The 115343-nt window shown below is 57.8% G+C and carries 87 protein-coding genes, 1 tRNA gene and 1 pseudogene (2 of these 89 cut by a window edge); 29 read left to right on the top strand and 60 right to left on the bottom strand.

What is annotated here, in order from left to right; genetic code table 11:
• On the top strand, positions 1-730 hold the 3' portion of the coding sequence (locus I2E69_RS04160) for a hypothetical protein (protein ID WP_195458963.1). It extends 863 nt beyond the left edge of the window; only the last 730 of its 1593 coding nucleotides appear in the window; the start codon falls outside the window, past its left edge; the stop codon is at positions 728-730.
• Between the two features lie 50 nt (positions 731-780).
• Here I2E69_RS04160 and I2E69_RS04155 read toward each other — a convergent pair whose 3' ends face one another.
• Both I2E69_RS04155 and lnt read right to left on the bottom strand, forming a co-directional pair.
• The gene (locus I2E69_RS04155; protein ID WP_195458961.1) at positions 781-2070 is read right to left on the bottom strand and encodes a bifunctional folylpolyglutamate synthase/dihydrofolate synthase; all 1290 of its coding nucleotides are present in this window, start codon (positions 2068-2070) and stop codon (positions 781-783) included.
• Positions 2071-2083: 13 nt separating this feature from the next.
• The gene (gene lnt / locus I2E69_RS04150; protein WP_195458959.1) at positions 2084-3664 is read right to left on the bottom strand and encodes an apolipoprotein N-acyltransferase; all 1581 of its coding nucleotides are present in this window, start codon (positions 3662-3664) and stop codon (positions 2084-2086) included.
• A gap of 96 nt (positions 3665-3760) precedes the next feature.
• Between lnt and I2E69_RS04145 the strand changes: the two genes are divergently transcribed.
• Entirely contained in the window at positions 3761-5158 is a 1398-nt protein-coding gene (locus tag I2E69_RS04145) for a Gfo/Idh/MocA family protein (RefSeq protein ID WP_195458957.1), read from the top strand.
• 94 nt (positions 5159-5252) lie between these two features.
• Here I2E69_RS04145 and I2E69_RS04140 read toward each other — a convergent pair whose 3' ends face one another.
• A complete protein-coding gene (locus I2E69_RS04140) occupies positions 5253-6212 on the bottom strand; it encodes a UDP-glucuronic acid decarboxylase family protein (RefSeq protein WP_195458955.1) in 960 nt (319 codons plus the stop codon).
• A 106-nt stretch (positions 6213-6318) separates the two neighbouring features.
• On the opposite strand from I2E69_RS04140, the gene I2E69_RS04135 reads away from it, so the two are divergent.
• Complete coding sequence (locus tag I2E69_RS04135; protein WP_195458953.1) at positions 6319-7365, top strand: endonuclease/exonuclease/phosphatase family protein; 1047 nt, start codon at positions 6319-6321, stop codon at positions 7363-7365.
• Here I2E69_RS04135 and I2E69_RS04130 read toward each other — a convergent pair.
• From I2E69_RS04130 to I2E69_RS04060, 15 genes are read right to left on the bottom strand one after another with little or no spacing between them, the layout of a single operon-like run.
• The gene (locus I2E69_RS04130; RefSeq protein WP_195458951.1) at positions 7355-8518 is read right to left on the bottom strand and encodes a hybrid sensor histidine kinase/response regulator; all 1164 of its coding nucleotides are present in this window, start codon (positions 8516-8518) and stop codon (positions 7355-7357) included. The genes I2E69_RS04135 and I2E69_RS04130 overlap by 11 nt on opposite strands.
• 58 nt (positions 8519-8576) lie before the next feature.
• A complete protein-coding gene (locus tag I2E69_RS04125; protein ID WP_195458949.1) occupies positions 8577-9749 on the bottom strand; it encodes a glycosyltransferase family 2 protein in 1173 nt (390 codons plus the stop codon).
• Between the two features lie 13 nt (positions 9750-9762).
• Positions 9763-10509, bottom strand: a complete 747-nt coding sequence (locus tag I2E69_RS04120; RefSeq protein ID WP_195458947.1) for a glycosyltransferase family 32 protein — start codon at positions 10507-10509, stop codon at positions 9763-9765.
• Entirely contained in the window at positions 10506-11639 is a 1134-nt protein-coding gene (locus tag I2E69_RS04115) for a glycosyltransferase family 4 protein (RefSeq protein WP_195458945.1), read from the bottom strand. Before I2E69_RS04115 ends, I2E69_RS04120 begins: the two co-directional genes overlap by 4 nt.
• Before the next feature lie 7 nt (positions 11640-11646).
• Positions 11647-13125 (bottom strand): lipopolysaccharide biosynthesis protein, encoded by a 1479-nt coding sequence (locus tag I2E69_RS04110; protein ID WP_195458944.1) that lies wholly within the window; start codon positions 13123-13125, stop codon positions 11647-11649.
• Positions 13106-14194: a hypothetical protein gene (locus I2E69_RS04105; RefSeq protein ID WP_195458941.1), complete on the bottom strand. Its 1089-nt coding sequence runs from the start codon at positions 14192-14194 to the stop codon at positions 13106-13108. Before I2E69_RS04105 ends, I2E69_RS04110 begins: the two co-directional genes overlap by 20 nt.
• An 8-nt stretch (positions 14195-14202) precedes the next feature.
• Entirely contained in the window at positions 14203-14808 is a 606-nt protein-coding gene (locus I2E69_RS04100; protein ID WP_195458939.1) for an acyltransferase, read from the bottom strand.
• A 32-nt stretch (positions 14809-14840) separates the two neighbouring features.
• Entirely contained in the window at positions 14841-15959 is a 1119-nt protein-coding gene (locus I2E69_RS04095; RefSeq protein ID WP_195458938.1) for a glycosyltransferase family 4 protein, read from the bottom strand.
• On the bottom strand, positions 15956-17152 hold the full coding sequence (locus tag I2E69_RS04090; protein WP_195458936.1) for a glycosyltransferase: 1197 nt from the start codon (positions 17150-17152) through the stop codon (positions 15956-15958). The genes I2E69_RS04095 and I2E69_RS04090 overlap by 4 nt, the downstream gene beginning before the upstream one ends.
• On the bottom strand, positions 17149-18039 hold the full coding sequence (locus I2E69_RS04085) for a glycosyltransferase family 2 protein (protein ID WP_195458934.1): 891 nt from the start codon (positions 18037-18039) through the stop codon (positions 17149-17151). The genes I2E69_RS04090 and I2E69_RS04085 overlap by 4 nt, the downstream gene beginning before the upstream one ends.
• A gap of 4 nt (positions 18040-18043) precedes the next feature.
• Entirely contained in the window at positions 18044-19585 is a 1542-nt protein-coding gene (locus I2E69_RS04080) for an O-antigen ligase family protein (RefSeq protein ID WP_195458932.1), read from the bottom strand.
• Between the two features lie 34 nt (positions 19586-19619).
• Complete coding sequence (locus tag I2E69_RS04075) at positions 19620-21812, bottom strand: GumC family protein (protein ID WP_195458930.1); 2193 nt, start codon at positions 21810-21812, stop codon at positions 19620-19622.
• Between the two features lie 12 nt (positions 21813-21824).
• Complete coding sequence (locus tag I2E69_RS04070; protein ID WP_195458928.1) at positions 21825-22637, bottom strand: TolC family protein; 813 nt, start codon at positions 22635-22637, stop codon at positions 21825-21827.
• A 3-nt stretch (positions 22638-22640) separates the two neighbouring features.
• Positions 22641-23810, bottom strand: coding sequence for a sugar transferase (locus I2E69_RS04065; RefSeq protein WP_195458926.1), 1170 nt, complete (start codon positions 23808-23810; stop codon positions 22641-22643).
• Positions 23807-24175, bottom strand: coding sequence for a PleD family two-component system response regulator (locus tag I2E69_RS04060; protein ID WP_195458924.1), 369 nt, complete (start codon positions 24173-24175; stop codon positions 23807-23809). The genes I2E69_RS04065 and I2E69_RS04060 overlap by 4 nt, the downstream gene beginning before the upstream one ends.
• A gap of 288 nt (positions 24176-24463) precedes the next feature.
• On the opposite strand from I2E69_RS04060, the gene I2E69_RS04055 reads away from it, so the two are divergent.
• Both I2E69_RS04055 and I2E69_RS04050 read left to right on the top strand, forming a co-directional pair.
• Positions 24464-24862: a response regulator gene (locus tag I2E69_RS04055; RefSeq protein WP_195458922.1), complete on the top strand. Its 399-nt coding sequence runs from the start codon at positions 24464-24466 to the stop codon at positions 24860-24862.
• The gene (locus I2E69_RS04050; protein WP_195458920.1) at positions 24859-26826 is read left to right on the top strand and encodes an ATP-binding protein; all 1968 of its coding nucleotides are present in this window, start codon (positions 24859-24861) and stop codon (positions 26824-26826) included. The genes I2E69_RS04055 and I2E69_RS04050 overlap by 4 nt, the downstream gene beginning before the upstream one ends.
• Positions 26827-27134: 308 nt before the next feature.
• On the opposite strand, the gene I2E69_RS04045 is transcribed toward I2E69_RS04050, so the two are convergent.
• Positions 27135-27209, bottom strand: a tRNA-Thr gene (locus tag I2E69_RS04045).
• 130 nt (positions 27210-27339) lie between these two features.
• Between I2E69_RS04045 and I2E69_RS04040 the strand changes: the two genes are divergently transcribed.
• Entirely contained in the window at positions 27340-28812 is a 1473-nt protein-coding gene (locus I2E69_RS04040) for a carbon starvation protein A (protein ID WP_195458918.1), read from the top strand.
• Positions 28793-29485 carry a tetratricopeptide repeat protein gene (locus I2E69_RS04035; protein ID WP_195460051.1) on the top strand — a complete coding sequence of 231 codons (693 nt, stop codon included), beginning with the start codon at positions 28793-28795 and terminating at the stop codon, positions 29483-29485. Before I2E69_RS04040 ends, I2E69_RS04035 begins: the two co-directional genes overlap by 20 nt.
• Before the next feature lie 87 nt (positions 29486-29572).
• On the opposite strand, the gene I2E69_RS04030 is transcribed toward I2E69_RS04035, so the two are convergent.
• The 7 genes from I2E69_RS04030 to murA form a co-directional block, all read right to left on the bottom strand.
• Positions 29573-30148, bottom strand: a complete 576-nt coding sequence (locus I2E69_RS04030) for a thymidine kinase (protein ID WP_195458917.1) — start codon at positions 30146-30148, stop codon at positions 29573-29575.
• A 324-nt stretch (positions 30149-30472) separates the two neighbouring features.
• Entirely contained in the window at positions 30473-31948 is a 1476-nt protein-coding gene (locus I2E69_RS04025; RefSeq protein WP_195458915.1) for a hypothetical protein, read from the bottom strand.
• 12 nt (positions 31949-31960) lie between these two features.
• Positions 31961-32872 carry a DUF4843 domain-containing protein gene (locus I2E69_RS04020; protein WP_195458913.1) on the bottom strand — a complete coding sequence of 304 codons (912 nt, stop codon included), beginning with the start codon at positions 32870-32872 and terminating at the stop codon, positions 31961-31963.
• 10 nt (positions 32873-32882) lie between these two features.
• Positions 32883-34331, bottom strand: a complete 1449-nt coding sequence (locus I2E69_RS04015) for a RagB/SusD family nutrient uptake outer membrane protein (protein WP_195458910.1) — start codon at positions 34329-34331, stop codon at positions 32883-32885.
• A gap of 12 nt (positions 34332-34343) precedes the next feature.
• A complete protein-coding gene (locus I2E69_RS04010) occupies positions 34344-37667 on the bottom strand; it encodes a SusC/RagA family TonB-linked outer membrane protein (protein ID WP_195458909.1) in 3324 nt (1107 codons plus the stop codon).
• Between the two features lie 52 nt (positions 37668-37719).
• Complete coding sequence (locus I2E69_RS04005) at positions 37720-40272, bottom strand: zinc-dependent metalloprotease (protein ID WP_288332187.1); 2553 nt, start codon at positions 40270-40272, stop codon at positions 37720-37722.
• 423 nt (positions 40273-40695) lie between these two features.
• Positions 40696-42012, bottom strand: a complete 1317-nt coding sequence (murA, locus tag I2E69_RS04000) for a UDP-N-acetylglucosamine 1-carboxyvinyltransferase (protein WP_195458904.1) — start codon at positions 42010-42012, stop codon at positions 40696-40698.
• 402 nt (positions 42013-42414) lie between these two features.
• Here murA and rpmH point away from each other — a divergent pair, with 402 nt between their 5' ends.
• Positions 42415-42576, top strand: coding sequence for a 50S ribosomal protein L34 (gene rpmH, locus I2E69_RS03995; protein ID WP_010261331.1), 162 nt, complete (start codon positions 42415-42417; stop codon positions 42574-42576).
• Positions 42577-42641: 65 nt separating this feature from the next.
• The gene (locus tag I2E69_RS03990) at positions 42642-43139 is read left to right on the top strand and encodes a GNAT family N-acetyltransferase (RefSeq protein WP_195458903.1); all 498 of its coding nucleotides are present in this window, start codon (positions 42642-42644) and stop codon (positions 43137-43139) included.
• A gap of 25 nt (positions 43140-43164) precedes the next feature.
• Here I2E69_RS03990 and I2E69_RS03985 read toward each other — a convergent pair whose 3' ends face one another.
• The 13 genes and pseudogenes from I2E69_RS03985 to I2E69_RS03925 form a co-directional block, all read right to left on the bottom strand.
• On the bottom strand, positions 43165-43728 hold the full coding sequence (locus I2E69_RS03985) for a DUF4924 family protein (RefSeq protein WP_195458900.1): 564 nt from the start codon (positions 43726-43728) through the stop codon (positions 43165-43167).
• 40 nt (positions 43729-43768) lie between these two features.
• Positions 43769-45994 carry an inorganic phosphate transporter gene (locus tag I2E69_RS03980; RefSeq protein WP_195458898.1) on the bottom strand — a complete coding sequence of 742 codons (2226 nt, stop codon included), beginning with the start codon at positions 45992-45994 and terminating at the stop codon, positions 43769-43771.
• Between the two features lie 366 nt (positions 45995-46360).
• Complete coding sequence (locus I2E69_RS03975; protein WP_195458896.1) at positions 46361-48517, bottom strand: elongation factor G; 2157 nt, start codon at positions 48515-48517, stop codon at positions 46361-46363.
• 197 nt (positions 48518-48714) lie between these two features.
• Complete coding sequence (locus tag I2E69_RS03970) at positions 48715-49395, bottom strand: GDSL-type esterase/lipase family protein (RefSeq protein ID WP_195458894.1); 681 nt, start codon at positions 49393-49395, stop codon at positions 48715-48717.
• A 14-nt stretch (positions 49396-49409) separates the two neighbouring features.
• Positions 49410-49640: a hypothetical protein gene (locus tag I2E69_RS03965; protein ID WP_195458892.1), complete on the bottom strand. Its 231-nt coding sequence runs from the start codon at positions 49638-49640 to the stop codon at positions 49410-49412.
• A 160-nt stretch (positions 49641-49800) separates the two neighbouring features.
• On the bottom strand, positions 49801-51192 hold the full coding sequence (locus I2E69_RS03960; protein ID WP_195458890.1) for an aminopeptidase P family protein: 1392 nt from the start codon (positions 51190-51192) through the stop codon (positions 49801-49803).
• Between the two features lie 142 nt (positions 51193-51334).
• Positions 51335-51481 (bottom strand): annotated as a pseudogene (locus I2E69_RS03955) (LD-carboxypeptidase); the annotation flags it as partial.
• 36 nt (positions 51482-51517) lie between these two features.
• Entirely contained in the window at positions 51518-52876 is a 1359-nt protein-coding gene (locus I2E69_RS03950; protein ID WP_195460049.1) for an MFS transporter, read from the bottom strand.
• A 332-nt stretch (positions 52877-53208) separates the two neighbouring features.
• Positions 53209-55113: a S9 family peptidase gene (locus tag I2E69_RS03945; RefSeq protein ID WP_229095401.1), complete on the bottom strand. Its 1905-nt coding sequence runs from the start codon at positions 55111-55113 to the stop codon at positions 53209-53211.
• A gap of 31 nt (positions 55114-55144) precedes the next feature.
• Complete coding sequence (locus tag I2E69_RS03940; RefSeq protein ID WP_195458886.1) at positions 55145-55339, bottom strand: hypothetical protein; 195 nt, start codon at positions 55337-55339, stop codon at positions 55145-55147.
• 167 nt (positions 55340-55506) lie between these two features.
• Positions 55507-56640 carry an acyltransferase family protein gene (locus I2E69_RS03935; RefSeq protein ID WP_195458884.1) on the bottom strand — a complete coding sequence of 378 codons (1134 nt, stop codon included), beginning with the start codon at positions 56638-56640 and terminating at the stop codon, positions 55507-55509.
• Between the two features lie 12 nt (positions 56641-56652).
• On the bottom strand, positions 56653-57903 hold the full coding sequence (locus tag I2E69_RS03930) for a peptidase U32 family protein (protein WP_195458882.1): 1251 nt from the start codon (positions 57901-57903) through the stop codon (positions 56653-56655).
• 3 nt (positions 57904-57906) lie between these two features.
• On the bottom strand, positions 57907-58878 hold the full coding sequence (locus tag I2E69_RS03925) for a polyprenyl synthetase family protein (RefSeq protein ID WP_195458881.1): 972 nt from the start codon (positions 58876-58878) through the stop codon (positions 57907-57909).
• 130 nt (positions 58879-59008) lie between these two features.
• Here I2E69_RS03925 and I2E69_RS03920 point away from each other — a divergent pair, with 130 nt between their 5' ends.
• Together I2E69_RS03920 and I2E69_RS03915 are read left to right on the top strand one after the other, a co-directional pair.
• Entirely contained in the window at positions 59009-60013 is a 1005-nt protein-coding gene (locus I2E69_RS03920) for an ROK family protein (protein WP_195458880.1), read from the top strand.
• A gap of 79 nt (positions 60014-60092) precedes the next feature.
• Positions 60093-61166 (top strand): SGNH/GDSL hydrolase family protein, encoded by a 1074-nt coding sequence (locus I2E69_RS03915; RefSeq protein WP_195458879.1) that lies wholly within the window; start codon positions 60093-60095, stop codon positions 61164-61166.
• A gap of 77 nt (positions 61167-61243) precedes the next feature.
• Here the strand turns inward: I2E69_RS03915 and I2E69_RS03910 are convergent, their stop codons facing one another.
• The 14 genes from I2E69_RS03910 to I2E69_RS03845 all read right to left on the bottom strand — a co-directional run bounded on the left by I2E69_RS03910 (position 61244) and on the right by I2E69_RS03845 (position 85124).
• Positions 61244-63661 (bottom strand): BACON domain-containing protein, encoded by a 2418-nt coding sequence (locus tag I2E69_RS03910; RefSeq protein ID WP_195458878.1) that lies wholly within the window; start codon positions 63659-63661, stop codon positions 61244-61246.
• 27 nt (positions 63662-63688) lie between these two features.
• Positions 63689-64825, bottom strand: coding sequence for a sialidase family protein (locus tag I2E69_RS03905; protein ID WP_195458877.1), 1137 nt, complete (start codon positions 64823-64825; stop codon positions 63689-63691).
• A 9-nt stretch (positions 64826-64834) separates the two neighbouring features.
• The gene (locus tag I2E69_RS03900) at positions 64835-65749 is read right to left on the bottom strand and encodes a dihydrodipicolinate synthase family protein (protein WP_195458876.1); all 915 of its coding nucleotides are present in this window, start codon (positions 65747-65749) and stop codon (positions 64835-64837) included.
• Positions 65750-65758: 9 nt separating this feature from the next.
• On the bottom strand, positions 65759-68317 hold the full coding sequence (locus I2E69_RS03895) for a sodium:solute symporter family transporter (RefSeq protein ID WP_195458875.1): 2559 nt from the start codon (positions 68315-68317) through the stop codon (positions 65759-65761).
• A 10-nt stretch (positions 68318-68327) separates the two neighbouring features.
• On the bottom strand, positions 68328-69056 hold the full coding sequence (locus I2E69_RS03890; protein ID WP_195458874.1) for a FadR/GntR family transcriptional regulator: 729 nt from the start codon (positions 69054-69056) through the stop codon (positions 68328-68330).
• A 63-nt stretch (positions 69057-69119) separates the two neighbouring features.
• Complete coding sequence (locus I2E69_RS03885; protein ID WP_195458873.1) at positions 69120-71291, bottom strand: calcineurin-like phosphoesterase C-terminal domain-containing protein; 2172 nt, start codon at positions 71289-71291, stop codon at positions 69120-69122.
• A gap of 9 nt (positions 71292-71300) precedes the next feature.
• Positions 71301-73400, bottom strand: coding sequence for a DUF5689 domain-containing protein (locus I2E69_RS03880; protein ID WP_195458872.1), 2100 nt, complete (start codon positions 73398-73400; stop codon positions 71301-71303).
• 22 nt (positions 73401-73422) lie between these two features.
• Positions 73423-74976 carry a SusD/RagB family nutrient-binding outer membrane lipoprotein gene (locus tag I2E69_RS03875; protein ID WP_195458871.1) on the bottom strand — a complete coding sequence of 518 codons (1554 nt, stop codon included), beginning with the start codon at positions 74974-74976 and terminating at the stop codon, positions 73423-73425.
• A 4-nt stretch (positions 74977-74980) separates the two neighbouring features.
• On the bottom strand, positions 74981-78223 hold the full coding sequence (locus tag I2E69_RS03870) for a SusC/RagA family TonB-linked outer membrane protein (protein WP_195458868.1): 3243 nt from the start codon (positions 78221-78223) through the stop codon (positions 74981-74983).
• A gap of 438 nt (positions 78224-78661) precedes the next feature.
• Positions 78662-79597, bottom strand: a complete 936-nt coding sequence (locus I2E69_RS03865; RefSeq protein WP_195458866.1) for a hypothetical protein — start codon at positions 79595-79597, stop codon at positions 78662-78664.
• 147 nt (positions 79598-79744) lie between these two features.
• Complete coding sequence (locus I2E69_RS03860; protein ID WP_195458864.1) at positions 79745-81577, bottom strand: phosphoethanolamine transferase; 1833 nt, start codon at positions 81575-81577, stop codon at positions 79745-79747.
• 71 nt (positions 81578-81648) lie between these two features.
• Complete coding sequence (locus I2E69_RS03855; protein ID WP_195458862.1) at positions 81649-82446, bottom strand: DUF3108 domain-containing protein; 798 nt, start codon at positions 82444-82446, stop codon at positions 81649-81651.
• A 44-nt stretch (positions 82447-82490) separates the two neighbouring features.
• Complete coding sequence (gene recG / locus I2E69_RS03850; RefSeq protein ID WP_195458860.1) at positions 82491-84602, bottom strand: ATP-dependent DNA helicase RecG; 2112 nt, start codon at positions 84600-84602, stop codon at positions 82491-82493.
• Between the two features lie 99 nt (positions 84603-84701).
• A complete protein-coding gene (locus tag I2E69_RS03845) occupies positions 84702-85124 on the bottom strand; it encodes a radical SAM-associated putative lipoprotein (protein ID WP_195458858.1) in 423 nt (140 codons plus the stop codon).
• 94 nt (positions 85125-85218) lie between these two features.
• Between I2E69_RS03845 and ispG the strand changes: the two genes are divergently transcribed.
• The 3 genes from ispG (at position 85219) to I2E69_RS03830 (ending at position 89195) form a co-directional block, all read left to right on the top strand.
• Positions 85219-86703, top strand: a complete 1485-nt coding sequence (gene ispG, locus I2E69_RS03840; protein WP_195458856.1) for a (E)-4-hydroxy-3-methylbut-2-enyl-diphosphate synthase — start codon at positions 85219-85221, stop codon at positions 86701-86703.
• 96 nt (positions 86704-86799) lie between these two features.
• Positions 86800-88590: an erythromycin esterase family protein gene (locus I2E69_RS03835; protein ID WP_195458853.1), complete on the top strand. Its 1791-nt coding sequence runs from the start codon at positions 86800-86802 to the stop codon at positions 88588-88590.
• Positions 88591-88592: 2 nt separating this feature from the next.
• Positions 88593-89195, top strand: coding sequence for a WbqC family protein (locus I2E69_RS03830; RefSeq protein ID WP_195458850.1), 603 nt, complete (start codon positions 88593-88595; stop codon positions 89193-89195).
• Here the strand turns inward: I2E69_RS03830 and I2E69_RS03825 are convergent.
• Positions 89116-91149 carry a glycoside hydrolase family 2 protein gene (locus tag I2E69_RS03825; RefSeq protein ID WP_195458849.1) on the bottom strand — a complete coding sequence of 678 codons (2034 nt, stop codon included), beginning with the start codon at positions 91147-91149 and terminating at the stop codon, positions 89116-89118. The genes I2E69_RS03830 and I2E69_RS03825 overlap by 80 nt on opposite strands.
• 485 nt (positions 91150-91634) lie before the next feature.
• Here I2E69_RS03825 and I2E69_RS03820 point away from each other — a divergent pair, with 485 nt between their 5' ends.
• The 7 genes from I2E69_RS03820 (at position 91635) to I2E69_RS03790 (ending at position 101124) form a co-directional block, all read left to right on the top strand.
• Positions 91635-92867: a site-specific integrase gene (locus I2E69_RS03820; protein ID WP_195458847.1), complete on the top strand. Its 1233-nt coding sequence runs from the start codon at positions 91635-91637 to the stop codon at positions 92865-92867.
• A 13-nt stretch (positions 92868-92880) separates the two neighbouring features.
• Entirely contained in the window at positions 92881-93240 is a 360-nt protein-coding gene (locus I2E69_RS03815; RefSeq protein ID WP_195458846.1) for a hypothetical protein, read from the top strand.
• 630 nt (positions 93241-93870) lie between these two features.
• Positions 93871-94080, top strand: coding sequence for a helix-turn-helix transcriptional regulator (locus tag I2E69_RS03810; protein ID WP_171035763.1), 210 nt, complete (start codon positions 93871-93873; stop codon positions 94078-94080).
• A 39-nt stretch (positions 94081-94119) separates the two neighbouring features.
• A complete protein-coding gene (locus I2E69_RS03805; RefSeq protein WP_195458844.1) occupies positions 94120-95667 on the top strand; it encodes a type I restriction-modification system subunit M in 1548 nt (515 codons plus the stop codon).
• Positions 95664-96833, top strand: a complete 1170-nt coding sequence (locus I2E69_RS03800) for a restriction endonuclease subunit S (RefSeq protein ID WP_195458842.1) — start codon at positions 95664-95666, stop codon at positions 96831-96833. The genes I2E69_RS03805 and I2E69_RS03800 overlap by 4 nt, the downstream gene beginning before the upstream one ends.
• 1 nt (position 96834) lies before the next feature.
• Positions 96835-98007 carry an AAA family ATPase gene (locus tag I2E69_RS03795; protein ID WP_195458840.1) on the top strand — a complete coding sequence of 391 codons (1173 nt, stop codon included), beginning with the start codon at positions 96835-96837 and terminating at the stop codon, positions 98005-98007.
• A gap of 12 nt (positions 98008-98019) precedes the next feature.
• The gene (locus tag I2E69_RS03790) at positions 98020-101124 is read left to right on the top strand and encodes a type I restriction endonuclease subunit R (protein WP_195458838.1); all 3105 of its coding nucleotides are present in this window, start codon (positions 98020-98022) and stop codon (positions 101122-101124) included.
• A 501-nt stretch (positions 101125-101625) separates the two neighbouring features.
• Here I2E69_RS03790 and I2E69_RS03785 read toward each other — a convergent pair.
• On the bottom strand, positions 101626-104832 hold the full coding sequence (locus I2E69_RS03785) for a hypothetical protein (RefSeq protein WP_195458837.1): 3207 nt from the start codon (positions 104830-104832) through the stop codon (positions 101626-101628).
• A 159-nt stretch (positions 104833-104991) separates the two neighbouring features.
• On the opposite strand from I2E69_RS03785, the gene I2E69_RS03780 reads away from it, so the two are divergent.
• The 5 genes from I2E69_RS03780 (at position 104992) to I2E69_RS03760 (ending at position 108637) form a co-directional block, all read left to right on the top strand.
• Positions 104992-105204, top strand: coding sequence for a helix-turn-helix domain-containing protein (locus I2E69_RS03780; RefSeq protein ID WP_229095374.1), 213 nt, complete (start codon positions 104992-104994; stop codon positions 105202-105204).
• Positions 105205-105313: 109 nt separating this feature from the next.
• A complete protein-coding gene (locus I2E69_RS03775; protein WP_195458836.1) occupies positions 105314-105829 on the top strand; it encodes a CvpA family protein in 516 nt (171 codons plus the stop codon).
• Entirely contained in the window at positions 105822-106742 is a 921-nt protein-coding gene (gene rsgA, locus I2E69_RS03770) for a ribosome small subunit-dependent GTPase A (RefSeq protein WP_195458835.1), read from the top strand. Before I2E69_RS03775 ends, rsgA begins: the two co-directional genes overlap by 8 nt.
• Entirely contained in the window at positions 106723-107445 is a 723-nt protein-coding gene (locus I2E69_RS03765) for a TrmH family RNA methyltransferase (protein WP_195460047.1), read from the top strand. Before rsgA ends, I2E69_RS03765 begins: the two co-directional genes overlap by 20 nt.
• Positions 107438-108637, top strand: coding sequence for an aspartate aminotransferase family protein (locus tag I2E69_RS03760; protein WP_195458834.1), 1200 nt, complete (start codon positions 107438-107440; stop codon positions 108635-108637). The genes I2E69_RS03765 and I2E69_RS03760 overlap by 8 nt, the downstream gene beginning before the upstream one ends.
• A 33-nt stretch (positions 108638-108670) precedes the next feature.
• Here the strand turns inward: I2E69_RS03760 and nfo are convergent, their stop codons facing one another.
• Positions 108671-109519, bottom strand: coding sequence for a deoxyribonuclease IV (gene nfo / locus I2E69_RS03755; protein WP_195458833.1), 849 nt, complete (start codon positions 109517-109519; stop codon positions 108671-108673).
• Positions 109520-109615: 96 nt separating this feature from the next.
• On the opposite strand from nfo, the gene I2E69_RS03750 reads away from it, so the two are divergent.
• From I2E69_RS03750 to I2E69_RS03740, 3 genes are read left to right on the top strand one after another with little or no spacing between them, the layout of a single operon-like run.
• A complete protein-coding gene (locus tag I2E69_RS03750) occupies positions 109616-110842 on the top strand; it encodes a DUF3078 domain-containing protein (RefSeq protein WP_195458832.1) in 1227 nt (408 codons plus the stop codon).
• A 60-nt stretch (positions 110843-110902) separates the two neighbouring features.
• A complete protein-coding gene (locus I2E69_RS03745; protein WP_195460046.1) occupies positions 110903-112540 on the top strand; it encodes a S41 family peptidase in 1638 nt (545 codons plus the stop codon).
• Positions 112533-112733 carry a hypothetical protein gene (locus I2E69_RS03740; RefSeq protein ID WP_195458831.1) on the top strand — a complete coding sequence of 67 codons (201 nt, stop codon included), beginning with the start codon at positions 112533-112535 and terminating at the stop codon, positions 112731-112733. Before I2E69_RS03745 ends, I2E69_RS03740 begins: the two co-directional genes overlap by 8 nt.
• A gap of 65 nt (positions 112734-112798) precedes the next feature.
• Here I2E69_RS03740 and I2E69_RS03735 read toward each other — a convergent pair whose 3' ends face one another.
• The 4 genes from I2E69_RS03735 to I2E69_RS03720 form a co-directional block, all read right to left on the bottom strand.
• A complete protein-coding gene (locus I2E69_RS03735; RefSeq protein ID WP_195458830.1) occupies positions 112799-113353 on the bottom strand; it encodes an RNA polymerase sigma factor in 555 nt (184 codons plus the stop codon).
• A complete protein-coding gene (locus tag I2E69_RS03730) occupies positions 113334-113903 on the bottom strand; it encodes a ferredoxin family protein (RefSeq protein WP_195458829.1) in 570 nt (189 codons plus the stop codon). The genes I2E69_RS03735 and I2E69_RS03730 overlap by 20 nt, the downstream gene beginning before the upstream one ends.
• A 145-nt stretch (positions 113904-114048) precedes the next feature.
• Positions 114049-114930: a deoxyribose-phosphate aldolase gene (gene deoC, locus I2E69_RS03725; RefSeq protein ID WP_195458828.1), complete on the bottom strand. Its 882-nt coding sequence runs from the start codon at positions 114928-114930 to the stop codon at positions 114049-114051.
• A 232-nt stretch (positions 114931-115162) separates the two neighbouring features.
• Positions 115163-115343, bottom strand: partial view of a hypothetical protein gene (locus tag I2E69_RS03720; RefSeq protein WP_195458826.1) — the end only. It continues 1541 nt past the right edge of the window; the window shows 181 of its 1722 coding nt (coding positions 1542-1722); its start codon lies beyond the right edge, outside the window; its stop codon occupies positions 115163-115165.

The following is a 115343-nucleotide window of genomic DNA, read 5'->3' as shown; positions in this document are numbered from 1 at the left end:
CCGTAACTACGACGCTGCCATCCGTTTCGAGAAGAAGGGTTACACGCCCCGGGCCCCGAAGGAGGGCGTTGCGGGCGACCGTGTGCTGGCTGACGCGGGCGAGGGATTCCTTTCGACGACTTCCGGGGCCCGGATGCGGCTCGACACGGAGTACGACACGCGCTATGCGCAGGACAACGACGGCAAGGCCATGCGCGTCAACGCCGCCCTGCGGCTCGATTCCGATACCCACGACTGGTATCAATTCGACAACCGGGGCCGCATGAGCGGCGCGGAAGCCATTGTCGTGGAGACTTCGACCGAAGGGGTGAAGGGGCGCGGCCTCTCGTTCGACTTCTCGTTCCTCGCAGGCAACCACGACATCAACCGTTCGTGGGGTTTCCCCGTGGAGTGGAAGGTCGAGTATTCGGCCGACGGACTGCCGTTCATCGATGCGGGGCGCGTCTTCGTGCTGCGTCCGATCGTTTACAACGACGCCACGATCAAGGACCTCGGCCTGCGCCGCCTCTCGTACGATGCCGCGCCGGGATTCACCGAGTACAGCGTGCCGCTCCCGGCCTCGCTGCTCGGGCATAAGAAACTCACCGTACGCCTCGTGCCTGCCTCGGCGGTCATGGCTACGATTCCCGAGAATCCGGCCGACGATTCGGCCGGCGGGGTCGTCACGGCCGATTTTCGCCAGCCCTTCGTGCTGCGGCTGGGCCGGGTGGCCGTCCGGGTGCTCGAATGACGAAAAAGCCCGCTGTTCCGGCAGCGGGCTTTTTTATTTATCGGGGCCGTTTACAGCGCTTCGGCTACCACATAGGTGCTGCCGCCGATGAAGATCATGTCTTCGGGTGCGGCCAGTTCCCTGGCGCGGGCTACGGCGGCCGTCACTTCCTCCACCGCTTCGCCGTGAAGCCCGTAGATTGCGGCTTTCGCGGTCAGTTCGGCGGCCGGGAGGGCGCGTTCGGAGTGGGCCTGCGTGAAGATGTAGTGGGCGTCGCGCGGCAGCAGGGGCAGGATGTGCGCCAGGTCTTTGTCGCGTACGAAGCCGATCACGCAGTAGAGTTCCTTGTGGGGCGTGGCCTTCAACTGATCGGCGACATAGGCGATGCCGTGGGCGTTGTGGCCCGTGTCGCAGACCGTCAGCGGCGCTTCGCCGAGCGTCTGCCAGCGGCCTTGCAGGGCCGTGTTGGCGGCAGCGCAGCGCATGCCTTCGAGGAAGGCGCGGCGCGAGATGGTGAGCGGCGTCTCCTCGTGCAGGTAGTCGATCGCCGCCGAAGCGGTCACGATGTTGCGGCTCTGGTAGCTGCCCTGCAGGTCGAGCGACACGTCGAACGTCCGTTCGTCGCGCGTGCGGCGCAGGCGGAAGCGTTGGCAGCCGCACTCGGTGTGGTGCTCCTCGCACGAAAATTCCTGCTCGGCGTAGATCACCCGCGACTTGTTGTTGGCGGCGACCTGTTCGAAAACCCCGTTGTAGCGGGCGTCGGCCTCGCCGATGATTACCGGGATGCTCTTTTTGATGATCCCGGCCTTTTCGGTTGCGATCTTCGGCAGCGTGTCGCCCAGCAGGGAGGTGTGCTCCAATCCGATATTGGTGATGATGCTCAGGATCGGGACGATGATGTTCGTGGCGTCGAGCCGTCCCCCGAGGCCCGTTTCGATCACGGCGACCTCGACATCGCTCTGCGCGAAGTAGTCGAAGGCCATCGCGGCGGTCATTTCGAAGAACGACAGTTCCAGTTCGATCATCTTGTCGTGGTGCTTGTCCACGAAGTTTACCACCTTCTGCTTGGGGATCATCTCGCCGTCGACGCGGATGCGCTCGCGGAAATCCTGCAGGTGGGGCGAGGTGAACAGTCCCGTGCGGTATCCGGCCTGCTCCAGCACCGAAGCGATGATGTGCGCCACGGAACCTTTTCCGTTGGTCCCGGCGACGTGGATCGTGAAAAAGTTGCGCTGGGGGTTGCCGATGTGGCGGCAGAATGCGGTGATGCGCTCCAATCCCGGTTTGTAAGCCGTCGCGCCCTGGGTTTCGAAGACGGGTAGCGACTGAAAGAGGAATTCGAGTGTCTGGGTGTAATTCATATCAGCAAGGGATTTATTTGACGAGGTGGTTCCTGCGTTTGTAACGGTAGGCGACGAAGTAAAGTACGCACAGCAGCAGGACATATTCCGAAATACGGGCCAGGTAGTCGCCGTAACGGGTGTAGAACGTGAGCCGGGTGTTGAGCGGGACCTGCGCCGTGATCACGCCGCGCTGCTCCCAGCCGAGCGTTTCGCCCACGTCGCCGCGGGCGGAAATGAAGCCCGAACGCCCCGTGTTGGCCGAGCGGGCGACGGCGCGGCGGTGTTCGATGGCCCTGAGGCGCGAGATGGTGAACAGGTGTTTGTAGCCCGGCGTGTCGCCCCACCATCCGTCGTTCGATATGATGGCCATGAACTGGGCGCCCCGGCGGACGAAACCGCCGTAAAAATCGCCGTAAAGCCCTTCGTAGCAGATTGCCGGGCCGGTCTTTACGCCGTTGTGTTCGAACGCCTTTCCGTGCGGCCCTTTGCCGATCTGCCCCAGCGTCCCGCCGAGGTCGATCACAAGGAATTTCAGTACGTCGAAGACCCACGTCGGGGTGTTTTCGACGCCGATCACCAACCGTCCTTTGTGGTAGATTTGCGTGCCGCCTGCGGAATCGAGGCCCACGCTCGTGTTGAAAATGTCGTAGTAATTCCCGAAGCGGTCCTGGCGGGCCGTTTCGGTCTGTGCCCCGGCCGGGTAGCGGCGGATGGTATTGGCCCCGGCGATAAGCAGCGCGCCGGGATGGCTGCTGCGGAGCGTGTCGGTCAGTTCCTGCCAGAAAGCGCCCGGTTCGCCTGCCGAGTAGAAATCGCTCAGTTCGGGTTCCAGGTAGTGGCCCGGGACGGAGGTTTCGGGCAGCAGGATGAACTGTGCGCCGGCAGGAACCTCTGCCAGGAGGTCGATGATATTGCGCTCCTGCCGCTCGGTGTCGCCGTGGAATTTGTCGTAGCAGTCGACGTTGGGCTGGATGATGCTCACCGCGACCGATCCTTCGTCGGGCTGTTTCCAGCTTCCCCAGATGGCCAGCGATACGGCTGCGGGCAGCGCGACGGCGCAGGCCGCTGCAATCCACCGCCGTGCGGAGCGCGCCCGGAGAGCCTCGAAAATCAGGATATTGGCGAGCAGCACCCACAGCGTGCCGCCGAAGACGCCCGTATATTCGTACCATTGCACGGCCCAGATTTCGTGTGAAAATCCGTTGCCCAGCACGAGCCACGGCCACGAGAAATCCCCGACGGTGTACCAGTATTCCGTGGCGATCCAAGCCGTGACGAGCGTGACGTAGGCCAGTGCTTTCGGAGCTTTTTTCGAAACGGTGTGGAAGAGCATGAAGGCGATCATATTCATCGTCGTCGAGGCGAGTGTGGCGGCCGCAGGCCCTACGGGCGTCGCAAACCAGATCCACCAGATCGTCATCAGGTTCCACAGCACGAACGCGAGCGTCGCCCAGCCGAACATGCGCCACCACGAGCGGCGCGTATCGTCGTACGACGCGCTGATCCACAGCAGCGGAACGAACCCGACAAGGAGCGTCAAGCCCGTCATGCTGAGCCATCCCGGCGAAAGCAGGATGGCCGATAGGATTACCGCCGCGAGTCTACGAAACATGAAATGAGATTTTTACGACGGCAAAAGTAGTCAAATGAGCGCATATTTCAAAATATTTCATACTTTTGTAACGAAACCAACCAATCTGCTATACTAATGAAGAAATTCCTTGTTTTATTGACTGCCCTTATGGGCATTCTCCTGTTTTCCGGTTGCGAATCGAAAGGCTGGAAGACTGTCGACGGCGTGATCGTTTTCGATACTCCCGCGCGTGAACCGGGTCAGAAATCGGTGCTGGGGCTCAAAACCGCACCGATGGATGTCGTTCGCGTGGGCTTCATCGGGCTGGGCATGCGCGGCCCCGGGGCCGTGGAACGGTTTACACACCTCGACGGGGTCGAAATCAAAGCCCTCTGCGACCTCTATCCCGAACGGGTGGACAGCGCGCAGGCGATCCTCGTGCGCCGCGGATTCCCCGAAGCGGCTTCGTACAGCGGCGAGGAGGGCTGGAAACAGCTTTGCGAGCGCGATGACATCGACCTGGTTTACATCGTAACCCCGTGGTTGCAGCACGTTCCGATGGCTGTTTACGCCATGGAACAGGGCAAGCATGTCGCCGTAGAGGTTCCCGCCGCCACGTCGCTCGAAGAGTGCTGGCAGTTGGTGAACACTGCCGAGAAGACGCAGCGCCACTGCATGATGCTCGAGAACTGCGTTTACGATTTCTTCGAACTGACGACGCTCAACATGGCCCGGCAGGGGCTGTTCGGCGACATTCTCCATGTCGAAGGGTCGTACATCCACGACCTCGACGCCTTTTGGGATTATTACCAGGATAGCTGGCGCCTGAAATTCAACCAGAAACACCGCGGCGACGTTTACGCTACGCACGGCCTCGGCCCTGCCTGCCAGGTGCTGGACATTCACCGCGGCGACAAGATGAACTACCTGGTGTCGATGGATACCAAGTCGGTCAACGGCCTGAAGCTCGCCGAAGAGAAACTCGGCGCCACGGAGTTCGCCAACGCCGACCAGACGCTGACGATGATCAAGACCGAGAAGGGCCGCACGATCCTGCTGGAGCATAACGTCTATACGCCCCGTCCTTACAGCCGCATGTACCAGGTGACCGGTACGAAGGGCTTCGCCAACAAGTACCCCATGCAGGGCTATGCCTTCAATCCCGAGCAGCTTTCGGATTCGGGAGTGCCCGACCACGAGAACCTGAACGCCCACCGTTTTGTGTCGAAGGAGGTGCGCGGGGCGCTGATGGAGCGTTACAAGGACCCGATTGTCATGCAGATCGAGGAGAAGGCCAAGGAGGTCGGCGGCCACGGCGGCATGGACTTCATCATGGATTACCGCCTGGTCTACTGCCTGCAGCACGGTCTGCCGCTGGACCAGGATGTATACGACGCGGCCGAATGGTCGTGCATCGGAGCCCTTACGGCGATGTCGCTCGAAAACAACAGCGCTCCGGTGGCCGTTCCCGACTTCACGCGCGGCGACTGGGACAAGACCGACGGCTACCGTCACGCGATGCTGGTCGACTAGGCCGGAATCGTTGTACGAAAAAGGCGGAATCCGACAGATTCCGCCTTTTTCATTTACAGGTTGTGGCCGCGTTTTTGTACGTGCCGTTTCAGCCTCAGCGCCGGACCCCTCCCCGCGACAATACCTCCTCGAAGTAGGCAATTGTCTTAAGCAGACCGTCGCGCAACTGGATTTTCGGTTCCCAGCCGTCGAGCATGTTGCGGGCGAGCGAGATGTCGGGCTGCCGCTGCTGGGGGTCGTCGGCCGGCAGGGGCAGGTGGACGATCTTCGAGTTCGAACCGGTCAGGTCGATCACCTCGCGGGCCAGTTCGGCGATGGTGAATTCATGCGGGTTGCCGATGTTTACCGGGCCGGTGAAGTCGTCGGGCGTGATGTTCATCATGCGGGTCATGCCTTCGATCATGTCGTCGATGTATTGGAACGAGCGGGTCTGTTCGCCGTCGCCGTAGATCGTGATCTTATCGCCCCGCAGCGCCTGGACGATGAAATTCGACACCACGCGCCCGTCGTTGATGTCCATTTTCGGGCCGTAGGTGTTGAATATGCGGATGATCTTTACGGGGATGCCGTGTTCGCGGTAGTAACTCATGAAGAGCGATTCGGCGCAGCGTTTGCCCTCGTCGTAGCACGAGCGGATGCCCAGCGGATTGACGTGCCCCCAGTAATCCTCCCGCTGGGGATGGATCAGCGGGTCGCCGTAAACTTCCGAGGTCGAAGCCTGGAGGATTTTGGCCCGGTTGTATTTGGCCATGCCGAGCATGTTGATCGCACCGATGACCGATGTCTGGGTGGTTTTGATCGGGTCGTGCTGGTAGTAAATGGGCGAGGCGGGGCAGGCGAGGTTGTAGATCTCCTCGACTTCGGCCATGTAGGGATAGACGATGTCGTGGCGGATAACCTCGAAATTCGGGTGTGACAGCAAATGCCGGATGTTGCTTTTGTGTCCGGTGAAATAGTTGTCGAGACAGATGATATCGTCACCTTCCGCAAGTAATTTTTCACACAAATGGGACCCGATAAACCCGGCGCCGCCTGAAATTAATATTCGTTTCATTCTCAAATTGAGACGTTTGATTCTAATGAGCAAAGATAGAATTATTATTTAAAATTATATATCTTTGCAAACGAAATAAACAAATTAGGTCGAAATAATATACCTTATGGGCCGAAAAGCTGTATCCTATCTGTTGAAAAGTCTGGCTGTTGCCTTTACCGCACTGTTGCTGGCGGCAGCCGTCGTGAGCTGGCGTTCGTCGTTCATTTCGCCCGAAGCCGGGAATTTCTGGGCTTCGATCGCGCTGCTGATGCCTGTCATCCTGCTGCTGAACCTTGCAGCGCTCGTCTGGTGGCTTTTCCGTCGCAAATGGGGTGTTGCGCTGATGCCCGTTGCGGCGCTGGCGCTCAACCTGGGTTACATTTCGGCGATGGTCCAACTGCCCGATTTCGGCAGCAAAGGCCCGCACGACATCCGTGTGGCGACGCTCAACGCCTTCGGGTTCCGCCGCCTCGGTCCCACGTCGGTCACGGCTTACGGTATCGCAACCGTGATGAAACGCGAAGAGGTCGACGTGCTCTGCCTGCAGGAGTTTCTCCAGGATTCTAAATTCCCGGCCGACAGCATCGCCCGGTTTTTCGCTTCGCGGATGCCTTACCATGTCGCTCAGAACGGCCAGGCTATCCTGAGCCGTTTCCCGATCCTCGACCACCGCTACGTTCAGTTCCCCGATTCGGGCAACGACTACCTGGAGGCGGACCTGAAGGTGGGTGACGATACGGTGCGCGTACTGTCGGTGCATCTTCAGACTTCGGGTATTTCGGGCCTTCGTCACCGTTTCCGCAAGGATTACAACAGCGACGCCCCGGTCGAACGGGTGATCGGCGAACTGGAGCGCAACAGTCGTATCCGGGCGCAGCAGGTGCGTGAAATCCGCGCCGTGATCGACTCTACGCGTTATCCGGCTATCCTTGCCGGAGACTTCAACGATACTCCGTCGTCCTATACTTACCGTCAGATCAAAGGTAATATGACGGATGGCTTCCGGGCCGTCGGCAACGGATTCGGCGGCACGTTTCGCTACCTGGGCGGCGTGCTGCGCATCGACTACATCTTCTACGACGATAATTTCACGGGAGTCCGTTACTACATACCTGCCGACGATCTGAGCGACCACAAGGCTGTCATCGCCGATCTCAGGCTCAAGCGGTAGCGTCGTTTGCAGTCGCCGGTGCGGGCTGTTCCTTGGCGATGGTGAAGGTGAAGGTCGAACCCTCGCCCTCCTTCGATTCGACGGTCAGTTCGCCTCCATTGCGGCGCGTGAGGTCCTGCACCAGTTGCAGGCCCAGCCCCGATCCCTCCTCGTTCTTGGTTCCGTAGGTGGTATGGTGGATTTCGGGGTTCAGCAGTTTGGGAATATCCTCTTCCTTGATGCCGATGCCGAAATCGCGGACCGAGATGATGGCATGCGTGGGCGAGTCGCTCACGGAGATCACGATGCGGCCTCCTTCCTGGCTGTACTTGATGGCGTTCGACATCAGGTTGCGCATGATCGTCTTGACCATGTCCACGTCGCAGTGGACCGTGATCGGTCCCGGAATTTCGTATTCCACCTCGACGTTCTTGACCTGCGCCACCAGGTCGGACATCTTGCTGGCGAAAAGCACCACTTCGGAAATGTCGACCTCCTGGAAGACCGTATTCATGCGGCCGATCTGGCTTTTGGTCCATTTGAGCAGGTTGTCCAGCAGCATGAACGTGCTCTCGGTGATGTTGTTGCCCATCGAAATCATTTCGAAACTCTCTTCGCTGACCTGATCGGGCGTGATGCTGATCGAAAGCATGTTGAACACCATCTTGAGCGTGCCGATCGGCGAGCGGAGGTCGTGGGCGATCACCGAGTACATCTTGTCGCGCGCTTCGACGGTGGCCTGCAGTTCGTCGCGCTGCTGGAGGATGGTCCGCTGCGCCGCAGCCAGGTAGATGTGGTGCGCCACGCGGGTGATCAGCTCTTCATGGTTGAAAGGCTTGGAGACGTAGTCGCTGGCTCCGTACTTGAAACCCTTCACGATGTCTTCGGGGTTATGCAGCGCCGTGAGGAAAATGACGGGAATATCCTCGTGCGCGGGATTTGCCTTCAGTTGCTTCAAAACCTCGTAACCGTCCAGGTCGGGCATCATGATGTCCAGCAGGATCAGGTCGGGGTTCACCGCCGCTACCTTTTCCAGGGCCTCGTAACCGCCCGATGCCGTGACGATTTTGTATTTCGCCCGGCTCAGCACGGCTTTGAGCAGCATGATGTTCGTGGCGATATCGTCAACGGCGAGAATGGTGTAATCCTCGGGTTTGATAGCAATGTTTTTCATGGCAGTCAGCAGTTTATGACAAACAAATTTAGTAAAAAAATCGGGCTTGTGCAAAAAATCATGCACGGCGCGCTTTTTCCCATGCGCCCCGGCCCCTGTGGGTCGCCAGATACCCTGCCCCGCGGAAGACGTTGAGGTTCATGAAGAGGAAATAATAGGGAACCGAAAGCATGCCTCCGCGGTGTCCCCGGCGTTCGCGCAGCCATCCGGCGAAAGCCGTGAGGTAGAAGGCCGCCTGCAGAGCGAGCAGCACGGCGTAAAGCGTCGGATGCCCCGACCACAGCAACGCGATGTTGAGGGGGATGAGCGCCGCGAGCGCTACCGGAGTGATGGTCCAGCGCAGCACGCGGTGCGAAACGTACTGAAACCACAGCACGCCGTAGCGGAAGGGATTTAATAACTTGCGTAAACGCCATACCGACTGCAACCCGCCCGCCGCGATGCGGCGTTTGCGTTTGCCCTCCTCGCCCATGTCTGCGGACGGGGTTTCAAGGGCGTAAGCCTCTTTGCAATAGGCTATTTTGTAGCCGTCGGCGGCGATCAGCATCGAGCAGACGAAGTCGTCGAGCAGGGTGTCTTCGGGCATTGTCCGCCACAGGCTGCGCCGTACGGCGAACAGTTCGCCCGCAGCTCCTACGGCCGAGTAGAGGCGGTAATCCCAGTCTTTGAGTTTCGATTCGTATTTCCAGTAGGCTCCTTCGGTTGCCGCGGCGCCAGAGGCTGCCGCGGCCGCCACGCGTTTTTCGCCTGCGACGCACCCCACTTTCGGGTCGTTGAAGCAACGCACGATCTCCGTCACGGCTTCGGGATTGAGCATGGTGTTGGCGTCGGTGAAGATGACGATCGGGGTGTGGATATACTCCAGCGCACGGTTCAGGGCTGCGGTCTTGCCGCCGCGGCGGGCGTCGTGGAGCACCGTGACGCCGGGATATTCCGCCAGCAGGCTGGGCGTACGGTCGGTCGAACCGTCCGTCACCCAGGCGATGTGAAGCCGTCCTTCGGGGTAGGCCAGCGTCCGGCAGTTGGCCATCTTTTCCGCCACGATCTCCTGTTCGTTGTAGGCGGCGATCAGCAGTGTTACTTCGGGCGCTTCGGCCGGGGCGGGATGCTTCGCCGCGGGACACAGGGCTTCGCGGAGCTTCACCAGCCCGGCGAGCAGGACGCCGTATCCGACGTAGGTATAGACGACGAGTGCAGCGCAGGTCCAGAAAATAATTGCAATAGCGGTCATGGCATTGGTCGGTTTATTTGCGGCGGATCAGCCGTTCGACTCCCCGGACGAATTTGTATCCGAAGAGGTTGACGAAAAAGGTCCGGGTCCGGTAATACGCATAGGCCTTGGGCGAGAACCAGGAGTTCTGGTAGTGGTGAATGGCGTAGGTGTCGGGCGTAAGCATTACTTTGCGCGAGTCGAAAACTTTGGGCGAGAAGTAATCCGGCGGCAGGATGCAGACCGCTTCGGAGAGGTCTTTCCGTTTCAGGGCTTCGAGTCCCCCGTCCACCTTCACGATAGGTTTCAGTTGAGGAATCCGCTCCTGCATGATCTCCGGCAGCATTCGGATGTCGCAGGACCCGTCCTGGCGGATGAAGTTGCGGCCTTGGTAATAATCGAGGCACTGTTTGATCCAGTCGCAGCCCTTTTCGGCGCCCAATACGGCAGCTTCGATTGTCCCGGAGGTCTCGGCTCCTGCAAAGTAGGGAAGTTCCAGCAGCGGGTCGAAACTCCGGAGCACCTCGACATCCGAGTCGAGGTAGATGCCCCCGTAGTTATAGAGGGCGTAAAAACGGATGTAGTCGGCGGCGAAGGCGTATTTTTTCGCCTCGAAAGCCTGTTTTACCCAGGGTACGGATTCCAGGTCGAAACGTTTCGTGTCCCAGAGGATGACTTCGTAGTCGGGCAGGAATTTTTTCCAGCTTGCGAGGCACTTTTCGATCTTCGCAGGATAGGGGTCTCCGCTTAGCCAGCAGAGATGGATTTGCTTGGGTATCATAGTGTCGGGGATTTCATTTCGGTTATTACCTGCTGCATCTGCCGCTCCCACGAGAGCGTGCTCTCGATCGTCGTGCGGATGTGCGCCGGGGTGCGGTCCGTCGTGTCGAGCCAGCCGAGCAGGCCCGGGATGTCGAGCGGCGTGTCATCGGCCGGGGCTTTCACGACGTAGGGCATGCCGTCGAAGTCGCTGTCCCGCTCGGAGTAGACGAACGGGATGCCCCGTGCGGCGTATTCGCGGTTTTTGAGGCTTTTGAGGTTTTCGATGCCGTTGCGGTGACGGGCGAGGCTGGCCACGCCCATGTCGCACCAGGCAAATTCGGCGTCGAGCGCCGCGCCCGAGCGGGGCCCCGTGATTTCGACATACTCCTCCAGCCCGTATGCCGCGATGCTCCGGGCGTAGCCGTCGATCAGGTCCGGCATGCCGTCACCCACGATCCGGAGCTTTACCACCCGGTCGTGCGGTCCGGCATAATAGTTCTTCAGCCCTTCGATCACGCGGTCGAACCCGTGCCACGGATGGATGTTGGCCACAGCCAGCAGCCGGACCTCCTGCGCGATGTCGTGCAGTTCGGTTTTGAGCGGGATCGTTCTGAAATCGATACCGTTGGAGATGCGGATGGTCTTCTGCCCGAAAATCTCGTCGTCGTCGGAGAAGGTGACGATGCGGTCGACCTGCCGGGCCAGGCTGTGGCGGAACAAACGGTCGATCTGCAACTGGACCTTCTCTTTCCAGCCGCTTTCGCGGAATTCCGCATCGTAGGGATAGGTAGGGATTTCGAGGGCGATGTGCACTTTGAGCCTGCGCACGCGGCGCAGCCAGCCCACCAGCAGCGGATTGGCATTGAGGTCGTGGCGGATGTAGAGGAACTCCACCTTTTCGCGGCGGATGTAGTCGGTGATGTCGGAGTAGGAGATGCGTTTGAGGACCTTGGCGCGGAACCCGTTGCCGAAGGAGCGGATTACGGCGTCGCCGGCCAGGCGTCGCTGCGTGCCGTCGGGGCCGATCTCCATGTGGCAGAGTGCGATATCGATACCGCCCAGGCGCAGGGCTTCGCACTGGGCAAAGATTTTCTTGCTGATGCCGCTGTGGGCCGAGAATCCGTGGAATACGATGAACAGTCCTTTCATGGCGGTTTTATTTTCCGGGCCGCAGGCGTGCTGCGAGCTCTTTCAGGTTATACACTCCGCCCAACTGGATGTAGGCGAGCCAGACGGCCAGCGCCGCGGCACTTTTCGCGGCCAGTGCCGCCAGAAGGGGCGTTTGGGCCGGCAGCGACCACGTCAGGGCGGTCAGCGTGAGCGACAGAATGGCCGTCAGCAGCAGCGGCGAGAGGAAACTTCGCCAGAAGGGGCCCCATTTCATGCGGAGCGTCAGGCAGAACATGGCGTGGTAGCACTGTACGAAGTTGACGGCAAACGAGATGCAGATGGCCCATGCCACGGCTTCGAGCGTCCCGAAGGCGAAGATGCCGGTGCAGATGGCCGCGACGTTGAGCGTCGCCGAGAACAGGCCGCAGATGAAGAGCATCCGCGTGGCGTTGGCGGCCTGGAAGATCGAACCCGAAGTCGACATGACGATCTGGATGCCGACCGAAAGGGCCAGGATCCGGAACGCCGGGACCGACGGCATCCACTGGCCGCCGAAGATGATCAGCACGAGCTCCTCGGCCGTGAACCACAGCACCGCCGAGAGGGGCAGTCCGATGAAGGCCAGCAGGTGGATGACTTTCATATACGACGCGCCCAGTTTTTTCAGGTCGTCCTGCATGTGGGCGAAAACCGGGTGCATGACGGGCGAGATGACGAAGGCGATGTTTTGCAGGGGCATCATCATCAGGCGGTACGACTTGTCGTAATAGCCCAGGTCCGAGAGGCTCATGTAGCGGCCCATGAGCAGTTTGTCGAGGTTGCGGCTGAAGAAGTTCAGCAGTTGGAACGAGAACTGGTAGGCCGAGAACGAAAAGACCTTGCGGATCGCATCGTACGAAGGCCGCAGGCGGATGCGGAGCGGATATTCGCGGTAGTTGATCGCGAAGAGCATCAGGCTCGAAAAGACGGGATTGATCGTCAGGGCGACGATGCCCGCCCCGGCGTAAGCCGCGATGATGCCCGCCGCGCCGCCGACGATCTGCACCGCCAGCGAGCGCACGGCGGCGAAGCGGAAGCGTTTGTCGCGCATCACCAGCGAGTTGGGAACGATGTTGGCCGTGGCGAAGAACAGGTTCACCGCGAGGATGCGGCAGATGTCGCGCAGTTCCACGGAACCCTCGTAAAAGGAGGCGATCAGCCCCGAGGCGGCGAAGAAGAGCAGGGCGATCACGGCCGCGGACCACAGCGTGAGCGAGAAAATGCCGCTCAGGTCGTGCTGCGAGAGGTTCCGGTGCTGGATGACGGCGGGTCCGATACCGAGGTCGCTGAAGATGGCGAAGAAGGCGATGATCACCGTGGCGATGTTCACCACGCCGAACTCCTCGGGGGAGAACAGGCGCGAGAGGACGGCTGTCACGAGAATCGTCACCACGACGCCCGCGTACTTGGCGACCGAGGTGTAGAAGACGCCCGAGGCGAGTTCGCGGCCTACGGAATGGGGTTGCTTATCGTCGTTCTGTGTCATGGAGTTGTTGGTAAAGTCGTCCGTAGGCTGCGGCGATCTGCGGCAGGCGGAGGTGTTCGAGGGCATATTTGCGGTTCTCGTCGCCGTGCCCTGCGGCCGCGAGGCGGGCCGCTTCGGCCAGCGCGTGGTTCACTGAGGCGGGGTCGGCCGGGTCGAAGACCGGATTTCCGGTTTCGGCCAGGATTTCGCCGATGTTACCGGAGTTCGGTCCTGCGACCATGCGCCCGAAAGCGAAAGCCTGCGGCACGTTGCCTGAGTTGAGGATGTCGGTGCGCTGGATGAAAATCACGTCGGCAGCCGCGAAATAGGCCGGCAGGTCGGTATCGGAAATCAGTCTTTCGGACGACGTGATGCGGCAGTGCAGCACCTTTTCGATGGCGTGCGCCGCGAGGTAAAGGGTCTTCACGGCGAGGCGTTTCAGTCCCCGGTGGTGCGACCCGTTGAGGACGTAGGGCCACAGGCGGGGCGCCAGCAGGAACTTTCCGGGTTTGTGCAGTCCGCGGAACGCCTGCCATGTGAGGCGGCGCTCCCGGTCGTGGCGGAATGCCCCGAAGGCCAGCATCACGAACGCATCGGCCGGAACCCCCAGTCGCCGCCGGGCATCGTTTCGCCCGATATCGGCATAAAGCCCTTCGTAGATGTGGTGCGGGATTACGACCTGGAGCTGCCGTGAAGCGGGATAGGCCGCGAGGAACTCCCGGCGGCTGTAATCGCCCAGGTGGACTACGGCGTCGGCATTCTCCTCGGTCAGCCGGTAGGCCTCGGCCAACTGCGCATCGCCCTTGTGGGGGCGGGTGTTATGGCGGGTATAAACGACCGGGATGCCGCGCTCGTGCAGCATCCGGAACCGTTCGCGCAGCGCAGCGACCCGTTCGGCTGTGGGGTAGCTCCACCCGAAGAGCTCTTCGGGCCATTGGAGGTGTACCACGTCGTAGGCCGCGGCGTTGTTCCAGAACTCTTCGGCCGAGCAGACGACCTCGAATCCGCAGGTGCGGATGCCCTCTGCGAGCAGGCGCACGAACGGGTTGTCGCTCAGACCCGAGGCTTTGTAGACGATCAGTATTTTCATGGCCTGCATTAAACCCGGACCCATTCTTTCTTTTCGTGGTCGTAGCGTTTGACGACTTTGGCCGGATTGCCTACGGCCACGCAGTAGGACGGAATGTCTTTGGTGACGACCGAGCCCGCACCGATCTGGCAGCGCTCGCCGATCGTGACACCGGCCACGATGGTCGAATTGGTCCCCAGGTGGGTGTAGTCGCCCACCTTCACGGGGCGGAGCATCAGCGGCTGGAGGTTGGGGTCTGTCGTGACATCCTCGTAACCGTGTATGAGGCCCTGCACCGAGACGTGCTGGCCCAGGAAGACGTAGCGGCCGATGTCGACCGGCCCGACCACCACCGAGCCCAGGCCCACGCGCGAGCCTTCGCCGATCCGCACGTCGCCGGCGCCGTTGTTGACCACGGCGAAATCTTCGATCTGGGCATCCCGTTCGAGGAGGAAGCGATGCCACGGGAAGATGTCGGCGCGGGCATACCGCGCTATTCTGGAACCCCGCCCCGCCGGGTGCAGCAGGGGACGCAGCAACCGGAGCCACCACCGCGGCCGAGGCCGCTTGGGCGAGGACAAAAACCACAGCGCGAGGCGTCTGAGCCGGGGATTTTGTTTGATAGTTTCGATCATTATTCAGGCGTATTTTTACAAAGATACGGAATTTACGGGATGAGTTGTTCGTAAAGCGCCAACAGTTTTCGTGCGGTCTGCTCCCAGGAGAAAAGCTTTACCCGTTCGAGTCCGTAGGCGATTTTTTCGGCGCGGAATGCGGCGTCGGTTTCGAGCCGCACGAGGGCGTCGGCGATTTCCGACGGTGCTGTCGGATCGACGAGGATGGCCCCTTCTCCTGCGATCTCGGGGATCGCCGAGGTGTTCGACGTGACCACGGGGGTTCCGCAGGCCATCGCTTCGAGTTGCGGGATGCCGAAGCTCTCGCGCAGGGAGGTGTAGAGGAACGCCGCTGCACCGTTGTAAATGGCCGGGAGGTCGCTGTTGGGAATGTATCCCGGTATGCGGAGCATCTTTATCAGCTCCGGTTCCCCGATCTGCTGGAGGATCGATTCCGCGGCCTGCACCGTGAGGTCGGCGACCAGCAGCGGCAGCGGACTGGCCGAGCGGCGCACGTATTCGGCATAGGCGCGCAGTGTCCCCGGGGTATTCTTCTTGGGATCGGTGTTGCCGAGAAAAAAGAGGTATTCCGGGTCCGGAAGATATTTTTTCGTGACTTCGGCCGTGTCGTCCATCGGCCGGAAGCGCGTGTTGTAGCCGTTGTGGATGGCGGTAATCCGCTCGGGGTCGAGACCGAGGGCCGTGCGGATGCGGTCGCATTCGAATTGAGACACGGTGATGATTTTCCGGCATTTGGGCAGGATGCGCGGAACGACCAGGCGGCGGTACTGCCGCCCGAGCGATTGGTAGAGCGACGTGTTGCGGGCGGCCTGTTTTTCGAGGAAGATGATGTCGTGGAGCGTCACCACGAGGGACGTCGATCCCCACACCGGGGCGGTGTTGCTCGTGCAGTGCAGCAGGTCGGGCCTGATGCGTGCCACGGCCCGCGGCAGCGCCCATTGTTCCCACAGGGGATACGACGGGCAGCGGAGCGTCAGGATATGCACGTTGGGTGTCTCCTCCAGACAGCGGTCGGGACCGTCGCCCACGAGGATGAAGTATTCGTTCCGGGTGTCGAGCCGTTGCAGGCAGCGGATGGTTTCGAGCGCTACGAAGTCCATGCCGTGTTTGTTGGGGCGGAAAATGCGCTGTGCCTCGATGGCGATTTTCATGGAGCGGGTTCGTTTTCTTTCGGGGCGGCGTCGGCGGCTCCGGTATGTTGGGTGTGGATGAACTTGTCCTTGGTTCCGCCGAGACGGAAGAGGTTGGCGACGGTGAGCAGCACCAGAACCGGGATTCGGCGCAGGGCGTGGCCCAGTTTGGCGTCGGCCTGGCCGTCGGGCAGGGCCATCGCCATCGCGAAGAGCAGCAGCAGTACGGCGACCCACCATTTGACCGACCCCCACGGGTCGAGGACAGTCATCGCGACGGCCCACATCGGCACGAGCCCGATGAGCAGCATCCGCGGGGGCAGACACCACTGCACCAGTTTGTCCACATAGTCGTAATTAGCGCTGAACAGGGCTGCCGGCAGGTTTTTCAGGGCCGAGCCGAGGGCGTAGAACTGGGCCGCAATCCAGCGCCGGCGCTGGTTATAGTAGGCTCCTTCGGCCTGCACTTTTTCGTCCAGTACGAAGAGGTCGTCGAGGTATTCGATAAAGATGCGCTGCTGCAAAAGCAGTACTTCGAGTTCCTTGTCTTCGCCCGAGGTGCAGCATTTGCGGATATTGTCACGGAACCAGTCGTAGCGGAAAGCCATTCCCGAGCCGATCAGCGCCGACGAAAGGCCCAGCGCCACGTGGCCGCGGCGGAAAATCGAATTGTTGATCTCTTCGCTGGCGGCGTCCAGCACCGCCGTGTCGCTGTCGCGGTTCTTGGCCGTGCGGTGGGCCTGTACGGCTACGATGCCTGCGTCGAAGACCTCGTTGATGCGTACGGCGAAACTCCCGTCCACGAGGTTGTCGGCGTCGAGGATCGTGACGATCTCCGCCGCATCGGGACCCAGCCGGTCCACGGCGGCCGTCAGGGCTTTGGCCTTCGAACTGTTTTCGAAGGTGACTTCGATCACCGTCAGGGGAAGTTTACGCAGTTCCCCGAGCGTTTCGGGTTTCAGTTGGTCGGCGATCACCACCACGCGGTGCAGCTCCGCGGGATATTCCTGCGCGAGCGCCGCCTGCGCCGTGCGGACGATCACTGCGTCGGCCTTGTAGGCGGGAATCAGCGTCACTGTACGGCGTTGTTTGCGAGCCGGGGGATAAACGTTTTTACTCCGCGGCATCGAGAAGGCCGCAAAGAGGAATAGGTAGAGCACCGGGAGCAGCAGTGCCAGGACAAACAGCCAGTCGATGATGGTTACCGCGATCATTCTTTTCCGGTTTTATGGCGCAGGAAATCCCGGCAGCCGCGCAGGGCGGCCGCTGCGAGGTCCCTGCGGCCGTGCAGCAGGGCTGCGGCGACGCTTTTGGGAAGCGCTACGCCCAATTGGTAAATTATCGAAAGCCTCCGTGCCGCGCCGCGCCGGTTGCGGCGGGCGAACAACAGGCGGTTGCGTGTGAGGTAGTAGCTCCTCAGGGGGCTTTGCTGGCCCGTGGTGGCGCTCTCCTTGTGGAAAACGGTCGCCCGCGGATCGTAGACGATGCGGTAACCTGCTTCACGGAGGCGTTCCGACCAGTCCAGTTCTTCGTAGTAGAGAAAATATTCTTCGGGCATCGGCCCGGCCTTTCCGACCGCCTCGCGCCGTACCATCATCGCCGCGCCGTGGGCGTAGGGCGTCTCGTGCGGTGTGTCGTAGAAACCGTCGTCGGGTTGTCCGAATCCGATCAGCCCGTTGCGCAAGGTGATGCGCGTCAGGGGCGTGTAACCCGCAAACTGGATGGCCTGCGGAGGCGCCCAGAAGCGGATTTTGGGGCAGACGGCGCCGATCGACGGGTCGGCGTCGAGTGTCTCCGCGAGGTGGTGCAGCGTGTTGTCCGTCACCTCGGTGTCGTTGTTGAGCAGCAGCAGGCAGTCGCCCGTGGCCGCCCGGATGCCGAGGTTGTTGCCGCCTGCGAACCCGAGGTTTTCGTCGCTGCGCAGGACGACGATGTCGGAATAGCGTTCCCGCAGCAATGCGGCTTCGTCGCGCGCCGAACCGTTGTCGACGACGACGATTTCGAGCGGAGTCGTGACGTGCCGGCGCAGCGAGTCGATCATCGCCGCCGTGAGCGCGAACCCGTTGTAATTGACCGATATGATGGATATGCGTGCTTTCATGCCGTTACTCTTTTGCCAATGTCGAGGGAAGCGCCGTCCGGCTGCGGGGGTTCAGGGCCAGGAGGTTTTTGCCGGGAACGGCATGCTTCTCCAGCTCGGCCTCCTCCAGCTCCTTGTCGAAGCGCGGGGAGAGGAAAATAAAGGCCATGCTCATGTAAATAATAGCGCCCGTGGGAATCTGCCCCAGCACCTCGTTGCCGTAAGACATCACCACGACGCCCGAGATGCCTGAGATCAGTGCCGCCGTAAGTCCCCGCAACTGGTTGTTGCGCAGCCGGAAAGCCACCAGGAAGGCGCCCCGGCCCAGTATGTAGAGCAGGATGCCGATGTGCAGCAGCAGCCCGACGATGCCGGTTTCGACCCAGATCATTACGAACCATGAGTCGGTGGGAATCTGCGACAGCGGCGCATTCGGGGCGAAAACCTTGGCCTTGCCGCCGCCGTGTCCGAGGCCTGCGCCGAAGGGTTTGTCCTTCATCAGCGCGCGGATCCGGTCCTGGTTTTCGAGGCGCACCTGGAACGAGGCGTCCTGGGTGTTGAAGGCGCTTCGGGCGCGGCGGATGATGGAGTTGCCTTGTCCGATGCTTGTGAAGTTGAGGAAGATGAAGGCTCCGATAATCAGGATTACACCTGCTATCACCATCCGGAAATTACGCGAGAGCACCACGAATACGGCATAGCCGGCAAAGGGAACGGCCAGAGCGCTGCGCGTTCCGGAGATCAGCATGCCGTAGCATGCGGCCGCGGCCACTGCCAGCAGGTAAATTTTCATCCACCGGTTTTCGTAATAAAGCGCCGAGATCGAAAAGACGACCATTGCCAAACCCATTCCCGCACCGAAATTCGCCGCGTCGCTGTACACCGAGAAGTAACGCACGCCGGTGTAGATGATGTGCGTGACGGATCCGCCCTCGACGAAGAGCCAGTAGTTTTCGGCCGCGTTGAATCCGACGTATTTTTGGACGAGGGCCTTCAGTACGGCGACGAGCGTCAGCACCGACCACACCACCAGCATGGCTTTCAGGTATTTGTAGCGGGCCATCGTAAGTTGTGTGAGCACGACGATCAGGAAAAAATAGAAAGCCAGCGAACGGATGGCCATGGTCCATCCCTTGGGCGAGATGCTTTGGGGATTGAAGAGTTCGAGTACGCAGTAGATCATCCAGATCGCCGAGGCGAGGGTCACTCCCGTAGCGGCGCGCCGCCACTCGACCCGTTGCACGAGGGCCTGCATGAGCACCATTGCCACGTTGAAGAAGATCGCGCCGTCGAGGATCAGTCCGACCGGAACGCCGTGCAGGAACTCGCGGCCGAGGTACATGATGAAGTAGTTGAGCACCAGCATCCCCAGCATCGAGACGGCCGGGTTGCGGAGCGAGAACCACAGTGCGCAAAGGCCTATCGGAAGCATCGACACGGCAGCTCCCGCCGGCAGTCCGTAATGGGTGAAGGCGTAGGCGATAACGGTTACGCCTCCGGCAATGAGCAGTCCCACGGCTATGCGGGGAATGCTCAGCGAGGCAGTTATGTTACCGTGAAGTTCCATCCGCAACGTGTTTGCTGAATTCCGTGCGGACGGATTATTTTACCGCGGTGAATCCGAACTGGCTGATCTGATAGCCCAGCCTGCGCAGGCGGCCGAAGGGCGGGAGCAGGCCCGTGAAGGTCTGCACGACATCGCGGCTCGCGTAGTTGAGGAAGAGCACCGTGGGGGTCTCCCCGGCCATTTTCTCGCCCTTTTCGAAGAGCAACTGGTCGGTGTCCTTCCAGGTGCGGTTGGCGGGGGCTACCACGATGTTGAGTTCCGCGCTTTGCAACAGTTCCTTCGATACAGGGCTTTCATTCAGGGGCGGGTATTCCACGAGCACCACGTCGGCCTCGGCGAACGGAATTTCGCCTTCGGCGTCGTGGACGAAGTCCCCGAGCCGCCCGGCGAGCAGGTAATCCCGCTGGTGGGCGTCGAAATCCTTGTTCCACGACACGGTGCGCACCTTCATGCCCGTTTCGCGGAAATGGTCGGCGAGGTATTCGACGAGGGTCGATTTTCCGTCGCCCGGCTCCGTAGAGAGGATATTCAGGATGTTGGGCCGTTTGCTCGGATCGAAATAGTTGAGCACGGCATTACCCATGAAACGGGACGAAATCTGCCGGTATTGCTGGGTATAGCGCCGCTGGCCGAACCGGCCCCGGCCCGGGAAAGCCCCGATGACCTTGCCGCCGGTGATGCGCTCGGCGCGGATCTTGTCGCGCAGCGTGCGGTCGAGCAGTTCGAGCAGGATGAAGATGCCGAGAATGAAGACCAGCGTGCAGAAGAACGCCGCGGCGACCATCATTTTGCGCTTGTTCGGCTCGGCCGAAATGGGCAGTACCGGCGGGTTGATGATTTTGAGCGTCGCCGAGGTCATCTGCAGGTTTTTCTGGCGCAGGCGTGCCGTGTTAAGCGCCTGGAGCATCGAGAGGTACGACTGTTCGGTGAAGCTGATCAGGCGGTTTTTGCGTTTGAGCGTCGAGCCTACCGGAGCATATTGCACGTAACGGTCGTCGAGCGATTTTTTCCACTCGTTCACCACCTCCATCTCGGCCTGCGATTTGGTCGAGAGCAGTACGGCGTCGAGCCACTGCTGGACCAGCGATTCCGTGGAGATGCCCTCCTTGGTGTATTGCTGTTGGGAGATGGCCGCGGTGATTTGGCGCAGGCTGTCGGTCGCCAGTTGCATCCGGGCTTGCAGGCGTCCCACGTCGATGGGCTGGACCACCGGCTGCCGCCCCGATGCGGGGTCGGGAATAAAAGCCTCCGCGGCAGTGATTTGCGCCTGCAGGTCGCTGATTTTGTGGAGCTGTTCGACGAATGCCGCATTGTTGTGGTAGATTTGCAGGTTTTCGAGTTGCGCCTCGATTTTCTGCCGCAGCGATTCCGAACTGTTGAGGTTCAGGCGCGTCTCCTCGTAACGTAGCTCGAAGTCGCGTGAGAGGATGGCGATGTGTTTGGTCTGCTCGTCGTAGTTGATGATCAGGTTTTCGACGCTGTAATCGCGCAGCGAATCCTCCTGCTCGCGCAGTTCGTTGCCCACGCGGGCCAACTCCTGTTCGAAGAACTTGATGACACTGTTGGTTTCGCCGTAGCGCAGTTCCTTGTATTGGTTGACGAACTCGTCGTTGAGGATATCCAGCGTGTTGTAGACGACTCCGGGGTCGTCGTTTTCGTAGCTCAGTTCGAGCATGTCGCTGTTGGCGATGCGCTTAACCTCGATCTGGCTCAGCGCCTGGTAGCTGTAATAACGGTGCGTCCAGTGGAAAAGGCCGTAGACGTGGTTGCCGTGCTCGGGAACCTCGTAATCGAGGAGATTCTGGTAGGTTTTCTGTTCGCTGCTGCGGTCGATCAGGGCCAGTACCGCGGGAGGCGTGTGCTCGATTTCGCTCCGGTAGTTGCGGGCGTAGATGTAGCCGTTTACATCCTTTTCGGGGTCGCCGTTGACCATATTCCGGGCGTAGAGGCGCAGCGAAACGTTGTGCAGCGTCGATTGCGACTTGATGATGTTGATCAGGTTGTCCATCGCGTTGTTGATGATGTTCCAGTCCTGACGCGATCCTTCGCCGTTTTCGAGGTCGTAACCCGACACGATTCCGGTGTAGATGGTCGATGTCGAGCGGTAATAACGCGTTTGCCGGCCCATATAGAAGTAGACCAGCAATCCGACCGCCACTGGACAGATGATGAGCCACCATTTGATCCGATAGAGGAATTTTATAATGTATGCGATATATGTCGTCATGTGCGGGGCGTTTTATTTTGTCGGGGCGGGTTGGCTGATGATCGGGGTCTTCGAGAGTACTTCCAGTTGCAACAGCGCCTTGTTGAGCAGCGAACGGGTCTGTTCGTATTCGCGGACGGTCGAACTTTCGATGCTCTTCTGGCGGCTGAGCGTCTGTGCGTCGATCTTGCCGTTCACGAAATCGGCCTCGGCGGCAAGGGACTGCGCCTTGGCGGCCACCATCGAACGGGCCGAAGTCTCCAGCAGCGAGAGGTTTTCGACAGCCGAGGTGTAGCATTCGATAATCTTCAGGCAGATTTCGTCGTACCAACTGTTCATCTCGTACTCGATGCTTTCGAGCCGCTTGCGCTGCTGCTTGATGCGGTTGCGGCGGTTGAAAATCTCTTCGAGCGGCAGCGAAATGCCGGCTCCGACGGTCCACCAGGCCTGGGTGGTTCCCGTTACGTTCTGGATAATCGGGAGGTTTATGTCCTGGTATATCTGGCTGTTGACATCCGTCGATCCGTAGCTGTACTGGGCGTTGAGCTTGATGTTCTTGAGCCACGAGCGGCGCAGGGTCTTGATCTCACGCTCCTCCTGTTCCTTGGTCGAGGCGAACTGGTTGACCTGCGGCGAACGTTCGCGGGCGTTTTCCAGCAGCACGTAGAGGGGCGGCAGGTGAAGGTTCATATACGATTCGGCCGACATCCGTGCCAGGTCGGTGTATTCCGAGTAGACTGCCGGTGCGGCCGTCGTGCTGTCGCCGGTATGCTGCACGTCCGGAGCCTGCGCCCGGAGCAGGGCCGGGAGATACATCAGGACGGGTAAAAGCAGGAACTTTTTCATGGTTTAAACATTTTCTTTCTGGATGAACGCCGTGAATGTACGCAGTATTATCTTCAGGTCGAACCAGGGTGACATTTTCCGGGCGTATTCGATGTCGAGCTGCTTGCGCTGTTCGGGCGAGAGTTTGCCGGCTCCGCCGCGTTTCTCGACCTGCCACAGGCCCGTAAGGCCCGAGGGGCACATGAAACGTTCGATGTATTCGTCGCTGGTGAGGCGTTCGGCCTCGTAGAGCGGCAGGGGGCGGTTGCCCACGACCGACATGTCGCCCCGCAGGATGTTGAACAACTGCGGCAGCTCGTCGATGCTGTATTTGCGCAGGAAACGGCCCAGCCGGGTGATGCGGGGATCGTTCTCGATCTTCACGAAGGCGTTTTCCTGCTCGGTGTCCACGATCTGCTGGTGTTCCTCTTCCGGAATCGCGAAATCGTCGGCGAAAAGCATGCCGCTTTCCATGTCGGCGAGCAGCTTCTTCATCTCTTCCTCGTCGAGCGAAATTTTCGATGCTTCGGCGTTTTCTTCGTCCGAGGCATACTGGTTCAGGTCGCTCAGTTCCTTGAGACGCTGATCGGCGTCGGAGCGCATCGAGCGGAACTTCAGGAAGTCGAAAACGCGGTAGTTGCTGCCCACGCGCTTCGACCGGTAGACGACCGGTCCCGGGCTGTCGAGCTTGACGGCGATGGCTACGACGAGCAGCAGCGGCGAGAGCACGATGATCGCCCCGAGCGAAGCCGCGATGTCGAAGGCACGTTTCCAGAGCGGCATCCGGAAAACCCGCACCTCGTCGTTTTGGTGTACGACGGGCTTGTGCGAGAAAGTGTAATCGGTCATGAACCGCAGCGTGTGCTGGAAATCTTCGTCGGAAACGTCGCCCGCCACGGCGCTGTTGACTCCGGCGCGCAGATAACTGCGGCGTTCCTCGTCGCGGAGTTGGGCCGAAGTGATCAGAATAATACCCGTTTCAGGGAACCGCGACCGCAGGAAACGGATGTTGCTGTAATCGGTTCCGGGGTCGTGCTGCTCGTAGAGGACGTAGGCGTGTTCGGCATGCAAGGCCGTGAGCGCGGTCATCGCCGAAGCGATGTCGCTGACAACGCGCATCTGCCCGCCGGTGAGTCCGGCGAATCGGGTCGTATGGTCGCCCCGGCCTTTTATGTAAATAACGGGGTATTTCAATCGAGAATCTTTTTGATGCGTATTTTCAGTTCCATCGGGTTGAAGGGCTTGACGATGTAGTCCTCCGCGCCCTCTTCCAGCAGCCGGATGCGTTCCGAGGTGCTGTCCTCGCTCGAAAGCATGACGACCGGAATCTGCCGGAAAAGCTCGTTGTGCTTGAGGTAGGCGAGGAATTCGTCGCCCCGCATCTCGGGCATGCGGATGTCCGAAATGATCAGGTCGGGCATGTTGCCCTGGTTTATCCACCCGATGGCTTCAACGGGATTTTGTTTGTAATAGCAGTCGTAGTCCGCCTGGAGGTATACGTAAAGGATTTTTGCGATCTGTTCTTTGTCGTCGACGATCAGCACCTTTTTTTTGTTCATGTTACTGTTGATTTATCCCGATTTTCCGGCCTTGCCGGGTGTTTAGCGTATATTTGAACGTAAAGATAATGATATAAATCTGAATCTTGCATGCAAATATCGGTAAAAAAAATGAAATGTATACTATTCGGGGCAAATAGCCTATCAAAAACGGCCGATTTTGGCTGTTTTTTGCCTTCTGAAATCCTTTTTCCGGAGTAAATAGTAATAGGTATTCAAAAAATTGTTAACTTTGTAACTGATGCGGTCCCCGGTTCTACTCCGGAAACCCTAAAATTTGCACGGTCTATGGAGTGTGAACACAGCGGCGTCCCTTCGCGGCGCCGGATCCTTGTCGCAGAGGATAATCCGAGTAACTATAAACTCGTCGAGGTGTTGCTTCGGCGGGACTATGACCTCGTTCATGCGGTAAACGGGGCGGAAGCCGTCGAACTTTTCAAGGCACAGGGTGCAGACCTCGTGCTGATGGACATCAACATGCCCGTCATGGACGGTTACGAGGCGCTCCGCCTGATCCGGGAATTGTCTGTCGGCGTTCCGGTCATTGCGCTTACGGCCTATGCTTTTGAAACCGACCGCCGGCGCATGTTCGAGGCCGGTTTCAACGAATGTCTTGCAAAACCCCTCCGTGTGGACGAACTTCGCAACAGGGTCGCCCAAATGTTGGAGGGAAATAGAAACCTATGAGAAAAAACTACGCGATAAAACCAGGCTGGCTGCTGCTGCTTTGCTGCTGCATCCAGTTGCTGCCCGCATTCGTGCAGGCGCATGAAACCCAGGGGCGCGAGAGTATTCTGATCATTTCGTCGTATAACCCCGACACGCGCCGCATGTCGAGTTTCATCACCGATTTCGAACAGCGCGTCGTTGCGTCGGGCGTTCCGTGCGACATTTACGTCGAGACGCTCGAATGCAAGGGCATTGCCGATGCGCCGCAGTGGATGTCCCAGATCGACAACCTGATCACGCGTTACGAGAACCGCCAGTTGCGGGCCGTCGTGCTGCTGGGGCAGGAGGCATGGGCCTCCTTCGTGTCGCTGGGCCGTATCCCCGAGGGGGTGATGTGTTTCAGTTGCTTCGCCAGCGAAAATGGCGTCATGCTGCCTGCGCCTCCCGATTCGTTGCAGACGTGGAAACCCCGCATGGTCGATTACCAGGGGATGAGCGACAGCCTGAACATGGTGGGCGGCATGCTCAACCGGTACGACATCCGGCGTAATATCGACCTGATTCGTACGTTCTATCCCCAGGTGGAAAATATCGCTGTCGTGACGGACAACACCTACGGCGGCATTTCGTTGCAGGCCCTTGTGCGCGAGGAGTGGAAGGATTACCCCGACCTCAACCTCGTGCTGGTGGACAGCCGCGACGGCGAGGACGCTGCGTTCCAGACTTATGCGTCGCTGCCGCCCCGTTCGGCCGTGATGCTCGGTACATGGCGCGTGGGCAGCGACGGCGAGTATTTCATGCAGCGGTCGCTGAACGACCTGGTGCAGGGCAATCCCCGCATCCCGGTCTTTTCGGTGACCCGTACGGGTATCGGCGACGTGGCGATCGGCGGTTACGTACCCCAATATGAAAACGGTGCGGAGATCATCGCGGCACAGATCAAGGATTATTACGATACGGGCAAACTCGACAAGACCCATTTCCATACGAGCAAGAACCTCTATCTGTTCGATTCGCGCAAACTCAAAGAGTGGAAGATCGCCGAATACGCCCTGCCCAAAGGCAGTGTCATCGAAGATACGATGGCGGCCAAGTTGTCGAAATACTCCCACTACATCGAATTGCTGGTGCTGGGTATCGCCCTGCTGGGGCTTCTGCTGTTCTTTGTGACGTGGCTGTTGCTGCGTATGCGGCGGCTGAAGCTCACGCTCGAGGAGCGCGAGGGACAGTTGGTCATCGCCCGCGAGAAGGCCGAGGAGTCGGATATGCTCAAATCGGCGTTCCTGGCCAACATGAGCCATGAAATCCGTACGCCGCTTAATGCCATCGTGGGCTTCTCGTCGCTGATGCAGAGCGAGGAACTCTCGCAGGAGGAGCGTGCCGAGTACTGCGCCATCGTGGTGAACAACTCCGAGATGCTGCTCACGCTGCTGAACGATATTCTCGATATTTCGTCGCTCGAATGCGGCAAGATCAAGTTCAACTACGCTTCGGAAGATATCGTGCAGATTTGCCAGCACGTGATGATGACTACGGCCCATACGCGCCAGGAGGGGGTCGAAGGCCGCCTGGAATGCCCTGTCGAATCGTTCATGCTGACCACCGATGCTCACCGCCTGTCGCAAATCCTTATTAACCTGCTCACCAATGCCGGTAAGTTTACTTCCGTAGGCAGTATCACGTTGGGTGTGGAGATCGACAAGGAGCGAAACGAGGTGCTCTTCTCGGTGGCCGACACCGGCCCGGGTATCCCGCTCGACAAACAGGAGATGGTTTTCAACCGCTTCGAGAAACTCGACGGCAACAAAAAGAAGGGCACGGGACTGGGCCTTGCCATCTGCCGCCAGATCGCCATGATCGTCGGGGGCCGCATCTGGGTGGACCCTAACTATACGGCCGGCGCCCGCTTCGTTTTCGCACATCCTATCGGTCTCGACCCCGGTGGAGAGAACCGTGAGGGGGGGGGGATTTCAACCCTGTAAGCAGCGCAAGTCCCTCTCTGTGAACAAAGACGGCGGACTGTCCTCCGACGATAAATAACGCCCGGAAAACCGTACATAAAAGGCCCATGATTTCATGGGCCTTTTATGTATCGGTGTGGTTGGGTTCGGTTTTCAGGATCGTCGGCAGCCCGGGACGCCGCAATGACCTGCCAGCCCCGGCTCTTGTCCTTGGTCCTGATCCGGGTATAAATCGGGACCTCTCCCGCCGGAAGCTGAAAACGAAAAAGCCTTGCTTACATTGATAAGCAAGGCTTTTTGCGATGATGACATGACCCTTTTCACGTCTCTGGAGCTGAATCCGAGATTTGAACTCGGGACCCCTTCATTACGAGTGAAGTGCTCTACCGCTGAGCTAATTCAGCCTTTGGGGAACACGGAGGTTCCCTTTGGGATTGCAAATATCTGAAAAATATTTTTTTCTCGCAACAATTTTGCGAAAATTCTCGCTTTTCTTGCTATATTCGCGTTTAAACTGACCCCAAGCTATTCGCGATGATTACTTTCCTGGTGTGCCTGGCGCTGTTGCTGGCCGCATATTTTACTTATGGACGCTATTTGGAGCGGCTTGTCGGTATCGACCCTGCGGCCCAAACCCCATGCAGCCGGCTTTACGACGGTGTAGACTATGTACCTCTTCCCCGTTGGCGCATCTTCCTGATCCAACTGCTCAATATTGCGGGCCTCGGCCCGATTTTCGGCGCCGTGCTCGGTGCGGCCTACGGCCCCGTGGCATTTTTGTGGATCACCTTCGGCGGTATTTTCATGGGCGCCGCGCATGATTTCATCGCCGGGGTCATCTCCCTGCGCCACGACGGTGCGAGCCTTCCCGAGACCGCAGGAGTGTATCTGGGCAATGGCATGAAGATCGTGATGCGGCTCTTCTCCGCAGGACTTATGATCCTTGTCGGGGCGGTGTTCCTTTCGCAGCCTGCCTCGCTCGTCGCTAACCGCCTCGATATTCCGGCGCTCGAAGGTATTGCCTTCGGAGGGTTTTCGTGGCTGCTGCTGATTGTGTTGGGCGTGATTCTCATCTACTACATTGCCGCCACGCTGCTGCCCGTCGACAAGATTATCGGCCGTATTTACCCCGTCTTCGGATTTGCTTTGCTGTTCATGGCCGTGGGTATCCTCGTCGTGCTGCTTTTCGGCGGGGAATATACCATCCCGGAATTCACCTCTTTTAAGAACTGTATCGCCGATGCGAAAGAGTTTCCGATCGTTCCGATGCTCTTTACGACTATCGCCTGCGGGGCTATTTCGGGTTTCCACGCCACGCAGTCGCCGCTGATGGCCCGCTGCATGCGTAACGAGCGCGAAAGTCGCTCGGTCTTTTACGGCGCGATGATCTCCGAGTCGATTATCGCCCTCGTCTGGGCGGCTATCGCCATGGCTTTCTGGGGCGATGTCGCGGGGCTCAACGGGGCCATCGCCGAATACGGCGGACAGGCGGCCGTCATGGTCGATGTTATCGCCAATGCGACGCTGGGGCCCGTGCTGGCCGTCTTTGTCATCTTCGGCGTGGTGGCCTGCGCCATCACCTCGGGCGATACGGCCTTCCGCTCCGCGCGGCTGATCGTCGCCGACTTTATGGGAGTCGAACAGCGCACGCTGCGCAAACGCATTTATATCTGCATTCCGCTCTTCGCGCTGGGGCTGCTCATTATCTTTGCACTGCCGTTCCAGGCCATGTGGAGCTACTTCGCGTGGATGAACCAGACCCTCGCGGCGGTGACGCTCTGGATGATCGTCGTTTATCTTCGTCGTCGGGGACGCGGCGTCTGGGTGGGGCTCGTCCCGGCCCTCGTCATGACGTATGTCTGCGCCAGCTATATTTTCGTTTCGCCGCTGATGCTGGGCATGCAGAACCGTACGGCAGCCTACCTGCTGGGCGGCGGCGTGACGCTGGTGGTACTCCTTGCAATGATCTTCAAACTCAGAAATAATGATGCAAAAAGCATATCTTAACCCTACGCCCGACCAGACCTTCGAGGTGGTCGGCGAAGGACCCTATAACTTTGCGAAAATCCTGGCGCACACCCGTGAGATGCAGACGGCCGGCGATGTCGAAGGAGCCTGCAACGAGCGCTTCCGGGCTTTTCAGCGCCTCGCCGAGCTGATTCCCGAGGACGAGGAGGTCAATCTCGAATGGAACCACCGCAATTCGCGTGCGGCGCTGGAGCTGATCCTCGCCTCGGCCATCGACCACTTTTTGATCAATGATTTCGAAATGTCTGCGGCGCTGCTCGAAATGCTGTTGGAACTCGATCCCGAGGATCATCTGGAGGGGAGTGAACTGCTGGCTTTCGACTATCTGGCCATGGACGAACAGGAGTTGTTCGACGAGGTGATCAACGATGTTTCGGACAAACATCCCGGGCGCGAGGTGCTGTTGCTGTGGTCGGCTTTCCGCCGCGACGACAAGCTGCCCGAAGGGGAGTTGCAGCGGTTCCGGACACGCTTTGCGCCCTGGTTCGCCGAATTCACCGCCGCTGAACATCCGGCCGACGAGGCGTATCTGCGCGACATCGAGAGCGAACGACCCTCACCCGCCGCACAGGCCCGCGAACTGTGGCTGCAAACCGAGAACCTCTGGGTGCTCTGGCCCGGGTTTATCGACGCCCTGCGCGCCGCCCGCTGACGAAATCGCCGGGCATTCCCGGGAAAAGAAAACCGCAATCCAGGTTTTGGGATTGCGGTTTTATCATTGTCGGCCTGTGGCCGGGAGTTACTCTTTCCCGCCGTTCGCCAGCTTGTTGAAGCAGTGGCGGCAAATGGGTTCGTAGCTGTCCTGCGCACCGAGCATCACCTGCTTTTCGTCGCTGGTGAGACGGTGCGAATGGTGCGCGAGGTTGCCGCAGCGGACGCAGATGGCGTGGACCTTGGTGACGTATTCCGCAGTGGCCATCAGCGCAGGCATCGGGCCGAAAGGCTTCCCCGTGTAGTCCATGTCCAGCCCGGCGACGATCACACGCACGCCGTTGTTGGCCAGCCGGCGGCATACATCGACGATGCTCTCGTCGAAGAACTGCGCCTCGTCGATACCTACTACGTCGACATCGGCGGTCATCAAGAGGATGTTTTGCGGCGATTCGACGGGGGTGGAGCGGATAGCGTTCGAGTCGTGCGACACGACCTCCTCCTCGGAGTAGCGCACGTCGATCCGGGGTTTGAAAATCTCGACTCGCTGGTGGGCGAACTGGGCCCGTTTCAGGCGGCGGATCAACTCCTCGGTCTTTCCCGAGAACATCGAGCCGCATACGACTTCGATCCAGCCTTTGCGGCTGGCATTTTCTAAAAACATAAGCGGTAAAATTGTTCCTTTTTGTTCGTTCGGTTTTGCTCGCCGCCGTTACGTCCGTGTCCGTCTCCGCGGCTTCTGTTTTCGTGCAGACAATCCCTCTACCCCCCCCCTCTGAAAAGGGGAACTTTACAGGCTCGCTTTCCGGTTTATTCCCTGCCTGCATAATTCGTCAGAGGTGTTCCTGCCAACCGGCATACAAAGATAACCTGTTTTTTCTTTTTTGCAAAGCAAAACCAGGGCTATGCAGCCTGTGGATTTCCTGAAAACGATCCGGCCCTCCCGTGAGGGAAGGCCGGATCGGAATGAGGATGGCCCGACGCGTCGTCAGTTCGATGTCGGGAATTTGTACGTCACGGCCACGGGCTTTTCGCAGATGCCGACATACTCTTTTACAGCCTTCATCGTCTTCAGGCTGTATATGTAGAGGCTGCCGGGCTTGCGGTCTTTCGCCGTCGGATTGTAGGTGGCGATCAGCAGCATGTCGTCGTCGATCACCGTCGACGAAGTCGAGGGTTTGGCGTTGCTGCAGATAGCCATGATCTGTTCGCCGTCGGGAAGTGTGATGTCCGCCTTGTCGCCCTCGGCCGGAAGCGTGGGGCTGACACTGGTCATCGCCCAGTGGTAGATTTTGTTGTCGTAGTTGTAATAGACGTTGTCGTTGAGTTTGGTCGGGATCATCGTCGAGTTGCGGTCGATCAGCGCCGGAAGGTTCTCGTTGTACTCGATCACGGTGTTCTGCGCCGAGATGCCGGAGTTCGACTTGATGACCTGGATTTTACGCGGCGTACCTTCGGTCGAACGGGCGATGACGTAGTAAGCTTCCGTCCCGACGCGCGTTCCTGCGGCGTTGACGGCCTCGAATCCCTCGGGAATGGGGAAGCCCTTGATGTTCGAGTTCGGGAAGCCGACCACGCCGTTTTCGCTGAACAGCAGTGGTACGCGCGTGCCGCTGCTTGTCGTGGCGTAGTAGCTTTGGTAGCCGTATTTCACCGGATAGGGCGTCTGGCGTACGGCCAGCAGGTCGGCCGTGAATTCGTAGCGGTAGGCTTTGCCGTCGTCGCCGATGGCATAGGAGAAGTGGCCGCGCGTGGTTTTCTCGCCCAGGATCCGGCCCGTGCAGGTCCCGTATTCCTCCATGGCTTTGACGCGGAAAGTTACCTCCATCGTCGTCGGGTCGAGGCGGTAGACCGAACCGTCGGCGTCGCCCGAGGTCATGAGTATGCCCGACTCGCTGGTCGACGAGAAGACATAGACATCGCGCATGTTGCGGAAGTCGTACTGCGGGTTGATCGTCAGCAGGTCGTCCCATACCTCCTGGGCGCCTTCGGCCTCCTCCTGGGGCGAACGCTTCTTGACGAAGGCCAGCGAACCCGCCCCGTCGTTGTCGTTGCAGAGGACGAGGTAGCCTTCGTCGAAGCCGGCCTGCACGCGCAGTTCGTAGTAATGGAATCCGATGCTCTCGCCGTTGTCCACCTTCAGGCGCAGTACGTAGCTGCCGGCATTGTTGAATGTGTAGTCGAGCGTCGGCGAATTGGAAAGGAACATGGTGTCGGCCATGCCCGGAAAGTCATCCTTGGGTTTGCCGTAGGCCCACTCGCAGTCGACCGCCTGGCCGTTTGCGCTCTCGATGCGGATTTTGTCGAGGTGGAGTTTCTCGGTCGCCTTGGTGTAGATCGTCTGGTCCAGGCCGGTTACCGTTATCGGAGCCAGTTCTCGGAAGTTTTCCTCTTCGAGGCCGTAGCAGGAAGCCAGCGCGATGCCGCAGCAGAGCGGCAAAAGGTATTTCAGCAGGTGTTTCATAGTCGCTCGCGGTTAATAGTTATAATCCGGGTTACGCCACCCCTTCGTGGTTACGTTCACCGACTTGTCGGTGTAGACTTCCGCGTCGGGGTAGTTGGTCGAATAGTAGTCGAACATGGGGCAAAGCACGTAACGCACCCATGCCAGCTTCTGGGGGTTGTTGCTGCGGACCATAAAGCCCATGGTCATCTCCGCAAGTGTCCCGGAGGTGGTGACGTATGTCTTATTATCGATATTTTCGCCGTACTGCTCGATCATTTTCTTGTAAAGCGAAGGGTTGGTTTCGCCGATACCGTGGTAGAATTCGAGCAGTTTGCGGTATTTGCCGGGCGTGAAGATACCGAGGTACATGTACCATTCGTTGTTGGCGTCGTAACGCCACCAGATCGGGCAGGCGGGTTCGCCGTCCGAGATCAGGATGCGGTAGACGTTGCGGGGTACACCTTCGAACAGGTCGTTTTCCGCGATCTGAAGCACCAGCGATGCGGTTTTTGTCAGGATTTTCTCGGTGCGTTTCACCGTCACTGCGATCTCTCCCTCCACGGCGCCTGCCGGAATGAAGAGCTGCCCCAGCGTGTAATCCTCCCCTTCTTTGGCGTCCACCAGTTCGCGGTGAATACCTCCCGACGTGAAATACGACGTGGTGTCGTGGATGGCCGTTACGGCGAACGTACGGTCGTAGTCGGCTATCGTGCCCATGAGGGATACCGTAACCTTGGCCGGAAGTTCCTTGACCGATTCGTCGAGCAGGGCGAACGATACGTCGGTCGAGATGTATTTGTCGAGGTCCGCGCCTTTGCCGGTCGAGAAATAGAGTTTGCCTTTCCGCGAAGTGTCGTATTTGAGCCAGGTATCGCCGCACGATACGAATCCCGCGGCGATGCCGGCCAGCAGGATGATGTTGAATAATATATTGCGTTTCATAAGGCTTCGGTTATTGTCTGTAATTGTCTTCCACGCTTGGCGGAATGGGAATCGTGTAGGTTGCGTCGTCGGTTCCGGAGAACGTACCGGCGCCGGTGAGTTCGATGTCCTTCTGCAGGCGTTTCATGTTGAAGAAATCCTCGCCGTCGGCATAGAACTCCTTGCGACGTTCGTTGAAGATGTTGTCGGCGGTGATTTTGCCTTCGCGCTCCTCGAACGAGGTCAGGTCGCGCGAGGTCACTACGGCGTCGAGGTATTTCATCGCCTTGCCGGGATCGGTCGTCAGGTTGGCTTCGGCGACGATGTAATACATCTCGGGAATGCGGATCAGGCTCAGACCCGGGATCGAATTGCCGCTGTAAGTGGGGCTCGATTCGCCCGATGCGTACATCTTGTTGAGGTGCTTGATGCATTGCCCCGTTGCGGAGTTGAACCATGTGCTGTAACGCTTGTCGCTGCCGGCCTCGTCCGTGGCGTACACTTCGCGGTATTCGTCCGATAGTTCGATGTTGGCGCCGCTGTCGATGTGGTATGTGTAGAAATTGGAGGTGTAGGGCAGCGAATAGAGTCCGCAGATGGTCTCCTGCATGTTGAGCGTTCCGGCTTCGACGGCGTTCCAGGCTTCGGCAGTGGTCATCAGCGGGAATTTGCCGCTGTCGATCACCTTTTCGGCATAATCCGCCGCCAGGTCCAGTTTGCCCATCGTCCAGTAGGCGCGGGCCAGCAGCGCCTGCACGGCGTAAAGGTTGAAGTGGGTGATGCGGCAGCTTGAAAATCCGTCGGCGGCGTTGGTGCGCGCGGCGGTGACCAGGCTTTCGTCTTCGGCGAGATACCCTTCCGCGTCGGTCAGGTCCTTGACGATCTGTTCGAAGACTTTGTCCAGCGAACTGTAAGGGGTGACTTCGATGCCGTACTTGGTCACGTAGGGAATCGCTTTGGCCTTGGCCGCAGCGTCCCCCGAGGCGAACGACACGGCGAACAGGCGCGCCATCTCGAAGTGCAGGAACGCGCGCAGTGCGAGCAGCTCGCCCTTGTAGAGTTTCACGTGGCGGTATTCGGTGTCCGACTTGGGCAGGATGTGCATCAGGGCCTTGTTGACGTGGCCGATGACCTTGTAGCCTGCGATCCAGATATTCTCGGCGGCGGTGACGGCGTTTGTCTGCTTCCATTGGCGCTGGACGAGGTAAGCCGTGTTGTCGTTCGAGTCCACGGTGAAGTTGCCGATCATCAGTTCGGGGTACTTGAACGAGAGCATCATGCTGAACAGGCTGTTTCTGTTCGCGAAGTTGCCCATCTCGGCATAGATGCCGTAGATGGCGTCCTCACAGCCTTCGGCTGTCGAAAAGAGCTTCTTGTCAGTCACTTCCGATTTTGGGTTGACATCGAGGTATCCCTCGCAGCCGCCCAGCAGCGGGAGGAGCGCCAGTAAGATATAACCGTATATTTTTATGCGTGTCATAATTTCAGCGTTTTAGAATGTAGGACGGAGCGTCAGGTTGATCGTACGGCAGTAGGGATAGCTCGTGCCGCGCTCGTACTTGACGGTCGAGAAGCGGACGAGGTCCGTGACGCCGACGCCGACGGCCAGGCGTTTGAATCCGATCCGCCGGAGGAATTTCGACTGGAATTCGTAGGTGAGCGTCGCGCTCGAAAGCCACAGTTCGTTGAGTCGTTCCACGAAACGCTCCGAACTGTAGGAGTCTACTTTTTTATTCTCCTTGATGGCCAGGTAGCGCGAGAGGTCGCCCGGGTTCTTCCAGCGGTCTGTGAAGGCGCGTTCGTCGACGTTGTAGCGCGGGTCGATGTCTTCGACCTTCTCCCAGAGGGTCTTGTTGTAGGTGTCGCCGCCGAAGGTGTAGCTGAACACGAAGTTCAGCGACCATCCCTTGTAACGCAGCGTGTTGAGCCACGTACCCTGCAGTTTGGGCTGGGTGTTGCCCACGACCACTTCGTCGTTGGGGTCGTACTTGAAGGTCTCCTCGCCGTTCTGCTTGATGAAAATCTCCTGTCCGCTCACGGGGTCGATACCTGCCGAGCGTACGGCGTAGATGTCATACTGCGAGCCGCCTTCGCGGAAACGCAGGCGCAGGGGGCTGCCTTCGTCGATCTGGTAAGAGGTTTGCTTGAGCGTGTTGCTGATCCGGTTGATGCGGTCCTTGACGTGCGAACCGTTGACCACCGTCGTCCAGGCCCAGTTTCTGGTCTGGATGACCTTGCCCGCCACCGAGAAGTCGTAACCGAAGTTCTGGTTCTCGCCGAAGTTCACGGTGATGTCCTCGGCTCCGGTCGATGCCGGAAGCGGGATGGTCATCAACTGGTCCTTGGTGGTGTTGCGGAAGTAGTCGAAGCTGACGACCAGGCGTTCTTTGAAGAGCGTGAGGTTGATGCCGAAGTTGTTTTTCAGCACGCGCTGCCACTTCAGTTCGGGGTTGCCCATACGGATGGGCACGGTTCCCGCGCCTGTGTAGTAGATGTTGCTGTTGTCGTATTTGTAGGTCGTGATGGCCTGGTAAGGGTTGCCGGTGGTCTGGCCGTTGTATCCCCACGACCATTTGAGGCGCAGCACGTCGATCCATTTGACATTTTCGAGGAACTTCTCCTTGTGCAGGTTCCATCCCAGGCCGAACGACCACATCGGGGTGAAGCGGTTGTCCTTGCCGTAGGCCGACGATCCCGACGTACGGAAGGAGACATCGGCGAAGTAGCGGTTGCGGAAGTAGATGTTGCCGCTGGCGAAGAATCCGACCTTGGCCAGCAGCGTCTCGGTTCCGCCCGGGAGTTTCGAGGTATCGTAACCCAGGGCGTATTTGATGTCCGAAAGGTTGTCCTTCAGGAATCCCATTGCCGTGACGTAGGAGGTCGTGGCGTTGGTGTGCTGGATGTCGCTTCCGGCGTTGACGACGAATCCCGATCCCTCCTGCCCGATGTTGCGGCTGTAATTGAGCACGATCTTACCGTCGTAGTTGAATGCCTTGCCCGTTCCCAACTGGTAACTGCCGCGCTTGGCGGGATCGGTTGTGCCGAGGAACGAAGCGTCGTCGGGCGAAGTGTATTTGTCCGACTGGCTGCTCTTGATGTCGATGTTGAACTGGCCGGAAACGTAGAAATCCTTGGTCACGTACCATTTGGCGTCGAGCGTGTTGCGCAGCGCCTGGTTGCGTGTGGTGCTGAAACTCGACAGCGTGGCGTTGTAGAGCGGGTTGACCTGGTAGCCTTCGCTCGTTGTCGAGGTTTCTCCGGGGATGAACTGGAACGCCTTGACCAGTTCTCCGTATTCGTCGTAAGGCGACTCGTAGGGATTGAGTTTGGTGTAGGCGCTGAAACTGCCGTAGGGCGAATCCTTCGCATCGGTCAGCGTGTAGTTGGCCGTGTAGCGCAGCGTGAGCTTTTCGCGTGCGTGGTAACCGATCGAGAAGTTGATCGAGTAGTTGCGGCGGTTGTCACCCTTCATGACGCCGTATTTGTCGCTGAAACGCAGCGACGTGCGGTAGTCGATCTTCTGGGCGCGGCCGCTCAGGGCGAGCGAGTGGGTCTGACCGAACGGGACGCGCAGCGGCGCTGAAATCCAGTCGGTGTTGACGCCCCGGCGCACGTTCTGCAGTTTGTAGGCGTATGCATTGTCCATGCTGCCGTCGCTCTTCGAGTAAAGTCCGGCCAGCCGTTCGAGTTCCAGTTTCTGCGCTGCGTTGCAGAGGTTCATCGAACTGAGGTCGGGAATGCTCAGTTCGGGCACGAAGTTGTAGCTCAGGCGGGGCTTGCTGTCGGTCACCTGCTGGCGCTCGATGACGATTACGCCGTTGGCGGCGCGGTCGCCGTAAACGATCGAAGCCTGGGCGTCTTTCAGTACGTCGATGCGCTCGATTTCGTACATGTCGAGGTCGTACAACTCCTCCATGGTGATTTCGGCGCCGTCGAGGATGATGAGCGGGTTGTTGTAGGCTTTCTGCTCGGCCGACGTGGCGATGGAGTTCGAGCCGCGGATCAGGATTTCGGGGATGGCGTTGGGGTTCGAACCTAAGGCGTTGTTCTGCACGACCACCATACCCGGGGTCACGGCGCTCAGGGCCGACATCAGGTTGGTGTTCGAGATGGCCACGAGGTCTTCGCCCTTGACCGAGGTCACCGAGCCCGTGTAGGTGTTCTTGTTGCGGGTAAACATACCGTTGACCACCACGTCGTCGATGCGCGTGCCGCCCTCCTTGAGGGTGACTTTCATTCCGTTTGCCGAGCCGGTCATGATCACCTGCTGGGTCTCCATGCCCAGGAATCCGACTTCGAGGACCGCAGGGCTGGTCTTGGTCGAGAAGGTGAACGAGAACCGGCCTTTCTCGTCGGTCGAGACACCCTGTCCCCCGCCGCCTTTCAGGATGACCGATGCGCCGGGAAGCACCGCCTTGTTCGTGTCGAAGACGGTTCCGCTCACGGTGAACTTACGCATCTTGACCGTCGAGTCGTAGACCAGCACGACGTTATTCTCGATCGCGTATTTGAACGTCGATCCTGCGATGCATTTGTCGAGCAGTTCGTGTACGGAGGCTTTTTTGAATTCGCCGCTCACGGCCGGAAGCCGGCGAATATCCTCGGGGTCGTAGGCGAATTTGATCCCGGTCTTTTTGGTGATGTCGTCCAGCACGGCAGTCACGGGCTTCTCCGCCAGCGTGACGCTGAGTGTCGCATTCAGGTTGACCGGGTCACCCCCCCCCTGCGCCTGCGCTGTAATTGCCGCACTGCATAGTGAGCCCACGAGCAGCAGCAGCCGGAGCGCACGGCTGAAATGTTGTAGAATTCTTTGCATGTGTTTGGGTTTTTAAGCAGACCGGCCGTTTCGGCCGGTCTGCCCGGATTCTTTAGTTTTTCTGTGACGGGAACAGGCTGCGTTCGAGCACGTAGATCATGCCCTGATAGTGGGCGCGGGTCTCGCCCGAGGCGCTTTTTACGCGCGCGCTCAACAGTTTCAGGATACGGTCGTTGATGTTGACGAACAGTGCGCGCGACTCGTCGATCGACCGCAGCTGGACGTTGTACTGCCAGCCGTAGCCCGATGTCAGGGCGTCGTTTTTCCAGAGCTGCGAAGCGATGTATCCCTTGCCGTACTCTTCCTCGGCTTCGCGCAGCGGTCCGAGGTAACGTTCCACGACGCCGCTCCGGTCGAGACCCATCAGTGCGATCTCGTCTACCGAGGGGGCGTAGGCCTCCGCGATGCCGCCCAGTTTGACGCGCTTCGCCTCGCTGGCCGCCACGTCCGCGGCCGCATCGACGAACATTCGCTGGATCAGCCGCTCCGAGGCCGACACCGGACGCCCCTTGATCGTGCTTTCGAAGACGATGTCGTAGAGGTCGTTCATATACTCCTGCGGCGTGTAGGGGTTGTCGGCGATGTGCGACGAGAGCATCACGTTCTTATAGTATGTGAAGAACGCGCGGCAGAAGTTGAAGCGCAGGATGGACGAGAGGTCTACGTGCAGCGGCAGTTTTTCGGTCAGCGCAGGCTGTTCGAGCCACGACGAGTCTTTCATCTGCGCGAGCACCCACTTCAGCGAAGCCCGCTGGAGTTCTTTCGGAACCGGAACGGCCTGCGGGCCGCCCGCCGTGTTGCTGTTCACGTCCGTGAGGTAGATGCCGCCCACGTTGAGCATCACGGCGTTCACGTAGCGGGCGAACTGGCCGGCTGCAGCCTCGTACAGCTCCGTGCGGATCTTGAGGTCGGGATCTTCCTCGTCGGTGATCCACTCCTCCATGTGCGAAACGACGTATTTGAGGTTGCTGATACCGTAGTCGCCGGCCTTGATATGGTCGTCGCCGAGGTCCTCCTCGATGGCGGTGGGGTCGTAGCGGGCGATCACCTGCTGACGGCCGTAACGGTAGATCGGGTCGCCGACCTTCTCGTCGATCCATCCGCGGATGGTCTTCTCCTCGTCGAACATGCCCTTCTTGTCGGGCAGCGGCGTGTAAGCGTACTTGATCACGTACTCGTCGTAGGGCCCGAGGTCCGGCGGGGTGAGTTTCACGCCTTTGTCGCCCGGCTGGGCCACGTAGTTGAAACGGGCGTAGTCCATGATCGACGGGGTCGTGCCGTGCTGCTGCGTGAACGTCGCGCTGCGGAGCGAATCCACCGGGAAGGCGTTCGATGCGGCCATGTTGTGCATCAGGCCGAGGCAGTGTCCCACCTCGTGGGCGAGGATGTATTCCAGCGACTCCTGGAACACGTCGTCGGGCAGTTCCTTGCAGCGTACGCGCTCATCGACCTGCGAAGTCTGCACGAAGCGCCAGATGGCAGCCAGTTTCACCACGTCGTTGTACATCAGCACCGAGGCGTTGATGATCTCGCCCGAACGGGGATCGACCCACGAGGGGCCCATGGCGTTGGCCACGGCCGCCGGAACGTAGCGGATGCAGGAGTATTTCAGGTTATCGGGGTCGAAATCGGGGTTGTCCTTCGGGAAATCCTCGATGTGCATAACGTTCTTGAAGCCGATTTTCTCGAAAGCCTTGTTCCAGCGGAGTACGCCGCGGCGGATCGGTTCGCGCCACAGCGCGGGGAACGCATCGTCGAGGTAGAAGACGATCGGCTTTACGGGCTCGACGAGTTCTCCGCGTTTCCAGGCCTCCACGTCCTTGGGCTGGAGGTTCCAGCGGTTGATGACCGCGAAATCCTCGATCTTGTCCTTCTTGCCGTTGATGCGCGACATGCCGGTCAGGAAGATGCCGATGCGTGCATCGGCCAGACGGGGCTGCATCGTCTCTTCGGGCAGCAGCAGGATGGTGCGCGTCACCTTCATGGTCATCGGTTCGTCTTTCTTGATGACCATCAGGCCCAGCAGGTCGGCCGTCACCGAATAGGAGAGGTACGATTTGATGGTCGCATTGTCCTCGAAAGACTTGATCTGGTCGATGACCGAACCTTCGTCCTTGAACTTACCCGTGATATTTACTATGCCGCCTTTGGTGTTCTTGATCGGGGCGAGCAGGGCGTTGTCGCCGGCGAAGAATTTGGTCATGTCGATCACCATTGCCGAACTGTCGCGGTTGTAGCAAACCAGCGAGTAGGCGTTCATGATCGGCGGGAGGGTGCTCCGGCCGATGGCTTTGACCATGTGGGGGTCGTCCGTGTCGTGAACGGGCGGCACGATGGCCTGCGAGAGGTAAAGCGTCGTGTCGATGCGCGTGAATTTGACGTGAATGGGGGCCGTGGGCTTGTAGCCGATGGTCCCCAGATTGGTGTCGCTCGCCTCCGAGATCGTGGATGCAATCAGCATTTCACGGCCGATCGTCTTGATCGGAACCTCCACGTAGAGTTTGCCTTTGAGTTTGTGGAGCGTCAGGAACGGACCTTTCGCGGTCTGGCACGACTTGTCGTTGACAAACATTTTGGTGTACTTGTCGACTTTCGGTTTTGCCACCTCTTCGGTTTTTCCTTTTTTCTTGTTGGATTTTGATTTTGAAGCCGCCGTCCCCGACGCCGGGACGATCAGCAACCCTGCTGCCAGGAGCAGGACGCAAAGTTTGGATAGTGAACGCATGTAAGTAAAATTGATGAATATTCGGCTTTTTGTAAGTAGATAACGCGTTGAAGTTTCAGAATGTTAGGTGAAAAGTCGTTTTACCCGTTGCCGTTGTTTCGCCTGGGCGAAAACTCGACTCGCAAATATATAAAAAATAGGCCGAAAATTCGTTCAGCGTGTTTTTTAGCTGCGAATCTTTCGGCAAAAGTCGGGTAAATATGCGGGGAGGTAACCGCTTTTGCGACGGTATTCCGGAAAAACCCCTGCTGCGCAATTTGTTAAATATTGCGCGACAGGGGTTTTCTTTCGCAGGGCGGAACCTTATTTGCAGTCGTCGATGCGGGTGATCCGGGCCCCGAGGGCGTTCAGGCGACCGTCGATATCCTTGTAGCCGCGGTCGATCTGGTCGATGTTCTGGATCGTCGAGACCCCTTCGGCCGACATTGCCGCGATCAGCAGCGCCACGCCAGCACGGATGTCGGGCGAGGTCATGCGCGTCGCGCGCAGGCACAGCCGATGGTCGTGGCCGATCACCGTGGCGCGGTGCGGGTCGCAGAGGATAATCTGTGCGCCCATGTCGATCAGTTTGTCGACGAAGAACAGGCGGCTTTCGAACATTTTCTGGTGAATCAGCACGGCGCCGTTGGCCTGTGTGGCCACCACGAGGAAGATCGACAACAGGTCGGGCGTCAGCCCCGGCCAGGGGGCGTCGGCGATGGTCATGATCGACCCGTCGAGGAACGTCTCGATGCTGTAATGGTCCTGCTGCGGAATATGGATGTCGTCGCCGCGCTGTTCGAACTGGATGCCCATGCGTGCGAACTGCGCGGGGATGATGCCCAGGTTCTCGAACGAGACGTTCCGGATCGTCAGTTCCGAGCGGTTCATGGCGGCCATGCCGATAAAACTGCCTACCTCGATCATGTCAGGCAGCAGGCGGTGTTCCGTGCCGTCCAGCGCCTCGACGCCTTCGATTTCGAGCAGGTTCGAGGCGATGCCCGAAATCTTCGCACCCATGCGGTTGAGCATCTTGCACAACTGCTGCAGGTAAGGCTCGCACGCCGCGTTGTAGATCGTCGTCTTCCCTTTGGCCATCACGGCGGCCATCACGATGTTGGCCGTACCTGTCACCGACGCTTCGTCGAGCAGCATGTAGGTTCCTTTCAGTTCCCGGCCTTCGACCATGAAAAACTCGTCGGCGATGTCGAAATTGAATTTGGCGCCGAGCTTCTGGAACCCGAGGAAGTGGGTGTCGAGCCTGCGGCGGCCGATCTTGTCGCCGCCCGGCTTGGGGATGTAACCCACGCCGAAGCGCGCCAGCATCGGGCCGATCAGCATGACCGAACCCCTGAGACGCGTGCAGCGCTGGCGGTAGTCCTCTGATTTGAGGTATTCGAAGTCGATGTCGCGGGCGCAGAAGGCATAGGTGTCTTCGGCGAGTTGTTCCACTTCGACGCCCATGCAGCCCAGCAGTTCGATGAGTTGCATCACGTCCAGGATGCGGGGAATATTGCTGACGACGACCCGTCGGGGTGTCAGCAGCGTGGCGCAGAGTATCTGCAATGCTTCATTTTTGGCCCCCTGGGGCGTGATTGCACCCCGCAGGCGGTGACCTCCTTCGACTTTGAATACAGCCATCTGTTTGTAGTGTGTTATCCGTTTGAAAATAAAGGGGCTCCGGACCGGTCGGCATCCGATGCCGGCTTCCGGAGCGTGCTTTCCGTACAAAGGTAGCAAAAAACCGGATGCTTCCAAAACCGGATTGCATGCCGTTCGGCAAAACTTTCCGACCGGTAAAAGTGTCGTTACGACACCAAAGGTAGCAAAAAACCGGATGGTTCCAAAACCGGACTGCGTGCCGTTCGGCAAAAAGTTCCGACTGGTGGAAGTGCCGTTACAACATCGAAGATAATAGGATTCCGGGCTTTTTTAGCAATTTTGGTAAATATTTTCACGAAAAACTTTTGCGGATAACTTTTTTGTTGTACTTTTGCAATCCGTAAAAATGTCTGAAACAATAAAAACTATATAGCTATGGCAATGAAGAGAACATACCAGCCTTCGCGTCGCAAGCGTATCAACAAGCACGGTTTCCGCGCTCGTATGGCTACGGCTAATGGTCGCAAGGTGCTGGCTGCGCGCCGCGCAAAAGGTCGCAAGAAACTGACCGTATCGGACGAGTCGACGTTCAAGTACGCTTAATTTCCTGCAGGAAAGATTTAAGGTCGGCTTTTTGCCGGCCTTCTTTCATTTAATACCTATCGTATATGCTTTCGATCCGCCGAGCCTGCGAAAACGACTGCGGACTGATCCGCCGCCTGGCCGGGGAGGTTTTCCCCGCCACCTACCGCGATATTCTCACGCCTGCGCAACTGGATTACATGATGGAGTGGATGTACTCCGCCGAAAGCCTTGTGGGGCAGTTCCGTGCGGGCCACGTCTGGTTCATCGCCTCGTCCGACGGCGAACCGTGCGGCTATCTCTCGGTCGAACGGCAGGGCGACGACCTGTTCCACCTGCAGAAGATTTACGTCCTGCCCCGCTTCCAGGGCCTCGGCGCCGGGGAGTTCCTGTTTCGGCAGGCCGTGGACTACATCCGCAGCGTGCATCCCGGGCCGTGCAGGATGGAACTCAACGTCAACCGTCATAACCGGGCGCTGCACTTCTACGAACGCATGGGTATGCGTGTCTTGCGCGAAGGGGACTTCCCGATCGGCGACGGTTACTATATGAACGACTATATTATGGGACTGGAGATAAAATAAAGGGTTGGCCTCGGCCAACCCTTTTTTAGTTTTCGTCCGTTTTGAACAGGTCCACTTCGCCCCGCTCGACTTTGCCGTACATGTCGGCCAACTCGGCGATTACGGGAGAGATGTATTCGAGCGTGTCCGCCACGGCCGGCTTGTCGCCTTCGCCCTTGATGCGGTAGAGCATCGCGGCGTAGAGTGCCCGGAAACAGAGTTCCGTGTCGTTCATCCCCGGATTGCCCATCACGGTCCGCAGGCGCGGCAGTTCCGGTTCGAGAGGTGCGTATGTCTGGCGGTAATGCGCTCCGACGGGAAGTTTCATCAACTGTAAATGCAGGTTGTGCAGGTCCTGGATCAGGTGGAGCGTATGCTCCAGATGCCCTTTCTCCTCCTTGCCCTCCTCGCGGAGCAGGTTCGCCAGATCCATGTACCAGAGCAGGAATACGTGTTTCTGCTCCTCGCCGATATCTTTCCGCGGGGCGATCAGCGTCGAGAAAATCGCTTCGGGACTGAATTGCAGCGCCCGGAGCAGGTCTTCCAACTGCCACAGGTAAAGAATATATTCGGCGATGTTCTCCCGCCGTTTGGCTTTTGCGATGTCCATTTTGTAAGTTCTTTTTCGGAAGTTCCGCCCTTCGGGAACGTTACTTCATCCAGTTTTTCGGCCCCGGCAGATGCTTGAGGAAGTACTGCTGCGATTTGAGGAGGTTGCGTGACTGGAGCACCATATTCTTGGTTTCGGTCAGGATCGTCAGGTACAACATGCTTGCCTTGGTATTCGACCGGGCCTCGTTGATGCGCGTAAGTTCGGATTTGATCGCTTCGGCGATCGCTTCGAACAACTGGTCGCGGAGCGTCAGCACCATTTCGATTTCCGAGAAGTCGCCGTCGCGGAGCATCAGGTTGATGTGGCGGTAGATCGACTCCACGTCGTCGTTGATCGACATCAGATCGCGGGCCTGCTCTTTCGATAGTCCTTCGTGGTTGTTGTCGATATGCTCGAACGCCGGGCGCGTGATGTGCATCAGCGCCTTGGTCATTTCGTTGAGGTAATCTACCACCTGTACGTAGTAGTGGGCCGTATTGACATCGCCGCCCTGGAGCTTCTTGAGTGTCGGGAGCAGCGAATATTTGCGTTCGCGCGACTGGTAGAACAGGTCGTTCGACTCCTTGACCATGTCGCGCAGCACTTTGCGGTTCTCCTTGAAGACGGCGATCAGCGTGCGGTCGTAAATCTTCGTGGCGCACTCCATCGTGCGGCACACTTCGTCGCGCAGGTTTCCGATGATATCTTCGTTGGCTTCCGCCTCCTGCCGTACGGTGGCGGCGCTTTTGTTTTTCTTGATGAAGTTGCTGTGGATAAGCATCCATCCGCACAATACCGTGATGACGATGAATGCCGGGGTTCCGCCGTAGATCAGCGCCAGCCCCACCACGAAGGCGATCAAAAATCCGCCCAATGCCGTGATGAACCATCCGGCCACGACGGTCATGACGCCCGAAATGCGGTATACGGCGCTTTCGCGGCCCCAGGCGCGGTCGGCGAGCGACGAACCCATGGCTACCATGAAGCAGACGTAGGTGGTCGACAGCGGAAGTTTGAGCGAGGTCGCCATGGCGATCAGCAGCGCCGAGGTCGTCAGGTTGACCGTGGCGCGGATCATGTCGTAGGGCGAACCGCTGTGCTCCACGTCCTCGTATTCGAAACGGCGCGAGATCGATTCGCGCAGGTGCTTCGGGACCACGCGCTCGATACCCGAGCTGACGTTGAGGGCCGCGCGGACGATCGTGCGCGAGAAGACCGACGACCCGTACTGCTCCTGCCCGTCGTCACCCTGCGCCGAGAGCGAAAGCTCGGTTTCGGAGACGTGCATCGCCTTTTTCGAAGTCCACAGTGTGAGGATCATCATGATGCCTGCGGCGAGCAGGATCAGGAAATTGGCCGGAACGTTTTCGTTCAGGGCTCCCATGAGCATCCCCGTGTCGCCCGCTTCCCGGGCGATGGTGTAAGCGTCGAATCCGGCTACGGGCACGCCGATGAAGTTCACCAGGTCGTTGCCTGCGAAGGCCAGCGCCAGGGCGAAGGTTCCCGACAGGATCGTGATGCGCAGGATGTTGATCTTGAAGCGCTGGATGAAGAACAGCAGCAGCGAGCAGACGATCCAGCAGATGGCCAGGGCCGAGAGCAGGTGGTTGTCGATGAGCTGGATGAAGGCATTGTGGGCCAGCAGGGACTTGAGTCCCTTGAAGACGGCGAAATAGACGATCGCCGTCAGCGAGGCGCCGCACCAGAGCGAACCGTAGCGGCGGAAGAGCACCGTGTAGCGGAACGAAAAGATCATGCGCGAGATGTACATGACCAGCGTTCCGCAGGTAAAGGCGATCACTACCGACAGCAGGATGGCCGAGACGATACCCATGGCGCGCGAGGTGTTGATATACTGTCCGAGCGCCGAGACGCCCTGTTCCGGGTCGTTGGCGATTTTATAGATCGACACGGCGATCGCTGCGCCCAGCAGGCAGAATATCAGCGATACGGTAGTCGATGTAGGGAGTCCCCACGAATTGTAGAGGTCCAGCAGGATGACGTTGGCGAACATGACGCCCAGGTAGAGCATCATCACTTCGTGGAAGGTGAACAGTCCGGGGTTGAACATGCCGCTGCGTGCGACTTCCATCATGCCGCTCGACGTAACGACGCCGATGATGATGCCGATGGACGCTACGGTGAGGATAACCTTCATCGAGGCGGCTTTGGAGCCGATAGCGGAGTTGAGGAAGTTGACTGCGTCGTTCGTGACGCCGACGAAAAGACCTGAAATAGCGAGGATTCCCAGAATGCCGACAATGACGGTGTAAATTTCGCTCATGTTGGGGGTTTAGTGCAAATTGTGAACAAATTTACGCCATTTTTTCCGATGAAATGGTTTAGACACCCAATGTTAACATTAATTTAACACAAAAACGCCTGCACGGTGCGCTGCGGACGAATCTGTGGGAACCGGGCAGGCTGACGAATGCCGCGCGGCGGGGACGCATGGGCTTCCCGTGTGTGGTGGCAATTGACTCTGGGCTGCATTTCCGGAAAGGGAAAAGGTCCTATTTCCTCTGTTCGGGTATAAAAAAACCTTCTGCAATGCGCAGAAGGTTTTTGCGGATAACGGATTGTTCCGGTTGGAACGCATATTGGCCGGGACTCCTGTGCCGGAACCGCCGCCGTATGCAACCGCCGGGAACTATTCGTCGTCGGTATCGGTGTAGGCTTTGAGCAGTTTGTCCTGCACGTCGGCGGGAACCTGCTCGTAACTGTTGAATTTCATCGTGTAGGTCGCCGAACCCGATGTCAGCGACGAGAGGGTCGTCGAGTAACGGTAGAGCTCGGCCAGCGGAACCAGTGCATTCAGGCGGTCGAAGCCCTTGTCCGACTCCATGCCGGCGATCATCGCGCGGCGGTTCTGGAGGTCTGACATCACGGCGCCCATGTATTCGCTCGGAACGAGCACTTCGACGCTGTAAATCGGCTCCATGATCTTGGGCCCTGCGTTGCGGAAAGCCTCCTTGAAGGCGTTGCGCGCCGCCAGCTTGAACGAGATTTCGTTCGAATCCACCGGGTGCATCTTGCCGTCGTAGATCACCACGCGGATGTCGCGGGCATACGATCCGGTCAGCGGGCCCTCGTCCATCTTCTCCATGATGCCTTTCAGGATGGCGGGCATGAAGCGTGCGTCGATGGCGCCGCCCACGATTGCCGAGTAGAACTGCAGTTTGCCGCCCCACTGCAAGTCGTATTCCTCCTTGGTCTTGGGGTTCAGCACCATGTCGCCCTTGCCGGGAACCTTGTAGTTCTTCGGTTCGCCGATGCCTTCGTAATAGGGTTCGATGATCATGTGCACCTCGCCGAACTGGCCTGCGCCGCCCGACTGCTTCTTGTGGCGGTAGTCGGCCTGCGCCACCTTCGTAATGGTCTCGCGGTAGGGAATCTTCGGTGCGATGTGCTCGTAGGAGAGTTTGTTCTCCTTCTCGATGCGCGAGCGCAGGATGTTCAGATGGTGCTCGCCCTGGCCCTGGATGATGGTCTGCTTCAGTTCCTTGGAGTATTCGACCAAAATGGTCGGGTCTTCGAACTTGGCGTCGTTGAGCACCTTGCCCAGCTTCTCCTCGTCGGCCTGGTCCTTGCATTTGATGGCGGCGCGGTAGCGCGGTTCGGGGAAGACGATCGGCTCGATCGTCACGGGAGCCGACGGCGCCGAAAGCGTGTCGTTGGTGCGCGTACCCTTCAGTTTCACCGTGCAGCCGATGTCCCCGGCCATGAGTTCCGTGACCTTGATGCGGTTTTTGCCCGCTACGGCGAACAACTGCGAGAGTTTCTCTTTGTTCCCGGTGCGGGTGTTCACCAACTCCGTTCCTTCGGTGATCTTGCCGCGGATGACACGGAAATAGGTGATTTCGCCGATATGCTGTTCCACCTGGCTCTTGAAGACGAATGCTACCGTGGGTGCAGTCTCGTCGGCCGTGATCTCCTCGCCCTCGGTCGAGAGGAATGCGGGGGCCTTCTGTGGGCCGGGCGCTACGTTGATGATGAATTCCATCAGGCGCTTGGTTCCGATGTCGCGCTTGCCGCTGGTGCAGAAAATAGGCATTACCTCGCGCTTCGAAAGGCCGATTTTCAGGCCCGAGCGAATGTCGTCCTGCGTGAGCGTGCCCTTGTCGAAGTAGAGTTCCATCAGCGCCTCGTCGTGTTCGGCGGCCATTTCCACGAGTTCCTTATTCAGCTCCTGTGCTTTTTCGAGTTCTTCGGCGGGAATTTCCAACTCTTCGCGGTGGCCGTCGTTGTCCTTGAAGCGGTACATCTTCATCAGCAGCACGTCGATGAAGGCGTTGAAGCCCGGGCCCTGGTTGACGGGATATTGTACGATGACGGGTTTCACGCGCGACGACGCTTTGATCGACTCGACCGTCGATTCGAAATTGGCCTTGTCGGCGTCCAACTGGCTCACCACGCCGATCACGGGTTTCTTGAGCAGCCGGGCGTAACGGGCCTGAATCTCGCTGCCGACCTCCCAGCCGTTCTGGGCGTTGAACAGGAAAACCCCCACGTCGCCCACCTTGAATGCCGAGAAGAGACTTCCGCAGAAGTCGTCCGAGCCCGGGCAGTCGATGATGTTCAACTTGCGGTCCATGAATTCGGTGAAGAGGATCGTCGAATAGATCGAGCGCTTGTATTCGTGCTCGATATCCGTGTTGTCCGAGAGCGTGTTGTTCGTCTCGATACTACCCCTGCGGTCGATGACCTTACCCTCAAAGGCCATCGCTTCGGCAAGGGTAGTTTTACCCGTGCCGGGCGCGCCGATGAGTACGATGTTCTTGATCTCTTTAGCTGAATAATTTTTCATATTCCCGTATGGTTTTAAGGTTTTTCGTTCATTCCGGACCTCATTTCCCGTGCCGCAATCGGATACAAGGTCCCGCGTCGGCCCGGGCGTTTCGGTTAGCCGACTATAAATATACAAATTATTCGTGAAAAACAACTCGGGGAATAAAAAAATCGCCCGAGGAGGGCGATTTTTTAAGTCTTCGAAAAACAGCGGGTTTACTTCGCGGCGGCAGGCCGGTAGTGTGCCAGTGCGGGCAAGATGACACGCTCCATGACGGCGTAACCTTCGGCCGTGGGATGCACGCCGTCCTTGGTGTATTCGCTGCGCAGCGAACCGTCCTCAGCCTGCATGGCGCTGTGGTAGTCGATCCAGATCAGCCCGCGGTCCCGGGCGTACTGCTTCAACTGTGCATTCAGGGTGCGGATCTTTCCGGCGGCGTCTTCGATTTCGGCTCTCCACGGGAATTTTCCGGCCGGCAGGACCGAGCAGATGATCGGCCGTATGCCTGCGGCCATCGCCAGTTCGGCCATCGAAATGATATTTTCGGTGATGTGTTCGATTTCGATGGGGCCGTTGTTCTGGGCGATGTCATTCGTCCCGGCGAGAATTACGACCGCCTGCGGATGCAGGTTGATCACATCGGCCCGGAAGCGGCAGAGCATCTGGCTCGATACCTGCCCGCCGATTCCCCGGCAGGCGAAATTGTTGGCGGTGAAGAATTCGGGATGGGTTTTATACCACCCGGCGGTGATCGAGTTTCCCATGAACACCACGGCGGGAGGGGCCGTGAGTTGTGCGTTGGCCGTGGCGTAATGGCCGTAATTGGCCCAGTCGCGCTGCTGGGCCGAAAGGGCGGCCGGAAGCGCGAGTGCGAGCAGAAGAATCAGTTTTTTCATAAATCTTTTGGTTCTTATTTCTGTGCCCGGGTGATGTTGCGGGCGTTGCGTTCGTCGTCGTTGCGGTGGCGTTTGCCTCCGAAACGCCCGAATAACCATCCTGCCGCAAAGGCGGCCAGCAGGAGAATGATGTCGAGGAAAACGTCGGCCAGCCACCGCTGGATGGCGGGTGCGAAATTCCAGAGCAGCAGGAAGATGATCAGGATGCCCAGCATTCCTCCGATGATGATCCATTTCTTGTCCATAATAACTGTGTCGGATTATAGTGTTGTTGTAAAATCAAATACCGTTTTCTTTGTCGCCGGCGTATTCCCGGAGCCGGCCTTCCCTTTACGCGCTGTTTCACGGCAAATCGGTGTTTGCGCTTGCGCTTGTCCGGGGCGGGGCGGAGGGATGCGGCCGGCCTTATCTGCCGACTGTGGCTTCGAGTTCCTCGACCGTGACGGGTATTTTCCGGTCGCCGATGATACGGCTGCCCGAATCCGTCACGAGGATGTCGTCCTCGATGCGGATTCCGCCGAAGTCGTGGTAAGCCTCCAGTGCGTCGTAATCGACGATCCCTTTGTAAAGCCCTTCGGCGCGGCACTTGGCGATCAGCGCAGGGATGAAATAGAGCCCCGGCTCGTCGGTCAGGATGGTTCCCGGCTCGATGCGCCATGCGGCTCGGTAGACGCAGGTTCCCGACTTGGCCGCGCGTTCGGCGATCGAACTGTAATCGAACGACCGTTCGCCCATCGCTTCGCAGTCATGCACGTCCATGCCCAGTCCGTGTCCCAGTCCGTGGGGCATGAGCATCGTCATCGCTCCCGCGGTAACGGCGTCGGCGGCCGAACCTTTCAGCAGCCCCAGTCCGACAAGACCTTCGGCCAGGGTCATGTAGGCGGCGTTGTGTATTTCGGTATACATCATGTGGGGCTTCACGATGTGCGCCACATGGTCGTGCGCCGCCAGCACGATGTTGTAAATGTCTTTCTGCTTCTGTGTGAAACGTCCGCTCACGGGGTAGGTGCGCGTGTGGTCCGAACAATATCCCTCGACGCTTTCGCCGCCGGCGTCGCATAACAACAGGCGTCCTTTCTCCAATACGCCGTCGGCGTTGAGGTTGTGGAGCGTTTCGCCGTGCTGCGACACGATCGACGGGAACGATACGCCCTGTCCCCGGGATTTGGCGATGCCTTCGATGGCGCCTGCGATCTCGCGTTCCACGACGCCCGGGCGGCACATCCGCATGGCCGTCGTGTGCATGTCGTAGCCGATCCTGAAGGCGCGTTCCATCTCTTCGACCTCTTCGGCGCTCTTCTTCTCGCGCATTTCCGCCACGGCGAACATCAGGTCCACCGATTTGTAGTCGTGCAGCAATGCGGGCTTGATACCCAGCAGCGCCGACAATTGGAGTTTGGTCTCGCCGCGGTAGGGCGGCAGGAAATGAATTTTGCGGCCCAGGGAGACGGCCCTGCGCAGCCGCGCTTCGAGCTCCGCCATCGGGAATGTGGCCGTGATGCCGACTTCGGCGCCCATCTCGCGCAGCGTGGGCTGCGGTCCGGTCCAGATGATGTCCTCGACCGTGAAATCGTCGCCGTACAGCGCCTCTTCGCCCGTGTCGGCGTCGATCAGGCCGGCGACGGACGGCACGTTCAGCCCGAAATAGTAGCGGAACGAGGAGTCCTGGCGGAAATAGTAGGCGTTGTTGGGGTAGTTGTTCGGCGAGAGGGGGTTGCCCGGAAGCAGGATGATTCCGCTTCCGATCTTCGTGCGCAGTTCGTGGCGGCGCGCGGTATAGGTTTTTGCTGAAAACATGGCGATTATCGGTTTTTGGGCTCCAAAGGCTGCCTGCGCCCGGCAGGCCTGCGCCTTTCGGAACACAGCCCGCCCGTATGGAGCGAGTCTTTGGCAAATATAATAAAAATATGCCGGACTGCGGTCGCCGATGCGGGATTTTTCAGAATTCCACGACCGATCCCTGCTCCCCGACGGTGATGTGTACCTTGCGGTTCATGAAAACCGGGAGGTTGGGAGCTTCATGTCCGGCGGGAAATCCGAATACGACGGGAATGCCGAGCGGCGCCGTGTAGCGTGCGACGATCTGCCGGGCGTCAGCAGCAGGAGTGCACGAAACATGGCGTTATTTTTTGCGGGTTAATCCTTCGGGCAGGGGCAGGGAGATGCGGGTGAGACTGATGATTGCGCCCGTGACGGCGAATCCGCCTGCCAGTAGCAGGGCCGTGTGGGTGCTGTTTTCGGGAACGATGTGGAACAGCAGGGCCATCAGCGCGGCGCCCGTCGTCTGTCCCACGAGGCGTGCCGTGGCCAGCATGCCGCTTGCCGAACCGCTTCGCTCGGGCGGGGCCGAAGCGATCAGGATACTGTTGTTCGGCGACTGGAACAGTCCGAAGCCCGCACCGCAGAGCACCAGCCGCCAGATGATGTCGAAATCGGTCGGATGCTCCGGGAGGAAGGCCAGCAGGAACAGTCCCGCGGCCATCATCGTGAGGCCCGTGCCGCCCAGCAGTCCGGCGTGGATGCGTTCGACCAGCATGCCCGCTGCCGGGGCGACGATCATGATGATGGCGGGCCAGGCCGTCAGCAGCAGTCCCGTCTCGACGTCGTTGTAGCCGCAGGCATCCTGCAGGTAGAAGGGCAGCGCCACCATGGCGAGCATCTGTCCGAGGAACGAGCAGATCGAGGTCAGCACCGACACCGAAAAAATCGGGATGCGCAGCAGGTCGAACGGCAGGATGGGATAGGGTTCGCGCAGCTGGCTGCGGATGAAGAAGAATCCGATGACTAACAGCGCTGCGACGCCCAGCGTGAGCAGGCGCGGGTCCAGCCCGTGCGAGAAGCCCTCGACCGAGGCCATCAGCAGGCCGAACGTCAGGGCGTTCATCACCGCGTCGCGCCAGTCGAACCGGTGTGCGCTCACCCGCACGGGATTTTCCGGCAGGAACCTCCGGCTGAGCGCCAGGGCAATGAGCCCCATCGGGATGTTCACGGCGAACAGCCACGGCCAACTGGCTACGGAGAGGATTCCTGCGGCCAGTGTCGGCCCGGCCACCGACGACACGGCGACCACCGTGGCGTTGATGCCCATGCCGCGGCCCAGCTGGGCTTTGGGGTAGATGAAGCGGATCAGCGTGGTGTTGACCGAGGTGATGGCCGCGGCCCCGAATCCCTGCATGACGCGCGCCAGCACGAGGGTCTGGAGCGATCCCGAGAGTGCGCAGGCCACCGAAGCCACCGTGAAGAGCATCAGCCCGCCGATGTAGATTTTGCGGTAGCCGACCACGTCGCCCAGCGCCGAGAACGAGAGCAGCGAAACCATGATGGCCAACTGATAGGCATTGACGATCCAGATCGAGTCGGCCGACGAAATGCCCAATTCCTGCCCGATGGTGGGCAGGGCGACGTTGGCGATCGTGCCGTCGATCACCGAGAGCGATACGCCGAACGCCACGGCCAGGATGGCCCATACCCTGCGGGGCATGGGCAGTCCGTCTGCCGGACGCAGGTGTATGTGGGGTTCGGCGTTCATTGCGACTGCAAAAGTAGGGATTTTTTCGGGCTTTTCCGGGAAAAATACCAAAAGTCGTTCCTTCGGCGCGGGTGCGCCGCGGCTTTCCGGCCGGCAAAATAGCGGCACACCGTCCACGGCCGAAACGCGCAAAACACGCGAAGCCCCGGATATTCCGGGGCTTCGGCACACAACTAAGTGGGTTTTTCCGTTTTGCGGCTGGTAAGAGGACCGCTCCGGGCAAACCCGGGTTTGAACTTTTTATTTGGATTGGTTGCGTTTCTCGGGTCGGGTCGAGTTGAACACTACCGGCGGCAGCTTTCCGGGACGATGTCGCCCTCGGGCTGGATGCCTTTGAGGTATTTGCCGAAGAATTTCTCCATCGCGCGGTAGAAGTCGAAACGGTTCTCCTCGTTGTGGAATCCGTGGCCTTCGTTGTCCTTGACCATGTAGTCTACCGTTACGCCGCGTGCGCGGAGTGCGTCGACCATCTGGTTGCTTTCGTTGATGTTCACGCGGGGGTCGTTTGCTCCCTGGACCACCAGCAGCGGACTCTTGATCTTGTCGGCGTTGAGTGCCGGGGAGTTCTCGGTCAGCATCTCGACCTGCGTTTGGGGGTTGCCGACCATTTCATACATCTGGTCGAGCAGCGGTTTCCAGTAGGGCGGAATGGTGTTCATGAACGAGAAGAGGTTCGAGACACCCACGTAGTCTACGGCGCAGGCGTAGAGGTCGGGATCCTTCACGATGCCCTGCAGCGTCGCATAACCGCCGTACGAGCCACCGTAGATGGCGATCTTCGCGGGATCGGCGATGCCTTTTCCGATCAGCCAGTTCACGCCGTCCGTGATGTCGTCCTGCATCTCCTGGCCCCACTTGCCGAAGGCTATCTCCATGAAGCGGCGTCCGAAGCCTGTCGAACCGCGGAAGTTCATCTGCAAGACGGCATAGCCGCGGTTGGCGAGGAACTGCGCCTCGGGGTTGAAGCCCCACGAATCGCGGGCCCACGGGCCTCCGTGCGGATTCACCACGACGGGCAGGTTCTTGGCGTTGCGCAGGGTCTTGCCCACGGGCAGCGTGAGGTAGCCCTCGATACGCTCGCCGTCGCGCGAAGTGTACTCGATCGGAAGCATTTCGGCCATCTCCTCCTGCTTGATCCAGGGTTTGAGGTCGGCCAGCTTGGTCATCGTGTCGGCTTCAACGTCGTAGATGTAGTAGGCGCCTGCCGTACGGTCGCTGCCGGCTGCGACGATGTATTTGTCCTCGGCCTTGTTCGAACCGGCGATGCCCAGCTCGTAGCCGCGCAGGTGGCGTTCCATGCGGCCGAACATGTCGCCGGCCTCCTTATCGAAGAAGTGGCGCGTCGTGCCCTTGTGTCCTTCGTACGATACGCCGAGCAGTTTTTTCTCCTTCTCACTGTACCAGACGCCTTCCAGGTCGTAGGTGTCGTTCGTATAGAGCATCTCTTTCTCTTCGCACGTCGCGGGGTCCATCAGTACGAGGGCCTCCTTGTCGCGTCCGAGGTTGGTGATGGCGTAAACCATTTTGTTGTCGGGCGTGAACGTCGCGAAGTAAACCGACTCCTTGAAGTTGGTCGTCAGCACGGGGCGGAATTCCTCGGCCTCGGTCTCGCGGTAGCGGATCTGGGAGTTGACGCCGTCGACGATGGCGTAAGCCACACGCAGCTTGCCGTCGTGGTCGGTCTGCCAGCCCTGCACGTCGCCGGGGTTTTCGCAGAGCATCGTCATCTCGCCCGTGTTGAGGTTCAGGCGGTAGGGGTCGAATATCTGCGGGTTGCGCTGGTTCGTGCCGATGATCATCAGCGAGTCGATCTCCTCGAGCGGGTCGATGATCTGGGTCCGCACGCCGGGGATGGCCGTGTAGGCCTTCGGGTCCGTGCCGTCGATATTGACGCCGTAAAGCTGGTAGTTCTCGTCGCCGCCCGTGTCCTTGAGGTAGAGGATGCGGTTGTCGTTGGCCCAGAAATAGCCGGCCAGGTCGCGCTCGGTTTCCGAGGTGAGGCGGACGGCCTCGTCGGAACCCACCTGCTGCACGAAGATGTTGCGGCGGCTCTCGTAGGGAGCCATGTAGGAGAAATAGCTGCCGTCGGGCGATATCTGGTAGCCAGTCTTTTCCGAATTGCGGAAGAAGGTTTCCATCGGCAGCTCGGGGGCTGTCTTCGGAGCGCATGCAACGGCTGCGGCGGCCATCGCGGCGATAATCAGGAGTTTTTTCATGGGATTATTTGTTTGGTTTCTCATTCTTGCGGGTTGCCTGGCGCCAGATGCTGCCCAGGCAGAGGATCAGTACGATGATCAGCGGGAGGTCGCTCGTGTGCGATGCCCCGGGGAACATCAGGTGTGTGGCGACCTTCACGGCGAAGGCGGCTACGACGAGGAAAATGGTCAGGATGCGGATGACTTTTTCGATTTCCATGTGATGTCTTTTCTGTTTTCGACACTGCAAACATACGAAACAATTTTTGAAAAACAAATAATATTTATTGAATTTCGATAAAAAATTTTCGATAGTTGGCCATCAGCAGTTTTAGAGGCCTGAAAAAAGGCGCACCTTGCGATGCGCCTTTCAGTTGTTGGGGCCTGTCAGATTTTAAGGTATATCTTTTTCCGGTCCAGGAACCACAGCAGCAGCCAGCAGACGGTCACGTAACCCGCCGAAAGCACCACGGCCGCCACTTCGGGCGAACATTTCGAAGCCAGTCCGCCGAAGAAGAACTCCGAGGTGTAGCTCACGCGTACGACGCGCTGAACCATATAGATCGTGATCGAGTTGACGCCGATGACCTTGAAGAAATAGGTCCACCGCCGCCACTGTTTTACATCTATTATATAATAGAACAGCGCGAACATGCCCAGCGAATAGGCTCCTGCGGCGCAGACGAACGCCGGGGTCCAGAGTTTCTTGTTGATCGGCTGCACTGCGTCCAGGCAGAGCGCCGCCGCCAGCAGGACAACGGCTCCGGCGGCCATCCAGAGCGCCTTGCGGCTTCCGGAGGTCTGCTGCTCCGAACGGCGGACGAACTCGCCCGTGAACATGCCCAGCATGGCTGTCACGATCGCCGGCAGGGTGCTCAGCAGTCCTTCGGGGTCGAATCCCTTGCCGCCCAGCAGGTGTGAGGGCATGATCATCCGGTCGACGTAACCCACGATATTGCCTTCGAGGGTCAGCGGCCCGGCCCCTCCGGCATCGGGTGCGGCGACGAATTGCAGCAGCAGTCCGTAGCCGACGAGAATCGCGGCGGCGATCAGGATGCGCGTGCGGACCCTGAAATTGATGAACAGCAGCGCTGCGAACATCCACGCCAGGCCGATGCGGCCCAGTACGCTCGGCAGGCGCAGCGTGCCGGGTTCGAGGTTGAACAATCCGCTGTAAACGAATCCCAGCACCACGAGCGTCAGTCCGCGGCGGATTACCTTCAGGTAGATGCTCCGCTCGCCCATCCCTTTTTCGCGCTGTTTCGAGAGCGAGAAGGGGAACGAGATGCCGGCAATGAAGAGGAACAGCGGGAAGATGGTGTCGTGGTGGAAGAATCCGTTCCAGTCGGCGTGGCCCATCTGAGCGGTCATCCAGGTCGAAAAATCCCCGGGCCAGAGTTTGCACAGGCTCACGACGAGCCCTGCGAAGCCCATGATGAAGAGCATGTCGAAACCCCGGAGGGCGTCGAGCGAAAGAAGCCGCTGCGAAGCGGCCGGTTTGGTCGGTTGAGGTTTATCCATCGGTATCGGGTTTTAGGCTTTGTCGGCTGGGACGAATTTATAGAGCTGGTCTCCGCGGCGGATTATGCCGGGGGTGCGGATGGCGCACAACTCTCCCTGTGCGACGGACTGCACCGGATTGCCGTCGGGTCCGTGCAGTTCGGTGAGCGTCTGCTCGGCGACGCCCGTGGTTGCGCCGAGGAAAAATATTGTCTCTCCGGTATTTAGCGGCGCCGCTTCGACCAACACTTCCGCTACCGAGAGTTTCTTGTAGAAATTCACCACTTTACCTACGTACACTTTACGCTGCGTGGCCGACGAACCGTAGGCGGGACTGTGCTCTACGACGGGGCGTCCGGCGTAGTAACCTTCCCAGAACCCGCGGTTGAAGACCGTGGCCAACCGCCCTTTCAGCCCTTCGGTTAAAGCGGAGGTGTAGCTCCCGGCCTCCATGGCCCTGAGCGCCTGGTCGTAACACTCCACCACGCGCTTCACATACTCCGCGCCGCGTGCGCGTCCCTCGATTTTCAGCACCCGGACTCCCGCGGCGATCATTTTGTCGAGGAAGTCGATCGTGCAGAGGTCTTTGGGCGAGAGAACGTAGCGGCCGTCGATGTCGAGCTGCGCCCCGGTCTCCTTGTCCGTGACGGTGTATTTGCGGCGGCACAACTGGCGGCAGGCGCCGCGGTTGGCCGAACAGCCCGTTTCGTAGAGCGACAGGTAGCATTTGCCCGAAACGGACATGCACAATGCGCCGTGGGCGAACATCTCGATCTCGACCAGTTCGCCGCGCGGACCGCGGATGTCGTCTTCGACGATCCGGCGGCGGATCGCCGCAACCTGTTCCAGCGAAAGCTCCCGGGCCAGCACCACCGTGTCGGCCCACTGGGCGTAGAAACGTACCGCCTCGGAGTTCGAGATGTTGCTCTGGGTCGAGATGTGCACCTCCTGTCCGATCCGGCGGGCGTAAAGGATCGCCGCCATGTCGGAGGCGATGACGGCGTCGACGCCTTCCCGCTTCGCGCGGTCGATCACGGCTTGTACGTCCGTAATTTCGTCTTCGTAGACGATCGTGTTGACCGTCAGGTAGGTCCTCACCCCGGCTTTGCGGGCCGTGGCGACGATTTTTGCGAGGTCGTCGAGTGTGAAGTTGGCCGCCGACGCCGAGCGCATGTTGAGTTTCCCGACGCCGAAATAGACGGCGTCGGCCCCGGCCTGGATGGCGGCCGCCAGCGATTCGTAGCTCCCGACGGGAGCCATTATTTCAATGTCGGAACGTTGCATCGTTTAGTTTTTCCGCCCCATTAAACTCATTGCGTAGTCGCGCATGCGCCCCGTACGCGCAGGTTCCACCGAAAGGGTGTCGAGGATCGACAGCGCACGTTCGAAACGCACCTGGATCTGCTGTTCCGTGAGGCGCGGCACGTCGAGACGGTCGTAGATGGCCTTCACCTTAGCGATCTTTTCGGTGTCGGAAAGCGTTGCGTCGCGGTAGGCCGTGCGCAGGACTTCGCGTGTAGCCTCGTCCGAGCGGCTCATCGCTGTGACCATCAGGTAGGTTTTCTTGCCTTCGAGGATGTCGCCTCCGATGGCTTTGCCCAGCCGTTCGTCGCCGTAACTGTCCAGCAGGTCGTCCTGCAACTGGAACGCCAGGCCCAGTTCGATGGCGAAGCGCCGCAGGCGGCGGCAATCCTCCTCCGAGGCGCCGCCCAGCATGGCGCCGATCACGACCGATCCGGCCAGCAGTACCGAAGTTTTCAGTTCGATCATGTGCATGTACTCGACCACCGAAACCTTGGGCTTTTGTTCGAAATCCATGTCGTATTGCTGTCCTTCGCACACTTCGAGCGACATGGTGTTGAACGTCGAGAGCACCTGCGGCAGCAGTTTGGCCGGGACGGTGCTCAGCAGGCGGTAGGCGTAGATCAGCATGGCGTCGCCCGAAAGAATGGCTACGTTCTGGCCCCATTTGGCATAGACCGAGGGTTTTCCGCGGCGCACGGCGGCGTTGTCCATGATATCGTCGTGCAGCAGCGTGAAGTTGTGGAACACCTCGACTGCCGCCGCTGCCGGCAGCGCCTGCTGTACGTCGTCGGAAAAAATTCCGTATGCCAGCGTCAACAGCATAGGGCGGAGGCGTTTGCCGCCCCCGGCCAGCGAGTAGCTGATCGGAGCGTACAGGAGTTCGGGCTCGGCCGGAAATTCGGCCTGGGCGAGATAATTTTCGATGGCGGAGAGCATCTGCTCGTTGGTCTGCATAGTCTTGAATAGAGTCTTGAATGGTGCTTTTGGGTCGGAAACTGTCCCAAAAATAGGAAAAAACTTTGGAGTAGCCGAATTTTCAATTAACTTTGACAGGATAAAACTAACTTTTAACCTGAAACACGATATGAAAAAACTCGCGATCGGCGTGGACATCGGCGGCATCAACACCGCTTTCGGCCTCGTAGACGAAAACGGCGACCTTTATGCCGAATCGGTCATCTCGACCAAGAAGTATCCCTTTGTTGACGACTATCCGGCTTACGTCGAGGATCTTTGCGACTCGATGCGCGCACTGGCCCAGAGCCTTTCGTTCGAGTACGAGTTGACGGGTATCGGCATCGGAGCCCCCAACGCCAACTATCACAAGGGCACGATCGAGACCCCTGCGAACCTGTGGAAGTTCAGGGAGGGCGACCCCAATCCCGACGAAAAGCGCCGCGTATTCCCGCTGGCGGACGATATTTCGAAGTGTTTCGGCGGCGTGAAGACGCTCATTACGAACGACGCCAATGCAGCGACGATCGGCGAGATGATCTACGGCAACGCCAAAGGCATGCGCGATTTCATCATGATCACCCTCGGTACGGGCCTCGGCTCGGGATTCGTCGCCAACGGCGAGATGATCTACGGCCACGACGGCTTTGCCGGCGAGTTCGGCCACGTGATCGTCGAGCGCAACGGCCGTGAGTGCGGCTGCGGCCGCAAAGGCTGTCTGGAGACCTATGTTTCGGCAACGGGTATCAAGCGCACGGCGTTCGAACTGATGGCGAAAATGAACGCTCCCAGCAAACTGCGGAGCATCGCTTTCGACGACTTCGACGCGTCGATGATTTCGGCCGCTGCCGAGCAGGGCGACCCCATTGCACTGGAGGCTTTCCGCTATACGGGCGAGATGCTGGGCCGCGCGCTGGCCGACGTGGTGACGGTGACTTCGCCCCAGGCGATTTTCCTCTTCGGCGGACTTTCGAAGGCCGGCAAGCTGATCTTCGAACCGACGCAGTGGTTCATGGAGGAGAACATGCTCTTCGTCTTCAAGAACAAGGTAAAACTGCTTCCCAGCGGTATTCAGGGCAAGAACGCCGCCATCCTCGGCGCGTCGGCACTGATCTGGCAGGAAGCTGTCAAATAGCCGTGTCAGGCGGATTTTATAAAGGCGAAGTCGTGAAAACTTCGCCTTTTTTGAGAACCGATAACTTAAATTTACACCAATGAAACGCTTTTTTCTTTTGGCCGCTGCGCTGCTGGCGGCCTGGGCTGCGGCCGCACAGGTCCGGTTTGTGGACGCTACCGAGTTGAACCTCATCGGCAAGGCACAGCCTACGCCGCATCCTTACCACCGGATCGATACGGTTGTTTATAAAGGCTTTACCAAGGCCGAAAACCAGCAGGTGCGCTGCTCGGCGGGCCTCGCGCTGGTGTTCAAGACCAATTCCACGCGCATTGACCTGCTGCCGGACTACGCGCCGTTCGTTTACAACGGTGCGAGCACGCCCCGGGTCGCTTCGGAGGGCTTCGACCTCTACATCCGCAAGGACGGCGAGTGGCTTTATGCCGCTTCGCGCGCCCCGAAAAAACGCGGCGAGGCCTACACGATGATCAGCCACATGGATTCCTCGGAGAAAGAGTGCCTGCTTTACCTGCCCAATTACAACGAGCTGACCTCGCTTCAGGTCGGCGTGGACGAGGGGGCGACGATCGTTCCGATGGAGAATCCCTTCCGCCACAAGATCGTGATTTTCGGTTCGAGCTTCACCCACGGCGTGAGCACCAGCCGTGCGGGTATGAGCTATCCGATGCAGATCGGCCGTAACACGGGTCTCTACTTTTGCAGCATCGCCTGCAGCGGCAACTGCAAGTTGCAGCCCTATTTCGCCGACTACCTCGGCGACGTGAAGGACGCCGATGCGATGGTTTTCGACGCCTTTTCGAACCCTGACGCCAAGATGATCGAGGAACGGCTGATTCCCTTCATTGCACGTATCCGCGAGAAACTGCCTTCGACGCCGCTGATCTTCGTGCAGACGATCTACCGTGAGAGCGGCAATTTCGACCTCCGTTCGCGCAAGGGCGAGGAGGCCAAGCGTGAGATGGCCCGCAAGCAGATGGCCGAGGCGATGAAACGTTTCGACAACGTTTATTTTATCGACAAGGCGGACCTGACGGGAACCGACCACGTGACCTCGGCCGACGGCACGCACCCTTCGGACCTGGGCTATTGGCGCTGGGCGCAGAACCTCCAGCCCGAACTGCTGAAGATCTTCAAGAAGTGCGGCATCCGCTGATCGGGCGGGTTTTGCAGAAAAAAAAGGGAGACGGTCCGTTGTGGACCGCCTCCCTTTTTTGCGAGTCGTACGGGGGATCACTTTTTCTGCGACACCTTGAAATTGTCGATCCAGAAACGACTGTAACCCCCGTTGCCGGAGACGCCCAGTTGCGTCTGTGCCGTGGCTCCCGTGACGACGACGGTGATGTGATGCCATTGCGCGCCGTTGGTCCACCCGGCATAGTTGCCGCAATAGTAGTTGTAGCTCTTGCTGTCGGCGGCCGGACCGGTGTAGGTATCGCCGCTCACGCCGGTGTAATTACCTGAGAGGGATGCGATCTGTCCGTCGCCGTGTACCGAGAAGATCGATTTGCCGGTCTCGGCGGCGTTCTTATACTCCAGTACGTCGTACTCGACTACGATGTCGGTCGGTGTCGGACCGATGGCTGTCAGCGCCGGGGAGAGCATGTCGCCCACGGCGGTCGTCGTTCCGAAGCCCAGCACGCCGTTCTTGGCGTAAAGGTAGCCCCCGGCGGAGGTCCAACCGTATTTGGTGTACTTTTCAGCCCATGCCGTAACCTTTGTGCCGTTGGTTCCGATGGTCGTCGTGTTGGTCAGCGAGCCGCCCAGGATACCGCCCGTAGTACCGTCGCCTGCTGTCCATGCGAAGTCGTCTTCGAGGTAAACGACCTCGGGAATCTCGTTGGTCTGCGTGACGGTGAGCGTCGCCGTGGCCTGGTCGCCGGACGAAACGGTGATCGTTGCCGTGCGGGGGCGGTCGGAGAGGTTCTGCGACAGGGCGCGGAATGTGAGGCTGTAGGCCATGCCTGTTCCGAGGCCTTCGCTCATCGGCGAGACGGTGAGCCAGTCGGCGTCGGTGCTTGCCGACCACGAGCCCGGGGACTGGATGATCAGCGATGCTTCGGCGCCTTCGAGGTTGTCGATGTCGGCGCGGCTGCTGCCGTGCACGCGGATTTGGGGGACGATGGTCGAAGGTACGTCGCGCGATCCGGTGACGGCGCCCTTCACGGCTTTGCCGATCAGGATGTTGTCGACCAGGATTCGGCCGCCGGCCGTTGCGTCGGCTGCGCCGAAGACGATGCTCGTCTGTGCCGTGGCGCCCTTGACGATGACCCAGTATTTCCGCCAGCGGAAGCTGTTGGTGAGGGGCAGTTCGACCGAGGTGTCGTCCGTGTCGCCGATCGTGCCGGGGCCGTCGACCGAGATTGTCAGCGGTTTGGTATCGGGCGTCATCGTCGCCGTGGCGTAGTTGGCTCCGAAGAACGAAACGAGCAGGTCGGCGGGTTCCGTGCCGATCGCGGTGAGCGCCGGGGTGACGAGCGCCGCGCGGCGGGACGAAATGCCGAGACAGACATAACCCTCGTAACGGGCCTGTACGTCGGTGCGTGTACCGAGCGTGGAGTAGCCGATGCGGGTGAAATCGTCGAGCAGGTCCAATGTGAAGTAGTTGGCCTTGCCCGTAGCCGAAGTCGCTGCAGTCACGGTGGGCCATCCGCCGCCCGTGAGTGAGTCCCAGCGGCTGGAGGCGGTGATCCAGGCGAAATCGTCGGAGAAGTAGACCTCGTTGGTCTCGTCGGAGATGACCTCCATTTTCATCGTGTGGGGAATGTATTTGGCCGCGGCGAATGCCCCCGTGTCGTCGGTGACGTAGGAGGTGAACGGCTCTCCGGCGAAGATGGTTTCACGGAAAACCCGTTCGTCGGTGGTCACGACCTTGAGCGTGAGTCCGCCCGCTGCGGAGGTGAAGCGTCCCAGCGGGATGCGGACCGAACGGGCCTGGTCCAGCGCGAGGCCGTCGCCGTCGCAGACGACTTTCAGGCGGTCGGACTGTTCGGTGAGGGTCACGTTGCCGAGGTTGTCGGTCGTTCCGTCGGCCGCCATCCAGCCCGTCAGCGCGGAGCCTTCGGCGGGAGCGATCTCGATGGTTGCGACCGAGGTCTCTTCGAGCGGCTCGAAACTCAGTTCCAGCACCGAAGCGAAGTTACGGAAGCGCAGCGCCACGGGGTGCTGCTGCGTGGCGGAGGTCGAAGCCTCGCCTATGAGCAGCGGCAGGGTCGTGTTCGCGCCTGCGGCGACGTGTTGTTCGGCGGGAACCGAGAAACGGATGACGGCGCGGTTGAGCAGTCCTCCGGCGTTGGTCTGGTCGTAGGGATAGTAGGCGAAGTAGGTGCGCCGCCCGGTGACCGACTCGTTCCAGCGGATGGCTTCGGCGGCAGGTGTCAGCATGCTGAACGTCGTGGCGTCGGAGAGCGTATAGGGGATGTTTTCGATGTGGGGCGTGCCGTCGATCATTGCCGTGATGCCGATTTGGTCGCCGGCCTCCCAACGGATGGCTGTGCCCTCCTGGACGACGCGGCTTTCGGCCTCGACGGGGTCGATCGCCGCCGCGAACTGCACGTCGCCGATCACGGCGGGCTTCTGCTCCGTCGTTTCATCGTCCGAGCAGGCGCCGAGTGCGGCCAGACACAGGCTGAGTAAGAAAAAACGTTTCATATCGGTAAGTTTTAAGGTTTTCGGAATTTAGTCGAACAGCCTTCCCGGGGAGACCGTCTCGAAGGAGATGCGGCGGTAGAGTTGTTCTTTGCCGCCGGGATCGCCGTTCTCGTAGAGGATGCCGACCGATCCGTCGGGCAGGCACACCAGGTCGGAGTAGGCCGCGCGGCCTTTGCTGACGGTGACGAAGCGGCTCCATGTGCGGCCGTTGTCGCGGCTCACGCCGATCGACATGTTTTCGCGTTTGAGCGAGCGCGGGTTGGAGAAGAGCAGCGTCCGCGAAGGCTTTCCGCCGTAGGGCGTGTAGTTGAGGATGCTGCCCTGGCAGCGCGGTTCAATGAGCTGGGTCTCTTCCCACGTGCGGTCCCACGTGACTCCGCCGTCGCGGCTCACGGCGCACAGGCGCAGCGAATCCGCGTGGTCGTAGTGGCGCATGTTGAGCATCAGATCGCCGTTGGAAAGTTCCACGACCGTGCTTTCGTTGCCGCCGGGCTGTGAAACGGCGCCGATCTGCCACGTCGCGCCCCGATCGTCGGAGTAGAGCAGGTGGGAGTTCGAGGCGATCGTGCCTTCGGGAGTCACCCACTTGTGGTTGGCCGGAACGACGAGGCGGCCTTTGTGCGGGGCTTTGGCCTTCTGGATGGCATGGCAGGGACCGGTGGCGTACCAGGTCCATCCGGGGCGTTTCACCGTGGAGGTGATCTCCACGGGGTCGCTCCACGTCACGCCGTTGTCGTCGGAGTAGAGCGAAAAGACACGGCGGGTATTGCCGGCTTTGCCGGTTTCGATGTCGCGTTCGTGGTCGGGGCCCCGGTTCCAGCAGGCCACGAGGACGATGCGTCCGGTTTCGCGGACGACCACCGGGGCGGGGTTGCCGCAGGTGTTGCCGGCGTCGTCCCACAGGACGGCCATTTCGCCCCATGTGCGGCCGTTGTCCGCCGAGCGGCGCACGACCAGGTCGATGTCGCCCCGGTCGGCCGTGCCGTCGCGCCGGGCCTCGGCGAAGGCCAGTAGCGTGCCGTCGGCGGCGCGGATGAGCGCCGGGATGCGGAAACAGGCGTAACCGTTGTCGCCGTTCCGGTAGACGACGGTCGCGTCGGGGTTTTGGGCCCGGCAGCCGAGGGCCGCCAGGGCGGTACAGACGATCAGTAGGAGCGTGCGCATGGTTTCGGGTTATTTGGTGCGGTTGAAAAAGTCGATGGCTTCGAGTTCGGATTTCAGCTCTGCATATTCGGCTTCGGTGAAGGGAGCCAGCGGCAGACGGCATGAACCGCAGTCCACGCCCACGAGGCGCATGATGGCTTTGCCGCCGCGGACGCCGCCGCCGTGGCGGATGATCACTTCGACGATCTTCACCGAGTATTGCTGCAACCGGGCCGCCGCGGCGATGTCGCCGGTGCGGAAGGCGTCGAGCAGGCGGTTGTAGACCTTCGCGGCGTAGTTGTAGGTGCTGCCTACGGCGGCCGTGGCGCCGAGCGAAAGCCCGCACAGCAGGATTTCGTCGTAGCCGTGGAGCACTTCGTAGCGGCCTTCGTCGAGCATCAGGCATTGGGACATTTCCATCAGGTTGTTATGCGTGAATTTCACGCCGGCGAGCGTCGGCATCGCCTTGCCGCCCAGGGCGAGGAACTCCGGGACGGAGACCGAGACGCCCGACATCGAGGGCATGTTGTAGTAGTAGAAGGGCAGCGAGTTGCTGTTGGCGATGGGGGTGAACCACGCCACGAGTTCCGCGGCGGTCTGCGGCTTGAAGAAGTAGGGAGCCATGGCGCCGATAGCGTCGACGCCCGACCGCTCGGCGTGCTGTGCCAGGGCGATTGCGTCGGCGGCGCAGTTGGAACCCACGTGCACGATCACCTTCAGGCGTCCCGCGGCGGCCGCGATCCACGCTTCGGCGACGGCCCGGCGTTCGTCGGTGGTCAGCGATGCCGATTCGCCCGTCGTGCCGCAGATGAAGACCCCTTTCACGCCGCTTGCAACCAGCAGGTCGGCGTAGGGTTTGACGGCGGGGAGGTTGAGTGCGCCGTCGGCTGTCATCGGGGTAAAGGGAGCGGCGATCAGGCCCTCCAGTTTTTGCTTGTTAACCATTGTTGGGAGTTATTTTTTGGTTTTATAAATAGTCAGGTTATCCGTGTGTTTGGGGTCGCTGCCGCCCGTGAAGAGGCTCACGACGTAGCCGATGACGAAGCAGGCGATGAAGCCCGTGGTCGAGTAGAGCAGCAGGTTGACCCATTGGTGCTGGGTGACGAGCGTCTGGACGATGATGCTCCCGACGAGCCCGCAGAGGGCCCCTGTGGCATTGGCGCGGCGGGTCACCAGGCCGAGCAGGAACAATCCGCCCAGTCCGCCCAGCAGGATGCCGAGGAATTTCGAAAATTCGTCCCACAGCGATTTGATGTCCCACGAGGCCATCACTACGGCGAACAGGATGCCTACTATGCCCAGCACGAAGGTCGCCCAGCGGGCGATCGAGAGCATGTGGCGCTCGTCGCGGCGGGGCTGCATTTTGCGGTAGATGTCCGTGACGAAGGCCGTGGCGGCCGAGTTCATGCTGCTGCTCAGCGTCGACATCGCCGCGGCGAACAGGCCTGCGATGACCAGCCCCAGCACGCCGCGCGGCAGTGCGGTGCTCATGTACCACGGCAGGATGGCGTCCGAATCGGAGATCGACATGCTCAGCTCCTGCGGAAAGTATTTGTAGAAGGCCCAGAGCGCCGTGCCGAGCAGGAAAAACAGCAGGCTGGCGGGAACCGTCAGTGCAGCGTTGGTGTAGACGCCTTTGCGGGCGGCCTTTTCGGAGTCGGTCGTGAGGTAGCGCTGGACGATGGTCTGGTCGGTTCCGTAGGTGGTGATGTTGGTGAAGACCGTGGCGATCAGTACGGTCCAGATCGTCGGCTGGCGCAGGTCGAAGAACGATTCGCCGAGGCTGAATTTTCCGGCTTCACCCGCGGCGGAGAAGATCGTCCCGAATCCGTCGGGCAGTTGGAATGCGATCGAACAGCCCACGGCTACGGCGGCGCCCAGCAATACGACGACCTGCAGGGCTTCGGTCCATACCACGGCCTCGATGCCGCCCATCAGCGTGTAGGCGAGGCTCAGTACGCCCATCAGGGAGATGCAGAGAAAGATGTCGAAGCCCGTGACGATGTTCAGGGCGATCGACGGCAGCAGCAGTACGACGGCCATGCGGCCGATCTGGAAGATGATGAACGAGACGCTGCACACGACGCGGATCAGGGCGTTGAAGCGCAGTTCGAGGTATTCATAGGCCGTAGTGACGTTCAGCCGCCGGAAGAAGGGGATGAAGACCCCGACGATCAGCGGAACCACGAGGACGATGCCCGCGTTGAACAGCAAATAACTCCAGTCCGTGGCGAAAGCCTTGGCCGGAATGGCCATGAAGGTGATGGCCGAGAGGCTCGTGCCGAAGATGCTCAGGCCGACGACGAACCACGGGATGCGGCCGCCGCCCTTGAAGTAGTCGCCCGTCGATTTCTGGTTTTTCGAGAAGTACCAGCCGATCCACGCCAGCGCCAGGAAGTAGAGCCCGATCACCAGGATGTCAAGCCAGCCCATGCGGTGGAGTTCGTCGGCGAGGTGTCCGTGCAGGATCACCGGGGTCCGGATGCCGGGGGCTGTTTCGCCGCTGGCGATCGTGATGTCGCGCCCGTCGCTCACCACGGCGGTCGTCACAGGCAGGATGAAGGACGATTTGTCGACATCGGCCTGGGTCATCGTACCCGTTACGGTGTGATAGAGCCTGAGGGCGTTGTCCGATGTGGCTTCGTCGTGCGACTTGCCGCCGAAGAAGAGGATGTGATTCGTGCCGAAAGCCGCTGCCGTGCCCGCCATGACGGGAAAGTCGCCTTCGAGAGCCGTCCATGCGTCGAGCCGCGGATTGTAGCGGTAGCCGTCGCGATGGATCGTCCACGGCGCGTCGCCGTCGTAGTCGCGGCCGCTGAAGAGGTAGAAACAGTTATCCATTCCGTCGCTCTGGCCCGCGGCGACGGCATAGCCGCGCGCAGGACCCGGCCATGCGGCCAGTTCGCGCCATCCGGCGGCAGGGGCGGCCGGGTCGAGTACGAAAAAGCGTTTCGAGGCCTTGGCGGGGGTCATCGACTCGTTGCCGCCGGCGACATAGACCTTGCCGCCCGCGAGGCATCCCGCGGCATTGGCCAGCGGGGCCGGGAGCGGGGGCCACTCCGCAATGCGGGGCGCGCCGTTTTCGACGGTGAGCAGGTACACCTCGTTCATGCAGCGCGAAGCGTCGCAGCCGCCGATGCAGAGCATACCCCCGGGAAGCGTTACCGAGACACCGTAGGCCGCCGGGCGCGGCAGGGCGTCAGGAAACGTCTGCCACCCGTTGGTTTCGTCGTAGAGGTATACGTCGCCGTACCAGCGTTTTTCGCCGCCTTCCCACGGCATCGCACCGGGGAAATTGGCGCCGCCTGCGATGACCAGTTTTCCGCCGGTTTTTCCGGCGAAAACGCCGGCAAGACCGTGGTGGGCCGTCGAATCGTTTGCGGCGGGGAGGCACAGGGCGTCGTTCCAGACGATGGCGTCGGTACGCGTCAGTTGCGTCGTGGTCTCAGCGCCGCGGGCAGGGGCTGCCGCCGCTGCGAAAAGCAGGGCGAGGGGTATGATAAATTTCAGCACGTTTTTAAGTTTATTTTCTGGGTTTCCGGTTTTTGCTCAGGTAGATCGTATAGAGCTTCAGGTGGTCGGCGATGGCCTTGCGGTAACCCTCCTCGTCGCCGCGCTGGATGTACTCCAGCAGGTGCTTGTGGGTCACCAGTTCGCCGCTTTCGGCAAGCTCCTTTTCGATGGGCTCGAAGAAGTCCTGGAAGTTGTCCTTCACGAAATCCATCACCGGATGGATTACGGCCTGGAACTCCGAGATCATGTCGTTGCCCGTGATTTCGTAGAGTTTCGAGTGGAAATGCACCTCGCTCATCGGGGTGTAGCGGTTGACACCGATAATCTCGCCCATCTCGACGATCTGCTCCAACTCCCGGATGTCCTCGGGGGTGATGTTGGCGAAGATGTAGCCGCTGATGCCGATTTCCAGCGCGATGCGGAATTCGAGGATGTCCAGCACCGTGTCCTTGTTCATCAGCAGCGGATTGACGCAGCGCTTCATGCCGCCGAGGATCGAAGGCTCGGCCAGGATCATGCCCCGCTTGGTGCGGGATTCGATCATGCCGGTCATCTTGAAGCGGCTCAGGGCTTCGCGCAGCACCGTGCGCGCTACGCCGAGGGCGTTGGCCAGTTCGGCTTCGGGCGGAATGCTGCTGCCCGGGCGCAGGCCCTGCTCCTTGAAGTATTCGATGAGGCTCTCCTCGACCTGGTCTACCAGCGTCGTGTGGGGTTTGTTGATTTTCAGTGCGCTAAGCATAGTTTACAGTTTTTTCAGATTTATCTGATAAAATTACGAATTATTCGGCGTCCGCCCAAAAAATTACTCGCGTAATTGCTGGGTGAAGACTTTTCCGAAGCGGTCCGTAACCCGTATCAGAACCGGCGAGTCCGCAGCCGCCGTTACGGCCGAGAACATGTGCGGCGTGCTCTGGGCGCTGGCGGCGCTCTTCGACATGTCGTCGCCCGAAGGCTTGTAGACCGTCTCGACATAAGTCAGGTAGCCCGGGTCCTTGCGCGCCTGGCGCGTCACCGTAAGCGGAGCGTTGTTTTCGAGGACCTCGACTTTCCAGGCGGCATCCCATCCGCCCCAGACGTTGACCAGTATCTCGTTGGCCACGCTCTTGTCCTTGTAGGGCTGTTTGTTCATGTCGTAGGCCGTGAAAGCCCGGTCGGCGGCGAGTTCACAGCCTTTGTAGCTCCAGCGGATGCTGCGGCCGCTGATCTCGTAGATGCCGTAGCCGACGGGCGAACCGTCGGTCCCGGAGCTGTATTCCGTTCCGCCGTTGAAACCCTTGACGTTGTACCAGAGCGAACCGCTGATGGCTCCGAGGTTATGCTCCCGGATGGCGGCGCTGCCGGGAACCGTGCCCGTGTGGTTGTTGTGCCAGTGGCCCGAGAGGACCAGCACGTCGGTAAAGCCGGCGAGACTGCTGACGAGTGCCTGGGCGTTGCGGAACGAGGCGTTGAGCGTCGGGGTGAACTGGCGGCAGGAGGTGAGCGGAGCATGAATCCAGATCATCAGCGGCGCCGTTTTGTCCTCGATGGTTTTGAGGTCGGCTTCGAGCCATTCGAGCTGGCGGTCCGAAAGTTCGACGGCGTAATATCCGTCGCCGAAGACGCCCTGCGAAGCGCCGTTGTTGTCGATGCGGACGTTATCGAGCGCGATGCAGTGGACTTGGCCCAGGTTGACCGAATAATAGGTCGGCCCGAGGTGGCGGCGGTAAGGCTCCTTCGTGGCATGGTCCCCGGCGATGTAACGGTCGTAGTCGTGGTTGCCGACGGCGTGGAAGAAGGGGATGCCGAATTCGCCGATCAGCGAACGGTATTCCGCAAATCCGAATCCGTAGAGGTACATGTTCTTGTCGAAGATCATGTCGCCGACCGACAGGGCGTAGACTTTGCGGCCGCCGAGTTCGGAAACGGTCTTTTTGAAGTCGGGCACGAACGAGTTGCGGCAGCTCATGAGCGACGACTGCGGAACCATCAGGCGGGAGTTGTTGTCGATCTGGATGTCGGCCGTGGCCAGCAGCACGTAGTCGTCCGTGCCGGTTTCGGACAGGGTGAAGTCGTACCGGTCGCGGCCTTCGGCGAGCAGGTGGTAGAACTGCGGGACGGGTCCGTCGGCAGCCGCCTCGTAACCGCGGGGGAGGGTGACGAAAACCACGTCGGAAGCGCGGTCCGAGACCATCGACCAAATGCCCTGTGCGTCGCTTTTCACGACCTGGAGTCCGTCCGAGACTGCAACGCCTGCCAACGCTTCGCTGCCTGAGTAGACGCGGCCGTAGAGATTCGTGCCTTCGGGGAGCGTCGCGGGGTCGATGCGGTCGAAAGCCGAGACGGTGACGGCGGTGACGCCGAGCGACTGGCGGTCGGCGCCGCGCTCGATCCATACCTCCCAGTCGCCCGAGGCGAGCGACGCCGGGAACCGGATGGTGATGCCTTCGGCGCTGCAACTGACGACGGCCGCTTCCAGGCCGGTTTGTCCTTCGGCGGCAAAGCGGATCTTGTCGCCCTCGGTGAATCCTTCGCCCGGAATGGTTACGATCTCACCGCGGTCCACCGTGTAGGCGGCTTCGAGTTGCACGTTGCGCACCAGGCGGAAAATGTCGACGTTGAGCATCGCCGTGCCGAGGAACTGGGTCTTCACGTCGCGCATGCACCAGAGGCTCCAGCGTCCGGTCGTGACCTCTTTCGGAATGCGGAACGTAACGTCGGTGGGTGTGAATCCGCTGATCGCGACGGCGGTCTGTTCGGTCGATTCGCCCCGTTCGCCCGGCGTCAGGGCGAGGCGGTCGCCCTCGGCGAATTTCAATACCCGGAGGGTCATTTCGCCTTCGTAGTCGAGGTCGTAGGCGTCGTCGACCAGCGCAATGACGAAATGGTCTTCGCGCGGGGTTTCCTGCTGTGTTTCGTCCGAATCGGAGCATCCGGCCAGCAGCGGTCCGCCGGCTAATGCCGCGGCAACGAGCAGTCTGTATAATAGCTGTTTCATGGCGTTCGGTTATTTGATTTCCACGATTCCGAGGTGTCCCAGGCGCGACGTGCCGGTCGCGGCGATCAGTGCGTTGTTATGCTGGGCGTTGGTCTCGGCGGCGCAGCGTATGAGGATCGTCACCTGCTGCTTGCCGCGCATGGCGTCGGGCAGGCGGAAGCTGTACGGGAAGAGGAACGGCGTGAAATTGATGCACGGGGCGTCGTAAGTGCCGATGTCCTCGAACTTCACCTTCGCCAGGTCGCTCTCCGCCGAGTCGCTCCACTGGACCTTCATCTTGCCCGGACCGCCCTTCGAACTGGTGCTCGTGAGATAGAGGTAGAGCGCTCCCGTCGCGTTGCGCAGCGTATTGGTGCGGATGATGAATGCTTCGCCCACCTCGTCGTTGTTCGATACCAGCGAATGGTGCGTCGTCACGTTCCACCAGAGTTTGGCGTTGAGGCTGTAATAGTGCTCGGGCTCGTCGGCGAACGGAATGTCGTGCTGGCGGCGTACGTCGGTCGTGAGCCAGTAGGAGGCGATGGCCCCCGAACTGCTCGGGAAAACGTCGAAATTGTTGGTGTCGTCGTAGATCGAGAAGACCGCCGAACTTTGGTCGCCGCCCGTATTGCCGACTGCGAAGACCGGCACGGCGTCCTGGGCGAGCCACGGCCCGGCCTGCATCAGCGTCGTCGAGAAGCGGGTTTCGCTGTCGGCCGAGAGCGCGTCGTCCGCCGTGTTGCGGATCTGGAGGATGTATTCGCCGCGGAACTTCGTGACCAGCGCCGTCAGTGCGCCCGACCCGGCCGGGAGATTGCGTGCGTACATCTCGGTGAAGGAGCGCAGGAAGTAGAGTTTCACGACGTTGCCCTTCGTATCGCGCACGAGCTGCGGGGCGAGCGTGTGGTAGGGGAAGAGGGCCCGGTAACCGGCTTTCACGTTCTTCACCCACTCCGTTTCGGTGGTCGCCTCGTTGTTGCCGTCCTTTTCGAAGAACGGTGCATAGCCGCCGTAGGGCGTCACGAACTCGACGGGGTCGATGCGGACGACCGTGTTGGCATATTGTGAGAGGTCGCCCATATCGTTCAGGACCACCGCAACCGGGGTTGCGGGAGCTTCGTCGGTGCTGCGTTTGACCGAAGAGGCTGCGAAGTCGATCACGCAGAGGTTGCCCTCGGCGTCGTTGCGCAGTTCGGCGGCGTACATGTGTATGGCGACTTTGCGGTTCTGGGCATACCATCCCCGCTGTTCGGCGGAGGGGCTGAGGAACTCGTTCTTGTCCTTGAGTATGAATTTAATGCCGCGGCCGCTGGCGTCCTGTACGTAAAGAACGCTGTCGGGCAGGTTTTTGCGCTCGAAATCGCTGGTGATCCAGCCTTCGACGGCATAGTTTTCCTCCAGTTCGAAGCGTCCTTCGGCGTCGAGCTGCACCTCGCTCAGCAGGCGGGCTATCGTCACCATTTCGGCGTGTTCGAACGAGGTGTTGCCGTCCATCTGCTCGACGGGGACCGACACCTTGTAATCGCCGCCGACCATGCGGAAGCTGATCTGGCCGGTGCGTTTGGGCTGGCCTGTGTTGTTCGTAAAGAGGAACTGCTGCGACGTTTCGGTCGTTTCGCCCAACGAAATCCACGTGTCGCCTTCGTCGACGGCGGCTTCCCACTTCACGTTGCTCGTGATGCCGACGGTGACGGGCGTTCCGGCGATGTCGACCCGGATTTTCGACGACGTGAGGTTGGTTTTGATTTCGGGGGTCAGTCCGGCCTGTTTTACGCGAATCTGTCCCGCAACGCCGTGCGCCGTGCGGATGTCGAATGTCATTTCGCGGCCGTAGGCGTCTCCGACAGGCTGTACGGTGAGGGTCGTGCGGCCGTTGTCGTCGCCGTAAGCGGGCCACACGTCGATCCACGAAGCCGCAGGGTCGTCGGCGACGATCTCCCAGTGTCCCGAACGGGAGAAGAACGAAATGTCTTTCGTACCGCCTTCTGCGGGACATTCGAACAGGTTGTCGCCGCCCAGGAAGGTCATCTCGCCTCCGCCGGCCGTGTCGTCGTCGGAACACCCGGCGGCCACTACCGCGGCAAGGAGCAGCGCCTTCGGACGGAGTATGTTGAAAAGTTGACGGATCATATCTTGTTGAATTTTTAAGGTTTTAGTTCGTTGCGCCCGTTTCCAGTTCCACGGCGCGCCTGCTCCACCAGACGGGTGTCAGCATGTTGTCCCCGCCGACGGTTCCCCGCCCGACGATCGGATAGGTTGTCCTCATCCGGGCGATTTGCTTCTGGTAGTTGGAACTGTTGGTCGAAATCAATGTCTGCGGATAGCACAGGCGTGTGGGCATGACGCCTTCGTTGTCGCACCCGGGGCCGATCGGCAGTTTCGGGTAGCCCGTGCGGCGGTAGTCGCACCACGATTCGAAGCCCTGCAGGAAGAGCGATACCCATTTTTGCAGGAGAATCTGCTCCTGAGTGCCGTTATAAGCGACTTTCGATCCTGTGGCGTGCAGAAACCGGTCGATGTTGGCGTCGGAGATGGTCGGGCTCCACTGCCGGATCGAATTGGTAATGGCTTTTTCGTAGTATTGCTCGGCAAGGGCCTCTCCGCCGGAGATCATCCCGATATGGGCCGCTTCGCTGAGGATGAAACAGACCTCCGACGAGGTCATCAGCCAGACCGGCGAGGTGTACTGCTTAAGCACCGAGGCGTTCATCACGCTGGCTCCCGTGCCGTCCGGCTCGACCACGCCGCTCACGACGCCGTGGATGTCCTCCGAACCGATCGTCCGGACCCATTGGGCCATGCGCGGGTCCGAGGTGGTGTGCAGTTGGTCGATGAAGAAGGCCGAGCACTTGCGCGACGAGGTCGTGAACGTGGCTTCGGTCATGTCGCCGAACTCGTTCTTGAAGGGGGCGATGCCCGTGTAGCTGACCTTGGCGTCGTCGTCGCAGGAGGAAAAAACGGGGTGCTTGGCCGGGTTGCTGACGATGGTCTGCATGATGGCGGCCGAACCCGCCTCGGGACGGTTGCTCAGGCGCATGCAGAGGCGCAGGCAGAGCGAATTGGTGAACTTCTGCCAGGCGGCGATGTCGCCTCCGTAGAGCAGGTCCTTGCCCGGGACGGTCAGCGGATAGGTGTAGTTGCCGTTGTTGTCCGTGGCGGTCCGGTAGAGGCTGTTCGCCTCCAGCAGCATGTCGATCAGCCCCGCGTAGATTTCCGACTGCGGGTCGATCTGCGGCTGGGTGATGTTCTCGTCGATGCGGTAGGCCTCTTTATAGGGTATATCGCCGTAGAGGTCGGTGATGAGCGACATGAAAACCGCCTTGAGGGTCATGGCGATGGCCTGTGCATTGGGGTCCTCGTATTTTTCGGCCAGCGCGATCATGTGGTTCGCATTGGCTGCATAGCGCTGGAAGCGTTCCCACGGGGTTTTGTACTCCCCGACCTGGAAAACGTAGCGCTGGATGTCGGTGGCGGCGCTGCAGTCGACGGTATACTGCATCAGTTCGTTGTTGACCCGCCACGAACGTTCGTAGATGTAGTAGGCTCCCGTCGAAATCAGTTGTTCGAGCAGCGTGCTCGGGTCGACGTTGCCGTATTCGGGACTCTCTCCGTTGGTGTTGTACTCTTCGAAGTTCCCGGTGCACGAGCCGAGGCCCATGCCCGCCAGGAGGATGAGGACTGTGGCGTATGAAAGTATCTTTTTCATAAGGTCAGAAGCTGAGTTTGATGTTGAAACCATAGGTGCGGGTCATCGGATAGGAGGCCGTTTCAAAGCCTCGCGTGATGCTGGCGCCGTTGAGCGTACCCACTTCCGGATCGTAGAAGGGCCAGTTGGTCCAGCAGAAGAGGTTCGTGCCGAAGACGGCTACGGATGCGTCCTGCAATATGCGCGTGCGGGTGATCCACTTTTTCGGCAGGGTCCACTCCAGGCGCAGTTCGCGCAGTTTGAGGTAGGAGGTGTCGAACGTGCTGGTCTCGACGTTGTTCATCGAATAGACGCGGTCGAGGTAGTAGGTGACGACGTTCTCGGTGACGGTGTTGTTGGGGTTGTAGACCATGTTGCCCTGTGCGTCGAGTCCGCGGGCGACGACGCCTTCGTGCAGCACGCCGCCGTAGCGTCCGTAGAGCGTGTTGGTCAGTTTGCCCTGGCGCGAGAGTTGGGCGTTGGTCAGCGAATAAGCCATGCCGCCCCACTGTGCGGCGAAGGTGGCGCTCAGGCGGATGCCCTTGTATTTGAGCGAGGTCGAAAGGCCGGCGCGCCAGTCGGGCTGGACGTTGCCCATCTTGACCATCTGGTCGGAGGCGAGCACCGGATAGCCGTGTTCGTCGATCACCGTCTGGCCCGAAACGTCGATGCGCGAACCGTCGGTGTTGAGGATGTAGGAGCCTGCCGGGGCCTTGGCATAACCGTAGCCGTAGAGGTCGCCGAGCGTGCCGCCGGGGGTGGCGATCACCTGTCCGCGGGCTCCCGAGGAGATCACCCACGAGTCGACGCCCGGGGCCAGGCTGATGACCTTGTTCCAGTTTTTCGACCACGTGAGGTTGATGTCCCAGTTGAAGTTCTTGGTGCGTACGGGCTGCAGGCGCGAGGCGAGTTCGACGCCGCGGTTGCGGATTTCGCCCGCATTGATGTATTTCGAGCTGACGCCCGTGCTGTAATCAACGGGGGTGTTGATGATCTGGTCGGTGGTCGTGTTGTTGTAGAACGCCGCATCGAGGGTGATGCGGTTGCGCAGAAATTTGGCTTCGAGGCCGAACTCCCAACTTTCGACGTTTTCGGGTTTCATGTTGTAGAGCGCCCAGGTCGTCGGCAGGAAGTAGCCGCTCGAAAAGTCGGTCACCGAATAGTAGTTGTTGATGACATAGGCACTGGTGTCGTTGCCCACGTTGGCCCACGAGGCGCGCAGTTTGAGGAACGTGAGCCACGGCATGCGGTCGCGCAGCCCCAGCGCCTTGGTGTCGGTGAGCACCCAACTGGCGCTGACCGACGGATAGAAGAACGACCAGTGGCCCGGGGCCAGGGAGCTCGACCAGTCGTTGCGGCCCGTGATGTCGAGGAACAGGCAGTCGTCGTAGCTCAACTGCACCAGCCCGTAGAGGCTGTTGACCATCTTGCGGGTGTGCTGGCTTTTGGTGATGACGCCCGACTTGGCGTTTGCGAGGTTGTAGACGCCCTCCGTGAGAAGTTCATCGGCCGTGGCGGTCACGACGCGGCTCTCCTGGTACATGCTGTTGCCGCCGAGGTTGACGTTGATATGAAACTTGCCCAGGGGGCGTTCGTAGGTTACGAGGAAGTCGTTGTTCATCTCGGTGTTCTCGACGTTCTGCTGCCGGAAGTAGCCGTTCAGGTTCGACAGCGTGCCGAAAGGTTTGCGGCGCGTGCGGAACTCGCGGTTCATGTCGAGGCCCGTGCGGAGCATCAGTTTCAGTCCTTTGTAGATGTCGAACGTGGCGCTGACATTGCCGTAGACGCGGTCGCGGTCCATCGTGTTGAGCTGTTCATAAGCCTGCGTATAGGGGTTGTCCGAAAGGTTGTTCAGGGCGTTCGGATAGAGGTTGGCGCCCTGCCGGTATTCCTGTTCGTACCAGCGTACGTCGAGGTTGTTGCGGCTCCAGAGCAGCGTGTAGGTGGGCGACGAGGTGCTGTAACCGATCATCGGCAGGTTGTCGCTGTCCTTGCGGTAGTAGTTGATTTTTCCGGACAGTTCCACGATGCGGAACTTCTGGGCGAAGGAAGCCGAGAAACTCTGCGTCTTGTAGCCCGTATTGGGGACGATCCAGGTGTTGCGCACGTCGGTGAACGAGACGCGGATCGAACCGCCCTTGCCGTTGTTTCCCGAGATCGACACCGAATTCTTATATGTTGCGCCAGTCTCGAAGAAGCCCTTGTACCAGTCGCGCGGCTTGAAGTCCAGCGGCGTATACATTTTGGTCTCCGGGTCGTACGAAGCCCATTGGTAGAGCTTTTGCCCCTCGTAGCGCGGTCCCCACGTGTAGCGGCTGTAAGTGCGCGAGGCGGCTTCGCCCGTGGTCGACTGGTCGGCCTTCACGGTGTAGAACGAGTAGGTGCGGGCGCCGTTGTTGCCCGGACCGTATTCGTCCTGGAAATCGGGCCAGTAGCCGGCGCGTTCGAACGAGAAGTTCGAACTGAACGTGATGCCCAGTCCTTTGGTCGACTTGCCGGCCTTGGTCGTGATGACGATGGCGCCGTTCGCCGCGCGCGACCCGTAGAGGGCTGTCGCCGCGGGGCCTTTGAGCACCGAAACGTTGTCGATGTCCTCGGGATTGAGGTCGGCGGCTCCGTTGCCGTAGTCGACGCCTGCGTCGGTGTTGTTGTATGCCGCGCCGCCCATGGCCGTCATGCCGCTCGACATCGGAACGCCGTCGATGACGAACAGCGCCGTGTTGTTGTCCATGTTGACGGTCGATTCGCCGCGCAGCGTGACGCGCAGCGATCCGCCGGGACCCGATGAAGCGTGGTCGAAATTAAGACCTGCGACTTTGCCCGATAGCGCGTCGAGCCAGTTGTTCGAGACGGCGGCCGTCAGGTCCTGGTTGTCTACTTTCGACACGGCATATCCCAGCGCTTTCTGTTCGCGGGTCATGCCCAGCGCCGTGACCACGACGCCTTCGATCGCCTCGGCCTTGGGGTGCATCGTCACGTCGAGACGTGTCTTCCCCCCCCCGATCCGCTGCGTTACCTCCTCATAGCCCAGGTAGGTGAAGGTCAGCTCCTCGCCCTCTTTGGCGCGGATGCTGTACTGCCCGTCGGCTCCGGTGACGGTTCCCCGGTTGGGAGCCCCTTTGACGATCACCGTCACGCCGACGAGCGGGCTTTTCCCGTCCCCGTCGAACACGGTTCCCTGTACCGAACGTTCCTGAGCTGCGGCTGCGATCGCCAGCCAGAGGAATCCGGCCAGGAGGGTCGCTGTTCGTAGTAGTTTTGTTCTCATTCTGTATGTAATTAAGGTTCAGTCGGTAGTTGCGGAAAATAAGAGAACGGGCCGAATTCTGCGTCTTGATTCGCCTTATTAATCTTATTTGTATGACAAATGTAAATGGTTTCCTTGAATCGTCCAAGCATTTTTACACGAAATCTGAAAATAAATTTCTTTAAAATCGTGCAGAATGATTGGCGGTTAGCTTGTTTTTCGGGTCGGGCAGGCCTCCGGAGGGTGTTTCAGGGGCAGGGATAATTTGCGACGGGATGGCCTCCGTCGGGGATTTACGTAGGGTCGGGTATGCTTCCGGCGTGTGTTTACGCAGGCCGGAGCGGTTGTTTGGGAACTTGTTGTTTCGGGGACGCTGTTTCGGGCGGCAGGACCGGACGGGCCGAAAAAAAGCCGGGCGACCTCTCGTGTCACCCGGCTTTTAAATATAAGTGTGCGGTTTTATTTCATCACCACCTGCGTCTGGCCGATCAGGCGGCCTTCGCTGTAAAGCTGAATCTGGTAGGTTCCGGCGGCAAAGCCTGTCGAATTGTAGTAGATACCCACTTCGAGGTCCTGGTTTTGGTAGTCGACCTCACGCATGGCCGAATAGCTCAGCCGTTCGCCCTCGAATTCGAAGGTCGGCATAGCCTCGGTGGTCAGCACGTAACCGTCGGGCGAAGTGATACGCACGTAGATGGCTTTGTTGCCCGGGGTAGCCAGTTCGTTGGCTGCGAGCACGAAATCGACGCGCAGGCGTGCGGCGTTCTTGACCCTCGATACGGGTTTGCTGCGGTCGCTGAGGGCCGAGAGGCGGATATCGCGGGCGCGGAGCACCGAACCCACTTTGACTTTGTTGTCCAGTTCGGCGGCTTTCTCTTCGGCCATGTCGGCGCGCAGGTTGGCCGACGAAATCTCCTTGCGGAAACCGACGTTCTCCTTGATGAGCTTCTTGTTGAGCGTATTGAGCGAGTCGATCTGTTTCACGTAGCCCTTCATAATCGTACGCAGTGTGCCGACCTCCTTTTCATATTGTTTGATTTTCGCGAGGTTCCACGAACGCTCTTTCTTGAGGCGCGTCATGAGCGAGTCGGCGCGTTCGCGCTCGAAATTCAGCCCGGCGGAAATCGAGTCGTTCGAAATCCGGAGGCCGTCGTAGTCGGTCATCAGCCGTCCCAGGTCGTTCTGGATCGAGTCGCGGTCGGCCTGCAGCAGTTCGTTGTCGAGCATCTGCTGGCGGTGGATGCTGAAATAAAGCACCGAAATCGCCACCAGAATCACCGAAAGAATGATGATGACGATGCGGTAGCCGCGAATCGATTTACCCGCATCGGGCTGCGGAGTCGTGTAGTCGTCGTCTTCGAACTCCGAAGGATCGTATCCCTGTCTGTTTTCCATAGTGGTCCGTTTTATTACAAAGATAGTACAAACCGGGGCGCAACGCAAATTTATTTGTCATGCCGGGGAGCCTATCCAAGCAGGATGTTATCTTAGGGCAAAGATAGAAAAAAATATGAAAATCCAATGCGGGATAATGACATAACCTTATTGTTTTCGGTCTCGCCCGATGATGGTGTCGTAGTTTCCGGCTGGTTCGAATCCCATCAGCAGCGGTCGGGGGCGGGTGGCGTCGAATAGCTCGCCGACGAGGCTGCGCGTCGGGTCGTACCACCGGCATCGGATGCCCGCCAGGTCCAGCAGCAGGTGTGAAAGGTCGTCCGACGAGAACGGCCGGTCGAGCGAGCCTGCGACCTGTGCCGCGACATCGGGGCGGTTGCGGCGGTAGGAGTCGGACATCCAGATCATGAACGGGATTTCGAACTGGTATTTGCAAACCTCGGGAGTAAGCGGCAGGCCGTGCGAACGGCAGAAGAAATCGCGGTAGTCGTAGACCTCTTCGCCGTGGTCGGAGAGGTAAACGGCGATGGCGTCGCGGTCGGCGAAACGCGCCAGGATCGCATCGACGACCCGGTCGTTATAGCGGGTGGCGTTGTCGTAGTCGGCGACGACCTGCCGCTGCTGCCGTGTCAGGTCTTGGCGGGGAATATCCCCGGGTGTGAAATACGCCTCTTCCTTGGGATAGCGGTCGGAATAGCCGACGTGCTGTCCCAACAGGTGGAAGACGACCAGTTCGGGGGTGTCTCTGGGGGAGGCGAGCCGGTCGTAGTCGCCGAGCAGTTCCAGGTCGTAGGGATGGCGGTTCTCATTGTGGACCGAGAACAGGAACGGGGTGCTGCGGGCATTGAAAAGGGCTTTCAGCCCGAGATCGTGGTAACCGTAATCGCTTCCGGCGGCCTGGTTGTCCAGATGGCAGGTGGTATACCCGGCCTTTTTGAAGAGGGCCGGGAAAAGGGGGCTGTCCGTCCAGGACTGTCCGGAGCCGAGGCTTGCAGGTGAAAAGAGGTTGGACAGCACCGAAGTGGTCAGGTTTGCCGGAGAAATGACATCGCGGAAAACAAAGAGTTCGCCCCGCCGAAGCCGCTCTTCGAGCCGGGGATTGGTCGGCAGCGGATAACCGTAAAGGCTCGAATGGTATTTGTTGAACGACTCTCCGATGATGACGACGACGCAGGGCGAGCGGAAAGAGCAGCTTTCGACTTCGGCCGCTTCGAGCGTGCGGAGCAGTTGGTCCGCACGTTCGGCGGAGAATACGCGCCGGAACCAGAAGAGCGATGTGTGAAGCCGTTCGAAGGGGGTGAGGGTTGCGGTTTTGTGCGTTATCATCTCTCCCGGAAAATCGTCGGCCCGGGTGAGTGCGTACTGAAAGTGCAGCCGGCTGGCGTAGAAGGCGCCGCAGCCGGCCAGCAGGAGCAGAAGCGGTATGCGTATCTTGCGGCTGCGCAGCCCGAACCGGATATGACGGCGTTCCGCCAGCAGATACCCTGCGGCCAGCAGGACGCATGCGGCGGCCGGAAGCAGGAATGCCGCGGCCGTGCAGTAGGTTTTTAGAAATTCAAGGCATTCGCGTTCGTCCGTTTCCCAGAGAAGCTGGATGACGGAGAACGAAAAGGGCGTTCCGAAACGGATCAGCAGAAAACTTTCGGCCAGGGAGAGGAGGCCGAGACATAATAGGACGAGTGTGCGGTAGACCGCGCCGGCGATCCGGAATGCAGGGATTACCCCCCCCCTCTTATCGCGGGACCTCAGACATAGCGGAAGAGTCAACAGCCAGGCCCGGAAAAGTGACAGCAGCGTTCCGTAAAACAGGTTCCTCCCGAGCACGAACGACATTTCGTTCTGGAAGAAACGAATGATGTCCGGGAACAGCGGCAGGAGCGCCGTGAGGAGCAGGAATGCCGGATACTCGCCGAAAGGCCGCACGAGGAACGCGGCAATGCGTCCTGCAAAACAGGATGTTGCGGAGCGTTGCATGAGCATGAAACAGTGACGTTTTTCTCCGCAAAGATACGAAAAAATTCCCGTGTTACTGTCCGATGGAGGTGCAGCGTTTATTTCATCAGGCTCGTTACCGGGTATTTAAGTCCTTTGTAGCCCGAAATGTAAGCGTTGATGCTGCCGATCTTGACCGGCGATTCGATATAGAGCGGTATTTTGTTTTCGTCGTCCGAAATCCAGATCGTGAAGATCGTGCCGTCGGTGAACGAGTAGCCTTCGGTCGTCCCCAACTGGCATTCGAACTTCAGGGTGCGGTAGCGGCCCATGTTGCGGATTTTCTTGTTTTCGCGCCCCAGGTAGCGGTAGTGCAGGTGTTGGACGGTGTCCTGGAGGACCATTTGCAGCGTCGCCGGTTCGCCCACGCGGAAATCCTCGGCGGAGGCTGAACGCAGGTTGAAGAAGAGCGAGATGGCGTCCATGCTCTCGGCGGTCAGCGGCAGTTGTTTCTCCTTAAACGGATTTTGGCGGCTGCGCCAACGGGTGTGGACGACCGAGTCGGGCCAGTTATAGGTGTAATAACTCTGGAACGTATAGTCTCCCTCGCGGATGTCGCTCACGAAACGCACGGGGCGCAGTGCCGTAGTGTCGATCCACACGGTGTAGATGTCTTCCAGGTTGAAGAACCAGCGGTAGGTGGGCAGCGTACGGCCTGCGCCCTCGACCTTGTAGAAGGTTTTGCCGTCGACGGTCTCCTGGACTGTCGTGACCTCCACGGCCCCGACCTCCGTGTTGGGGAACATCTTGGCCTTGTAGCTTACGCGGTAGAAGAGCTGTTCGCCCGGGTGGTAGAGCTGCGCGGCGAGGGGCGAGGCTGCGGCGAGCAGGAATATGGCGAGTAAGAACCGTTTCATCGGAGAGGGAATTTAATGGGTTAACGTTTTTTCGGGGCCGAATATTACGAAATACGTGAAAAATCGAGTTCTTCGCGCCCCGAGTAGCGGCGGCGCAGGGCGTCGAGACCGCGGTTTTGGGGCTGCGCCAGCGCGGGGTCCTCGGCCAGTATTTCGGCGGCGGCTTCGCGCGAGACGGTAAGTATCTGTACGTCCGCCGTGGGGCTGGCGATTTTCAGATCAAATGCCATGCCGCTCTGCATCGTGCCGTTGATGTCGCCCGCGCCCCGCAGTTTGAGGTCGAGTTCCGCGAGGCGGAAGCCGTCGTTGGTCTCGCACATCGCTTCGAGCCGCGCCCGCGACTCGCGCGAGAGCTTCTCGCCCGACATCAGGATGCAGTAGGACTGTTCGCCGCCGCGCCCCACGCGCCCGCGCAACTGGTGGAGCTGCGAAAGTCCGAAACGCTCGGCCGATTCGATGACCATGACCGTCGCGTTGGGCACGTCGACGCCCACCTCGATCACCGAGGTGGCCACGAGGATGTGGGCTTCGCCCGCTTTGAACTGGCGCATCGACTCCTCCTTGTCGGCGGGTTTCATCTTGCCGTGGCAGATCGCCGTGATGTATTGGGGCAGCGGGAAGTCGCGCGAGATGGCCTCGTAGCCGTCGGTGAGGTCTTTGTAATCCATCGCTTCGGACTCCTTGATGAGCGGGTAAACGACGTAGACCTGCCGGCCTTTGGCGATCTCCTGTCGCATGAATCCGAAGAGCTTGAGCCGGGCGGCGTCGGTATAGTGGAACGTTTTGATCGGACGCCGGCCCGGGGGCAGTTCGTCGATCACCGACACGTCGAGGTCGCCGTAGAGCGTCATGGCCAGCGTGCGGGGAATCGGCGTGGCCGTCATCACGAGGATATGGGGCGGCTGGTCGTTCTTGGTCCAGAGCCGTGCGCGCTGTTCCACGCCGAAACGGTGTTGTTCGTCGATGACGACGAAGCCCAGGTTCGAGAACTGCACGCGGTCCTCGATCAGGGCGTGCGTGCCGATGAGGATGTCCACCTCGCCCGAGGCGATGCCTTCGAGGGAGGCTTTGCGCTCCCTGGCTTTCGAGGCGCCGGTCAGGATGGCTACCTTCACGTCCATCCCGTCGAGCATCTTGCTGACGGTGGCGAAATGCTGGCGGGCAAGGATTTCCGTCGGGGCCATCATGCAGGCCTGGAAACCGTTGTCCACCGCGAGCAGCATCGACATCAGCGCCACGAGGGTCTTGCCGCTGCCGACATCGCCCTGCAGCAGGCGGTTCATCTGGAATCCCGTCACGGTGTCCTTGCGGATCTCCTTGATGACGCGTTTTTGCGCCCCGGTGAGCGGGAAAGGAAGTTTTTCTTCGTAAAAGGTGTTGAACACGCCCCCGACCTTCGTGAAAAGGAATCCGTTGCTTTTCGACAGGCGTTCCGTGCGGCGCGACTGGATGTTGAGTTGTACGCCCAGCAGTTCGTCGAATTTCAGGCGGTACTGCGCCTGCCGCAAGGCCTCCTGCGACTGCGGGAAGTGGATGTTGTAGTAGGCTTCGCGCAGCGGAATCAGCCCGTAGCGGGTGCGTATGGCTCCGGGCAGCGGGTCCGCGATGCGGTCCTTCGCCAGCGCCCAGGCGTTGCAGATGATCTGGTACATGCCCTTTGTGCCCAGCACGTTGCCCAGCTTCTCGGTCGAGGGGTAGATGCCCTGCATGCCGCTTTCGGCTTTGCGCGAGAGGGCTTGTTCCATGGTTTCCAGCTCGGGGTGGGCGATCGACAATTCGCCGCGGTAGAACGACGGGCGGCCGAAAACGAGGTATTCGCGCCCGACTTCGACCCGTTTTTCGATCCATTTGATGCCCTGGAACCACACCAGTTCGGCCGATCCCGTGGGGTCCTGTACGAAGGCCGTGAAACGGCGTTTGCGGCCTGCGCCGGCATAGGCGACGCCCGTTATGCGGGCCCGGAACTGGACATAAGAGAGACCGGCGGCATCGGTGATTTCCGAAATGCGGTAGATGCGCGTGCGGTCGATGTAACGAAAGGGGTAGTGGCTGAGCATGTCGCCCAGCGTGCGGATGCCCAGTTCCCGTTCGAGGAGCTTGGCCCGGGCGTCGCCGACGCCCGCTACGAATTTGATGTCGTTATCGAGTGTATCCACAGGGACAAATATAGGAAAAGTCGGGCGTAAAGCCAAACATGTCCGTGTTTTGCCCGGACACACCGCTGTTTTGAAAGGCGCAATGATTGCGTGTCGCGGCTATTTCTTCTCCTCGAGCGTCTCGTCGACACCCGATTTGGCGAAGGAACCCTGGTCCCAGCCCTTCCCTTGGGCCGTACGTTCGGCTTCGGTGAATTTGATGTCTACCGTCTTTTCGGCGAAGTCGCCGCCGTTGGCCGGACCGTCGGTGTCGGTGAAGGTGACTCTTGCCATGTTGCCGATGCCTTGGCCTGCAAGGTCATAGGTTCCGTCGGCCCGGGTCGTCGCCTCCGGCGTCGGCAGGGCGGCGTTGCTTCGGACCTCGATGCCCTTGATCGGCTGCCCGGCCTTGTCGGTCACCTTTCCCTTGATCTTGTAGTTGTTGTACGGGGTCCCGTACATGTCTGTCTGCCGTTTGTTCGAATCGCATGCCGTTGCGAATCCGAGCAGCGCGGCGGCCGCCAGCAGTAGTTTCTCTTTCATGATGCCCGCATTTTAGAGATGTCTCCGAAATATAGCGTTTTTTTCGCGGATCGCCAAATCGTTGCTATCTTTGCATCAGCTAATCATAAATGCGATGAATCTTTCGAAATTCATACGCCGCCCGGCGCACGAAGTACGCATCGGACGGGTTACGATCGGCGGTGAATACCCCGTCGCCGTGCAGTCGATGACCAATACCGACACCAATGATGTTACAGCGAGCGTCGCCCAGATCGAACGCATCGACCGGGCCGGGGGGCAGATCGTGCGCCTCACGGCGCAGGGCCGCCGCGAGGGCGAGAATTTGCAGCATATCGTCTGCCAGTTGCGTGCCGACGGGTTCGATACGGCCGTCGTGGCCGACATCCACTTTGTTCCGGAAGTCGCCGCGATCGCCGCCCTGTATGTCGACAAAGTGCGCATCAACCCCGGTAACTACCGCACGCAGAACGGTGAACTGGAAGCCCTGATCGAACTGTGCCGCGAGCGGGGCGTCGCCCTGCGCATCGGCGTCAACCACGGGTCGCTCTCGAAACGCGTCTTCGACGAATGGGGCGACACGCCGCAAGGTATGGTCGTCTCGGCCATGGAGTTTTTGAGAATCTGCAAACAACATTCGTTTGACCAGGTCGTCGTTTCGATGAAGTCGTCGAACACGCGCGTGATGGTCGCCGCCTACCGCCTGCTGGTCGAAGCGATGGATGCCGAAGATATGCACTATCCGATTCACCTCGGAGTCACCGAAGCCGGAAACGGCGTCGAGGGGCGTATCAAGAGCGCCGTGGGCATCGGGGCGCTGATGGCCGACGGTATCGGCGATACGATCCGCGTCTCGCTGACCGAGGCCCCCGAAAACGAAATCCCCGTGGCGCAACTGCTCGTCGAGCATTTTGCCGACCGGCCGGGCGAATTCGAAGTCCTGCATCCCGAACGTTATAGCCCGACCGAATACCGCCGCCGCTCGAAGGTGACGGTTCCCGTCGTGCATACCGAGCCGCTCGAAGGATTCCGTGTCATCGAAGCCGTGTCGGGCAACCCGACGGCCGAACTGCGCGCCGCGATCCTGAACCTCTGCGTGGCCGACGAACCGGTCGTCGTAAAACGCCGCTATGCGGAGACCGGGCTTGCAACGCTTGCCGTGAAGGCCGCCGCCGACCTGGGCCCGCTGCTGCTCGACGGCCTTGCCGACGGCGTTTGGATCGATGCCCCGGGATTTGCGGAGGCTGAAATCCGTGAAGTCGAGTTGATGATCCTGCAAGCCGCACGCGTGCGCTTTTCGCATACCGAATATATCGCCTGCCCGAGTTGCGGCCGTACGCTCTACGACATCGAGAAGACGCTGGCCGACATCAAGGCGCGCACGTCGCACCTGAAAAACCTGCGGATCGGCGTGATGGGCTGCATCGTCAACGGTCCCGGAGAAATGGCCGACGCCGATTATGGCTATGTGGGCGCCGGACCGGGCCGCATCACGCTATACAAAGGCCGCACGATTGTCGAGCGCAACATTCCGCAGGCCGAGGCCCTCGACCGGCTGGTGGCGTTGATAAAAGCCAACGGCGACTGGACGGATAATTAGGAGAAAACAGGGACGATCGTGTGAATTGTCGGATACGGACATACGAAGACAACCTGTAACTCGTTTATACTAAAACACCTGCAAACGAATCCTGTTATGAACCGACTCTTAGTTTCCCTGCTCGCGGCGGCGGCATTGGCTTCCTGTTTGCCGAAAGCTTTTCCGACGGGCGGGATGACCCGTTATAATCTTGATTTCGAACACCGTTTCCGCGATGCTCCTACTCATTTCCGGTGGTATGCTTATGCTCTGGGTTACGACCTGTCGGCCGATACGACGTGCTTTCACCACGGCCGGGCAAGCCTGAAAATCGAGCGGAAGGACTCGCTTTCCGGGGAATATGCGTTTCTCAACCAGGAGTTGGTGGCCGATGCTGCCGGGCGGGATGTCTGCCTGACGGGCTGGGTTCGGACCGAAGGCCTCGACGGGGCGTTGGCCGGTATCTGGATCGGCGGCGACGACGATGCGGACTGGGACCCGGCCGATGACTGGGCCTCTCCTTCGGTGAAGGGGACTTCCGACTGGACGCAGCTAACTGTCCGGGCGCATCTGAGCGATACGGCGAAATTGATCGTTGCCGCTATCTTCATGGGCGAAGGAACGGCGTGGTTCGACGATTTTCGTGTTACGATTGACGGCGTGCCGCTTGTCGATTCGCTGGTTCCCGCGCCGAAGAGCGTGCTGACCCGGGCCGAGAAGCGTTCGTTGAAGAAATATATCTATCCTCTGCGGACCTGCGATGCCGACGGCGGCAGCACGGAAGACCTTGCGGTGCTGAACGACCTGGTCGGCGGTGCGGAGGTTGTCGCGCTGGGCGAAACGACGCACGGGTCGAGCGAAATCTTCCGGATGAAGGACCGGTTGGTTCGCTATTTGGCCGGAAATGCCGGTTTCGGGATTTTCACCCTTGAGGACGATATGGCGGCGGGATATAATGTCGGCCGGTATGTCGCAGGCGGCGAAGGCGAATTGCAGGCGGTGCTCTCTGGATTGTATTGGATGTGGAATACGGAGGAGATGCGCGATCTGGTGGAGTGGATGCGCGCCTGCAACGATCCGGCGCTCCGGATTGCTTATACCGGCATGGATATGCAGATGTTTTACCAGGAACTTTATACGCTCCTGGGTGCTTTCGGCGAGGAGAAGCCCATGTACAAACTGATCGGAGAACTGGCGCGCATATTTCCGGCCGTGAACGAAGCGCGCTCCGATCCTTTCGTCATCACGCCGCCCCAGATGCTGGCGGCCGCGGAGCCGCTGCTCGTGCAATTGGAACAGCGCGTCGCGGCGTTGTCGGACGAGGAGGCCGAAGCCTTCAGCGTGCCGGCCGGAGGCTCGGGCCGTGCCTGGCTGCTGCAAAATATCGTATTGCTGCGGCAATACCTGGCGGGAGTTCCCGACCGCGACCGTTTCATGGCCGAGAACCTGTTGTGGATTCGTGGCCGGAATCCCGGAACGCCGATTGTCGTATGGGCCCATAACGGACATATCTGTAAAACCGACGGTTTGATGGGTGGTTATCTCCGCGACAGCCTGGGCGAAGGTTACGTCAACTTCGGATTCGCTTTCGCCGAGGGAGTCTGCTCTTATATCGGCGACAGGGGAATTGGCTCCTATGAGGCGCAGCCGGCTTACCCCGGTACGCTCGAATACCTGTTGGCGCAGCTCGATGAGCCGATATTCGTTCTCGACCTGAAGAAAATGCGTGAAGCGGACGACCCGGCGCTGAAGTGGATCGATGCGATGGAATTCCGGGTCATCGGCTATCTGAAGGCGATGCGGGAATTTTACCCGGAGCGTGTTTCGGAGGCATTCGATTACCTGATTTTCATCCGGGAGAGTACCCCTTCGCACTTGTTGGGGCAAAACGACGGAACAAACAGTTGACTATGACGATCCTTCCCCTTGCATACCTCCCGTCGGTGGAGTATTTCACGCACCTGGTGCGCGGCGGCTGCGTCGTGGACCTGGGCGAACATTTCGTGAAACGTTCCGAGCGCAACCGCGCACGGATACTGGCTGCGAACGGCGTGATGGAGCTTACCGTGCACGTCCGCAATGCCAACCGTCCCGGCCAGCCGGTGCGCGACGTGCGCCTCGATTACTCCAAGCGGTGGCAGCACCAGCACTGGGGGGCGTTGGTCGCTTCTTACAAGTCGTCGCCCTATTTCGATTTCTACGCCGGGCGGTTCGAGCCCTTCTACCGCCGGGAATATGAATTTCTCGCCGATTACAACCTGGGACTGCTCGACGTGATGTGCTCGCTGGCGAAGGTCCCGATGCCGGCGCTTTCCCGAACCTACGTCGAAGCCGCCCCCGGAGACTTCGACCTGCGGCCCAAGCGCAAAGAAGGCCCGGCGTTGATTGCCGAGCCTTATTTCCAGGTCTTCTCGGAGAGAATGCCTTTCGTGCCTAATTTGTCGTTTGCGGACCTGTTGTTCGCCGAAGGACCGGCGTCCGTTTCGGTTTTAGGACGTTGCCGACAAGGATAGTCACGCTGTCGCGCAGCTCTCCTGCCGCGGCTTTCACCTCGGTTTTACCCCGCAGCGACACCGAATCGGACCGGTACTGGCAGGGAGCGTATTCGCTCATGGCCAGTGTGTCTGTGCCGACGACCAGCGTCGGCACGCCTGCCGACGAATAGACGCGGAACGCCTGCATATCGTAGTCGCGCAGGCGGCGCCGCTTGTCGACGATATGCAGCGTCGGTTCTTCCTTGTTCCACATCGCCTTGTAGAGGTAGTAGGCGTCTTTGCACTCGCGGCGGTTGAGCGTCACGAGCCCTGCGCCGTTGACCCCGTAGGCGCGGCGCGACGAGCCGTAGTCGAACATGTTGTCGATCCATACGCCCCAGAACAGCGAGTCGTTTTGCAGGTTTTTGGCATATTCCTCGTGGAAACGCGTCTGCTTCTCCTCGGGCATCCAGTTCGAGCGGATTTCGGACTGTGCCGTGTAGCTCTTGTGGCCGATAAATCCGCTGCCGCCGTAGCTTACGGCTGAGCGCAGGTGGGACCAGTTTTTCTGCAACTGGTCGCGCCAGACGATCACGTCGTCGGTCGAACCGCGCCGCCAGCCTACGTCCTGCCGCCAGACGATCAGGTCGGTGATGAAGTTGATGTCGCCGTTCTGGTCGCTGTAAGCTACCGTCGGACGCGAAGAATCCATCGTGTGGGCTGTCTCGTTGAGCCGCCGGATATAAGGCGTCACGTCGTCGCCGCGCATCCAGAGGCGCGAGAAGATGCCCCACATCACCACCGACGGGTGGTTGATATTCTGGGCGATGATCTCCTGCAACTGATTCATTCCGTTCTGTTCGAAAGCCGGGGTGGCGTAGTAGGCCACGTCGCCGAGGAACGACGAGCGGTGCAGCGGTGCGTCGATCCAGACCAACATTCCCTGCTCGTCGCAGCGGTCGTAGAGGTACTGCGCATGCGGCATAACCGCCGAACGCAGGGCGTTGGCTCCCAGTGTGCGGATCATCTTCAGGTCGGTGTCGTAATCCTCCGGGACCAGCGTTCCGCCCGAGAGGGCGTTGTCGTGGTAGAGCGCGACGCCGTGTACGGGGATGCGCTCGCCGTTGATCGTCAGCCCTTCGGCCGTGCTGGCGCCGATCGTGCGGAAGCCCGTGCGGACGACGACGCTATCGGTGATGCTGTCTTCGCCGATGGAGGCCGTCACGGTGTAGAGCGCCGGGTCGTGCGGGTTCCACAGCCTCGGGTTGTCCACCGCGAAGGGTACGGTGACGGGTTTGCCGTCGAGGCGCGCCTTCTGGCGTTTCGAGAAGACCTGCTCTCCTTCGGGATTGGTGATCTCGATGTTGAGCGAGCAGTTGTTGTCGCCTTTCGAGGTGATGTGTACCTCGATTTCACCCTCGACTTTCTCGGGACTGACGGTCTGAGGATGTACCAGTACGCCGTCCGAACCGAGGTAGAGCGGCGAGATGGCCGTACGCTCGGTGAGGATCAGCTCCGCTTCGCGGTAGATGCCGCCGTAGAGGTTCATGTCGGTCGAAGCGGGCAGCACGTCGTCGCGGCCGCTGTTGGTGACCACCACGAGCAGCGCATTGTCGGTCCCGAAGCGGATTTTGTCGGTGACTTCGAATGTGAAGGCCGTTGCGCCGCCGCGGTGTGTGCCGACGTGGTAGCCGTTGACGAAAACGTCGGCGACCGACTGTACGCCGTAGAACTTCACGAAGAGGCGCTTGGACGACCATTCCACGGGGATGTACATGCCGTTCTGGTAGTTGCCCGTGGTTTCGAGCCAGTTGCCCTGGGCCTGGGGGTCGGTGTTCCAGCTATGGGGCAGGGTGATGTGGCGGGCGTTGTCGGAGGTTTTCTCCGACTTGAAGAAAAAGCGCCACCCTTCGTTGATCGGAAAAACCTCGCGGGCGCCGGCTGTCGTTGCAAAGCCCGTCAGCAGCAGCAAAATCGTCAGGTATCTTTTCATGGCACTGTCGTTTAAATTGTTGTTGGTCGCAGGGGCGCGTCTGCCGGAGCCGGGCCGGATTTCTCCGCGCCGCACCGGGGTTGCCGCCTGCCGGACAATGGATTGTCTTCTGCAAAGATAAGAATAAAAACCGAGAGATTGAGCAGATGAGCGCAGGAAGGTTGTAAATAAGGGGTTTAGAGGAAAACGGACTGCAAGGATGAAGCCAAGTGAAACCGCTAAAAAGCCAAATGAAACCGGAGTTACGTTACTATCCCGTTACTCTTTTCAAAACGGTGGCGGAGTTTTTGGGAGGCTTCCAACATGCTGAATTACAAGCTCGATTCGGAGGATTCTGACTGCAAATGTAGCGGGAATTTCGGATTATGGGCTGCACACCTCGAAAAAAGTCGGTTTTCGGGTGCGATTGCGCTGATTCGCTGCATTTTGCGTATCGACAAACGGCTCTACAAGAAATAATTTTGTTCACTAAAAATTGTAGAGTTATGAGATCGACTTTCAAAGTTTTATTCTATCTGAAACGCAACGCCCCGAAGAAGAACGGGCTTGTTCCGGTGATGTGCCGAATTACGGTAAACGGCAAAATCGCACAGTTCAGTTGCAAGCTGGACGTGGAGGAAAAATCGTGGAACGTGGAGTTAGGCCGCGTGTCCGGTCGCAGCGTGGTGGCACAGGAGGCCAACCGGATGCTGGATAAAATCCGCGTGGGTATCAACCAAGCCTATCAGAAAATCGCCGACCGGGACAATTATGTAACCGCCGAGAAAGTGCGCAACGCCTATCTGGGTTTAGGCATGAACCACGAAACGCTGCTGGCGGTCTTCCGGCAGCATAACGAGGATTACGAAAAGCAGGTAGGCAAGCTCAAAAGCCTGCGCAGCTATTGGAAATACTGCACCGTTTATAACCACCTCGCGGAGTTTATCGAAAAGCGGTACAAGGTCAGCGACATTGCTCTACGTGAGCTTACTCCGGCATTTATTACCGACTTCGAGCTGTTTCTCAAAACCGAAAAGAACCATTGCAACAATACGGTCTGGTCGTATATGATGCCGTTCCGTAAGATTATCTACATGGCCGTCAATAACGGACTGTTGCAGCGCGATCCGTTCTTCGCGTACAGCATCACCAAAGAGGAAACGAAGCGGGGTTTCCTGACCAAAGAGGAAATCAAGCTGCTGATTAACGGGACATTCAAAAAGAAGAGTTACGAGGTGATCCGCGACCTGTTCATTTTCTGCACCTTTACGGGATTGAGCTGGACGGATATGGCGAACCTAACGAAAGCGAACCTGCAAACCTCGTTCGACGGCCATCTGTGGATTATTACCAACCGACAAAAGACGGGTACGGAATCGAATATCCGCTTGCTGGAGGTTGCCAAGCATATCATCGAGAAATACGACGGCATGGCCGAGGGCGACAAACTGCTGCCCGTTCTGTGCTATGCCAACTGCAAGAACAGCATCAAGGTGATTGCGAGAAAATGCGGTATCGAGAAAAATGTCACGTGGCACATGAGCCGCCACACCTACGCGACGACCGTATGCCTGTCGAACGACGTGCCCATCGAAACTCTGTCCAAAATGTCGGGACACCGCAGCATCCGCACGACGCAAATCTACGCCAAAATCACGGCAGAAAAGGTGAGCCGCGATATGGAAAAACTCTCGCGGCGTATCGAGCAAATGGAGAATTTTATTTGTCAAACCATCTAAAAACGAATGTACAATGAAAAGAGATAGAATCACAATCCGCGAAAACGGTGTAACCCTGACGGGGAGCGAGGTATGGATGACGGCAATGGAGCTTGCCGAATTGTTCGGCACGACTGCCGGAGTGGTAAATGCAGGTATCAAGGCAATCATTAAAAGCGATACACTGCACGATTACGAGGTCTGCAAGTACATCCGGCTGGAAAACGGCAACGGCGCGGACGTGTATAACATGGAGGTCGTGGCCTCCCTTGCGTTCCGGCTCAATACACGGGGTGCGGCGGTGCTGCGCAAATGGCTAATCCGACGGGCTACCGCCCCGGCACGGGCAGCGGCTCCGATTATCATTCAGTATAAGGAGGGATTCATCTGTTAAGAACGACGGGCAGGCTTCAAAACCTGCCCGTTATCGTTTTCATCTGCCGGGTATTTTATCGACAAATTCTTGTATCTTACTCTGATTGGTTTGTGTTCGAACATCTGCGGGTCCCACGACAATACGACAGTAAATCCGTAAATCTGTACGACAACGCCTCTTTGCTGCAATAACTATTCGAACCGCTCGCTCCATAAATCGGTAAGGTTTTGCGGCAACACGTCCGCAAGGATTGGAATTGCCGTATCCGTTCCGTATCTCTGTCGTTATTCAAACCTACCTAAAATATCGCTTGCATCGTTTTTACCGGTAGTTGGCGTTTTAGAACTCGGAAAAGTAGCCTCGGAAATCTCTGCCTTGCACCCGAACGACAAGGCGTATCGCACGGCTTCATGAAGCGGTCGAAATCCGTTCTTCATCAATCCGACTTCTGTCGGATTTTATGTTCGTCGGAACATAGCAAGGTGTGTATCGAGTAACTCGATACCTTTCGGGTTACTCCCGAAAGCCTTGCCCTGCGGGGCGGAATCGCTCCTCCGTAGTCGGGCGATTCAAAGATAACAATTAAAAAAAGATAATTTGTTTCCCTTAATTCAGATAAATCAATATATTTGTAGTAGATTCAATAAAATGACTAGAATGAAAGATATAAATCGGCTTAAAATAGTTCTTGTTGAAAAGAAGAGGACTGGTAAATGGTTAGCAAAAGAATTGGGCAAAGATCCGTCTACCGTTTCTAAATGGTGTACTAACGTTTCGCAACCCGATCTGGTAACTCTTTCAAGAATAGCTGAGCTATTGAATGTTGATAGAAGAGATTTAATCAATAAAAGCAAATGATATTTCTGCGTATAATCATACTGAAACAATATAATAAAGATGACAACTATAAATCAAAGGGCTGAGTTACAAGCCAAGATATGGAAAATAGCCAATGAAGTACGTGGTGCTGTTGATGGCTGGGACTTTAAACAGTTTGTGCTGGGAGCACTTTTCTATCGTTTTATAAGCGAAAATTTCTCTAATTATATCGAGGGAGGCGATGATAACATTAACTATGCTAATTTACCTGACAGTGTAATTACACCAGAGATTAAACATGATGCAATAAAGACCAAAGGGTATTTTATATATCCGAGTCAGCTTTTTGTGAATGTAGCCAAGGCAGCAAATACAAATCCGAATCTGAACACGGAGCTAAAAAACATATTTAATGAGATTGAGAGTTCTGCCACCGGTTATCCTTCGGAAGAAGATATAAAAGGATTGTTTGCCGATTTCGATACTACCAGCACCCGACTTGGTAATACGGTTGAGAACAAAAATAGTCGCTTAGCTGCCGTGTTGAAAGGCGTGGAGGAGTTGAATTTTGGAAACTTCGAAGATAATCAGATAGACCTGTTTGGTGATGCCTATGAATTTCTCATCTCTAACTATGCCGCTAATGCAGGCAAGTCGGGAGGTGAGTTCTTTACGCCTCAACACGTTTCCAAGCTCATCGCACAGCTTGCTATGCACAAACAGACAAGCGTGAATAAGATTTATGACCCTGCCTGTGGTTCAGGCTCGCTACTTTTACAAGCTAAAAAACATTTCGATAATCATATTATTGAAGAGGGTTTCTTTGGTCAAGAGATAAATCACACGACCTATAACCTTGCTCGCATGAATATGTTTTTGCATAATGTGAACTACGATAAGTTTAATATTGCACTTGGTGATACGCTTCGATATCCACAGTTTGGCGATGACAAACCTTTTGATGCCATTGTTTCCAATCCGCCATATTCTGTAAATTGGATTGGCTCGGACGACCCTACGCTGATTAACGATGACCGTTTTGCTCCTGCTGGAGTGCTCGCTCCTAAGTCAAAGGCAGACTTTGCATTTGTACTGCACGCACTAAGCTACCTTTCAGGCAGAGGCAGGGCGGCTATTGTCTGCTTCCCCGGTATATTCTATCGTGGTGGTGCGGAACAAAAGATTAGAAAGTATTTAGTGGATAACAACTTTGTAGAGACGGTTATTTCACTGGCTCCTAACTTGTTTTATGGCACTTCGATAGCTGTAAATATCTTGGTACTTGCTAAGAATAAACGAGATACAAAAACGCAGTTTATAGATGCAAGTGGGGAAGATTTTTTCAAGAAGGTAACCAACAACAATATTCTTGAGGATAAGCATATCGAGAGGATTATGGAGATATTCGACCGAAAAGAAGATGTTGATCATATTGCTAAATCGGTAGACAACAAACATATTGCCGAAAAGGACTATAACCTTTCCGTTAGCTCCTACGTGGAAGCAAAGGATAATCGTGAGAAGGTAGATATTACGGCACTGAATGCAGAAATTTCACAAACGGTGGCGAAGATAAATGCACTCCGTGCAGATATTGACACTATTTTAAAGGAGATTGAGGCATGAGTTATTTAGATAAATTATTAGATGGTGTCAAGGTTGAGTGGACAGAAATAAGCAAAGCTCTCGTTCGCACAACTGGAACAAAGATCACGGCGGAACAAATGAAACAAATGCACAAGAATCAAGCACCTTTGAAAATTTTTGCAGGAGGTAAGACTGTCGCTTTTGTTGATTTTAAAGACATACCTGAAAAAGATATAAATAGGAAACCGTCTATTATTGTTAAGTCTCGTGGAGTCATTGAATTTGAGTACTATGATAAGCCATTCTCTCATAAAAATGAGATGTGGTCATATTATTCCCCCAATGAGTACCTTGACATAAAATTCATTTATTATTTCTTAAAAATAAATGAGCCTTATTTTCAGAATATTGGCAATAGGATGCAAATGCCACAGATATCAACTCCTGATACTGAAGAATTCAAAATCCCTATTCCATGTCCAGATAATCCGGAAAAATCACTTGCAATTCAAAAAGAAATAGTTCGTATATTAGATACTTTTACGGAGCTTACAGCTGAGCTTACAGCTGAGCTTACAGCTGAGCTTACAGCTCGCAAAAAGCAGTATAACTACTATCGTGACCAGTTGCTTAACTTTAACGAAAAAGAGGTTGAGTGGAAGCCATTAGAAATTTTAGCTGAAAACCTTGACTCAATTCGAAAACCTGTAACAAGCGGCTCCAGAGAGGCAGGTGAAATTCCATATTATGGGGCTTCGGGTATTGTAGACTACGTTAAAGATTACATTTTCGATGGAGATTTTCTGTTAGTTTCAGAAGATGGGGCAAATTTAATTGCTAGAAATACACCGATAGCATTCAGCATAAGTGGAAAAAATTGGGTAAATAATCATGCTCATGTATTGAAATTCCCTACTTATTCAGATAGAAGATTTGTAGAATACTATTTGAATAGCATTGATTTAACTCCATATATTTCTGGCGCGGCTCAACCAAAATTAAATCAGAAGAACTTAAACAGCATAAAAATTCCAAATCCATCTCCAGAGGAAAAAATACGCATCGTTTCCATTCTCGATAAGTTTGATACTTTCACTACCTCAATGAGTGAAGGCTTGCCTAAGGAGATTGAACTAAGACAAAAACAATATGAATACTACCGAGATATGTTACTAACATTTTCAACCGATAACATAGAAGCATAATATGGGACAGACATTAACGGAAATAGCAGAAGAACTTCAAAAATCAACGAAGAGAGTACAACTAATCTATGCCTTTAATGGTATAGGTAAAACACGCTTATCACGTGAGTTAAAAGAGTTGATAGACCCCAAAGATAAGAGAGATGAAAAAAGTAAAATTAAATTTCTATACTATAATGCTTATACCGAAGACTTATTCTACTGGGATAATGATTTAGATACAGACAAAAATAGAAAATTGATGATAAGACCTAACGGCTTTACCGAATTAGCTCTAAACTTTCTTAAAGATCAAGGTCAGGACAAAAATATCGGTTCTAATTTTCAACGTTACACAAATGATAAGTTAACGCCTAACTTTAATGAGCAGTACACAATAAAAGACAAGGATGGCAAAGAGCAGACGATAAGAGCCTATTCTGAAATCACCTTCTCTATTGAGGGTGGTAATGAGCAAAAAGTTGAGAATATAAAAATCTCAAAGGGAGAAGAAAGTAATTTAATTTGGTGTATCTTTTATAGTTTGCTTGAGCAGATTGTTGAAACCTTAAACGAAGATGATCTAACAAATCGAGCGACTCAAGATTTTAATGACTTAGAATATGTGTTTATTGACGACCCTGTAAGTTCATTAGACGATAACCATTTGATTGAGTTAGCAGTAAATATTGCAGAATTAGTAAAGACCAGTACTTCTAATGTACATTACATAATTACAACTCACAATCCTTTGTTTTACAATGTACTTTTTAATGAATTTGAGAATGATGTAGAGAAGAAATATGATCGTAAAAGAGATTCGGATAAAAAACGATTAGAAAAATTAGATGATGGTACTTATGCGCTTATAAATTCAACAGACACGCCTTTTTCTTATCATCTTTTTCTTTTGACTGAAATAGAGAAAGCGATTAAGTCAGGGGATATTCAGAAATATCACTTTAATTTTATGCGTAATATTCTAGAGAAAACGTGTACATTTTTAGGTTATAGAAAGTGGAAAAAACTGTTGCCAGATGGCGATCGTAAAGAATATTACAATCGCATAATTAATCTCTACAGTCATAATAAGCACCACGGAGAGGAAATACAGCCTATAACCGAAGAAGCTAAAACTGCATTGAAGGAGTTGGTAGATATATTAAAAACAACGTATCATTTTAGACAACCATAAAAAAATTACTAGATGAACCAATATAACACCATAGCAGAATCTAAAAACTTCATAGTTCTTGATGAGTATGCCAAGTACTCAATGGTGAGTGAGCCTCCTGTTGGTTATCAAACGGAGTTTGCCCTCGAACGAGAGCTTATACAAGACCTAATCAATCAAGGCTATGAAAACCCCTCAATAAAGAGTGCCGAAGCTATGCTAGCCAATGCAAGAGCACAACTTCAGGAGCTTAATAATGTGGTGTTTAGCGATGCTGAATGGGGGCGTTATGTGGAGGAGTATTTGGATAAGCCAAGTGACAACCTCGTTGAGAAGACAAGAAAAATACACGATAATCACATCCATGACTTTGTATTTGACGATGGGCATATCCAAAATATCTACTTAGTAGATAAAAAGGATATTAATCGTAACAAATTACAGGTAATATCACAATTTGAGCAGACCGGAACACATGCCAATCGTTACGATGTTACCATATTGGTCAACGGGTTGCCGTTGGTGCAAGTGGAGTTAAAAAAGCGTGGCGTAGCTATCCGTGAAGCGTTTAATCAAGTACACCGCTATACGAAAGAGAGTTTTAACCGAGAAAATTCTCTATTCAAGTACCTGCAAATCTTCGTTATCTCGAACGGAACAGATAGCCGATATTTTGCAAATACTACAGAGCGAAATAAAAATAGCTTCGACTTTACGATGAACTGGGCAAAAGCCGACAACACCCTAATCAAAGATCTCAAAGACTTTACAGCTACGTTCTTCCAGAAGAACACACTCCTAAATGTGTTGCTCACCTATTCGGTTTTCGACACAAGCGACACGCTGCTAATCATGCGACCCTATCAAATTGCAGCAACCGAGAGAATCCTGTGGAAAATTAAAAGCTCATTTCAAGCAAAGCAATGGTCTAAGCCCGAAGGTGGCGGATATATATGGCACACGACAGGATCGGGCAAAACCCTCACCAGTTTCAAAGCGGCTCGACTGGCAACACAGCTTGATTTTATCAACAAAGTGTTCTTTGTGGTGGATCGCAAGGATCTTGACTTTCAGACGATGAAAGAGTATCAACGATTCTCTCCCGATAGTGTTAATGGATCTGATAGTACGGCAGGGTTAAAAAGAAACCTCGAAAGAGACGACAACAAGATTATAGTTACCACCATTCAGAAGTTAAACAACTTGATGAAGAGCGAAGGTGAATTATCAATCTATCAAAAACAGGTAGTATTCATCTTTGATGAATGTCACCGCTCGCAGTTCGGAGAGGCTCAAAAGCTCTTACGGAAAAAGTTTAAACGATACTATCAATTCGGTTTTACTGGAACGCCTATATTTCCTGAAAATGCTTTGGGAGATGAGACAACCGCAAGCGTATTTGGTCGTGAGCTGCACTCGTATGTCATCACAGATGCAATCAGAGATGAAAAGGTATTGAAGTTCAAAGTTGATTACAACGATGTTCGACCTAAATTCAAGGGGATTGAGTCAGAGCAAAATGAGGAAAAACTGAGCTCAGCAGAGTATAAAAAAGCAATGCTTCACCCTGCTCGCATAAAAGAGATATCGCAATATATCTTGCAGAATTTCAGAATCAAAACCCATCGTACCCAAGGAGGAGGAAAAGGTTTTAATGCGATGTTTGCAGTTAGTTCGATTGATGCCGCAAAATGTTACTATGAGGAGCTGAACCTTCTGCAAAAGGATAGTGAAAAACCGCTCAAGATTGCGACCATCTTCTCTTTTGCTGCCAACGAAGAGCAAAACGCAATAGGCGAGATAGTTGACGAAACCTTTGAGCCTACGGCAATGGATCTGAGTGCTAAAGAGTTTCTAACCAAGGCTATTGACGATTATAACGCAATGTTTAAAACAAGTTATGGTGTTGATAGCAAAGAGTTTCAGAACTATTACCGTGACCTTGCCAAAAGAGTAAAAAGCAAAGAGGTTGATCTTGTTATTGTTGTAGGCATGTTCCTTACGGGATTTGATGCTCCTACACTCAATACGCTATTTGTGGATAAAAACCTGCGATATCACGGACTTATGCAGGCTTTCTCTCGTACTAACCGAATTTATGATGCTACCAAAACGTTTGGTAATATCGTTACTTTTAGAGATTTGGAGGCTGCGACAATTCAGGCAATTCAAACATTCGGGGATAGTAGCACAAGAAATGTAGTACTCGAAAAGAGCTACAAAGAGTATTTGGAGGGCTTTACGGATATTGTGACAGGCGAAGCACGTAGAGGTTACATAGAAGTTGTAGCGGAGCTAAACGAGAAGTTCCCAACGCCGGAAGAAATAATTACCGAGAGCGATAAAAAGGAGTTTGTAAAACTATTCGGTGAGTACCTGCGTGTAGAAAATATCCTACAAAATTACGATGAATTTACGCACCTAAAGGCTCTTCAAGCAATAGACATAAACGATCCTCAAGCCGTTGAAGCATTCAAAGAGGCGAACTTTATGACAGATGAGGACATAGCCACAATGCAACAAATTCAGGTACTACCCGATCGGACAATTCAAGATTACAGGTCTACCTATAATGATATTCGTGACTGGTTAAGACGTGAGAGAAGTGGCAAAGAAGAGGAGAAGTCGAAGGTTGATTGGGATGATGTAGTCTTTGAGGTCGATTTGCTAAAATCTCAAGAGATAAACCTCGACTATATTCTCGAACTAATTTTTGAACATAACAAAAAGACCAGCGACAAAGTTGCATTGATTGAGGAAATCCGCAGGGTTATCCGTGCAAGTATTGGCAATAGAGCAAAAGAGAGCTTAGTGGTTGATTATATCAACGAAACAGATTTAGACGCTATCTGCGATAAACCAAGTATTCTGGATTCCTTCTATAGCTATGCACAAGAAAAATTGAGAGTAGAGGCAGCACAGTTAATTGCTGATGAGAACCTAAATGAGCAAGAGGCAAAACGTTATATATTAACCTCTTTAAAGCGTGAGTATGCAAGCGAAAACGGAACGGAACTTAACGCTATTTTACCTAAGATGAGTCCTCTGAACCCACTGTATTTGACGAAAAAGCAAAGCGTTTTCAAAAAGATTGCTTCATTTATAGAAAAATATAAGGGTATAGGTGGACAACTTTAGTTAGATAGAATGCAAGGGATCTTTATTCTAAATAATAGAACAGGTATATTAGACTATATTAAAATCGTGGCAAACTAATTGCCCAATCAAGAAATTAAGCTATTTTTGTATCTGAGTTGTTTGACGAGATGCAAAGCGCAGTAGTTCAGCGCAGTTATATTGTCGCTAAATCGTTACCGACAACTTTCTTTCTCACTACTCAACGCTGTCATTCAGACAGATACGCAAAAGTTTCTTATCCGCGGCAAAGATAATACAACCTGCGCTCAGCGGCAAATTTTTTTGTCTGCGTCGTTGCTCCGTTTGTGTTCCATCGGCGAAATGCGGGCCGGGCGCAAAGCCGGGGAAGGTCCGGTTTTACGCCCGGCGGGCATCGGAAGGCGCAGGGGCAAAAAAATGGCGGACCGCGCCTCTTCGGTCCGCCAAAAAGCAGGGGATGGATGTGAAACTTGTTAACTAAAAAACAACTCCTTGGGTGTCATCCCCTGCGAGAGATTCAGTTTAGTTCACCGGAGCGGGTTTCGTGCCGCCCTTGACCGTAACGATTACCTGATCGGCTTTCGTCGTACGCGTGCCGAACTGGTAGGTGTATTCGACATTTACTACGACTTTGATCGGGGTCAGGATCTCCAGACCGCTGTCCTTGAGCGTTACGACGCCCGTGGCCTCATCTACCGTGATTGCGGTGTTGATGTTGGTCGTGGTGTACTTGACCGAACCTTTCAGTGCCGTTGCGAGATCGGCGGCCAGGCTGCTGTCCTGCGTGGCGTCGAATACGTTGGCTGCCGGGTCGATTGCCGCGCCGTTCTGGGCTGCGAGTTTCAGCATCGAAGCCACCTTGAAGGTCTTGGTGCTTTCGCCTGCATAGATCGTAGCGTCCACTTTGCTGTCTACGGTGATTGCCGTTGCGACGGGATCGTCGATCTTCACGATGAAATACTCCGTGTCGAGCACCTTGCCGTTGAGTTTCAGTTCGGCTTTCACGATCAGGTCGAGGTTGTTCCAGTCGTTCCAGGTCAGGACGTTGCCGGTGATTGCCGGAATCGTCTTGCCTGCGTCGGCGAGTTTCTTGAGGGCTGCGGTCTGTGCTTTCTGGGCAGCGTCGGTGGCCGTAGCGTCGTTGACTACCGAGTAGGCGATCTCGGTTCCCTGGAGTTCCCCGGTGTAGGCGAATGCCTGCGCCAGTTCCTTGTCAGTCACGCTGAACTGCGAACCCGAGAGCGTCGTGCTGGCTTTGGCCTTGCCGTCCGAACCGAAGTAGGCGTTGTTCTTGGTCATCTTGGCCGTCGGCTCGACGAGTTTCACGTCGCTCTTGAAGGTTACTTCCAGACCGGTTCCTTTCGCGTCGACGAACTTGATGCTCGGCTTGTACGAGGTAGCGTATGCAGCGTCGCTGTCGAACGTCACCTTGATGACTTTGTTGGCTGCATCTGCACTCAGAGCGGCTTTTCCGGCCTTTGTCGGGGTAGCCGTTGCGGCGTAGATGACGCCCTGGAAGGTAGCCTTGTCGCCGAATGCATCCTTGAGTGCGTCCGTCCAGAGCAGATCGGCGTAGTTCTTCTGCAGGTCGAACTCGTAGCCGCCCGTGTAGGTCTTCGATGCGGCCGGAAGCGTGAAGACGCCGTCCGTGCCGAGTTTGGGCATACCCGTTACGTTGACCGTCGTTTCGATCGTCGAACGGGTCTTGTCGGCGTGCATGTAAACCGCTTTCACGACATAAGTTGCTGTCTGCTTCAGGTCGCCCGTAAGGGTTACGTCGGCCAACTGGCCGTCGGATTCCAGTGTCGGCTGCGAAATAAGCGCGATGTCGGCAGTGATATCCGTAACGACTTCACCGTTCTTGGTGATCTCTACAGTGTATTTTTCGGCAGCGAGAGCATCGGCTTTTACATAACCCGCCATCTGCTTGTAAAGGGCGGCTTTCAGGACGTTCGTGCCGTCTTCGTTTTTAGTCAACACAATATTTTCCGCCGTGTATACGTTTTTATTCACAGTAGCCGACGCAGTTGCGTATTTCCACATCAGGTTTGCACCCGAAGTCGTAACGTTTGTGTTGATGCCCACAACCGTTACTTTCTGCTTAGCGGTTCCGAGTTTCAGCGTCTTGCCGCCGGTCGTCACATTAATGGTGTAATCCTTGGACGTAATGGAGTTGTCGATCAGCGATACGTCGCCTACCTTGGCGGCTTTGATCGCTACCGAACCTGCTTTCAGATCATAGTTGGCCGCCGTGCCGACGACATCGGGGTTCGTTGTCGGAGCCTTGATCTCGTAAGCGAGTGCATCGCCCCACATTTCGGCGAGTGTGTAGTATTTGCCGGTCTCGGGCGTGTAATAAACCTGGAAATCCTTGAAGAACGTGACGGTTTCCGACGAATTGTATGCCAATTCGCTCGCATGGACAGTACCCATCGTGACGGTTACGAACTTGTCACCCTCTTTTTTGGCAAGTACCAGCTGGTCGTTGATCTTGCCTCCGGTGTTGATTTTCTTGTCGGCTCCGAGGAATGAAGTGGTGTAGTCGATGCCGTATTTGTTCTCTTTGTCTTTCGAGGGGATATTGACATTCAGGGCGAATGCGAGGGCCTCGTTGGCTACCGAACCGAATTTGTAATTCGTCGAAACGGTTACGCGGAATTTACCGTTCTTGGCCGACTGTTCGTCGGGAACGACGCTGATGACCGTAAAGGCCGGATCGGCTGCTGCGCGGGTCTTTACCGGCTCGACAACGAAGCTGACATTGTCTTTGGTGATTTCGGCGGCTTTCGAGGCGGGCGAAACACGGAACGTCATGGTTGCCGTAGGTTCGTCCTTGGCTCCGAGATAGTGGTTCGTGCCGGCTATTTCGATAAATGCGGCAGCGTTGAAGTAAACGATGTTGTCCTGAGCCTCGTCGAGGTATTCGGGAACGAAGACGATCGACTGAATGCGGCCTTCGAGTTCGGCGACACGGTCGAGCAGCGGTCCGATCTTGTCGATCAGGGCTTTCAGTTCCTCGTCCAGATTCGTGGACGATACGACACCCTGACCGAGGTTGTTGATGGTTGCTTTTCCGACGATTGTTTCGATAGCTTTCCAGTATTCGCTTTGCTCGGCCTTGATTTGATTCAGGATTTCCTGGCTTGCAGCCGTTGTTGCGTCGGCCTTGGTGAAGTTGTAGCCGTTGTCTGCGAGGTATTTCTGGATTTTCGGGCCCATCCAGTCGCCTACGTTGTTTTTCAGATTGGCAATATCCTGCTCGCGCAACTCTTTGAGGGCGGCAGCGACGGCTGCGTCGATCGAGCCGCCTTTTTTGGTGATGGCTTCGATAGCGGTATCCAGATCGTTCAGAGCCGTTGCCGTGGCGTAATAGTTGCCCAGTGCCTTTTTCAGTGCATCGGCTGTAGTGGCTTTGCCGATCTCGGTTGTAACATACTGTTTGAGCGAGCTTTCCAGCCCGTTGAGTTTTTCCAGCTGACCTTTGAGATCGCTTACGCCGTCGAGTTTTCCCGCAAGTTCGTTCACCTTGCTAGTGAGGCTGGTGATATCGGGAATTGTCTTTTTGATGGCTTCAAGCTGCTCGGGAAGACTGGATATGGTTACGTCCATACCATCGAGGCGCTTGTTGATGGAGTCGATGTCGTCGTCGTAGTCTTTACAGCCGACACCGGCCAGCATGGTTCCGGTCAGGAACAATGCCAGAAATTTTTTGAACAAGTTGTTTTTCATAGTAAAAAGTAATTGAGATGATAATGTGTTTGTATTTAGTTTTCAATTTGTTATCAGTATGACCCTCTTTTTTGATGGTATCATATATGATACGCATGGTGCAAATATATATATAAAAATTTGCACAACAAAATTTTTGTCCAAATTTTTGAAATGGGAATGAATTATCAGGAAGAAATCCTTTATATCTCTACGAGGATCAAGGAGTTGAGGAAGGAGCGTAAGCTGACCGTACAGGAGTTGGCTTACCGGTGTGACATGGAACGATCCAATCTGAGCCGTATCGAGGCCGGACGGACTAATCTTACTGTAAAGACCATCTGTAGCATCTGTAATGCGCTGAGTGTTAACCTGCGCGATGTAATCCGTTAACGCAATATACCTATATTTATATGGATTGCGCTTAATCGTTCATTGTATGCTTTTTTTGGGCTGTTTCTTTAAAATTTGTATCTTTACGGAACTAATTTGAAACGGCTTTTTGAATACACTTGATTTAATCGTTTGCCTCGTACTGGTACTGGCCGTCTGGAACGGATGGCGCCAGGGATTCATCGTGCAGATATGCTCCCTTGCCGGGATTGTGGCGGGCATCTGGCTCGCTGCGCGTTTCGGTGCGCAGGTCGGCGAATGGATGCGGCTCGATGCCGACGTGGCCGCTGCGGGCGGCTTCGTCACGGTGTTGGTCGTCGTCGTGCTCGTCGTTGCCATCGCCGCGAGGCTGGTGCGCAAGGTGTTCCACTTTGCAGGGTTGGGCATTGCCGATACGGTGCTGGGCGTTGCGGTATCGGTTTTGAAGTACCTGCTCATATTGAGCGCGCTCTTCTCGGCCTTCGATACGCTGAACGAGGACTATTGCCTTGTGGGGCCGGAGACGATCGAACATTCGAAAAGCTATAAACCCGTCAAGCGGCTCTCCGAATCCATTTTTCCTTTTCTGGAGTGGGTCGGCGAGCAGGTTCCCCGGCGGGAAGAAAAAACGACAGCCGATGGATAAGAAGTTTACGGCCACAGTGGTCCGGGCGACGGGCAGTTGGTACGACGTGTTGCACGACGGCACGCCCGTACGCTGCCGTATCCGGGGTAAACTGCGCCTGAAAGGGGTGCGTTCGACCAATCCGGTGGTCGTGGGCGACGAGGTGGTATGCGAGGCAGACGACGGGGGCGACTATGTGATCGCCGACATCGTGCCGCGGCGCAACTACGTGATCCGCCGGGCTTCGAACCTCTCGAAAGAGTCGCATATCATCGCCGCCAACGTCGATCAGGCGTTGCTGATGGCGTCGCTGCGTTCGCCCGAGACGCCCACGGAGTTCGTGGATCGTTTCCTGGTGACCTGCGAGGCCTATAAAGTCCCCGTGACGATCCTCCTGTCGAAGATCGACCTGCAGGATGCCGAGGCCGTTGCGGAGTTCCGCGCGGTCTACGAGGGCGCCGGTTACCGGGTGCTGGAAGTTTCGGCCACGGAGGGCCGGGGCGTGGAGGCTGTGCGTGAACTGCTCGCGGGCCGCACGACCCTCGTTTCGGGAAATTCGGGCGTCGGGAAGTCGACGCTGATCCAGTGCATCGACCCTGCATTGGACATCCGTACGGGCGAAATCTCCGAGAGTCACCACAAAGGCCGCCACACGACGACCTTCTCGACGATGTATCCGCTGGCCGGAGGCGGCGCAGTGATCGACACGCCGGGCATCAAGGGCTTCGGGCTGATCGACATCGACGAGGCCGAGTTGTGGCACTATTTTCCCGAGATGATGCGTGTTGCGCCTGCCTGCCGGTTTTACAACTGCACCCACACCCACGAACCGGGCTGTGCGGTGGCCGAAGCTGTGAAAGCGGGTGAAATTGCCTGGCCGCGCTATGAGAGTTACCTGAAAATCCTCGACGATGATGAAAAATACCGCAAATAACGACTCTCCGGAAACGGCCTTCGATTTCGGGCCTGATGCTGTGCGCTACGCCGAACGCATTGCCTGCCTCGCCGGGTTTATGACGCCGGAGCGGTATGCCGTTTTGAGGAAGACGGTCTCCATGCGTACGCGCTATATGACCGTGCTGGCCGAGAACATGTACCACGGGCAGAACGCCGCGGCGCTGATCCGCCATTGCGAAGCGTTCGGCGTGCAGGAGATGCATACCGTGGAGGCGCTCTGCCGGTTCGAACCCAACCCCGACATTGCGCGCGGCACGGACCAGTGGGTCGACGTGTGCCGCCACGCCTCGACAAGCGAGGCCGTCGCCGCTCTGAAGGGGGCAGGCTACCGTATCGTGGCCACTACGCCCCACCGCGAGGATGTAACGCCCGAGACGTTCGATGTCGGACGGGGGCCTTTCGCACTGGTCTTCGGGACGGAGCACGCCGGAATTTCCGACGAGGTGATCGCCTCGGCCGATGAGTTCCTGCGCATCCCGATGTGCGGCATGGTCGAGAGCCTGAACGTTTCGGCCTCGGCGGCGATCCTGATTTACATGCTTTCCGAGCGGATGCGCATCACGGTCGACGGCTGGCAGATGACGCCCTCCGAACAGGCCGAAGTCCTGTATGGCTGGATGCGGCGCAGCGTGAAGGACGCGAATGCGATTTTAAAAAGGAAATTCGGTGAAAATGAATAATATCCTGCGTAAACAATTTCTCGCGCATGTCGCCCAGACTTCGCCTTCGCCGATGCTGGTGGAGGTCGCACGTGCCGAAGGCTCGTTTTTCTATACGCCCGGGGGTAAACGCTATTTCGACCTGGTGGCCGGGGTTTCGGTGAGTAACGCCGGGCACTGCAATCCTGCCGTGGTGCGGGCCGTGCAGGAGCAGGCTGCGCGCTATATGCATGTGATGGTCTACGGCGAATTGGTCGAGACGCCGCAAGTGGAGTATGCCGCCAAGGTCGCTTCGCTGCTGCCCGCACCGCTCGAATGCGTTTACTTCGTCAATTCGGGCGCCGAGGCGGTCGAAGGGGCTTTGAAACTGGCGAAGCGCTTCACCGGGCGGACGGAGATCGTCTCCATGCGCCGTGCCTACCACGGCTCGACGCACGGCGCGATGAGCGTTATGGGTGCTCCCGAAGGCGAGGAGTGGAAAGGGGCGTTCCGGCCCCTGCTGCCCGACGTGCAGGCGATTTCTTTTAATGATTTCGATGACCTGAGTCGCATCACACGCCGCACGGCCTGCGTCCTGGCCGAGCCGGTGCAGGGCGAAGCCGGCGTCCGTCCGCCCCGCGCAGGTTATCTGGAGGCGCTGCGCAGGCGCTGCGACGAAGTCGGCGCGCTGCTGATCTTCGATGAAATACAGACCGGCATGGGCCGCACGGGCGAACTTTTCGCCATGCTCAAATACGGCGTTACGCCCGACATCGTGTGCCTGGCCAAAGCCTTCGGCGGGGGAATGCCCCTCGGGGCGTTCGTCTCCCGGCATGAAGTGATGGACACATTGCAGGACAACCCCGTGCTGGGGCATATTACCACCTTCGGCGGGCATCCGGTCTGCTGTGCGGCGGGACTTGCGGCGCTGAACTATTTGCTCGACAATCGCGTGGTTGAGACGGTCGAAGCGAAGGGTGCGCTTTACGAGCGCCTGCTTGCGGACCATCCCGCCGTGCGGGAGATTCGCCGTTCGGGGCTGTTGCTGGCCGTCGAGCTGGGTGAATCGGGAAAGCTCTACCGCATCATGGAACTTTTCAAGGAAGAGGGTATCCTGAGCGACTGGTTTCTGTTCTGCGACACGGCGTTCCGCATCTCGCCGCCCCTTACGATTTCGGAAGAAGAGGTGCGCGAAAGCGCGGCGATTATCCGCTCCTGCCTGGACCGGTTGTAAAAAGATAGGGAGGCTTTCCGAAGCCTCCCTTTTTTATGCCTCCCCGGCGAATGATTTGAGCTGGGCGATCTCCTCGTTCCAGCGCGCCTCGTCGGGTGTTTCGAGGATCAGAGGAATTCCGTCGAAGCGCTTGTCCCCGGCGATGTAACGGAAGCACTCCATGCCGATCATGCCTTCGCCCAGCGGCGTGTGGCGGTCGACGCGGCTCCCCAGGATTTTCATAGCGTCGTTCAGGTGCATGCCTTTCAGGTATCGGAATCCGACGACGCGTTCCAGTTCGGCGAATGTGGCGTCGCACGCTTCCCGGGTCCGAAGGTCATATCCTGCCGCGAAGGCGTGGCAGGTGTCGATGCAGACGCCCACGCGCGATTTGTCCTCCACCCGGTCGATCAGGTAGGCCAGGTGCTCGAAGCGGAATCCGAGGTTCGAACCCTGCCCCGCGGTATTCTCGATCACGGCCGTCACGCCGCTTGTCTTGTCGAGCGCGATATTGATCGACTCGGCGATCCGGTCGAGGCTCTCCTGCTCGGTGATCTGTTGCAGGTGGCTGCCGGGGTGGAAATTCAGGCGGTCGAGGCCCAGCAGTTCGCAGCGCTGCATCTCGTCGAGGAATGCTGCGCGCGATTTTTCGAGCGGCTCCTCTTCGGGATGTCCGAGGTTGATCAGGTACGAGTCGTGGGGCAGTATCTGCGCCGGGGTGTAGCCGTATTGTTCGCACGCCTTGCGGAAGGCGTCGATCTCACCCGCAGAAAGCGGCTTGGCAACCCATTGGCGCTGGTTCTTGGTAAACAGGGCGAAGCCCGTGGCTCCGATATTGTGTGCGTTGACGGGGGCGTTCTGTACGCCGCCCGATGCGCTTACGTGTGCTCCGAAATATTTCATAGTTGGTCCTTTCCGTTTAACTTTCAGACAAAGTTAAAGATTTTGTAAATAAATTCATAAATTTGTAGATTGAAAATCAAATACAATCGCTTCGCTATGAAACATTTTTACCTGATTCTCGCGTTGGCGCCGATCCTGACGATGTCGGTCCCGGCTTCGGCGCAGATTTCCATCGACGAAGTCAACGCCGAACAGCAGAGCGTGACTTTCCGCGACCGGCTTAAATCCACCTCTGTCGATGCCGATTATTTCAGTCTGGCCCGCTACAAGGCCGAGCGTGCCGCGATCCGCAAGGAGCGCAACTACCTCGAATTCGGCGGCGGCCTGCAGGGATCGCTGACCTCGTACAACGACCCCTGGATTTCGGTCTCGGGCGGTGATAACTCCATTGCGCTGACGGCGACTTTCAGCCTGCGCCATATCTTCAAGAAAAACCTCTTCTCGATCGAAACCAAGTTCAATGCCAAGCTGGGCTACAACCGCATGAAGGTCGAGACGCAGCGTCTGGACCAGGACGGCAAGCCGATGGTCGACGAGAGCGGGAACAAGATCATGGACAGCGAAGGCGTGTGGTTCAAGAACCAGGACGAGTTCGTTATCTGGGTGAACCCGGCGTTCGAGATGGCGAAGAACTGGTCTTACGGTTCGATCCTGCAATTCCGCAGCCAGTTCGTCAACGGTTACAAATCGCGCTCAGAACAGGAGAAGAAGCATCTCAAGAGTAAATTTATGACCCCGGGTTACCTCGATATTTCGCTGGGTATCACTTATAAAAGCCCCAAACCGAAATTTCCGATCACGGTGAATATGTCGCCCCTCGCCTTGAACGCCACCTTTGCCGAAAGCGACTGGATTCGTATGCGGCAGGTCGGCAGCGACGACAAGGAGATCAAGCCGGCCTATCCCTACGGTATCGAGGATCCCGACAAGACTTCGAAATACGAGGGCGGTTCGTCGATCGAAATCGGTTTCGACCGTACGTTCGGCAAAACGGGCTACCTGCGTTATCGTACGACGATATTTTCCTTCTACGGCTGGATCACGGACATTGGCCAGAAGAACAAGATCAGCGACTACACCAAATACCTCGAAGCCTATGAGAAGTGGTCCGAGGGCGATAAAAACATCAAGGACAAACCCCGTCTGCCGATCCATCCTACGGTGCGCTGGGAAAATATACTCGACATCAAGGCAACAAAATACCTCGCCACAACGTTAAATTTCCAGCTTTATTACAACCGGTCGCAGAATCCCGATGTGCAGGTCCGTACATTGTTGAGCGTGGGCCTGACGTACACCTTCAAAAACAAGCCGAAACCCTGATGACCTAAAATCGTTGCGGATTATTAAATACGGAACCGGCGTCCGGAATGCCATAATATGATGTATAAAAACTCGAAACATACCATCCTCTTCCCGCTGCTGCTGGCCGCGGGGGTGGTTCTGGGCCTGTTGCTGGGCCAGTATCTGGGCCGCAATACCACGACCTCGCAGCTCAAGGGCATGCTCAGCCGCATGGCGCTGCCCAACAACAAACTCTCCTATACGCTCTCGCTGATCGAGAACCAGTATGTCGATTCGGTGTCGATGGATTCGCTGGCCGAGCACGTCATCCCGATGCTGGTCAAGGAACTCGATCCCCACTCGGTCTATATTCCCGTTTCGGAGATGCAGGCCCTGAACGAACCCCTCGAAGGGGAGTTCGACGGTATCGGTGTGGTCTTTAACATGGCTACCGACACGGTCATCGTGTTGAATGTCATTCCCCAGGGTCCGAGCGACAAGGCCGGGATCAAGGCCGGCGACCGGATCATCGAGATCGACGATTCGCTTGTCGCCGGACGCAAGATTCCCCAGTACAATGTCGTCAAGAAACTGCGCGGCCCGCGCGGTACGACGGTTCACCTGGGCCTCGAACGGCAGGGTATCTCCGACCTGGTCGAGGTCGATGTCGTGCGCGGCGTGATTCCGATCAAGAGTATCGAATCGGCTTTCCGCATCGCCGACGGCGTAGGGTACGTCAAGTTGGGGCAGTTTGCCCGCAGTACGTTCGACGAGCTCGACCGGGCACTCGCCTCGCTGCGCGCCGAGGGTGTGACGAAGCTGATCTTCGACCTGAGGGGCAACTCGGGCGGCTTCCTCGACCAGGCGATCGCCGTGGCCAACGAGTTCCTGCACGAGGGCCAACTGATCGTCTATACCGAAGACCGTCACCACAAGCAGGTGCGCGAATACGCCGACGGTAAAGGCAAGGCGCAGGATATGGAGGTCGTGGTGCTGATCGACGAAGGAAGCGCCTCGTCGAGCGAGATTCTTGCCGGAGCGTTGCAGGATAACGACCGGGGTACGATTGTCGGACGCCGTTCGTTCGGCAAAGGCCTCGTGCAGCGCCAGATACCTTACAGCGACGGTTCGGCCCTGCGGCTGACGACGGCGCGTTACTATACCCCGACGGGCCGTTCGATCCAGAAACCCTACACGATCGGCGATGACGCCGACTACGAAGAGGACCTTTATAACCGCTATAAGAACAACGAGTTTTTCTCGGCCGACAGCATCCATTTTGCCGATTCGCTCAAACGGGTGACTCCGGGCGGAAAGGTCGTATACGGCGGTGGCGGTATCATGCCGGACGTATTCATCCCGGCCGACACGACCGACGTGACGAAGTATTTCGTCGAGGTGGCGGGCCGCAATATCCTCTACCGCTATACGATCGAGTATGCCGACCGTCACCGCGAGGCGCTCAACGCGGTGAAGACGATCGACGAGTTGCAGGCATTGCTCGACAGCGATAAAACCCTTGTGGAAGATTTCGTCCGCTATGCCGCCCGGAAGGGCGTTGCGCCGCGTCCGGCAGACATCGCCCGTTCCCGGAAACTGATCGAAGCCCAGCTTAGGGCCTACATAGGCCGCAATACGGCGCTGGAAGACAATGGTTTCTACGTAAATATCTTCCCTGTGGACAATGTCGTCATGCGCGCCATCGGGATCTTAAACGAACCGGATAGCAATGATTAAGAAACTGATCGGTATTATCGTGGCCGTGGCGGTAATCGCCATTATTGTCGTCGTGGTCCTCCGGCGCGACAATTTCCGGTCGATGGTCCTGCGCGGGGAACAGCCCGACGCTCCGGCGGCGGCTGTCGTCGCTGAGCCCGCGCTTCCGGCAGCGGTCGATTCGCTTGCCGTCGGAGTCCGGGATTCGATCTGAAAACCTTTTGCGGTCTGAAACAGCGGCCCCACACGGGGGCCGCTGTTTTGCGTGGTCTGGAAGGCTCAGTCCGTGAGGAAAGCCTCGTAGATTTCCGCCAACCGGCTGCGGAGGTATTTTACCGCATAATGTTTGCGCGACAGCAGGGTCGCCACCGGAATGCCCGTGTCTTCGGCGAGTTCCCGGAAGGTGAACCCTTCCATTTCAGTCAGGCAGAATACGTCGCGCTGGGCGGCGGGCAGTTCGCCCAGCGCCTTCTCGACCTCTTCCCAGACCAGTGCGCGGAGGTACTCCATTTCGGGCGAACTGCTGTCGTCGGCCAGCAGGGCCGTGATCTCGCTGACGAATCCGCTCTCGTCATCCGGGTCGCGGAGTTGGGGCATTCGTTCCTCGCGGCGTTTACGGCCGTGGTCGATGATGCGGTTGCGGGCCGTGCGGAAGAGCCATGCCGCGACCTGCCCGATGGGATTCACCGTGTCGGTCTGTACGAAGCGCATGAAAACCTCCTGCAGGATGTCTTCGCTTTCCGCTTCGGAGTCCACGCGCCGCGAAATAAAGGCCCGCAACTGCCGGCGGTAATTTTCGAATACCTCCGTGGGATTATTGTGCTGCGGCGTCATCTGCGGACTGTTCCCGTTCGCATAATTCCCGCATCCGGCGGCGGATGAACTCCCGCTTTTCGCTGTGCGACATGCCCCGCATCGCCTCGTGCAGGTGGCGGTGCTCCCGGCGCGACATGTGCGGACGGCCGAAACCTCCGCGGCCGAAGTGTCCGAAATGCCCGAAGAGCAGCCGCAGCAGTACCAGCAGGCCCAGCGATTGCCAGTAGTTGATGGCTTTCCAGCCCACGATCTCGGGAATCAGCGCATTCCACAGCCACATGGTCACGGCGACGCCCAGGGCGAGCAGGACCACGCCTCCCAGGGCGTATCCTGCAATTTTCAGTTTTTCTTTCATCGTATTGTTCGGTTTAAGTAAAATCGCATTGTTCGGGCATCGCCGTTCGCACCGTCCGCATTCCGTGCAGCGCGAAGCGTCTGCGACGTTGACGAAGCGGCATGCGCCGTTGTCGACCAGCTTGAGGACCCCGCTGCCGCAGACTTCGGTGCAGTAACCGCATCCGGAGCAGTCGAAGGTGTAAAGTACGATCTTTCGTTTTTGTGCTGTCATTGCCGCTGCGTTCTACTTATGCAGACGATCCGGCGGCCCGGATATTTTAAATCTTCGGCTTTTTTCGTTTCCGGGACCCTCCCGGATATGAAAAACAGCAGCCCGACAGGGCTGCTGCATACCGTTTTCGGGGCTTTCGGGCCGCCTAGAAATACTTGATCTCCACGCCTTCGATAGCCGAGAGGATGTTGTTTGCGGCCGAGGAGGCGCCGATGCGGAACAGGTCCGGCGTGAGCCACTCCTTGCCGAGAATCTCCTCGACGATCGTGTAGTAGAGCGCGGCATCCTGGGCCGTACGGACGCCGCCTGCGGCCTTGAAACCGACCTTGCGGCCCGTCTTGGCGTAATAGTCCCGGATTGCCTGGCACATCACTACGGCGGCTTCGGGCGTTGCCGCCACGTCGATCTTGCCCGTCGAGGTCTTCACGAAATCGGCTCCTGCGAACATCGAAAGCAACGATGCCTTGCGGATCAGGTCGGGCGTTTTCAGCGCTCCCGACTCGATGATCACCTTTAGGACCACGTCCTCGTCCATCTCCGTGCGGATTACCTCCACTTCGTTGGCGGCCTCGTCGTATTCGCCCGTGAGCATGCGGCCTACGTTGAGGACGATGTCCACTTCGTCGGCGCCGTTCTCCACGGCCATAGCCACTTCGAGGGCCTTCACTTCGAGGAAGGTCTGCGCCGCGGGGAATCCGCCGCCGACGCTCGTGATCTTCATCGGCGTGCCGTCCACAGCCAGCCCGACGGTCTCGACGAACGAAGGATAGATGCAGATCGAAGCCACATTGGGAATGTGGGGATATTTCTGGTAGAACTCCACGGTCTTGCGGGCGAACTCCGTGACGGAGGTCACCGAATCGTTGCACGACAGGGTCGTGATGTCGATGGCCGAATAGCAGAGTTTGTAAACTTCGGTGTTGTGGTTGCGGGCCTCGGCGACCTTGCGGATGCGGGCGACTTCTTCGTCGACTTGAGCTGCACTCCCGGCCGGGGCGTATTCTTTGAGATGGTTGGCGTATTCCATACGATCGTGTTTTTTACAAAATTAGAAAAATTATTCGATCCCGCATCGCTTCCGGATCAATTATTTTAACCGGTGTCCGCCGTGAACCGTTGTTGTCGGAACATACGCCGGAGCCGCTTTTTACAGTTACAACGTTCCCGCCCGCGCATTTGTTGCAGGGTACGCCGGATGAGATGCAAAAAAAGAGCCTGAACCGTAAACGGCCAGACTCTTTTTTATCGGGAGAAGCTGATTACTTCTTCAGTGCCTTCAGGTTGATGTCCTTAGCGGCCTTCTGAGCCAGCGCGGGGTTCTTCGAAACAGCGCTCTTCAACTGAGCCTCTGCAGCCTTCAGGTCGCCTTCCTTAGCGGCGATAACGGCACGCAGGTAGTCGGCGTCAGCCGAGTTGTCCTTGGCGATGGCCTTCTTGGCG

The sequence above is a fragment of the Alistipes sp. D31t1_170403_E11 genome (genome assembly GCF_015553985.1).
GTDB lineage: Bacteria > Bacteroidota > Bacteroidia > Bacteroidales > Rikenellaceae > Alistipes > Alistipes montrealensis.
Note: the sequence above shows the minus strand (reverse complement) of the source record. Positions and strands in the feature narration are given on the sequence as shown.

Bases quoted from the DNA above. Each gene is read 5' to 3' on its own strand.
- I2E69_RS04155 (WP_195458961.1), bottom strand. From the start codon at position 2,070: ATGAATTACACCCAGACACTCGAATTCCTCTTTCAGTCGCTACCCGTC.
- lnt (WP_195458959.1), bottom strand. From the start codon at position 3,664: ATGTTTCGTAGACTCGCGGCGGTAATCCTATCGGCCATCCTGCTTTCG.
- I2E69_RS04145 (WP_195458957.1), top strand. From the start codon at position 3,761: ATGAAGAAATTCCTTGTTTTATTGACTGCCCTTATGGGCATTCTCCTG.
- I2E69_RS04140 (WP_195458955.1), bottom strand. From the start codon at position 6,212: ATGAAACGAATATTAATTTCAGGCGGCGCCGGGTTTATCGGGTCCCAT.
- I2E69_RS04135 (WP_195458953.1), top strand. From the start codon at position 6,319: ATGGGCCGAAAAGCTGTATCCTATCTGTTGAAAAGTCTGGCTGTTGCC.
- I2E69_RS04130 (WP_195458951.1), bottom strand. From the start codon at position 8,518: ATGAAAAACATTGCTATCAAACCCGAGGATTACACCATTCTCGCCGTT.
- I2E69_RS04125 (WP_195458949.1), bottom strand. From the start codon at position 9,749: ATGACCGCTATTGCAATTATTTTCTGGACCTGCGCTGCACTCGTCGTC.
- I2E69_RS04120 (WP_195458947.1), bottom strand. From the start codon at position 10,509: ATGATACCCAAGCAAATCCATCTCTGCTGGCTAAGCGGAGACCCCTAT.
- I2E69_RS04115 (WP_195458945.1), bottom strand. From the start codon at position 11,639: ATGAAAGGACTGTTCATCGTATTCCACGGATTCTCGGCCCACAGCGGC.
- I2E69_RS04110 (WP_195458944.1), bottom strand. From the start codon at position 13,125: ATGACACAGAACGACGATAAGCAACCCCATTCCGTAGGCCGCGAACTC.
- I2E69_RS04105 (WP_195458941.1), bottom strand. From the start codon at position 14,194: ATGAAAATACTGATCGTCTACAAAGCCTCGGGTCTGAGCGACAACCCG.
- I2E69_RS04100 (WP_195458939.1), bottom strand. From the start codon at position 14,808: ATGATCGAAACTATCAAACAAAATCCCCGGCTCAGACGCCTCGCGCTG.
- I2E69_RS04095 (WP_195458938.1), bottom strand. From the start codon at position 15,959: ATGAAAATCGCCATCGAGGCACAGCGCATTTTCCGCCCCAACAAACAC.
- I2E69_RS04090 (WP_195458936.1), bottom strand. From the start codon at position 17,152: ATGATCGCGGTAACCATCATCGACTGGCTGTTTGTCCTGGCACTGCTG.
- I2E69_RS04085 (WP_195458934.1), bottom strand. From the start codon at position 18,039: ATGAAAGCACGCATATCCATCATATCGGTCAATTACAACGGGTTCGCG.
- I2E69_RS04080 (WP_195458932.1), bottom strand. From the start codon at position 19,585: ATGGAACTTCACGGTAACATAACTGCCTCGCTGAGCATTCCCCGCATA.
- I2E69_RS04075 (WP_195458930.1), bottom strand. From the start codon at position 21,812: ATGACGACATATATCGCATACATTATAAAATTCCTCTATCGGATCAAA.
- I2E69_RS04070 (WP_195458928.1), bottom strand. From the start codon at position 22,637: ATGAAAAAGTTCCTGCTTTTACCCGTCCTGATGTATCTCCCGGCCCTG.
- I2E69_RS04060 (WP_195458924.1), bottom strand. From the start codon at position 24,175: ATGAACAAAAAAAAGGTGCTGATCGTCGACGACAAAGAACAGATCGCA.
- I2E69_RS04055 (WP_195458922.1), top strand. From the start codon at position 24,464: ATGGAGTGTGAACACAGCGGCGTCCCTTCGCGGCGCCGGATCCTTGTC.
- I2E69_RS04050 (WP_195458920.1), top strand. From the start codon at position 24,859: ATGAGAAAAAACTACGCGATAAAACCAGGCTGGCTGCTGCTGCTTTGC.
- I2E69_RS04040 (WP_195458918.1), top strand. From the start codon at position 27,340: ATGATTACTTTCCTGGTGTGCCTGGCGCTGTTGCTGGCCGCATATTTT.
- I2E69_RS04035 (WP_195460051.1), top strand. From the start codon at position 28,793: ATGCAAAAAGCATATCTTAACCCTACGCCCGACCAGACCTTCGAGGTG.
- I2E69_RS04030 (WP_195458917.1), bottom strand. From the start codon at position 30,148: ATGTTTTTAGAAAATGCCAGCCGCAAAGGCTGGATCGAAGTCGTATGC.
- I2E69_RS04025 (WP_195458915.1), bottom strand. From the start codon at position 31,948: ATGAAACACCTGCTGAAATACCTTTTGCCGCTCTGCTGCGGCATCGCG.
- I2E69_RS04020 (WP_195458913.1), bottom strand. From the start codon at position 32,872: ATGAAACGCAATATATTATTCAACATCATCCTGCTGGCCGGCATCGCC.
- I2E69_RS04015 (WP_195458910.1), bottom strand. From the start codon at position 34,331: ATGACACGCATAAAAATATACGGTTATATCTTACTGGCGCTCCTCCCG.
- I2E69_RS04010 (WP_195458909.1), bottom strand. From the start codon at position 37,667: ATGCAAAGAATTCTACAACATTTCAGCCGTGCGCTCCGGCTGCTGCTG.
- murA (WP_195458904.1), bottom strand. From the start codon at position 42,012: ATGGCTGTATTCAAAGTCGAAGGAGGTCACCGCCTGCGGGGTGCAATC.
- rpmH (WP_010261331.1), top strand. From the start codon at position 42,415: ATGAAGAGAACATACCAGCCTTCGCGTCGCAAGCGTATCAACAAGCAC.
- I2E69_RS03990 (WP_195458903.1), top strand. From the start codon at position 42,642: ATGCTTTCGATCCGCCGAGCCTGCGAAAACGACTGCGGACTGATCCGC.
- I2E69_RS03985 (WP_195458900.1), bottom strand. From the start codon at position 43,728: ATGGACATCGCAAAAGCCAAACGGCGGGAGAACATCGCCGAATATATT.
- I2E69_RS03980 (WP_195458898.1), bottom strand. From the start codon at position 45,994: ATGAGCGAAATTTACACCGTCATTGTCGGCATTCTGGGAATCCTCGCT.
- I2E69_RS03975 (WP_195458896.1), bottom strand. From the start codon at position 48,517: ATGAAAAATTATTCAGCTAAAGAGATCAAGAACATCGTACTCATCGGC.
- I2E69_RS03970 (WP_195458894.1), bottom strand. From the start codon at position 49,395: ATGAAAAAACTGATTCTTCTGCTCGCACTCGCGCTTCCGGCCGCCCTT.
- I2E69_RS03965 (WP_195458892.1), bottom strand. From the start codon at position 49,640: ATGGACAAGAAATGGATCATCATCGGAGGAATGCTGGGCATCCTGATC.
- I2E69_RS03960 (WP_195458890.1), bottom strand. From the start codon at position 51,192: ATGTTTTCAGCAAAAACCTATACCGCGCGCCGCCACGAACTGCGCACG.
- I2E69_RS03950 (WP_195460049.1), bottom strand. From the start codon at position 52,876: ATGCCCCGCAGGGTATGGGCCATCCTGGCCGTGGCGTTCGGCGTATCG.
- I2E69_RS03945 (WP_229095401.1), bottom strand. From the start codon at position 55,113: ATGGCCGCCGCAGCCGTTGCATGCGCTCCGAAGACAGCCCCCGAGCTG.
- I2E69_RS03940 (WP_195458886.1), bottom strand. From the start codon at position 55,339: ATGGAAATCGAAAAAGTCATCCGCATCCTGACCATTTTCCTCGTCGTA.
- I2E69_RS03935 (WP_195458884.1), bottom strand. From the start codon at position 56,640: ATGGATAAACCTCAACCGACCAAACCGGCCGCTTCGCAGCGGCTTCTT.
- I2E69_RS03930 (WP_195458882.1), bottom strand. From the start codon at position 57,903: ATGCAACGTTCCGACATTGAAATAATGGCTCCCGTCGGGAGCTACGAA.
- I2E69_RS03925 (WP_195458881.1), bottom strand. From the start codon at position 58,878: ATGCAGACCAACGAGCAGATGCTCTCCGCCATCGAAAATTATCTCGCC.
- I2E69_RS03920 (WP_195458880.1), top strand. From the start codon at position 59,009: ATGAAAAAACTCGCGATCGGCGTGGACATCGGCGGCATCAACACCGCT.
- I2E69_RS03915 (WP_195458879.1), top strand. From the start codon at position 60,093: ATGAAACGCTTTTTTCTTTTGGCCGCTGCGCTGCTGGCGGCCTGGGCT.
- I2E69_RS03910 (WP_195458878.1), bottom strand. From the start codon at position 63,661: ATGAAACGTTTTTTCTTACTCAGCCTGTGTCTGGCCGCACTCGGCGCC.
- I2E69_RS03905 (WP_195458877.1), bottom strand. From the start codon at position 64,825: ATGCGCACGCTCCTACTGATCGTCTGTACCGCCCTGGCGGCCCTCGGC.
- I2E69_RS03900 (WP_195458876.1), bottom strand. From the start codon at position 65,749: ATGGTTAACAAGCAAAAACTGGAGGGCCTGATCGCCGCTCCCTTTACC.
- I2E69_RS03890 (WP_195458874.1), bottom strand. From the start codon at position 69,056: ATGCTTAGCGCACTGAAAATCAACAAACCCCACACGACGCTGGTAGAC.
- I2E69_RS03885 (WP_195458873.1), bottom strand. From the start codon at position 71,291: ATGAAACAGCTATTATACAGACTGCTCGTTGCCGCGGCATTAGCCGGC.
- I2E69_RS03880 (WP_195458872.1), bottom strand. From the start codon at position 73,400: ATGATCCGTCAACTTTTCAACATACTCCGTCCGAAGGCGCTGCTCCTT.
- I2E69_RS03875 (WP_195458871.1), bottom strand. From the start codon at position 74,976: ATGAAAAAGATACTTTCATACGCCACAGTCCTCATCCTCCTGGCGGGC.
- I2E69_RS03870 (WP_195458868.1), bottom strand. From the start codon at position 78,223: ATGAGAACAAAACTACTACGAACAGCGACCCTCCTGGCCGGATTCCTC.
- I2E69_RS03865 (WP_195458866.1), bottom strand. From the start codon at position 79,597: ATGGAAAACAGACAGGGATACGATCCTTCGGAGTTCGAAGACGACGAC.
- I2E69_RS03860 (WP_195458864.1), bottom strand. From the start codon at position 81,577: ATGCTCATGCAACGCTCCGCAACATCCTGTTTTGCAGGACGCATTGCC.
- I2E69_RS03855 (WP_195458862.1), bottom strand. From the start codon at position 82,446: ATGAAACGGTTCTTACTCGCCATATTCCTGCTCGCCGCAGCCTCGCCC.
- I2E69_RS03845 (WP_195458858.1), bottom strand. From the start codon at position 85,124: ATGAAAGAGAAACTACTGCTGGCGGCCGCCGCGCTGCTCGGATTCGCA.
- ispG (WP_195458856.1), top strand. From the start codon at position 85,219: ATGAATCTTTCGAAATTCATACGCCGCCCGGCGCACGAAGTACGCATC.
- I2E69_RS03835 (WP_195458853.1), top strand. From the start codon at position 86,800: ATGAACCGACTCTTAGTTTCCCTGCTCGCGGCGGCGGCATTGGCTTCC.
- I2E69_RS03830 (WP_195458850.1), top strand. From the start codon at position 88,593: ATGACGATCCTTCCCCTTGCATACCTCCCGTCGGTGGAGTATTTCACG.
- I2E69_RS03825 (WP_195458849.1), bottom strand. From the start codon at position 91,149: ATGAAAAGATACCTGACGATTTTGCTGCTGCTGACGGGCTTTGCAACG.
- I2E69_RS03820 (WP_195458847.1), top strand. From the start codon at position 91,635: ATGAGATCGACTTTCAAAGTTTTATTCTATCTGAAACGCAACGCCCCG.
- I2E69_RS03815 (WP_195458846.1), top strand. From the start codon at position 92,881: ATGAAAAGAGATAGAATCACAATCCGCGAAAACGGTGTAACCCTGACG.
- I2E69_RS03810 (WP_171035763.1), top strand. From the start codon at position 93,871: ATGACTAGAATGAAAGATATAAATCGGCTTAAAATAGTTCTTGTTGAA.
- I2E69_RS03805 (WP_195458844.1), top strand. From the start codon at position 94,120: ATGACAACTATAAATCAAAGGGCTGAGTTACAAGCCAAGATATGGAAA.
- I2E69_RS03800 (WP_195458842.1), top strand. From the start codon at position 95,664: ATGAGTTATTTAGATAAATTATTAGATGGTGTCAAGGTTGAGTGGACA.
- I2E69_RS03795 (WP_195458840.1), top strand. From the start codon at position 96,835: ATGGGACAGACATTAACGGAAATAGCAGAAGAACTTCAAAAATCAACG.
- I2E69_RS03790 (WP_195458838.1), top strand. From the start codon at position 98,020: ATGAACCAATATAACACCATAGCAGAATCTAAAAACTTCATAGTTCTT.
- I2E69_RS03785 (WP_195458837.1), bottom strand. From the start codon at position 104,832: ATGAAAAACAACTTGTTCAAAAAATTTCTGGCATTGTTCCTGACCGGA.
- I2E69_RS03780 (WP_229095374.1), top strand. From the start codon at position 104,992: ATGAATTATCAGGAAGAAATCCTTTATATCTCTACGAGGATCAAGGAG.
- rsgA (WP_195458835.1), top strand. From the start codon at position 105,822: ATGGATAAGAAGTTTACGGCCACAGTGGTCCGGGCGACGGGCAGTTGG.
- I2E69_RS03765 (WP_195460047.1), top strand. From the start codon at position 106,723: ATGAAAAATACCGCAAATAACGACTCTCCGGAAACGGCCTTCGATTTC.
- I2E69_RS03760 (WP_195458834.1), top strand. From the start codon at position 107,438: ATGAATAATATCCTGCGTAAACAATTTCTCGCGCATGTCGCCCAGACT.
- nfo (WP_195458833.1), bottom strand. From the start codon at position 109,519: ATGAAATATTTCGGAGCACACGTAAGCGCATCGGGCGGCGTACAGAAC.
- I2E69_RS03750 (WP_195458832.1), top strand. From the start codon at position 109,616: ATGAAACATTTTTACCTGATTCTCGCGTTGGCGCCGATCCTGACGATG.
- I2E69_RS03745 (WP_195460046.1), top strand. From the start codon at position 110,903: ATGTATAAAAACTCGAAACATACCATCCTCTTCCCGCTGCTGCTGGCC.
- I2E69_RS03740 (WP_195458831.1), top strand. From the start codon at position 112,533: ATGATTAAGAAACTGATCGGTATTATCGTGGCCGTGGCGGTAATCGCC.
- I2E69_RS03735 (WP_195458830.1), bottom strand. From the start codon at position 113,353: ATGACGCCGCAGCACAATAATCCCACGGAGGTATTCGAAAATTACCGC.
- I2E69_RS03730 (WP_195458829.1), bottom strand. From the start codon at position 113,903: ATGACAGCACAAAAACGAAAGATCGTACTTTACACCTTCGACTGCTCC.
- deoC (WP_195458828.1), bottom strand. From the start codon at position 114,930: ATGGAATACGCCAACCATCTCAAAGAATACGCCCCGGCCGGGAGTGCA.